Source organism: Faecalibacterium longum, assembly GCF_040094125.1.
GTDB classification, from domain to species: Bacteria; Bacillota; Clostridia; order Oscillospirales; family Ruminococcaceae; genus Faecalibacterium; species Faecalibacterium longum.
The window spans coordinates 113310-228652 of record NZ_JBBNIH010000170.1; the positions used below are offsets into that span (position 1 = coordinate 113310).

Consider the following 115343-nt stretch of genomic DNA (forward strand, 5'->3'; position numbering starts at 1 on the left):
TCATGGGACATATTGGAGAGAAATTCTGTCTTGGCGCGGCTTGCGTTTTCCGCCGCCCGGTACGCATCCTTCAGTGCCTTATGGGATTCGATCTCGGCCTTTTTCTCCTGTGACACATCCATAGATGCCAACAGTGCTTTGACCAGCTTTGTGCCATCCCACTCCAGCGGAATGAAGGAAGCGATCTTATAGGTGTTTTCGTCTATGGAGCAGTATTCAAATTTGTAGATGTCGTTCTCGCCCTGCAGATTCTTTCGGATATTTTCCGGCGAGATCAAAGCAGCCAATGCGTCCAGCGGTTCCAGTGTCTTATACTTTGCAACCACCTGCTCCACAAAATCATGGTAGGTTCCCGTCGGCGCGTATATCATTTCACCTTGCAGATTATAGAACCGATACCGGTCATTCTCCAGATCGCAGACGACAAAGCGGTCCAGCAGACGCACCATACTCTTGATCAAAAGATCCATCGATGCGTTATCTGAGGCCATCTGCATCCGCCGTGCCATCTCTGTTTTGGACTCTGTGATGTCCCGCAGAAAAATCATCGCATATTCGGAATCTTCGATCTCACCGCGCATGACCACGTTGCTGACCCATCGTTCCTCCCCATTCAGAACGATGCGGCAATCCTGACGCAGCTCCGTCTCAAGTCCCTTTAATTTTTCCGTGATGTAAGCGCGATTATAGAAATTCGTTACAGACTTTTTGTCCTCTTCAACCACATAGTTATCCACAAAGAATCTGACCAGTCCATCCCATGTGTGGTTCTGCTCAAAGGCCGTCATCAAAGAGGGCTCCACTTTGAAAGTATCGAAGGTGTTCTTTTCCAGATTTACATAGTATTCGCAGAGGTTTGCGCTGGTAAATGCACGGTGAAATGCCGCTGCCCGCTGCGCCTGCATCCGGCTTCTTTTTTCCGCGTCAATGTTGCTGATGATTCCGGCAATTCGATTGGCCGAGCCATCCAGACGGCGTATCACCTCCGCCGATGCCCGGAACCACTGGTATTGGCCATCCTGCATTTTCAGTCGGTACTCAACATTATATTTTGTAGCATTGGTTTTGTCCGCAATCGTTTCCAAAAGCAGCTGCATTACCCGGTCATAGTCCTCCGGGTGCAGAAGGTTCGACCACGAATCCAGTTTGTTCGGAAAATCCAGAATGTCATGATAACCAAGGATCTGCCGAAACGCATGGCTCCAGTTCACATGAACGATCTCACTGTTTTCATTACACTCAAAATACCATAGTGCAGAATGGATGGATTCATTGACCAGCGCAAGGTTCTCATACGCCCAGTTCATCTGTACTGACATGATCCAGATCGGTGTTCCATTCGTATCGACTACATCTTCTTTATAGAGACGCACATAGACGGGAGAGCCATCTGCTGTAAGGATCCGGCCTTCTCCTTCGCCCTTGATCTGACGAAAGTGCGCATTGTCAAGGAATGTGGCATCTTTCTTATAGAAAAGATTCTTCAGCGAACCCTTTGTCTGCTCCATCAGAGACTCATAGCTGTGGTTCAGATTATGCAGCAACAGATCACTGACCGACAGGATCGACAATTCGGCATCATAGTACCCGGCAATGGTTCCGACACCGCCATTATGATAGATCGTCTCCTGCATAGCCTGAAATGCATTTTTCCCCAGCCTTACCGTATCGGAAGTGTAGATTTTATCTGTAAGTCTTCTATCGAATTTCATTTTCATCCTCGTAGGGTTTTGACCCCGCCGCACACTTCAATTCTGGTATGTCTTTTATGGTCAACTGATATATCAGTTCGCGTTCAAACTTGTACAACATGACTAGTATAGTATACTTGCGCAGCATTTCGTTTTCAAGTGCTAATTGGCATTGGCTGTGTAAAAAAGAGAGGCTAATCTGCGTGAAAATTCACGCAAGTTGATCCCTGTAAGCAAATCAGATCGCTCAACCGCTGCACTGCCAACGCCGAAAAGAAAAAATCCCGGAACTTTCTGGTGCCATCCAGTGCCGTAGAGTTGAAAATCACATGGTTGTGGATGTGTTTCCTGTCCGTGTGGGTGGCAACAACAAATGCGTGCTTGCCCTTGGTAAAACGCATGGCCAGTTTGTAGCCCCCCTTTTTTGACCGTTTACATCCTTGACACCTCCGTTCTGTTTGTGATGAATATATATAACTATCGTTATTTTTCTTTGCCAAGATGGCTTGTCATGCTACAATAGCCGCATCTACGGCCACCAGACAACAGGAGGAGTATCTCATGGCCAAAACTGCCGACATCATTGCAATTTATTCCCGCAAATCCCGCTACACCGGCAAGGGCGAGAGCATTGGAAATCAGATCGACCTCTGCCGCGAATACATCCGCACCCACTACGGCGATGCCGCAGCACAGCAAGCGGTCGTCTTTGAGGACGAGGGCTTTTCCGGCGGCAACCTGAACCGCCCGGACTTCAAAAAGATGATGACTGCGGCCAAAGAGCGGAAGATCCGTGCCATCGTGGTCTATCGTCTGGACCGCATCAGCCGCAACATCAGCGATTTTTCCAGCCTGATTGAAGAGCTTGGACGGCTGGGCATCGACTTTGTGTCCATCCGGGAAAGCTTTGATACCTCCAGCCCCATGGGACGTGCCATGATGTACATCGCATCCGTGTTCAGTCAACTGGAGCGGGAGACCATTGCAGAGCGCATCCGGGATAATATGCACGAACTGGCAAAGACCGGGCGCTGGCTGGGCGGCATGACCCCCACGGGCTATGCTTCCGAGAGCGTCAAGAGCATCACGGTGGACGGCAAGACCAAAAAGGCTTGCAAGCTGAAGCTGCTGCCGGATGAGGCAGAGATCATCTACAAAATTTTCGACCTCTATGAGCAGTACGATTCCCTGACCATGACCGAGACCGAGCTGCTGCGGCAGGGCATCAAAACAAAAACCGGGCGTTCTTTCACCCGGTTCTCCATCAAGTCTATTTTGCAGAATCCTGTCTACCTGATTGCAGACAAGGACGCCTATCAGTATTTTGTGGACAACGAGGCAGAGCTGTTCTCCCCGGAGTCCGATTTTGACGGCGTGCGGGGCGTGCTTGCCTACAACCGCAGCGATCAGGAAAAGGGGCGTGCAACTGTGTACAATCCCATCAGCGAGTGGATCGTTTCGGTGGGCGAACACCCCGGCATCATTTCCTCCAACCGGTGGATCCGGGTGCAGGAATCGCTGGAGCGGAACAGATCCAAGTCCTACCACGCATCCCGGGGCAACGAAGCTCTGCTCACCGGTCTGCTGTGGTGCTCCTGCGGCAGCCGGATGTACCCCAAGGTCACCGGGCGCAAAACGGCAGACGGGCGGGTGGTTTTTCCCTATATGTGCAAGCTGAAGGAGCGCAGCCGCCGGGAGCTTTGCAGCGTGTCCAACGCCAACGGCAATCTGTTGGATGCCGCCATCTGCGAACAGGTCAAGCACCTTGCCGACCATTCCAGCGACTTTATGAAGCAGTTGGAAAAGGCACGGTCTGCCCATGCGGGCAATCGTTCCGAGTGTGAGACCAAGCTTTCTGCCCTGCGCAAGGCGCAAGCCGAGACGCAGCGGAAGATCACCGCCCTCATCGACTCCCTTGCCGATTTTGGAGACAGCACCGCCGCAGTCCACCTGAAAAAGCGCATCGAGGAGCTGAATGCACAGGATGCCACCCTGAGTTCCCGCATCCGGGAATTGGAAAGCCTCACCGACAACGGTGTTCTGGGCGGCATCGAGTTTGACGTGATGCGGCAGCTGCTGACCGTGTTCCACAACAACATCGACGACATGACCGTGACGCAGAAGCGCGCTGCCATCCGCACGGTGGTGCGCAAGGTGGTGTGGGACGGCAAGGTGGCGCATGTGGTGCTCTTCGGTTCACTGGAGGATGAAATCGACTGGACCACCTTCCCGGTAGACCCGGAAGAGGACGACAACGCCCCCGAGGGCGGTGGAGATGGTTCCGATTCTCCGTCCGGCGTTCGCTGGGGTGAGGATAGCAAACGAGCTCCGGATGCACTTCCGGCGGGAGCGGAAGAACGCCCCCACCCTCTCGCTTCAGGAGACTCTTGATGCCGGAAAGGAAGACTCTGCCCTTACCCTCGCCGATGTGCTGCAGGACGGCTTCTGCATGGAGGACAGCTGCGAAAAACAGGACGATGCCCAGCGCCTGCGCCGCCTCATCGAGGGGTTGCCTGCCCGGGAGCGGAAACTCATATTATTAAGGTATGGTCTGGCGGGCCAGCCGCCGCTGACCCAGCTGGAAACGGCAAAGCTGCTCCAAATAAGCCGGAGTTACGTTTCCCGGCTTGAAACACACGCACTGGAGCTTTTGCGGGCCGGATGGGAGCAGCCTTAGCTTCCTCTTGCATTCCTCACCGAACTGTGGTACAATACTAAGGCACACGAATCGTGTGCCTTGTCGGACAGCGCCTGCTGCGTGGTTCGGCATACGGATGCGGGTCCTGTACGATGGAGCCGCAGTGAACCAGGTCAGGTGGGGAACCAAGCAGCCTTAAGCGGCGCGCCCCGTGCGTTTCAGTCAGCCTGCATCCGTATGCCGAGTTACGCAAGGCGGGGGTCAAACCCCGTCAGCGCTGTCCGATTTTTTATTACTGACGGGAGGGAAGCACCGATGTATCGCGCATTATACCGCAAATGGAGACCCCAGCGGTTTGAGGATGTCGTCGCACAGCGCGGCATCGTCACGGCGCTGCGCAATCAGATAGCGTCGGGCCGCGTAGGCCACGCCTACCTGTTTACCGGCGTGCGCGGCACGGGCAAGACCACCTGCGCGAAGATTTTCGCCAAGGCGGTCAACTGCCTCCACCCCCATAACGGCGACCCCTGCGGCGAGTGCGAGATCTGCAGGGGCATCGACAACGGCAGCATCCTCGACGTGGTGGAGATGGACGCCGCGTCCAACAACGGTGTGGACGACATCCGCGACCTGCGGGACGAGACAGCCTACACCCCCAGTGCCTGTCATTATAAGGTATACATCATCGATGAGGTACACATGCTGTCCACAGCGGCCTTCAACGCGCTGCTGAAAACGCTGGAAGAGCCGCCCGCCCACGTCATCTTTATCCTCGCCACGACCGAGATCCAGAAAGTCCCGGCCACCATCCTCTCCCGCTGCCAGCGGTACGATTTCACCCGCATCGGGCCGGAAGACATCGCCCAGCGGGTCGAGTATATCGCCGGACAAGAGGGCTTAGAGTTGACGACCGGTGGTGCAGAGCTGATCTCCCGCCTGGCCGACGGTGCCATGCGTGACGCTCTCTCGATCCTCGACACCTGCGCCGGCGTGACCGCAAAAATCGATGCTGATGTTGTCCGCCGGATGGCGGGCGTCACCGACCGGAGCTACCTGTTCCATATTTCGGATGCTCTGGAAGCGCAGGACGGCGCAGCGGCGCTGGCTCAGCTGGCCGCACTGCGGCAGCAGTCGGTGGATGTGAAGCGTCTGACGGAAGAGCTCATCGCCCACTACCGCGCCCTGATGCTGGCGGCTCTGCCCGGCGGGCAGAGCCTGCTGTCCGGTGTTTCCCCCGAAGAGGAACAGCAGTACCTCGAAAAAGGCCCTCAGCTGGGCCAGCGGGAGGCCATCCGGGCCATCCGTACGCTGGGCAACGCCCTTGAGCATATGACCCGGGGCAGTGACCAGCGCATCGAGCTGGAACTGGCCCTCTTCACCCTCTCGGAGCCGCCGCAGGCCGCAGCTGTCCCCGTGGCGGCAATGCCTGTGCAGACTGTCGCTCCTGCCGCACCGGTCGTCCGGCCCTTTGTTGCGGCACCGATTCAGTCTGCGCCGCAGCCTTTCATGAGTACACCTGCTGTACCCGTGGAACCTATGGCCGCACCGGCAGTGGAAAAGGAGCCTGCTCCCGCGCCCGTTGAAGAGCCGAAGGCCGCTGTCCCGGATATTCCAGAGTCCCCCGCGCCCGCAGATGAAGAGCTTCCACCACCGCCCGACGAGCCGCCGGTGACGGAGTCGGCCCCCCTGCCCTGGGATGAGCCGACTGCGCCGGTCACTGCGCCTGTACCGCCCGTACCGGAAGAGAGACCGGTGGAGTCCGCTGCAACGGTTTCGCCGGCAGCACCTGCCCCGGAGTACACCGCCGACCCGGCTCTCAGCCGACCCCGCAAGGTGGCCGCAGAGGGCGTCAATCCCTTCGAGCAGTGGAGTGAGGTCGTCAAGCTCTTACAGGAGAAGGACCCGATGCTTCACAGCTACCTGCGCAAATCGAAGGCGTACTTCGATGGCACACGGGTGCTCATCGACGGCGGCAAGACCTTCCGGGACTTCATCCGTGTCAACAAGGACAGCCAGCGGCTCATCAAAAAGCTCATCGCGCAGGTGTCAGGCGTCGCGGTGCCGATCGGCCCCTACGAGCCCCGCACCGCCGCAAAGCACACCTCCAATGCCGAACAGTCACTCCACGCGCTGGAAAAGCTGGGTCTGGACGTGAGCATTGAGGACAGCGCGAAGAAAAAAAAGATAAATAATAACTTTTAAGGAGAACCAATTATGAAAGCAAGAATGCCCGCAGGCTTTGGCCGCCCCGATATGAACGCCCTGATGCGTCAGGCTCAGAAGATGCAGGATGACATGAAGGCCAAGCAGGCCGAGCTGGAAGCTGCCGAGTACACCGGCAGCGCCTCCGGCGAGATGGTCACTGTCCGCATGAACGGCAAGCACGAGATCCTTGGCATCACCATCAAGCCCGAGGCCGTTGACCCCGACGACATCGAGATGCTGGAAGACCTGGTGGCCGCCGCCGTCAACGCCACCGTCAAGCAGGTGGACGAAACTGCCGAGGCCGAGATGGGCAAGCTGACCGGCGGTCTGAACATCCCCGGCCTCTAAGCGGGAGGGATACGCATGGGTTACACCGCAGCGCCGCTGGAAAAGCTCATTGAGCAGTTCAGCCAGTTCCCGGGCATCGGCCGCAAGGGCGCGACCCGGATGGCCTATCAGGTGCTGAGTATGTCGGACGCGGACGCCGCGGCACTGGCCGAGGCCATCCAGAACGCCCACACCCGGCTCCACCGCTGCCGCGTCTGCCAGAACTACACCGAGGCCGAGCTCTGCCCCATCTGTTCCAGCGCCAAGCGGGACCGCTCCACCATCTGCGTGGTCGAGACGCCCCGCGATGTGCAGGCCTTTGAGCGCACCCGGGAGTACCACGGCCTGTATCATGTCCTCCACGGCCTCATCAGCCCCATGGACGGCATCGGTGCCGAACAGCTCTCGGTGAAGGAGCTGTTGGCCCGGCTGGGCAGCGGCGAGGTGAAAGAGGTCATCATGGCCATGAACCCCACCGTCGAGGGCGAGGCCACGGCCATGTATCTGGCAAAGCTCATCAAGCCCCTGGGCATCAAGACCACTCGTCTGGCCTACGGCCTGCCCGTGGGCGGCAGCCTCGAGTACACCGATGAGACGACGCTTTACCGCGCGCTCTCCGGCCGCGACGAGCTGTAAAGAGCAGATTTTATAGAACCTTAACGATTCTTTCAAAAATCGCTCTTGAAAATCCAGCAAAATGTGATATAATGACAAAACAGTAAAGGAAAGGAGGCGCGCTTCATGGCACCTGCCAAGGAACGTCCGGCGACAAAGACCATCGCCACAAACCGCGAGGCGCGTCACGAGTATTTCGTGCTCGAAGCGCTGGAAACGGGCGTCGATCTGAAAGGCACCGAGGTCAAGAGCCTGCGTGCCGGCGGCGTCAACCTGAAAGACAGCTGGGTCGATATTGAGGACGGCGAGCTGCTGGTCAAGGGAATGCACATCACCCCCTACGACCACGGCAACATCTTCAATCAGGACCCTCTGCGGGTGCGGCGTCTGCTGGCCCACAAGACTGAGATCCGGCGTCTGCACCAGCAGTGCAAGCTGCAGGGCTATACTCTCGTTCCCCTTTCTCTCTACTTCAAGCATGGCCGCGTCAAGATGGAAGTCGGCCTGTGCAAGGGCAAAAAGCTCTACGACAAGCGTGCCGACGCCGCCAAGCGCGATGCCAAGCGCTCCATCGACCGGGCCGTGAAGTCCAACGGCAAATTCTACTAAATCTCTTTCAGGTAGCATTCCTGCCCTGAGAACACCAAGCTTTCTGCGCATGGCAACATGCGCTTTATGGGGGCGTAAAGGTTTCGACGGGGGGAGCGAGGCCTGGGCAGCGGGTAGCAGTGGGGGAACTGCTCTAAACTCCTCCAAAAAATTAACTGACAACAATAATTATCAGTTGCTCGCAGCCTGAGTGCTGCGCGTTCCGCCCACTCTTGTGTCGTGTGGGGCCGGGGCGTCCTTTAGACACAGCACCTGAACGGACCTAAGCTTTGCGGACCGGCAGGAACTCATGAAGCTACTGAAGCGTTAGCCTGACGATCGGCGTGACGCGGAGGGAATGTTGTAGATCGCCTGCACCCGGAGACACCTACGCTGAACTCTTTTCGGACATGGGTTCGACTCCCATCGCCTCCACCAATTGAAAGGGCGAGGGTATTTGGTACTGTTATTTTCGGACAGTATCGGATACTCTCGCCTTTATTTTTGTTGCTGATATGATTCTTCAAATTGATTTGGGGTTTGCTGTTTAAGACATTCATGCGGTCGGTAATCGTTATAAAAATCAATATATTCTGATAGACTTTCCTCTAATTCGGAGACAGTTTCATAAAAATGAAATTTGAACTGTTCTTTTTTAAGCGAAGCAAAGAAAGATTCCGCCACAGCATTATCAAGTGGATTGCCTATATTGGAAAAGGATTGGTGTATATTAAAGTCAAGAAGTAGTTGACGAAAGCTGACTGCGGTATACTGTGCGCCTTGGTCACTATGAAATGTTAACCCTTGCGGATGGTTCCGATTTTGATAGGCCAATTTGAATGTGTGAATCGTGAGTTCTGCATCGGCGAATTCGGCAACGGCGTGTGAAATGACTTTTCGAGAAAATAGGTCGATGATAACACAGATATATGCGATAGAAGTGTTTACCTTAACATAGGTGATGTCACTGACCCAAATGCTGTTTGGCTTTTCAACGGTAAAATTTTGCTTTACGAGATTGGGACGATAAGTATAGTGCCGCTGAAAAGTAGCATTCTCTGGAAGTGCTTGTTTACGTTTTAATCCGTGCTCTTTCATGAGCCGCACAATACGTTTTGTGCTAACAGTATAGCCTTGCTCCATCAATTTTGCGCGAATCTTTTTTGCACCGAAACGGTAATCGCTTTTCTGGAAGATGATAGTGATTTTTTCTTTCAAAAGCGTATCTTCTACATCTAGTTGCTTTTCAATCAGTGCACTTTTCTGTCTATTTATGTAAGTGGATTTTGAAAGATTCAGCAAACGGCAAAGTGTGTAGAAGCTGTATTCTGACTTTAAGGCATCAATAATTTGCACCTTGTTGTCTATGGACAAATCAAGAGCAGCAAGAGATTTTTGATAGATGGAATTTTCATTTTCCAAGGTTGCAACATGGCGTTGAAGCGTTGCAAGATCGCGTTTAGAAATGTTTGAAACTTTTGCTTCTTCGCTCCATTGGTATAAGATACTGCGAGAAATATGGAACTGGGCACAGAGATCAGCGGTACTTGTGCCACTGTTGTATAGCTGGACAACCTTATTCCGAAAATCGGCAGAGTAGGTCATAATATTCTCCTTTATAGTCTAAAATGCCATTATTATCCCATAAAGGAGATAAGATGTAAAGAGATGGTCTTGACAATAGAGGATATATCCGCTATACTGTATATGAGATAAATCCACTATTCAAAGGGAGTGCAGCCGTGCAGGAATATGAAATTGAATTCTACGATAAAGCCGATGGCTCCGAGCCAGCCAAAGAGTTTATCCTAAGTCTGGATAAGAAAATGCAAGCCAAAGTTTTGCGTACCGTTGCGTTGCTCCGCGAGGAGGGGCCATTTTTAAGGGAACCGTATTCCAAAGCACTGGATGATGGAATTTTTGAGATTCGTACCAAGTTTGGGTCGGATATTACCCGCGTGCTGTATTTCTTCGTGGTTGGTAAAAAGGTGATCCTCACAAATGGATTTATCAAGAAGACCCAGAAAACACCTGCTTCAGAGATCACACTGGCAAAACAATATCGCGCAGATTATCTTGCCCGAAAGGAGAATTCCAAATGACAAACTTCAACGATTTTTTGAATGAGCAGATGAAAGACCCTGAATTCAAGGCCGAATGGGACGCACTTGACCCGGAATTTTCCGTAATTGAAGCCATGCTCAAGGCCCGCAAAGAAAGCGGTTTGACCCAGAAGCAACTTTCGGAGCGCACGGGTATTGCACAGACCGACATCAGCAAACTGGAACGCGGCAATGCAAACCCGTCTCTTCGTACCTTGCAGCGGCTTGCTGCCGGGATGGGAATGAAGGTTAAAATTGAATTTGTTCCTGCATCTGCAAAATGATTTAGTGATGGATGCGTTTCGGTAAAATAGAAAGCACAATAGTGACGCTATGCAGCGATATTTTCAAGCACGCGTTCGTCCGGCGTTGCAGTCCGTCCACCACACGTGAGCCAGACGAACCCTCTGTGCTCCACCAAAGGGAAGAGCCTCACCGCTTTGCGGTGAGGCTCTTCCCTTTTCATCTTATAGCATCCTTATCCCATGAAATCAAGCAGCACGTCGATGTCCTGACTGATGGCGCGGAGATAGTCAGCTCCGCCGCGCTGGCCTCTATAGTTCCGGGCGCGGCTGCTCATCTCATTCAGGAGCTCTTCCTTCCGCACCAGAACGGGGTCTCCGATCCACTCGTCTTTCTCTATAAAGGCTTCCAGCTGCTCATATTCTTTTATGATACGGACGTTGGACAGGTTCTCCGGGAGGGTACGGGCATCGAACCAGTCCGGCTGCGCGTGAAAGTCCAAAGGCGGCAGCGGATCCAGCGGCTCATCGGCGTCCCACACATAGGGATGCCGGTCATCTTCTTCCGGCGTCTTCTTGAAGCGTCCTACCCGGTTCTCGGCCTTGCCGACCGTCTCATAGTGGTTGAACAGCGCCTCAGCATCGTAACCATAGAGCTCGTAGGCGTCCGAATAGCGGTCTGCATAGTCCTTGTACTGGAACGTCTCGACGCTCTCCGTCCCCGGGGTAAGGTCAAGCCAGATGCTCACCGCCTCCGCATGGGTGGGCAGAGCTGCCATGACCGTCAGGGCCAGAACGCCCGATGTGACCGCCGCAATAAATTTTCTTCGCATGATAAAACCTCCTTTTTATGAGCGGTTCATCCCAGAATCGAGAATCTCCGCACTTCTACATTGTTATTCTCCACGCCGGAGCAGTCCTGAAAGACTTTATGCCGTATCCGGCCCCGGATGGTGTTGCCGCTGACTTCCTTCGTGCCGGCGATGCCGTAGCCGAGGGAGACGTCCAGCGTATTCCCTTTCAAGGCGCTGAGCTGATAGCAGATGCGCCGCCCGTTGTCGCCGCTCAGGGTGATGCGGCTGTTCTGGATGACCGTGCTGCCGTCGGCACGGTCATTGCCCCGGGTCAGCATGGGGTTCGCGCCCTTTTTCATATCGTGCTTTGCCATGCTGTCCGGCTGTTTCATGGTGATGTCGCAGTTGTCCACGACGGCGCGGGTCTTATCGCCTACCATACGGAAAATGGTCTCGCAATACTCCGCACGGACGGTGCAATCCTCCATCCGGACGTCGGTGGTACCGCTCTGCCCCAGCGTGATGAACCACACCGGGCGATGATCGGCGTCCAGCGCCTCCTGCGTCTGTGTCTCATAGAAGCTGCAGCCCGAGAGGACGACATCCCGCACCGCGCCGCCCCATCCCCAGACCGCCAGCAGCTCGTCGGCACCGGACTTGTAAAATTCACAGTTCTGGAAGCGGATATTCCGGCTCTCCACCCTGTCCGTCCAGTTGCGCACCCAGATGCCGCCGGACGCGCCGGAGGTCATCTGACGGAATACACAGCCCTCAAAACGGATATTCTCGTTGCCGCCATACAGGTCGGCGGCGCCGCGCCCCCACTCGTTGGGCTCACAGTCGAAGGTGCAGCCCACAAATTCCACATTGCGGGCGAGCATCACCCGGAGCATATAGTTGGCCTGACAGCTGTCCGCTGCCCGGAAGGTCACATTTTCCAGCCGGACGTCGTGGGCGCGGTCATCATCAGAGTCTTTCATAAGCTCCACCGCCACACGGTCCTCTCTCAGGTCAGGGTACTGAATATCACTGAGCAGGACAGCGCCGTTTCCCTGGATGGTCAGTCCGCTGGGCAGCCCGAGGCAGGAGGAGAAGCGGTAGACCGCCCCCGCCGTCAGCTCGAGAGGCCGACCGGCCGCGCTGGCCTGCTGCATCGCGGCCTGCAGAGCCTGCAGGTCGTCCGCGATCCCGTCACCCTTCGCCCCGAACTGTTCCGGCGTAACGCCGGTACTCACCGGACGAGCCGTACTGCTCCGGACAGCGGACGCTGTGACCGCCTGAGCCGGGGCCGCAGCCGCCGTTTCGCTCTTCTGCCCACAGCCGCACAAAAGCAGCACCGCCATGAGGACAAAGGCCAAAGCTTTTATTTTCACGTTCGAATGTTCTCCTTCTCTGCCGGGGCTTCTTATGCTTATCATACCATAAACCACAGTCGATGTATAGCCAAAAGAGCCGCTGCCCGCAGAATGCGGCAGCGGCTCTTTTCAGCTTTTCAGTTCAACCGGGTGTCAGCTCAGGACTGGCAGGCGGTGATGAGGCTCATCTTGTAGACCTCGTCGGCGTTGCAGCCACGGGACAGGTCGTTGATGGGTGCGTTCAGGCCCTGCAGGATGGGGCCGTAGGCAGCGTAGCCGCCCAGACGCTGTGCGATCTTATAGCCGATGTTGCCGGCCTCGATGCAGGGGAAGATGAAGGTGTTGGCCTGACCGGCGACCTTGCTGCCCTTGCACTTGACCTGTGCGACCTCGGGAGCAACGGCTGCGTCGAACTGCAGCTCGCCGTCAATAGCCAGCTCGGGGTCCATCTCCTGAGCCTTGATGACAGCGTCGTGGCTCAGAGCGACGGTGCCGCCCTTGCCGGAACCCTTGGTGGAGAAGCTCAGGACAGCGACCTTCGGGTCGATGCCGAACAGCTTAGCGGTCTTAGCGGTCTCGACAGCCACCTCAGCCAGCTTGGCAGAAGCAGCGACCTTGACCTCGCCGGTAGCCTTATCGACGGTATCGGTGTAGTCGATGTTGACGGCGCAGTCGCCCATAGCGATGCGCTTCAGGCCCTCTTCGCCGCAGTCACGGTCCAGAATGAAGCAGGAGCTCACCAGATGAGCGCCCTTCTTGGTCTTGACCAGCTGCAGAGCGGGACGGATGGTGTCGGCAGTGGAGTAGGTAGCGCCGCCCAGCAGGCAGTCAGCCTTGCCCATCTTGACCAGCATGGTGCCGAAGTAGTTGGACTTCTTCAGCAGAGCAGTGCACTCCTCTGCGGTCTGCTTGCCCTTGCGCAGCTCGACCATGGTGTTGACCATCTCATCGAAGCCGGCGTAGTTCTCAGGGTCGATGATCTCAGCAGCGGAAATATCAAAATTGCCAGCAGCGGCAGCAGCCTTGCACTCTGCCTCGTTGCCGACCATAACAACTTTCAACACGCCCTCAGCCAGCAGCTTGCTTGCGGCCTCCAGGATGCGGGGGTCATTGCCCTCGGTAAAAACGATCGTCTTGGGGTTTGCCTTCAGCTGGGCTACCAGGGGTGCAAACATATCAGCCATTGTTGATTACCTCCGAAATTACTTTGCAATTATTCCGGGCATCACAGATATGCCCTTCTTTTTTATTCTAGCACAGAGTCAGAAAACTTCAAGACAAATCTTGAATTTTGTGGTATATTTTAAGGAAGAAATCGTGCGATGATTTGTTAAGAAAATGTCATTTAGTTTGTGAGAGGATACTGAGCTTATGGATTGGGAAACACTGAAAACCGACTGTCTCGCCTGTCAGCGCTGTCCGCTGTACACCACCCGGCACAACGTGGTGTTCGGGCAGGGCGTGGAGAATGCCGAGGTGCTCTTCGTGGGCGAAGGCCCCGGCCAGAGCGAGGACGAGCAGGGCCTGCCCTTCGTGGGACGCAGCGGCCAGCTGCTGGACAAATACCTCTTCGCCATCGACCTCGACCGTGCCTCCAACTGCTATATCGCCAACATCGTCAAGTGCCGCCCGCCCCAGAACCGCGACCCCCTGCCCGCCGAGAGCGAAGCCTGTATGCCCTGGCTGCGAGAGCAGTTCCGTCTGCTGCGGCCTAAAATCGTCGTCTGCCTGGGCCGCATCGCCGCCCAGCGGATGATACGCGCCGACTTTTCGGTGACGAAGGAGCACGGCACCTTTATTGAGAAGAACGGCATCCTCTTCATGGGGACGTTCCACCCCGCCGCCCTGCTCCGTCAGCCCCAGAACAAGCCGGAGGCTTTCGGCGACTTCGTGGCCCTGCGGGATAAAATACACGAGGTGTGCGAGCATACCTACTGATTTGTCACCCTCCACCTCATTTTTGCATACCCTATAGCAAAAGTGAGGTGTTTGAGTATGAATGCTGTACGCAGCGATTCTGTTGATTTCTTTCTGGGCACCACCACCCCCGCCGGGTTCAAGGGCTATTTTGAGCCGCTTCGGCGGGAACCGGGGATGCAGATGTATCTCATCAAAAGCGGGCCTGGCTGCGGCAAATCGACGCTGATGAAGCGGCTGGCCGTCAAGGCCGAGCAGAAGGGGGAACCTATCCAGCGCATCCACTGCGCCAGCGACCCCGACAGTCTGGACGGCGTCATCTTTCTCGACAAGCGCGCCGCCATCGTGGACGCCACCGCACCCCATGTCATGGAGCCGGACGCCCCGGGCGCAGAGGAGCAGGTGGTGAGCCTGTACCACACACTGGACGCCGACGCCCTCCACGCCCACGCCGACGAGGTGAAGCGGCTCTTCGCCCAGAACACTGCCCTGCGCAGCCGGGCCGCGCGGTATATCGCATCTGCCGGGAGCCTGCTGCTGGACAGCCGCCGGGCTGAGGCGTGCAGTGCCAACTTCGAGAAAGTCCGCCGCTACGTCAAGCGGCTCTGCGCCCGGACTCTCCCCCGCCTGCCCGAGGGGGCCTCGGCCAGCGAAGAGCTGCGGCTGCTGTCGGCCATCACGCCGAAAGGGCCGGTCTTCTACCGCGGCACCGTACAGGCGCTGGCCGACCGGTATGTGGTCTTCCATGACGACTACGGCGCCGTCTCCCGCCTGCTTCTCGAGCTCATCCGGGCCGAGGCGCTGGCCCGGGGCTACCACATCATCACCTGCCCCTGCGCCATGCATCCCGACGACAAGATAGACCATCTCTTCATCCCGGCCCTCCGGCTGGCTTTCCTCACCGACAACCGGTGGCACCCGGTGCAGCTGCCCGGCGTGCAGGCCGTCCGGTGTACCCGTTTCGTGGACCGGGAAAATCTGGCGGGCTACCGCGCCCGTCTCCGCTTCAACGAGCGGGCGGCAGCAGAGCTTTTGGAACAGGCCGCCGACCTGATGGCACAGGCCAAAGCCTGCCACGACGAGCTGGAGACTTACTACCGAGCCGCCGTGGACTTCGGCAAGGTGGACGAAGCTGCCGCCCAGTGCGCCGGGATGCTGGGGCTGGAATGATATTCTAAAAGGAAGTGACCCGCTATGCCTGCTTTTCGCCTGCCTGTCCGCCAGCTGGTGGAATTTTTGCTCCGCACCGGCAGCATCGACAGCCGCTTTACCGGCTTCGACCGCGCCAACGAGGGCGCACGCATCCACCGCAAGCTCCAAAAGGCCGCAGGCGAAGGCTACGCCGCCGAAGTCTTCCTCTCCGGCGAACGGGAGGCGGCGGGCATCCCCTTCACCATCGAAGGCCGGGCCGACGGCATCTTCACCGACGAGGCGGGCGTGACGGTCATCGACGAGATAAAGACCACAGCCGTCCCCGCCGACGACATCGCCGAGGACATGAACCCCTGCCACTGGGCGCAGGGAATGGTCTACGGGGCGCTGTATGGCCGTCAGCAGGGGCTGGAAAAGCTGGACGTCCGGCTTACCTACTACCAAATCGACACCGACGACATCCTCCGCTTCGTGCGGCATTTCACCCTTGAAGAGCTGGAAGCGTTTTTGCAGGATCTGCTCGAGCAGTACGCCCCCTGGGCGCAGCGTCAGCTGGCGTGGAAGGAGCAGCGGGGCATAAGCCTTTCGGCGCTGGATTTTCCCTTTCCGGCCTACCGGCCCGGGCAGAGGGCGCTGGCAGGCGAAGTCTACCGCGCCTGCACTGCCGCGCCGTCTAAAAGCGGCGTCCGGCTCTTCTGTCAGGCCCCCACCGGCATCGGCAAGACCATGAGCGTCCTCTTCCCTGCTCTGCGGGCCATCGGCACCGGCTGCGGCGAGAAGCTGTTCTACCTGACGGCCCGCAACACGACTCAGTCCGCCGCTGAGGATGCCATTGCGCGGCTGCGGGCGTCTGATTCTAAGCTGGCTCTGCGCAGCGTGACCCTGACAGCCAAGGAGAAGGTCTGCCTCCACCCGGATGCCGAGGGCCATCCCGCCTGCCTGCCGGAGCTCTGTCCCTACGCAAACGGCTACTACGACCGGGTGAACACGGCCCTGAAAGCCCTTCTGGACGACGGCACTGGCCGCTTCGACCGGGCCGCGCTGGCCGACGCCGCAAAGCAGTTCACGGTCTGCCCCTTCGAGCTGGGGCTGGATCTGAGCGAGTGGTGCGACGTCATCATCGGTGACTATAACTACCTCTTCGACCCCGTAGTGCATCTGCGGCGGTTCTTCGACAGCGCGGGCGACTGGCTCTTCCTCGTGGATGAGGCCCACAATCTGCCTGAGCGGGCGCGGGCCATGTACTCGGCACGTTTCTGCAAGAGCAGCCTCACCGAGGCAAAACGCGCACTCGGGCGGGGCAAAAGCACCCTTAAGACAGCTCTGAGCAAGGCCGACAAAGCCTTTTTAGCGGGACGGAAAGCGGTCTCGACCCTCGCGCCCCGCCGGGGCAGCACTGCCGCCGAAGAGGACGACAGCGGCCAGACCTCCCTGCTGGGATCTGCGGAGACGCCCGCCATCGAGCTGCCCGCCGCCGACTACGCTCAGGACGGCACGGTGTTCTGCAAGGAGCTTCCCTCAGCCCTGCTGGCCCCGCTGCGGGCGCTGACGGCTCCCTTGCAGGACTGGCTGGAAGACGATCCCGACGCCGAAGCCCACGCGGCCCTGCTGGATCTCTACTTTGAGGTGCAGGACATCCTGCGGGCGTCGGAACGGTACGACGAGCACTTTGCCGCCCAGCTCACCGCCCGGGGCAGTGACCTTGAATTGCAGCTGCTCTGCCTCGACCCGTCCCCCTTCGTGGACGCAAGCCTTTCGGCAGGGCGGGCGGCGGCGCTGTTCAGCGCGACGCTGACACCGCCGGGCTACTACCGCACCGTCCTCGGCTGTCCCGAGGCCCGGGCCGTGGCGCTGGAAAGCCCCTTCCCGGCAGAAAACCTCGGGCTCTACTGTCTGCCCTCCATCTCCACCCGCTACCGCCAGCGGGACGCCAGCATCCGGCCCATCTCGGACGCCCTCGCGGCGCTGGCGTCCAGCCGGGTGGGCAACTATCTGGCCTTCTTCCCCAGCTATGCCTACCTGCGGCAGGTGTGGGAGGACTTCACCGCCCGTTACCCGGACATCGGCACACTGGTACAGGAGAGCGGTCTGGACGACGCCGGGCGAGCGGCGTTCCTCGAGCGGTTTTCGCCCTGCCCGGAGAAGACGCTTCTCGGCTTCGGGGTCATGGGCGGCATCTTCGGCGAGGGCGTGGACCTCGCGGGCGACCGGCTCATCGGCTGCGCCATCGTGGGCGTGGGCCTGCCGCAGGTGAGTCCCCGTCAGGAGATGCTGCGCCGCTACTACGACGCCCAGAACGGGGCGGGCTTCGACTACGCCTACCGCTGGCCCGGGATGAACAAAGTCCTGCAGGCCGCCGGGCGGGTCATCCGGACGCAGGAAGATAAGGGCGTGGTGCTGCTCCTCGACGACCGCTTTGCCCAGAGCGAGTACGCCCGGCTCTTCCCGAAGCATTGGAGGCATCTGGAGTATCTGAGGGATACGAAGGAGCTGAAGAAAAAGCTGGAAGATTTCTGGGCTGAATAAACACAAAAAGAGGCAGACTCGCATCTGCCTCTTTTTCCATGCACTTATCGCTTTGCTTTCGCCGTCTTTTTCCGCATGATGTCCCACGAGGGCATCTGGCTGCGCAGGGTATCCCACGCCGTCATCTGGACGCTCGTCCGGGTGCGCAGACCTTCGAAAGCCTCATCGAGGTACTGCATCTCAGCCACAGCATGCATCGCGTGGTCGGAGACGCAGAGACGGCCCAGCGGGGTCTTACAGAGCGCCAGGACCATGGCGTCCATCTTCCGGCGGCCGGGCGTACCGGCACGGTAGCAGTCGGTGTTCTCCTTGTCGTCCACGGGGATGTGGGCGGCTTTCAGCATCTCGCAGGCCTCCCACGCGGCGTCGAGGACCAGGTCACGCTGCTCCTTCGTCGCCTTGGAGAGGTCGCCGCTGCAGGCGTAGCAGAGATAGCAGGCCGGCAGGATGAGGGCAAGGTGGCACTTGAGCCATCCGTCCATGTCGCTGACGAAGGTCAGCTTGTACTTTGCGCCCTCGAAAGCCGTCTTGACCCGGTAGCGGAAGACGCCCGAAAGGGGCGCGGTAGCCCCGCCGATGGTCATACCCACACCGACGTGGGCGCTGACGACCTTATCCACATCCCGGTGGCCGCCGCTGCTCTGGAAGCCGAAGGCGATCTTATCCGCCGGGCGCTGCATGGCCTGCATGACCTCCACGGCGTGGGGGTCGTTGCCCACGAAGACGAAGTATTCGCTCCTGTTCTGCTTGAGGATGGGCAGCACGTCGGGCAGCTGCCCGGCCTGCATCGTCACGAAAACGAGGTCGTAGCAGTCGTCCGGGGCCAGCGTGTCGATGGTGGCCACCCGATCCACCGTGGTGCGGCACTGCGCCCAGTGGCGGATGACGAGGCCCCTTTGGTCGAGCCTCTCCTTCCACTCGCCCCGCGCCAGCATGGTGACGACATTCTTTTTGTTCTGCAGCAGACGGTGGGCCAGCTCACAGCCCTGCACGCCTGCACCATAGACCAGTATCCTCATCTCTGCCTGCCTCCTTATATAGGCCCCACCCCGGGGCCGGAAGTCATCAGTGCTTCAAAAACGAGAAGAATCCCTTCTTCTCATACGGCTTTTCCTCTGCGCCGGTCACGGTATAGCCCGTGTCGGCAATGGCAGCCTTCAGGGCCTCGATATCCAGCGGCTGGGCCGAGACGATGACCGTCTCTCCCTTCGTGTGGGAGGAAGTCACCTTCTCCACCTGCGCAGTCTTGCGCACCACCTCGTTGACGTGGCTCTCGCACATGCCGCACATCATGCCGTCTACTTTCAGCGTCGTCTGAACCATTGGTCAGTACCTCCTAAGGATCGTCATTCACTGGGCAGACTGCACAAGCCGCCCGTGCGTTTTTCGTCATTTTGTTAGTTTTGCCTAACTTTTTATGGGAAACAAAAGGCCGTCGGCCCCGCGCACCCCTCAGCACCCGAGACAAAAGACCCTGTTTCTCTGTTTCCGTCTTCATCATACCACACCGGTATGGTAATTGCAAGCACCGGTTTCTCACAGTACACGGGTGTGGTATATTTCTCCCGTCTCTACGTCTTTCCAGTAGAAGACGCCGTTTTCCAGAATCATATAGCTGTGGGGACTGTTTTCCTTCGGGATGCTCAGGGAGCCGGGGTTGAGGCAGACGTTCCTCTGCCCGAACTCCGTCCACGCCGGGACGTGGGTGTGGCCGTGGAGCAGGATGTCCCCTTCGGCCAGCGGCGGCGGGTTCTTTCCATTATAGATATGCCCGTGGGTGGCATAAATGAGCTTTTCGCCCGCCGGGAGGATGCAGTAATCCGCCATCACCGGGAGATCCAGCACCATCTGGTCCACCTCGGCCTCGCAGTTGCCCCGGACGCAGCAGAGTTTGTTTTTCAGGCCGTTCAGCATCGGGATGACCTCTTTCGGCGCGTAGTCCCGGGGCAGATCGTTCCGGGGGCCGTGGTAAAGCAGGTCGCCCAGCATCAGCAGCCGGTCAGCCCCCTCCCGCTCAAAGGCCTCCACCATCTTCTTGCAGTAATAAGCCGACCCGTGCAGGTCGGACGCGATCATCCATTTCATGGCATCTTTCCCCTTTTGTCCTGTTTTTGACTTCATTGTAAAGGCTCTCAAACAGAAAGTCAAGCATGGCTCCCAGAGGTCGGAAACGCTTTTCACCTTTTTTATTTTATCCTATCCCCTTGTCAGTGCAGATGTAAAATGATAAAATTTTCCTGTCCGAAAATCTCATTTTGTTAGGAAGGAAAAAACATTATGGAACAAAATCATGACATGGATGAGATCGACCTCCTCGAGTTGGCGCGGCTTCTCTGGAGCCACGCATTGCAGATCGCTGCGGCCGGCATTGCGGCAGCGGTCATCTGCCTGCTGGTCTGTACCTTCGTATTGACGCCCCGCTATCAGGCCTCCGTCAATCTGATCGTCAATTCCCGGCAGGACGGCAATGCTTCCATTACCAGTGACAACATCAACTCGGCCCGGAATCTCATCGACACTTATGCAGTCATCATCAAGAGCAACATCGTCCTGAACGACGTCATCGAGCAGCTGGGTCTGGATATGACCTACCGTCAGCTGCTGGCCTGCGTCTCTGTGGACGGCGTGGGCTCGACCCAGATCATGTCCATCACGGTCACCAACGAGGACCCCGCCCTGGCCGGAAAGATCGTGCAGGCCATCGCCGAGACTGCCCCCGATGTCATCGTGGACAAGGTGGAGGCCGGCTCCTGCAAGGTCGTGAGCGACGTGGAGATCACGAGCAACCCCGTCTTCCCTCAGACGAAGAAGTACGTCCTGACCGCTGCTCTCGGCGGCATTGTGGCGGCCTGCGGCATTCTGGTTCTCGACCACCTGCTCCATGACTACATCGTCGATAGCGAGGACATCCAGAAAAAGCTGGAGCTTCCTGTACTCGGCCTTATCCCGGAGGTGTAATACCATGTGGAATCCGTTCAACCGAAACACCATCTCCAACTCTTCGGCAAGCAAGCGTTCGCTTCAGCTCATCACCCAGAAGGGTATGCCGTTTGCCTACGTTGAAGCTTACAAAGCTCTGCGCACCAACCTGAACTTTCTGTCCGGTTCCGGCGATGTCCACGCTTTCGTCGTCACCAGCACGGTCCCGGAAGAGGCAAAGTCCAATGTGTCGGTCAATCTGGCGCTGGCTCTGACGGAAAGCGGCAAAAAGGTCGTCCTCGTGGACTGCGACCTCCGCAAGCCTGTCCTTCACCGCTATCTGAAGGCCGGACACAATCTGAAAGGTGTCTCCAACGTCCTGTCCCGTCAAGTGGCGCTCTCCGACGCCCTCGTCGAGCTGAAGGACATCCCCAACCTGACGTTCCTGCCGGCCGGCACCACCCCTCCCAACCCTTCTGAGCTGCTCAGCCAGCCCCAGATGCAGGAGATGGTGGACACGCTGCGCGGGAGCTATGACTTCGTCATCCTCGATGCGCCTCCCATCTCGATGGTCACGGATGCCGCCGTCATCGGCCGCATCGTGGACGGTGCTCTCTTCGTCGTCCGCTCCAAGTATGCGTCCACCGACGCCGTCAAGACAGCCCTCGAGAAGCTTCAGGATGCCGGCGTAAAAGTCCTTGGCGCCGTTCTTACCCGTTATGATGCCAAAAAATCGCTCAAGCGCTCGGATTATGGGTACGGATATTACTACTATAATAGTAATTATTCCTATGGTCCCCCCGATGGCATTTCAGAGTCAGCAGCCAAAAAGAGCGGCCTGACGTCAAAAAAGCAGCATAACGGCAAAGAAAAGCATTCCGTACATACGGAGGATGAAGCATGACAGACCTTCATTGCCATATCCTTCCTAACATTGACGATGGTGCCAAAGATGTTTCGATCTCCCTTCGTCTGCTGGAAAAAGAGTATGCAGACGGTGTGCGGAACATTGCTTTTACGAGCCACTTCAACAGTGAGTGGACGACTCCCGATGCATTCCTGCAAAAGCGTGCGGCCGCCTATGAGACACTGACAGCCGCGCTTCCGACCGGACCGGAAGCCATGCAGTTCCGCTTCAAGCTGGGCTGTGAAGTCTACTTCTCCCCCAAGCTCTGTGAGCTGGATGCCAAGGCACTCTGCATCGGCGATACCTCTTATATGCTGGTGGAGTTTCCCACTACCCACAAGCCCCATTTCATCCGGCAGACCTTCGCCCTCCTGCAGGAGCAGGGCGTTCTGCCCCTCATCGCCCACATCGAGCGATACCCCTACGTCCTCGAAGACCCCACCCTGCTCTACAACTGGGTGGCCGCCGGAGCCTATGTCCAAATCAACGCGGGCGCACTGCTGGATTCTCCAAAACTGCGCCGGACGCTCTGCAAGTTCATCTCGTGGCAGCTTGTCCACGTCATCTCGACGGACACCCACTCCCTGGACAAACGCCCGCCCCGGATGGCAGAAGCCGCTGCTGTTCTGGAAAAGGAGCTGGGCAGAGAGACTGCCTCAAAGCTTTTGCAGAACGGCGACGCACTTTTCGACGATGAGGAGCTGGATGTTTTCACTCCCCACCGGCCCAAAAAGTTCCTGAATTTCTGGATGTGACAGGCCTGTGAGTCCTCTATCCAGCTGAGCTTCCTCTCTATGCTGGTTTTTGTGAAAAGTCATACTTTTTCCTTGACAATCCACCCGTTTCGTGGTATCCTATCGCAGGCCGGTCAGAAAGGCTCTTCCCGTACTGCCCTTTCCGGCCCGCATCCCGGTGCTGTCCGGCGACGTCCCGTAACGCCGCTTTTGCGATGCACCGTATTTCTCAGCACTTCAATAAAACCCGTGTGGATTTTTACAGCATAGATGTTTGCTACTTTTCGCCACACAATGGCCCGCTTCAAGCCGCCGTTGTGTGGCTTTTCTTGTGCGGAAATTTCAGGAAAGGAAGCTTTTGCCCCCATGAACGATACTTTTATGAAGACGAAGCCGGTGTTCCCGCTGCTGGTGTCGATGGCTCTGCCCAACGTCATCTCCATGCTGGTGAACTCGCTGTACAACATCGTGGACAGCCTCTTTGTGGCCCAGATCAACGAGCAGGCCATGACGGCCCTCTCTCTCGTGTTCCCCATCCAGAACTTCGTGAACGCCGTTGCCATCGGCTTCGGCGTGGGCATCAACGCCCTCGTGGCCCTTTACCGGGGCGCAGGCGACCACGACAGGGCGGACGCCGCCGCCACCCATGGCATGGCCCTCTCGGTGCTCCACGGCATCCTCTGCACGCTGACAGCTACCGCCATCATGCCCGGCTTCCTGGCCCGGTTCACCGCCGACGGCACCATCGTCTCTATGGGCGTGACCTACTCCACCATCGTCTTCCTGTTCGCTACCGTGAACATGGCCAGCCTCGCCTTTGAGAAGCTCTTCCAGGCCGTGGGCCGGATGAAGCTCACCATGATCTCCCTCATCTCGGGCTGTGTCTGCAACATCCTGCTGGACCCCGTTCTCATCTTCGGCCTCGGCCCGGTGCCTGCCATGGGCATTGCAGGCGCGGCGCTGGCTACCGGCATCGGACAGGCCGCCACTCTCGTCATCTACCTCGTGGTCTACAGCACCACCGAGTCGCCCGTCCATCTGCGCCGGAAGGCCCTGCGGCCTGACCTCTCTCTCGAAGGCCGTCTCTACGCCATCGGTGTGCCTGCCATCCTGAATCTGGCCCTGCCCTCCCTGCTGGTCACCTTCCTCAACGGCCTGCTGGCGGCCTTCTCCGAAAGCTATGTGGTGGTGCTGGGCATCTACTATAAGCTCCAGACTTTCCTCTATCTGCCCGCCAGCGGCATCGTGCAGGGAATGCGCCCCCTCGTCGGCTACAACTACGGTGCAAAAGAACACGCCCGCGTGGCAAAGCTCTACCAGCTCACCCTCGGCATGAGCGCCGTCATCATGGCGGCAGGCACCGTCATCTGTATGGCCGCTTCCGCGCCCCTCATCGGCCTGTTCTCCTCCAACCCCGAGACCATCGCCATCGGCCAGACCGCCCTGCGCATCATCTGCCTCGGCTTTGTGGTGTCGGCGGTGTCCACCACCTCTTCCGGCGCGCTGGAAGGTCTGGGCAAGGGTGCGGCCTCGCTGGTCATCTCCCTCTGCCGGTACGTCATCTTCATCATGCCGCTGGCGTGGCTGCTCTGCCGCCAGCTCGGCCCCACCGGCGTCTGGCACGCCTTCTGGGTCACGGAAGTGCTGTCGGCTGTCATCGCCTTTGCGGTGTATCGGAAGAGCGTAATTAAGAAGTAAGAGAAAGCCCGATGCATCGCATCGGGCTTTCTCTGTTATCTATCTTCCGGCACCAGCGCACACACCAGCCGCACCATCCACGGCAAAAAAGGCAGCCAGAGCAGGGCGCAGCAGACGTTGAAGGCGGTGTGGGCGTTGGCGATTTGCCGGGAAATGACTTCCAGCTCCGGACCTTTGGGGGAGATAAGCTCCACCAGCCGGACAAACCAGGGCAGCAGCACCGCCGCCAGCAGACTCCCGCTGAGGTTGAAGCAGCTGTGGGCCAGTGCGGCGCGGGCGGCGTCCTTCCCCTGCCCGATGCAGGCCAGCAGGGCCGTGACCGTCGTGCCGATGTTGTCGCCCAGAAGGACCGGCACCGCCCCGGCAAGGCCCAGCATGCTGTGGATGCCGTCCGGCCCAGCCTGCCGGGCCACGTTCTGCAGCAGCGCGATGGTGGCCGAACTGCTCTGCACCACCATGGTCATGGAGAGGCCCAGCAGGATGCCCAGAAGCGGCGACTCCTTCACCCGGGTCATCCAGTCGAGAAAGACCGCCTGCCCGGCCAGCGGCTGCAAAGCCCGGCCCAAAATGTCGATGCCCTCGAAGAGCAGCCCGAAGGAGAACACCGCCTCGCCCACGGCCTGCCAGCGGGGCCTGCGGGCCGCGAAGTCGAGGAGGAAGCCCAGAAACAGCACCGGGTACACCAGCGTCTGGACATCGAAGGCGATGAGCTGTGCCGTCATGGTGGTGCCGATGTTGATGCCGTAGATGACGGCCACCGCCCGGGGCAGTTCCAGCAGCCCGGCGCTGACGAAGCCGATGACCATCACCGTCGCCGCCGAGCTGCTTTGGAGCACTGCCGTCACGGCCAGCCCGGTGAGGACACCCAGCAGCGGCGTGGCCGTCAGCCGGGCCATAAGCCGCTTCATGGCGTCGCCCGCCGCCCGCTGCAAGGCGCGGCTCATCCTGTCCATCCCGTAGAGGAACATCGCCAGCCCGCCGAACAGTGCAAAGAGCATCTCCATCCCCTGCTCCATCCGCACACCCCCTTGTCCGTCAGTGTATGAGGGGGCTGTCCCGGAAATGCAAAAAGAGGACATCCCAAAAAGTTGAGATGTCCTCCGAGACCCGCGCGTTATCTGATAAAGTGACATTTTTCTAACGCAGCATCGTCCAAAATCTCACTTTCTCAAGGTGATAAACTGAGGCTTGCTGATAAAGTGGGTCACTTTATCAGTCAGGGTCACTTTATCAAATTGATAAAGTGACGTTTTATAATTATAGTACGTTATTTTTTGGTCACTTTCTCACATAATCTACCTCAGTAGAGCGTGTTACTTCATCAGCCCCATCGTCCATGCTCGAACCAGCAGGCCCAGCAGGACGACGGCCAGCAGCACCACGGTGAGAGCGCGGCTCTGGGTGCGCTGACGCTTCTTGCGGCGGGCCGTGGTCTGCATATTTTGGCGGCTGCGGCTGTTCCGGCCAGAGGTATTCCGGCTGCGGCTGGATGTCCCCCGGCCCGAAGCGGCACGATTCCCGCCGCTCTGGCGCTTGCGGGATGTGCTGCCGCTTTTCTGGGACTTCTGACGGCGGGGCGCTTCGTCCTCAGCCTTCTTCTGAGGCTCGATGGTCTCCGACGCGCCGCAGCGAGACAGAAAGTCCTCCGCCATCCGGTAATACTTCTCGAGGTCGCCGGTAGTCAGGGCCGTTCCCTCATAGCCCGCTTCCAGCTCCTCCACGGCCTCGTTGAACCGGATCGCCGCCTGTGCGGCTGCGGTCCTGTCGGAGGCGTGGGCGGCCTCGTTGCGGGCCATCCGCACCGCGTTGCAAGCGCGGCGGGCCGCTGCCGGGTGGGGCGTATTGCCCAGCAGGTCCAGAGGCCGGGCGGCGTCCTTTTCCGGGTCCAGCAGGATGCGCATACAGAGGGTGGTATCCAGCTGCTGCCAGCCGGTGCGGCCATTCAGCTCCGGCAGGCGCTCGTAGTAGTCGGGGCTCTCCTTCTGGCGCTGGGCCAGATGCTTCATCAGGGCGTCCACGCTGTGAGCGCCGGGCTTTTCCTCCCAGTGCCAGCGCAGCAGTTTCCGGCTGATGTCGTCGCAGGCCGCTTTGATCTCGAACGCGGCCTGCAAAGCTTCGTCAGGCATAATCATCTCTCCTTGTTAAACCTCTCCGTCACGCCTACGGCGTGCCACCTCCCGGCCATGTCTGCGAAGCAGACTGAGAGGTTATTCCTTAAATTAAAAGCGGAGGAAGCCTCTGCCTCCTCCGCCGTACATCCTATTTTACATCATGAACTGAGAATACACGAAGCCGCACAGGGCGATGCCCGCACACACGATGGCGGTGATGGGCGGCACCCAGCGGATGAGCGTCTCAGCGATGCTGTCGCGGGGGTCTTCCTCTTCGCAGTCGTCCTCCTCGTCCAGCGGCTTTGCCTGCAGGCGGGACGGCGCGGCGGCGGGAGTCGAGGGTACCACACGGGTGCCGTACTTTTCCACCTCTTCGTCCGGCGCAAAGGACTTGGCCGGGCGCACCGGCTCCGGCTGGCGGGGCAGAACGCGGGTCGCCTCCTGCTCCGGGGCGCGGGTCACCACGCGGGTCGCGTCCATCTCAGCGACAGGCGCATAGCCGGGCGCAGGCTCCGCCGCCCGGGGCGGGATGATACGGGTGGCTTCCTCCTGCGCCGCCCCCACGATGCGGGTAGGCTCCTCCGCAGGCGCAGCCGGGCGTACCGGCTGGGCCGCAGGCTGCGGCTCTGGCTGGCGCACCGGGGCTTCCGGCTGCAACAGGGTGTTCAGCGCGTTCTGCAAAAGGATGCGGTCACTGCCGCACTCGGAGCAGTAGACGGTGTCCTCTTCCTTCGGGTGGAAGGCACCGCAGGCGCAGTACCAGCCGTTCTCGAAGACCTGGGGCATGAACTTCATGCCGGTGCGGTTCATCCGGGCTTCGAGGGCCTTCTGCATCTCGACGCTCAGGCGGCGGGGGGCCGGCAGGCGCACCCGCTTGATGCTCTCGAGGTGGACGACCTTATTGCCGCTGTAGACATTGCGCAGGGTAACGTCCACGCTGGTGATGGCCTTCTGGGTGACAAAGACGGCATCGTCCATGCCGAAGCTCTCGCCGGGCTTTGCGGTAAGGTCACGGTACTCGAACTCGTCCTCACAGAGGATGACGCCGTCCACGCCCTTGCACTTGAAGTGGATCTCCAGTGCCGTCAGGGTCACGCGGGAAATGTTCTTAAAGGTCAGACAGACCGCGTGTTCGCCGCTGACTTCGCCCTTGAGCAGCTCCACGCAGACGAACTGCACCGGGCTGCCCGGGGTGTAATAGTTGGCCCGTGTCCGCGCGACCGGTTCAAAATTTTCCTCCACAACACTCTCCCCTTTCTCTTGGTTTACTGGTTGGCTTCGCCTTCATCCGGCGTTTCGGGGGCCGGGGCTTCCTGCGGGGCGGCATCCACTGCCTCAGCAGGTTCGGCAGGCTCCGCAGCCTCTGCGGTCTCGGCCTGTTCCACAGGCTGGACAGCGGGCTGAGCCTCGGCGGGCTTTGCATCGGGGTCCTCACGCGGGGTCAGGGGCTCGCCTGCCATCACGGCATTGAACTCCTTCTCGTTCAGCTTCTCGCGCTCCATCAGGGCCTGTGCCAGCGCATGGAGCTGGTCGATATGCTCCGTCAGGGTGCGGCGGCAGGTCTCGTAGGCCTCGTCGATGATGTCCCGCATCTCGCTGTCGATCTCAGCAGCAGTAGTCTCGCTGTAGCCCTTGCCCTGACCGAGGTCGCGGCCCAGGAAGGTCTCCTCCTGAGAGGTGCCGTAGACCACAGGGCCAAGGCGCTCGGAGAAGCCGTACTTGGTGATCATCTGGCGGGCGATGTTCGTCGCCTGCTGCAGGTCGTTGGACGCACCGGTGGAGATGTCGTCCAGGATAAGCTGCTCGGCTACGCGGCCGCCCAGACTGGACACGATGTCCTCGAACATCTCGCCCTTGGTGACGTAGCTGCGGTCTTTCTCGGGCAGATACATGGTGTAGCCGCCGGCCTGACCGCGGGGGATGATGGTGATCTCATGCACACGGGGGTGGTGCTTGCAGTAGAAGCCCGCCACAGCGTGGCCTGCCTCGTGGTAGGCGGTGAGCTTTTTCTCTTCGGGGGTGACGACCCGGCTCTTCTTCTCGGGGCCGGCCATGACCTTCATGGAAGCCTCTTCGATGTCCTCCATCGTAATGGCCTTGCGGCTGCGGCGTGCAGCCAGCAGAGCGGCCTCGTTGACGAGGTTCTCGAGGTCAGCGCCCGCAAAGCCTGCGGTGCGCTGTGCGATGACCTTGAGGGAGACATCCGGGGCGAGGGGCTTGTTCTTGGTGTGGACTTTCAGGATTTCCTCGCGGCCCTTGACGTCGGGCAGGCCGACGTAGACCTGACGGTCGAAGCGGCCCGGGCGGAGCAGGGCCTTATCGAGGATGTCGGCACGGTTGGTGGCCGCCATGACGATGACGCCATCGTTGGCCTCGAAGCCGTCCATCTCGACCAGCAGCTGGTTCAGAGTCTGCTCGCGCTCGTCGTGACCGCCGCCGAGACCGGCACCGCGCTGACGGCCCACAGCATCGATCTCATCAATGAAGATGATGCAGGGCATGGTCTTTTTTGCCTTGTCGAAGAGGTCGCGCACACGGGATGCGCCGACGCCGACGTACATCTCGACGAAGTCAGAGCCGGAGATGGAGTAGAACGGCACGCCGGCCTCACCGGCGCAGGCGCGGGCCAGCAGGGTCTTGCCGGTACCCGGAGGGCCGACGAGCAGCACGCCGTGAGGGATGCGTGCGCCCAGAGAGTTGAACTTGTCGGGGCTCTTGAGGAACTCCACGACCTCTTTCAGCTCTTCCTTCTCTTCGTCTTCACCGGCCACATCGGCAAAGGTGGCGGTCTTCTTGTTCTCGTGCTCGTCCTTGACCTTGGCTTTGCCGACATTCATGATGCCGCCGCCACCGCCGACGCCGCCCCGCATCATTGAGAACAGCAAAAAGCCGGTGCAGCCCAGCATCCCCAGATAGAAGATGATCTCCATCCAGGGGATGGTCTCCTTGAGGGAGGTGTAGTCGTAGGTCATGGGCGCGTCGGGATTCGCCGCGTCGTAGGACTCGATATACTTGTCCACGTTCTCGATGAAAACGTAGGCATAGGGCAGTTTATAGCGGACGGTGACGGTGCCGTCGTCCTCCTGCACTGCGCCGGTGGACCCCGACGAGGAGGAGAACATCCCGCTCAGCAGACCGCCGGTAGACTGCACCGTGCTCTGGGTGGAGGAGACGTCCGGCAGGGGCAGGTCGCCTTCTTTCAGGTTCAGGGTGATGACGCTGGTGTTGCGGTCCAGCGTGAAGGCCGTGACCTGATTGTGCTCAAAGTAATGGACGACGGTGGAGTAGCTCATGGTCGAGCCGCTGGTGCTGCCCGACCCGCTGCCCATCACCGACCAGACCATCAGCACGGCGGCCAGCGCCAGTGCGAGGATGAGCGGATTGATACGAGGTCTCTTAGGTTGCAAAAGGATCAACTCCAGTTCTGGTTTTATTTCTTACTTTTCGTAGACGCTGGGTTTGAGTACGCCGATGTAGGGCAGGTTGCGGTACTTCTCGTCGTAGTCGAGGCCGTAGCCCACCACGAACTCGTCCGGCACCGCGAAGCCCTCGTAGTCCGGGGCGATGTCGGCCTTGCGGCGGCTGGGCTTGTCGAGGATGGTGCAGATCTTCACCGAGTTCGGGTTGCGCATCTTGAGCATCGGCACGAGGTTCGACAGGGTGATGCCGGTGTCGAGGATATCCTCCACGATGAGCACGTCCTTGCCGGAGAGGTCGCCGTCCAGGTCCTTGATGATCTTGACGAGGCCGGTGCTGGTGGTGTTGCCGCCGCCGTAGCTGGACACCACCATGAAGTCGATGCTGCACGGGATGCTCACAGCGCGCATCAGGTCGGCCATAAAGACCACCGAGCCCTTGAGGATGGAGACGAGAACGAGGTTTCTGCCCTCATAGTCTTTGCTGATCTGAGCGCCCAGCTCAGCCACTTTCGCTTTCAGCTCCTCTTCCGAAACGAGGACCTTCAAAATATCGTCATTCATGCTCATGATTCGATTCCTCCAAAATTTTCTAGTTTCACCTGCAGCAGCTGCCCGGTGTCCGGCCCGGGGGCCAGCCCATCGGCAAAGCCCTCTCCGCAGACCCACAGCACCTGTCTGCCTGCCGCCAGCAGCGGCAGCGTGTCCCGTTCCCGGGGCGGGATGCCCGCCTCGTTCATCCATTTGCGCAGCTCCCGGTCTATCCCCCGCCCGGCCGGACGGAAGCGGTCGCCGGGCTGACGGCAGCGCAGCCGCAGAACAGGACATATCGAGTTTATTTTAGCATAATCTGCCTGATTTTTTAAGTCTTTTTTATGAACGCCCTGTGTTTTTTCTTCAAAACAGGCCGAAACCACCCGGATATGCAGCTTTCTGCCGCCGGGCAGCGGATAATCGCCGCCCTCCGGCAGGGATACTTCAAATTTCGGACCGTCCGCTTTTTCGCCCTGCTGGCGGGTGTTTTTATCGGCTTTCTCCCGCCAGAGCACGCCGTCCCGGGCGCAGAAGCGGACGGCGTCGGTGAGCTGCACCGCGCCGCTGCCCTTTTCCACAAGGTCGGCCAGCAGGCGGATATATTTTTCCTCCGCGTCCCGCACCGGCTCCACAAGGCTGTGGAGGGCCATGTCGAGGATGAGCGGGTCGGCCTGCCGCAAAGGCTCTGACATCCACACGGGCTGGCCGCTGCGCAGGGCGTATCCCGCCCCGCCGGGCAGGCTTTTTGCGTCCGCTGCCCGGGCCGAAGCCAGCAGCGCATCCGCCTGCCGGGCGAAGTATTCGTCCGCCTTGGCGGCTTTCTCACAGAAGCGGGCCAGATTGCGCTCGGCGGCGCTGTTGACCCCGCAGAGGGCGGGCAGTGCGCCGTGGCGCAGACGGTTGCGGGCGTAGTCGTCAGCGTCGTTGGTCTCGTCGGTGACCCAGCGTTCGCCGCAGGCGCGGCAGACAGCCTCGGTGTCGGCCCTCGTCAGGCAGAGCAGAGGCCGCAGATAGCCCGGGCGGCTGGGCCGGATGCCCGCCGCGCCGTGGAGGCCGGTGCCTCTGGCCAGCCGGAACAGCAGCGTCTCGGCCTGGTCACTCCCAGTATGGGCAGTTGCGACGGCATCTATCCCGTCGGCCAGCACCCGCTCAAAGCAGGCATACCGCAGGCGGCGCGCCCAGTCCTCCCCCGCCCGGGGCTTTCCTGCCTCGGCTTCCAGCTCAGCGGCATGGAACACCTGCAGCGGCAGGCCCAGCCGGGCGCAGACCTCCCGGACGAAGGCTTCGTCCCGGTCCGCCGTCTCCCCCCGCAGGCCGTGGTTGACGTGGCAGACCGTGAGGGCGATGCCCCTTTCCTCGGCCAGCGGGCGCATGAGGCAGAGCAGGGCCATGCTGTCGGCCCCGCCCGAAACAGCCAGCGCGAGATGCTTTTTGCCGTCCAGCAGCTTTTCCCGGGCGCAGAAGCCGCGCACCGTCTGTAAGATCTCTTCGTAGTTCATCAGCGTTTGAAGTCCACATCCATAAAGCGGGTGTGGGCGCCGTCCCAGCCCAGCGGCACCGTGCTGGTCTCGCCGTGACGGTTCTTTGCCACGATGCACTCGGCGGTGTCGGCGTCCACCTCCGCGCCGTCGGGGTTCTGGCTGGCGTAGTAGGAGTCGCGGTACAGGAAGAGGACGCAGTCGGCGTCCTGCTCGATGGAGCCGGAGTCGCGCAGGTCAGACAGCTGGGGGCGGTGGCTGGAATTGTTGCCCTGCTTTTCCACCGCACGGGACAGCTGGCTCAGAGCGATGATCGGCACGTTCATCTCTTTAGCCATGATTTTGAGGTTTCGGGTGATGGAGCTGATCTCCTGCACGCGGTTCTCGCTGCGCTGGCCGCTGGTCATCAGCTGCAGATAATCGATGACGATGAGGCCCACGTTGGGGCGGGCGGGGTCCTGATTGACCCGGCGGATCTTCGCCTTCATCTCGGTGATGGTGATGCCCGAGGTGTCGTCCATATAAATCGGTGCGTCGTGCAGTTTTTCGGTGGCGAGGGCCAGATACTCCCAGTCCTCGGCTCGGAGCGCACCGGTGCGGAACGCCTGACTGTCGATGCCCGCTTCAGCGGAGAGGATGCGGTTGGTCAGCTGCTCCTTCGTCATTTCGAGGCTGAAGATGGCCACCGGCACCTTCTGCTGCATGGCCACGCGGGTAGCGATGTTCAGCGCGAAACTGGTCTTGCCCATACCGGGGCGGGCAGCGAGGATGATGAGGTCGCCGCGGCCAAGGCCGGTGAGGACGGTGTCCAGCAGCCGGAAGCCGGTGGGGATGCCCTTATACTTGTCGGCGTCGGGGCCGCTGATCTTTTGCAGATTTGTCAGAGTCTCCACCATGCTGGAAGAAAGGGGCGTCAGGGCGCTGGAATCGCGGCCGGAGCGGATCTCATAGATGCGCTGCTCGGCGTTTTCCAGCAGCAGGTCGGCGTCGGGCTCGTCGCCCGCGTCCTGCAAAATGTCCTTTGCGACACCCATCAGCTGGCGCACCAGATACTTTTCCTGCACGATCTGCGCATACGCCTTGACGTTGGAGATGCTGGGAACCGTCTCGGCGAGGCCGGTCAGGTAGACTTTCGCCTCGTCGGCGCTGGGGAACACGCCGTCCGAAATGACGGCGTCCAGCAGGGTGACGAAGTCGATGGTCTGGTCGCTGGTAAAGAGGCGGAGCATCTCGGAGTAGATCTGAGCGTTCTGCCGGGTGTAGAACATCTCGGGCCGGATGATCTCGACGAGGTCGGTCAGGGTCTCGGGTTTCAGCAGCACCGCGCCCAGCACGCTCTGCTCTGCCTGCATATTGTAGGGCAGGTTGATGCCCACGCTCTCGAGGTTGAGTTCGTTATAATGTCGTTCGTTCGGCATGGTCGTTATCCTTCTGCTTTATTTATATATAAATGCCGTAAAGCCAAAAAGCGCCCCCTGCCGAGAGGGGGCGCAGATAGCGGTCAAATCAGGCCTGCTCCACTTCTACCTGGACCTTGAAGGAAGCCACGACACCGACATGGAGGCGGACTTTGCCGTTAAAGACGCCCGCGTCCTTGATGTCCTTGGTCTCCAGCTCGATCTTCTTCTTGTCGATGGGAGAACCGGCCAGCTGGGCCAGAGCCTCAGCGACTTCCTTGCCGGTGACCTTGCCGTGCAGACGGCCGGAGGCACCGCCCTTGGCCTTGATGACCACGGTCTTGCCCTCGAGCTTCGCGGCCACAGCCTGAGCGGCGGCCACGTTCTCAGCCTCGTGGAAGTCGGCAGCGGCCTCCTTGCCCCGGGCGATATTCACCGCGCTGGCGTCGGCCACAGCGGCCAGCTTGCGCGGGAACAGAAAGTTGCGGGCGTAGCCGTCGGAGACCTCGTGGATCTCGTCCTTCTTGCCGATGCCCTTGACGTCCTGCTTCAGAATCACTTTCATGATAGTATCCCTCACTTCTCACCGGGAAACCGGTGGATTTCTATGGTTAGTATACAGCAATCGGGCTGTTACGTCAACGCTTACGCCAGCTCCCTGCCCACGACGTCCAGCGCCACCTCGATGACCTTATCCATGTCGTAGTACTTGTACTCGCCCAGACGTCCGCCGAAGATGACCCCCGGCTCGGCGTCGGCCAGCTTCTTGTACTCGGCGTAGAGTGCGCCGTTCTTCTCGTCGTTCACCGGGTAGTAGGGTTCATCGCCGGGCTTCCACTCGGCGCTGTACTCGCGGCTGATGACGGTCTTGGGCTGGGTGCCGAACTCAAAGTGCTTGTGCTCGATGATGCGGGTGTAGGGCGTCTCGGCGTCGGTGTAGTTGACGACGGCGTTGCCCTGATAATTGTCGGTGTCCAGCGTCTCCGTCTCAAAGCGGACGCTGCGGTACTGCAATGCGCCCAGCTTGTAGCCGAAGTAGGCGTCCACCGGGCCGGTGTAGACGACCCTGTCGGCCAGCTTGTCCAGCTCTGCCTTCTCGGCCAGATAGTCCACGCCCAGGCGCACTTCCACGCCGTCCAGCATCTTCTCCACCATGGCGGTATAGCCGCCGTTGGGGATGCCCTGATACAGGGCGTTGAAGTAGTTGTCGTCGTAGGTAAAACGGACGGGCAGGCGCTTGATGATGAAAGCGGGCAGCTCGGTGCAGGGGCGGCCCCACTGCTTGCCGGTGTAGCCCTTGATGAGCTTTTCGTAGATGTCGGTGCCGACCAGGCTGATGGCCTGCTCCTCGAGGTTCTTCGGCTCCGTGATGCCGGCCTCGGCGCGCTGCTGCTCGATCTTCGCCTTCGCCTCGGCGGGGGTCACGACGCCCCACATCCTGTTGAAGGTGTTCATATTGAAGGGCAGGTTGTAGATCTCGCCGTGATAGTTGGCGACAGGGCTGTTGGTGTAGCGGTTGAACTCCGCGAACTGGTTGACGTACTGCCACACAGCCTTGTTGTTGGTGTGGAAGATGTGGGCGCCGTAGCGGTGGACGTTGATGCCCTCCACCTCTTCGGTGTAGATGTTGCCTGCGATATGAGCGCGCTTATCGATGACGAGGCAGCGCTTGCCGGCCTTCTTGGCCTCATGGGCAAATACCGCGCCGTACAGGCCAGCGCCAACGATAAGATAATCGTACTGTTTCATTACTGTTTATCCTTTTTCTTCTGTTCGGATTCCGACTCGAGGCCGCTCTTTTTCTGGGCCTCCCGGTACTGGTCGATGGCCGTCTGGATGCGGCTGTGGGCCGCCTCCGGGGTGATATGCTTGAGCTGGGCCGCTGCCATGGTCTGATGACCGCCGCCGCCCAGAGACTCCATGATGACCTGCACATTCACCGCGCCGAGGCTGCGGGCCGAGATGTTGACGCCGCCGCCCACCTGCACGGCCACGAAGCTGGCCTCCACGTTCTGGATGGTCAGCAGGTCGTTGGCCGCCTGAGCGATGGCCACCCGGGCCTCGGGGGCCACCTCGCCGCTGACGGTGATGGCGCAGCCCCGGTACATCTGGGCTTCCGATACCAGTCTGGCCTTGGTGGTGTACTCCACCATGCTCACATCAAAGAGCTGACGCACATGCTCCGTCTCCGCGCCGTAGCGGCGGAGGGCCGCAGCGGCCTCGAAGGTGCGCACGCCGGTGTGGAGGGTAAAGTCACGGGTGTCCAGCATGATGCCGGAGAGCAGTCCCTCGGCCTCGATGCGGTTGGGCTTGTCGTCCCGGTCGCCCACATACTGCAAGAACTCCGTGACCAGCTCACTGGCCGAGGATGCATAGGGCTCGTGGCAGACGAGGTCGGCCTTCTCGATGAAGCCGACGCCCTTGCGGTGGTGGTCGATGACGGCCACCTTGCCGCATTTTTCCAGTATCTCGCGGCTCTCCACCAGACCCAGCTGGTATGTATCCACGACGATACAGAGCGTTCTCTGGGAAATAATGGGCAGAGCGCCCTTGGGGTCGATGAAGTCGTCCTCCTGCCCTGCCGCGATGAGGGCGTTGATGAGGCTGCCCGCCAAAGTGGCGTCACGGCGCACGGCGATGACTGCCGGCACATCGCAGATCTTGCAGATGCGCAGCACGCCCTCGGCAGAGCCGATGGCGTCCAAGTCGCTCATCCGGTGGCCCATGATGACCACATGGTCAGCCTCTTTGATGAGCTTGACCAGCTGGTCGGCCACGATGCGGCTGCGCACCTTGCTGCGCTTTTCCACGCCGTGGCTGACACCACCGTAGAAGGTAAAGCCGTCCGGGGTCATCTCGGCGGCCTGGTCGCCGCCGCGCCCCTGCGCCATATCCAGCGCCTGAACGGCCATGTCCTGAGCCTCCCGCAGGGTCTTGGCCCCGCGTCCGACGCCGATGGAGATGGAGAGGTTCACGCTGGGGTCGAGGGCGCGGATCTTGTCCAGCACGTCGTAGCCGCGCTTGGCGAACTGCTCCAGCTGGCGCTCTTCCACCACAGCGATGTAGCGGCCACTGGCCACGCGGCGCAGAAAGCCCGTGCCGCGGCCTATCATATCTTCCAGCACCCGGTTGATGCCTTCCAGCAGGCGGGCGCGCTCGCTGTCCAGCATATCGCTGAACACGTCGTCGTAGCCGTCCACGAGGAAGACCAGATAGCCCGGGCGGCTGGCCTTATATTCGGCCTCCACTTTGCGGAGGGCCGTTTCCTCATTCAGGACAAGAAGGGTCATGCTCTCAGCCTCGCCGGGGACGGTGGAGCTGTGAGCGCTCCACACGCCGTCGGCCAGATTGAGCAGCTGGCCGCTGACCTTGCGTGCCTCCTGCAGGTCGAGGCCGGGCAGCACTTTCTGCACCCGGGGGACCAGAAGGGCTTCGCCTTTCATCAGACGGGTGCGGAACTCGGTGTTGTACCACAGCACCGTCTCCCCCGAAAGGAGGGCGGCAGGCTGGCTCAGCGGCTCGAGGCTGAACTGCGTCTTCGATTTTTCGAAGCTGCCGCCGCAGACCCAGCGGGCCACCCAGCTGCGCACCCGGTAGCGGAACACTCCAAACAGGGCGAACCACAGCACCGCCAGCACCACCAGCACTGGCCAGATGGCCGGGCGCTGCACCAGAAGCACCAGCACCAGCAGGGCGCAGAGCACCGCCAGCGCAGCGGTCAGCATTTCAAGAGTCCATCTTGGTTTTTGTTTCATGAAGTGTTATGCCTCCTGCGGGCAGACTCAGACCTCCATCAGGATGGGGAGGATCATGGGGCTGCGCTTGGTGCGGCGGTAGATATAGCTGCTCAGGGCCTCGCGCACCCGGGTCTTGACGCTGTTCCAGTCGCGGACGTGCTCGTCCACGCAGCGGTCAAGAGCCGTCTCCACGATGCTCTGGGCGCCGTCCATCAGGCTCTCGTTCTCCCGCACATAGACGAAGCCGCGGCTCACGAGGTCGGGGCCGGCCAGAACTTTGCCGGTCTTGCTGTCCACGGTGGCCACGATGATGACGAGGCCGTCCTCAGACAGATGCTTGCGGTCGCGCAGGACGACGTTGCCCACATCGCCCACGCCGAGGCCGTCCACCATGACAGCGCCCGCCGTCACCGGCTCGCCCAGCTTCATCTCGTCCTGACTGAGGATGATGTTGGAGCCGTTCTCGGCAATGAGGATGTTGCTGGTGGGGATGCCGAGGCTTGCCGCCGTGATGGCGTGCTTTTTCAGCTGCTTATATTCGCCGTGGACAGGCAGGAAATACTTGGGTCTGGTCAGGGTGAGCATCAGCTTCTGCTCTTCCTGACAGGCGTGGCCGGAGACGTGGACGTCGTACATGCCCTCATAGATGACCTCTGCGCCCAGCAGGAGCAGACCGTTGACGATCTTGGTCACGCTCTTCTCATTGCCGGGGATGGGCTTGGCCGAGATGATGATGAAGTCGCCGGGGCCGACGCGCACCTGACGGTGGCTGCAGGAAGCCATGCGGCTCAGGGCGCTCAGAGGCTCGCCCTGACTGCCGGTGGTCACCAGCACCACCTGTTCCGGCGGATACTGGTTTATCTCATCGATGCTGATGAGGGTGCCTTCCGGGATGTGCATATAGCCCAGCTCCTGAGCCATGGCGGTATTGTTGACCATGCTGCGGCCGCTGAAGGCCACCTTGCGGCCATCCTCCACGGCGAGGTCGATGATCTGCTGGACGCGGTAGATGTTGGACGCGAAGGTCGCAATGATGATGCGCTTGTTCTGCGCCCGGGCAAACAGGCTGCGGACACCGGCGGCCACCTTCTGCTCGGTGGCGGTGAAGCCGGGACGCTCCGCGTTGGTGGAGTCGCTCAGCAGAGCCAGCACGCCCTTCTGGCCGTACTCAGACAGAGTAGCAAGGTCGGTGGGGCCGCAGGCCAGCGGGGTGTAGTCGATCTTGAAGTCGCCGGTCTGGATGATGGTGCCGGCCGGGCTGTCGATGGCGAAAGCCACCGCGTCCGGGATGGAGTGGTTCACATGGATGGGCTCCACGGTGAAGCAGCCCAGCTTGAGCTTCTGGCGGGGGGTGATCTCCACGAACTTGGTCTTGCCTGCAAGGCCGAACTCCTCCAGCTTATTGCGGATGAGGCCGCAGGTCAGGCGGGTGCCGTAGATGGGCAGATCGAACTTCTGCAGCAGGTAGGGGATGCTGCCGATGTGGTCCTCATGGCCGTGGGTGATGAGCAGACCCTTGATCTTATCCTTATTCTGCACCACAAAGGTGAAGTCCGGGATGACCATATCGACGCCGAACATATCGTTATCCGGGAAGACGAGGCCGCAGTCCACGATGATCATATCGCCGCAGCACTCATAGACCGTCATATTCTTGCCCACTTCGCCGAGGCCGCCCAGCGGATAGATATGGATGGGCGTTGCAGCCTCTTTGGGCTGCTGGGGGCGGCGGGGCCGGCGGGTGTAGTGGGGGCGGCGGGAAGTGCGGGGGCGCTTTTCGCCGGACGCATTGGCCGCAGCGGGAGCCTGGTTCTGTTCTTTTGTCTGTGCCATCGAAAACCTCCAAAAATTCAATCAGCAAAGCACAGGTCTGCCCTGGAAGACAGCCTGCCCTGCATTAAGGGAAGCATAAAAACGCATCTGCTTCCGTCGGATGCATCGTATAGAAATCATTTTATCAGCGTTGTTTTATACCACGCTGCTGGTTCCGCAGGAAGCCTTTTGCCCATCCAGTCCATCTGTTCGATGCGACCGCGGCGCTTCGGCAGGAACGCTGTGAGCGCACCCACGGCGCGCCCCTATACGCATTTCGTTGCAACAAGTATAGTATTTCTCGCCTCTTTTGTCAATTCCAAGCTTGGGCCGGGCGGTGGCAAATTATGCCCTGCCCCTTGACAGACGGGCCAAAATGGCTCTAAATAATAGGTACTACAAACATGATGCAGGAGAGACGCATGAAACAAGTCGAAGTTTACACCGACGGCGCGTGCAGCGGCAACCCCGGTCCCGGCGGCTGGGGCGCGGTGCTGCGCTACCGCTTTAACGGCAAGGTCTACGAAAAGGAGCTCAGCGGCGGCGACGCCTCCACCACCAACAACCGGATGGAGCTGACGGCCTTCATCGAGGCGCTGCGCCAGCTCAAGGAGCCCTGCGAGGTGCGGCTGTGCTCCGACAGCCAGTACGTCATCAACGGGCTGGAAAAAGGCTGGGCCAGGGGCTGGAAGCGCCGGGGCTGGAAAAAGTCCGACGGCTCCCCTGCCCTGAATCCCGACCTCTGGGAGCAGGCCCTGGAGCAGGAAGCCCGCCACAAGCTCACCTACGTCTGGGTCAAAGGCCACGCAGGCCACCCGGAGAACGAACGCTGCGACCAGCTTGCGGTCGCCCAGAGCCAGGCACATGGCGGGAGACAGGGACGATGAACGATGCTTTTCTGCCCGGGAACGGGTTTGACACCTACGAAGAACAGGACCGGGTCCTGATGGGTCTGAGCGGCAGTGTGCGCAGCGGCGTGGCCGTCCGCATCCTGCAGCAGCAGGGCTTTGCCGTGGCGGCAGCGGTCGTCCGGCTGGCTGACACCCCCGAAGAACACGCCGCCGTGGACGCAGCCAGGGCTCTGGCAAAGAAGCTGGACGTGGAGTGCGTCACCCTCAACGCCGAGGCTCTGGCCGGACAGGATGCCGAAGCCGCCCGCTTCGCGGCCCTGCTCACTGCCGCCGACAAACTGGGCATCCAGTATATTGCCTCCGGCCGCTACGCCCGCATCGAGACAGACGCACAGGGCATGAGCCACCTGTTCGCCCCCGAGAGCGGCGCACCGGACGAGAGCGGAAAGCTTGCCGCCCTCCCACCCGAGGTCCTGAGCCGCCTCATCCTGCCGCTGGGCGATTTCGCCCCGGAGGACGTGGCAGAGATGGCGGAGGATTTTAAGCTGTAGGATCTTTCGCTTCCGGTCAGCGCCTGAGAGGGCAAGCCCGTTGAAGCAAAAATCCCCCGTGCAGTTCAGCTGCACGGGGGATTCGTTTTCTGGATTAGTTCTGGGGATGCACGATGTCGCGCCAGTCGAGGTCGCCGCGCTCGAGGCCGTGGATAAGGACCTCAGCGGTGGCGATGTTGGTGGCCATCGGGATGTTGTGGACATCGCACAGGCGCAGCAGAGTCATCTCATTCGGCTCGCTGGGCTTTGCGTTGATGGGGTCGCGGAAGAACAGCAGCAGATCTACTTCGTTGCAGGCGATGCGGGACGCGATCTGCTGGTCGCCGCCCTGTACGCCCGCCAGAAAGCGCTGCACCTGCAGACCGGTGGCTTCGGCGATCATCTTGCCGGTCGTACCGGTTGCCACCAATTTATGCTGGCTCAAAATCCGGCAGTACGCCGTACAGAACTGTACCATCAGCTCTTTTTTGGAGTCATGCGCAATCAGTGCAATCGTCATCGGTCAACCTCTCCTTTTCCCACGCCCCTGTCCGGGGCAATCATCTTACACATATCATAGTATCACAGTTTCCGTCTTTTTACAACTGTTTTTCGGGCAAAAGTTCTAATTTTTCATAGATTTCTGCCAAATCCACGCACCATCGCTCAGGCGGCGGGCTGTTCTGCGGGAGCGGTGTCGTCTGCAAGGGCGTCGTTGTTTTCCACAGTCTCCGGCACAGCATCCTGCCCGTCGGCTGTCGTGTCAGCCGTCTCGCCTGCTCCTGTCTCGTCCAGCGTCAGGCTGCCGTCCTTCATGGCGTAGTAGGCGTCGAAGATGTCGGCCACGAGGTTGCCCGCGCGGGCACCGCCGCCGCCGTACTCGATGACGATGCCGAGGGCGATCTCAGCGTCCTCTGCCGGGCCGTAGGCCACCATCATGGTGTTGGTGTAGTGCTTGCGGGTGCTGCCGACGTAGTACGTCTCGCTGCGCTGAGGGGTGCCGGTCTTGCAGGCGATGGTGACGGGGTAGTTCTTCAGGCCCGACATCGTCTCCGACACGCCGATCATACCCTGCCGCACGAGGTCGAAGGTGTCGCCCCGGTCCTCGATGACGTCCATCACCTCGGGCTGGGTCTCCTGCAGGACTTTGCCGGTGTTGGTGTCGAGGATGGCCTTGACGAAGTGGGTGCGGTAGCGCACGCCCCGATTGGCCAGCGTGCCGGCGTAAGTCGCCAGCTGGACGGGGGTGACGACGGTATTGCCCTGACCGATAGCGGCCTGGATGTCCAGAGAAGCGATGTAGTTGGAGTCGTTCTTTGTGGTCAGGCGGCCGGTAGCTTCATTGACCTCCACGCCGGTGCGAGTACCAAGGCCCATCTTGTAGGCGTAGGCGTCGTAGACATCGCTGGTGGTGCGGCGGCCCACATCGTAGAAGAAAATGTTGCAGCTCCACTTGATGGCTGTGATGACGTCGATGTTGCCGCTGTGGCCGTGGCGGGTACACTTGGGGCGGTAGTCGTCATAATAGGTATAGACACCGTTGCAGTAGACGGTGGAAAAGCGGTTGATGACGCCGGAGTCCAGCGCCGCCACCGCCACCGCAGGCTTGAAGGTGGAGCCGGGGGTGTACAGGCCCTGCAACGCGCGGTTGAGCAGGGGCAGGCCCGGGTCCGAGCTGTACTGGCTGTACTGGGTGGCGAAGAGGTTCTGGTCGTAGCTGGGGTAGTTGGAGGCGGCCAGCACACTGCCGTCCTTCGTGCTGATGACCACCACCGCACCGGCGGCAGCCTTGGCAGAACTGCCGCTGTTGTAGGTGCTGTTTATCATCTCGATGTTCTTGGCCAGCGCCCTGTCCACCGCCTGCTGGAAGGCGCTGTCGATGGTGAGCTGGACAGTACGGCCCGGCTCCGGCACGGTGGTCATCGCAGTCCCCACGATGACGCCGTCCGAGCTGCGGGTGATGGTCTCAACGCCGTCCTTGCCCCGCAGCTCGTCTTCGTAGACGGCTTCGAGGCCCGACACGCCGATCATGTCGTTCATGTTATAGCCCTTTTCCCTCAGAGGGTAAGTGGTCTGGCCGTTCTCGTCGGTCACCTTCCACTTTTCGGCGGTGATCTTGCCCACACGGCCCAGCACATGAGGGATGATGTCGCCCTCATCGTAGCTGCGGGTGCTGGTCTCTACGATCTCCACACCGGGCATGGTCAGGCTGTTCTCCTTGATGGTCGCCACGGTCACTTCGCTGACATTCTCGGCCATGACGAAGTTGTTGACGTTGGAGAACGCCTGCTGCTGCATCTCGTAGTGGATGCCGCCCAGCACCCTCTGCCAGTGGAGGGGATAGCTTTCCAGCTTGTAGTCCTCCACCAGCTTTTCCATCACGTCATCGGCGGTGGCGTACTGCTGCAAGCCCAGCGAGTCCTTCATGGCCGCGAGAGCCTTCTGGTCGCTGGTGCTGTCGGCCTGCGCAGTAAAGCTGTAGTGGCCCGCCGCGTCCGGCTCGCCGATGAGCAGCGAGTCGTTCCATTTTTCGCCGTGGGCTTCCAGCAGCTCCACGATGCGCTGCAGCATGGCGTCAAGGTCTTCGTCCCCCATCAGCAGCTTGCTGAGCACCACATTGTAGCTGGTGGTGCTGGCCGCGATGCGGCGTCCGGCGCTGTCCACGATGTCGCCGCGGGCAGCGGTGACGGTAAAGTTATAATCGGTGGTGTTGGTCGCCTGCGCCTTGAAGCTGTCGCTGTTGACGAGCTGCAAAAATATCAGCCGCAGCACATACACGGCGATGAGCACCGAAGCGGCAGCGATGAGTCCAGCCATCCGGCGCACCACGATCTTGTGTTCGTCTTGATTCATCCGTTTTCCTCCCGGCAGGGTCTGGCATCACACCACGCCGTTGTCTATCTTGAATTCCGTGCTGATGCGCCGCACTGCACAGTGAAGCAGCCAGCTCCCCGGGGCCGTCATCAGGGCCGACGGCAGCACGACCCAGAGAAAACGCTCCCCTGCGCCCGCATAGCCCGGCATATAGTAGAAAAACAGCCAGTCCGCCGACAGCACCAGCAGGGCGCAGACCACGGCCAGCAGCACGAAGTTGGAGGGGGTGTCCTTCAGATAAAGCTGCACGACCACCGACACGCCGAAGCAGAGGATCATCAGCTCCAGCGCCAGCATCCCCACGGTGCGGCCGGCGGTGTAGTCCCACATCAGGCCGCACACCGCGCCAAAGACGGCCCCGGCGAACTCGCCCTCTGCGGCAGACACCGCCAGACAGAGCGGCAGCAGCCAGAGCGGCTTCGCAGCCCCGAACTGGAACAGCCCCGGCATGGTCTGCAAAACCGTACACGCCACCAGCAGAAGGATATAGCAGCCCCATTTCAGCCTCTGGCTGCGGCTGCGCTTGCGGCGAGATTCCATCTCCGGCCCTCCTCAGTAGTTGGTGATGATGAACACATGGCGCACCGTGCGGGGGTCTGCGCCCGGCTGGATGACGGCCAGCGTCGATTTGCCGCTGGCCTCGGGGGTCAGCTCCTTGATGACGCCCACCAGCACATCCGGCGGGAACACCCCGCCCAGACCTGTGGTGATGACCTGATCCCCCTCTCTGCTCAGGGTGCTGCGGGCGAGGTTCGAGAGGATGCACAGGCCGTCGGCGGCGTAGTCGGCGCTGCCGGTGATGATGCCGTTGTCCCGGGTGCGGGACACGACGCCCGCCGCATTGAAGCTGGGATGCAGGACGGTCATGACCTTGCAGCTGGTGAGGTCGGCTTCCCGCACCACGCCCAGCAGATAGCCCTCGTCGCTGATGACGGCGTCGTTGACGGCCACACCGTCCAGTGTGCCTCTGTCCAGCGTGAAGCCCCAGAAGGAGTCCAGCGGGTCGCGGCCAATGACGAAAGAGGACGTGTAGCTCATCTCAGGGTGCTGCTCCTGGATGTTGGCCAGCGCCTTGTAGGCCTCGTTCTCGGCCTTGAGCTTGTCGTAGTCCACCATCTGGGAGCGCAGAGAGGCGTTTTCCTCGCTGAGCTGCTGGTTTTCTTCCAGAATGGCGTCGATGTTGGCGTAGTTCTCCCACAGGGAGGCCACGCCGCTGCTCACCGCCGCTGCTGCCCGCTGGAACGGGGCTACGGCCACGCTCAGCAGCTCCTGCGGGGCGGCGGTCAGGCGTCCGTTCGCACCTGCATAGGCCATGATGCCCACGAGGAAGACCGCGATGGCAATGAGTATCTTAAATTTCCATGTGTCAAAAAAATCCTTCAAGGCGGGTTCCTCCCGAATCTGCAAAAAAGCGCGGACAGCCGTGCCATCCGCGCTCAAAACTCATCTTCTGCGGCGCAGCAGCGCAAAGGTCCTCCCTCAGCGTACCGCCGCAAATGGCACAGCCGAGGCTTACATATGACCGCCGTCGGTATCCAGAACGTCGTGCAGGACATCCACATGGTCCAGCACAGCACCGGCACCCTTGGCCACGCAGTCCAGCGGATCCTCAGCCACATGGACATCGATGCCGGTCTCACTCTCAATGAGCTTGTCGAGGCCGCGCAGCAGTGCGCCGCCGCCGGTCAGGGTGATGCCGTGGTCGATGATGTCGGCGCTCAGCTCGGGCGGGGTGCGCTCCAGAGTCTCCTTGATGGCGCTGGTGATCTTGACCAGGCACTCCAGCAGAGCCTCACGGACATCCTCCGAGTGGACGACGACGTTCTTGGGCAGGCCGTCCACGAGGTTGCGGCCCTTGATCTCGAGGGTCATCTCGGGGTCCATCGGGTAGGCAGAGCCGATCTCGATCTTGATCTGCTCGGCGGTGCGCTCACCGATGAGGAGATTATACTTGCGCTTGATGAAGGCAATGATGGCCTGGTCGAACATATCGCCGGCCATGCGGACGCTGCGGGAGGCCACGATGCCGCCCAGAGAAATGACAGCGATCTCGGCCGTGCCGCCGCCGATGTCCACGATCATGCTGCCGGTGGGCTCGCTGATGGGCAGGCCCGCACCGATGGCAGCGGCCATGGGCTCCTCGATGACCGACACCTGACGGGCGCCGGCCTTCAGCGCAGCCTCACGCACAGCGCGGCGCTCCACCTCGGTGACGCCCGACGGGATGCAGATGACCACGCGGGGGCGGGAGAACATGCTGTTGCCGCAGGCTTTTTTGAGGAAGGTCTCCAGCATATTGGCGGTGATGTCGAAGTCGGCGATGACGCCGTCCTTCAGGGGGCGGACAGCCACGATGCTGCCGGGGGTGCGGCCGATGACGGCCTTTGCCTCAGCGCCCACGCAGCGCACTTCGTCGCTCTTGGTGTCCACGGCCACAACAGAGGGCTCACGCATGATGATGCCCTTGCCCTTCATGTAAACGAGGGTATTGGCAGTACCGAGATCGATACCAACATCCTTTGAAAACAAACTCATATAGTCTTCTCTCCTTACGATTTTCCAGGGTCTATTCCAAAACGCAGAGCCGCCCGCTCAGACCAACGGGCAGCTCATCGCAGAATAACACGTTTTTATTATAGCCGCAAGGCGCGCTTTTCTCAAGCATTTCCGTAAACTTTTTCGAGTTTTTTCATTTTTGACCGCCGGAGCCGCTTTTCTGTGTCCTGCATCAGAATCTGTTCAGCAGACGGGCCGTCCGGCTGACGGGCAGGCCCATGATGGTGTAGTAGTCCCCTTCCAGCCGGTCGAGCCAGAGGGCTGCGCGGCCCTGGATGGCGTAGGCACCGGCCTTGTCGTAGGGCTCTTTGGTGGCCGTGTAGGCGTCTATCTCCCCTTCCGAAATCGGGAAGAAGGTCACCTTGCAGCTGTCCACGAAGCTCTCGGTGCGTACGCCATCCGATACGCAGACGCCGGTATGCACCTCGTGGGTCGCGCCGGACAGGGCGCGGAGCATCCGCTTTGCGTCCTCCACGCTGTGGGGCTTGCCGAAGACTTCGCCGCCCACATCCACGACGGTGTCACATCCCAGCACCACCGCACCGGGATGGTCTTTTGCCACGGCGAGGCATTTGCCCCGGGCCAGCTTTTCCACCAGCTGGGCCGGAGTGGGTGCAGTGACTCCGTTCTCGTCGAAATCGCTGACGCAGATGGTGAAATCCGTCGTGTATAAGCTCAGAAGCTCCTTCCGGCGCGGACTGCCGGAGGCTAATATCAGGTTCATGCTGTTTTCCTCTTTTTCATTCTGTCCTTGGCCGCAGGGCCCGGAATTTTACGACAGCGCAGGCTTTTTCGTCCTGCGTGGGCCTGCCCGACATGCCAAGGGCTCCCCTATTAGGGGAGCTGGCTGCGAAGCAGACTGAGAGGTTCATTTCCCCGTCGAGCCGAAGCCGCCCTCGCCGCGGGCGGTCTCATCCAGTGCGTCGGCCTGCACGAATGCCGCCGTGTACACCGGCGCGATGCAGAGCTGGGCCACTCGCTCACCGGGCTGGATGGTATAAGCCTCCGCGCCCAGATTGACCATCGGGACTTTCAGCTCACCGCGGTAGTCGCTGTCCACGACGCCGACGCCGTTGGCCATGCAGAGGCCGTGCTTGATGGACAGGCCGCTGCGGGCGTAGACCAGCGCCACAGCGTGTGCGCCGGGCAGCTCGATGGCAAGGCCGGTAGGCACCAGCACCCGCTGCATGGGCTGGACCGTCAGCGGCTCATCCAGCACGGCGCACAGGTCGGCAGCGGCAGAGCCGGGGGTGGCGTAGGCGGGCGTCCTGGCGCGGGAGTCTAACACTTTGTATTTTACAGTGATGGGTTCCATAGTATACCTCTTTTATTTTCAGTTCGTTCCCTTAAAGTACAATCCTCTCGTGAACTCTCCCTCAAACGGTGCGTGCTGGCGGATGCTGTCGAGGATGGCGGCGGCCTCTTCCCTGCTTTCCAGCGTGAAGTAAGCCACGCCGTAGTCCACGGTCAGTGCGCCGGGCTTGTCGCCCATATAGATGGGGACGGGATTATAAATAGTACGGACACCCAGCCCGCACCGCACCGGGAACTTCTTCGCCTTGCGGTCGGTGAGCAGGCCGGTCTTGTCGCAGTGGGCACAGTCGTGGATGTTCTGCAGCGGGCAGGCACGGGTGACCATCAGCGGCATATGGCCGTAGGTGATGACGCCGGTCGGCACAGGCTTGCCGTCACGAGTCGGCGCGATGGTGCTGATGTCGCTGTCCTTCACCTCGGGCAGGATGAGTACCGAGCGGAGGCCAAGGTCCGCATAATACTGGGCCGCGAGGTTATTGGTGACGTTGAGGCCGAAGCCGCCGGTCATGGGCAGGCCGCGGCAGAGCCGCAGGTGGGCGATGTTGCTCACCTCATAGCCCGCAAAGCCCGCGTCCTGGGTGGCCGCGATGCGGCGGGCGGTGTCCTCTTCCAGTGCGCCGAACATGACGCGGGGCAGTTCGAGAAGCGTCTTCTCCCGCCACTCGCGGGGGACGCGGTCGGCCTGCGCGATGGGCAGGATGAGGTATTCCACCCCGCTCAGCGCCTGCTCCGGCACCTGCTCCCAGCGCTCGAACCGGGCGCGGAGGGTGCGGTGGGGCGGCAGAGTGCGCAGCGGCAGAGGCGGAAGCTCCACCTCATTCACCGGCCACGGGCGCAGGGTCTCCCGCTTTTTCAGCAGGGCGTCCAGTGCCTCACGGCGCAGCTCGTTGATGGCACTGCCCGGCACGAACCAGGGGCCGCCATCCATCTCCACGTCGATTTTTTCGGCAGAGAAAGGCGTGCCGCCGGTCTTGCTCAGGCTGCGACTCAGGCTCTCGGTGGGGTCGGTGCGGGCGGGCTGAGGTTCGGCGTCGCCGTAGGCGAAGGCTTTGTTGGTGCCGTCAGTGACGGTCAGCTTCTCGCCGCCCTCTTCAATTTCAATTTTCATCTCCACCGGCACGCGGGAACGCTCCCGGCGGTACAGCTCCCGCAGGGCAGGCAGGGTCTTCCTGGTCAGCTCGGCGTCGGCCTCGCTGCGGACGCCGAACATCGTGCCGTCGATCTTTCCGTCCAGATAACCGGAGGTGAAGCCGGAGCGGCTGAACGCATTCTTCAGCAGGTCGCGGTCATAGGCGCGGCCCTCGCGGCCCGCCAGACAGGCGCTGACGGCAGCAGCAACATACTCCGGCGTCCGCAGACGGCCTTCGATTTTCGCTGATGCTACGCCGATGGCCTGCAGCTTGTCCAGCTTGTCGATGACGGAGTTGTCCTTGAGGGACAGGTGGTGCAGACGGCCCGGCTTGCCCTCGGGCAGAGCGTTGGCCTCGAAGGGCAGGCGGCAGGGGCCGGCGCAGGAGCCGCGGTTGCCGCTCCGTCCGCCCAGGAAAGCCGACATATAGCACTGGCCGCTGACGCACATGCAGAGTGCGCCGTGGACGAAGCACTCCGTCTCGATGCCGCAGTGCTTGGTGATGTGCTCCACCTCGGGCAGGCTCAGCTCACGGGCCAGCACGACCCGGGCAAAGCCCAGCTCTTTCAGTTCCAGTGCGCCCTGCAGGGTGTGGACGCTCATCTGGGTGGAACCGTGGCGGGGCAGCTGGGGCGCGATGTCCCCGATGAGCTTCGCCACCGCGAGGTCCTGACAGATGACGGCGTCGGCCCCGCTGGCGGCGACGGCCCGCACGGCGTCGGCCAGACCCGCCAGCTCGCCGCCGTAGACGGTGGTATTCAGCGCCACATGAACGGCCACGCCCCGGGCATGGCAGAACCGGACGGCTTCTTTCAGGCTGTCAGCATCAAAATTGCCCGCACCGGTGCGGGCGTTGAAGCCGGAAAAACCCAGATATACTGCGTCCGCGCCGCTGAATACTGCTGCGCGGAGCATTTCTTCACTGCCCACAGGGGCAAGAATCTCAATTTTTGACATAGCTCTCCCTTTGACATTTATATAATGTAAATCACTTCTGCTGCAGCTTGGCCAGCTGTTCCCGCAGAGCGGCATTTTCCCGCTTGAGGGTCTCGTTCTCCGCCTTGACCTTATCCGCTGCCAGCTTCGCCTTGGCTGCATCGGAAATGTAGTCCTGTATCTGGCTGCGCATATTCTCGGCGCTGCCCGCGCTCTTGCGGTACTCGTCCAGATAGTCCATCGCGCAGAACACCGCCGCCTTGGTCACAGAGAGGTTGCCGTTGTTGTCCAGCAGCTTCGTGATGTCATCGTCCAGCTTCTTGGCCAGTGTGGTGATGTAGTTCTCGGTATCGGTCGTTGCAATGGCGTAGGGTGCGCCTGCAATGGTCACTCTCACTTTATTTACCATATCGTCCTCACTTTGCGCGGCGCACGCCCTGCCGGGCTGGTTATTTCCGGTCGTTTCCCCACTATCTCCGGGATTTTCGGAAACCATTTCAGCCCTGACAGGAGCGTTTAGCTGCGGCTTTTTCATGTTCAGCCGAGTTTGTCCCCGAATTACCCGCCCGAACCGATGCATTTCGGGGGCAAACACGGCCCTTGTCACCCTTTATTATAATATAAATAGTGCGCGAGAAAAAGTGCTATTTTTGAATTTTTGGCATATTTGTCAGAAACATTGCCATAAAAATGTCAGATACGGCAAAAATGGTTCCTTTTTCTTGCAATCCCCATCCGGAGTGATTATAATACTATTGTTATGTGTTATGCGAGGGGCGAGGGAATTAGAGGAGAAATGCCCTGTCACCGTACTAATTCAAAAAATTTAAGCATTCGTGCGGATAGGAGTTCATTTATGACTACAAAAGAATTTGCAAAAATTCTTCAGGACAAGCTCACCAGCGAATATGGTGTTGACCTGAGCGTTGCATCTCATCAGCAGATCTACCGCGCTCTGGCCCTCATCTGCCGCCAGATGATGAGCGAGAACCATCAGAAGTTCCAGTCCAAGGCCATCGGCACCGGCTCCAAGCAGGTGTACTACCTGTGCATGGAGTTCCTGATGGGCCGCAGCCTCAAGATGAGCCTGTTCAATCTGGGCCTGAATGACGCTGCCCAGAAGGCTCTGGCCGAGGCTGACATCAGCCTGGACAGCATCTACGAGGAAGAGCCGGACGCAGGTCTGGGCAACGGCGGCCTGGGCCGTCTGGCCGCCTGCTACCTGGACGGCATGGCCACCACCAGCATCTGCGGCACCGGCTACTCCATCCTGTACGAATATGGCATCTTCAAGCAGAAGATCGTGGACGGCTGGCAGCAGGAGCGCGCCGACAACTGGCTGCCCGGCGGTCAGGTCTGGCTCAAGAGCCACCCCGATCAGGCTGTGGAAGTCCGCTTCGACGGCGAGATCCACGAGAACTGGGACCATGGCTTCCACTATATCCAGCACACCAACTACAACAGCGTCATGGCCATCCCCTCTGATATGTACGTTCAGGGTTACGACGGAAAGGGCGTTGCAAAGCTGCGTCTGTGGCAGGCCAAGGCTCCCGACTTTGATATGTCCAGCTTCTCTCTGGGCAACTACAACACCGCAATGAGCAAGAACGCCAGCGCTGAGCTCATCTCCAAGGTGCTGTACCCCAACGACAACCACGTTGAGGGCAAGATCCTCCGCCTGCGCCAGCAGTACTTCCTGTCTGCTGCCTCCATCGGCGACATCGTCCAGAACCACCTGTCCACCTACGGCACCCTCGAGAACCTGCCCGACAAGGTGGCTATCCAGCTGAACGATACCCATCCGACCCTCGCCATCCCCGAGATGATGCGCATCCTGCTGGATGAGTGCGGCTTCGGCTGGGACAAGAGCTTCGACATCTGCCAGAAGGTCTTCTCCTACACCAACCACACCGTCATGGCTGAGGCTCTGGAGAAGTGGAACGTGGACATCTTCAAGATGACCCTGCCCCGCATCTACCAGATCGTGGTCGAGATGGACCGCCGCGCCCGCGAGAAGCTGGAAGCAGCCTTCCCCGGCGACCAGGGCAAGATCAATTATATGGCCCTCATCGGCGACAATCAGGTGCGCATGGCCAACATCTGCGCCTACACCGCCAACAGCATCAACGGCGTCTCCAAGCTCCACAGTGAGATTATCAAGGAGAGCGTCTTCCACGACTACTACCTGTTCAAGCCTCAGGCTTTCAAGAACGTGACCAACGGCATCGCTTACCGCCGCTGGCTGCTGGCCTCCAACCCCGAGCTGTGCAAGCTGCTGGACGAGACCATCGGCACCGGCTACAAGCACGACGCCGCCGACCTGTCCAAGCTGAACAAGTTCGCTGAGGACAAGACCGTCCTGAAGCGCCTGAATGAGATCAAGCTGGACAACAAGAAGAACTTTGCCGCTTACCTCGAGAAGAGCACCGGTCAGGTCATCGACCCCAACTCCATCTTCGACTGCCAGGTCAAGCGTATGCACGAGTACAAGCGCCAGCACCTGAATGCGCTGAACATCGCTGCTCAGTACCTGTACCTGAAGGAGAACCCCAACGCCGACTTCATCCCCAAGACCTATATCTTCGGCGCAAAGGCTGCTCCCGGCTACTATATGGCCAAGCAGATGATCCGCATGATCTGCAAGCTGGGCGACCTCATCAACAACGACCCCGCTGTCCGCGAGAAGCTGCGCGTGGTCTATCTGGAAGAGTACTGTGTCTCCCTGAGCGAGCACCTGATGCCCGCAGCCGAGGTCTCTGAGCAGATCTCTCTGGCAGGCACCGAGGCTTCCGGTACCGGCAACATGAAGTTCATGCTGAACGGTGCCATCACGCTGGGTACTCTGGACGGCGCAAACGTCGAGATCGCCGACGCCGCCGGCAAGGAGAATGAGCTCATCTTCGGTATGCTGACCCCCGAGGTCAACAACCTCAAGCAGGTGGGCTATCACCCCAACGCCTTCATCACGGGCGACGACGTTGCAAATGCTGCTCTGAACTTCCTGGAGCGCGGCTGGAACGGCGAGAACTTCCACGAAGTCACCGAGAACCTGCGCAGCAGCGACCCCTATATGGTCATGGCCGACTTCAAGGACTACCGCCGTGCTCAGGCCGACCTGCAGCGCCTGTACGCTGACCGTGAGCATTGGGCTAAGATGAGCCTGAAGAACATCGCCAACAGCGGCATCTTCAGCGCTGACCGTGCCGTTCTGGACTACGCACGCGACATCTGGCACGCTTCTGCTGTGAAATAAACCTCTCCGTCAGCGCTGACGCGCTGCCACTGCCCGGGTTGCGGCTCCCAGCGTCTGCTTCGCTGTCGCTCGCATTCTGCTGGCCGCGGCCCCAACAGCGACTCCCTGTTTCCGCCACTGGCGGCGGTCGTCGTTGTTGCTCCTATCAAGGGGATGCCTTGGCATATCGGAAAGCCTCACCTCTTCGCCAGAGGCTCCCCTCGGTAGGGGAGCTGTCGAGCGAATGCGAGACTGAGAGGTTATCCCTTTAATAATAACGCAACGCCCCGTGGCATCGCTGCCCGGGGCTTTTTTTGAGAAAGGACGATCCTTTTTGCCTTGTCTGTTCAATAGTTTCGACCCCTACTTCAAGCAGCCCTTCGGTGCGGTGCGCGCCGGTCAGAGTGTGCATTTGTCCCTCTGCATCCCGGAGGAGCTGGGCTATGTAGACCCTCATCTCGTCCTCCAGAAAGAGGGCAGGTACGATGTCCCCGTCCACTACCGGATGAAGTTCGACGGTCAGACGCCCCATCAGAACCACTTCTCGGTGGACGTCACCCTCAACGATGTGGGCCTCTACTTTTACTATTTCGACCTCTACACCGACTTCCGCCGCATCGTGCGCGGGCCGGACAACTGCGGCGTTGTGAGCTGGCAGGAGGGCGAGAGCTGGCAGATCACCGTGTATGAGGCCGATTTTGAGACGCCCGCCCCCATCAAGGGCAAGGTGTTCTACCAGATCTTCCCCGACCGCTTCTGCGAGGGCGTGGAGAACAAGCCCATGCCTTTCCCCGACCGGCTTTATCAAGCCGACAAACACGCCGAGCCCTTCTGGCAGCCCAATGAGGTGGGCGGCCACCTGAACGAGGACTATTTCGGCGGCGACCTCAAGGGCATCCAGATGAAGCTGCCCTACCTCCGCAAAATGGGCGTGGATTACCTTTACCTGAACCCCATCTTTGAGGCCCACTCCAACCACCGCTACAACACCGCCGACTACCTCAACGTAGACCCCCTGCTGGGTACCAACGAGGATTTCGAGACCCTCTGCGCTGAGGCCAGGAAGTACGGCATCGGCATCGTGCTGGACGGCGTGTTCAGCCACACCGGCTCCGACAGCCGCTATTTCAACCGCGAGGGCCGCTACGGCGAGGGCGGTGCCTATCGTGACCCCAACTCCCCCTACCGCAGCTGGTACGATTTCGATTCCAAGTATAAGGGCGGCTACCGCAGCTGGTGGGGCTTCGAGACCCTGCCCGAAGTCAACGAAGAAACGCCATCCTACGTCGAATTTATCACCGGCGAGGGCGGTGTCATCGACACCTGGCTCCGCCGGGGCGCTGCAGGCTTCCGTCTGGACGTGGCCGACGAACTGCCCGACGAATTTATTGAAAAAGTGCGTACCGCCGTCAAGCGGGTCGGCCCGGATAAGTTCCTTCTGGGCGAAGTGTGGGAGGACGCCACCACCAAGTTCGGCTTCGACAAGCGCCGCACCTACCTGCTGGGCAAGGGCCTCGACAGCGTGATGAACTACCCCTTCAAGAACGCCGTTCTGGGCTTTGTCTGCGGACGGGACGCCGGCCAGACCATGACCGACATCCTCTCCATCTGCGAGCACTACCCCGCTCCGGCCCTCGATACGGCCCTGAACTTCCTCTCCACCCACGACACCGAGCGCGCACTGACCGTCATTGCCGACGAGCCTGCCAATGGCCGGGGCCGCGAGTGGCAGAGCGGCCGCTGTGTCACCGGCGACGCCTACGAGGAAGGAATGCTCAAGCTGCGGATGGCTTACGCCATCATCTACACTCTGCCCGGCGTCCCCTGCCTCTACTACGGCGACGAGATCGGGATGCAGGGCTATCGCGACCCCTTCAACCGCGGCTTCTACTGCTGGGACAGCCACGAAGAGCGGCTGAAGCCTGTTCTGGCACAGCTGGCACAGCTCCGCCACACCTGCGAAGCCTTCCGCACCGGAGAGCTTCGTGTCCTGCGGGCGGAAGGCGGCGTCCTCCACTACCAGCGCATCGGCGAGTTTGAGGCGGCAGAGATCATCGTCAACCGCACCGAGCATATCATCGTGGAGCCGCTGGCCTCCGGCAAGCACACCGAGGTAAACCCCATGGGCTTTACCATCGTGGTGGAAGAGGTCGGCCACAACCCGAACCACAGCTACTACGACTATAAGTGACCCCCACCCCCTGCCCTGCCTGCGGCATCCCGCCCGGCGTGAGCAGGAGGCTTATTCATAATCTGTCTCTGTACTTTTCAGACGTTTTGCTCTATAATGGGGAAAAAGGAGGGAGAACTCATGTCTGTTGACCCCATTTTCTGGCTTCTGGCCGCCATCGGCTTCGTCGTTCTCGAGGCCATGACCCTGAATCTCGTCTCCATCTGGTTCGCCGTGGGCAGCGCCGCAGCCCTGCTGAGCTGTCTGGTCACCGGCTCCTTCCGGGTGCAGGCGGTGGTGTTCATCGCCGTCAGCACCCTCTGCCTGCTGGCCCTCAAGCCCCTGTGCAGCCGGCTGCGCAAGCCGCCCACGGCAACGAACGGCGACCGCGCCCTTGGCCGGGAGGCCATCGCGCTTACCTCCGTCTCCGCCGAGGCCACCGGCCGCGTCCGGCTGGACGGTGTAGACTGGAACGCCCGCTGTGCCACCCCCGGCGACACCCTCGCCCCGGGCCAGAGCTGCCGGGTGGCAGAGATCCACAGCACCCTGCTCATCGTGGAGCCTGTCCTGACCGAGACCGCCCGCCGGGCGGCTCACTGATATGAAAGGAGCGTCCCTATGCCTATCATGCTGTTCCTTATCCTCATCCTCATCTTTGTCATCCTGCTGGTGGTTGTCACCAACATCGTCATCGTGCCGCAGTCCATGGTCTACGTCGTGGAGCGTCTGGGCAGCTACTCCGAGACATGGAGCGCCGGCCTCCACGTCAAGATCCCGTTCCTCGAGCGGGTGGCGAAGAAAGTCAGCCTGAAAGAGCAGGTCGCCGACTTTCCCCCTCAGCCGGTCATCACCCGCGATAACGTCACCATGCAGATCGATACCGTGGTGTTCTTTCAGGTGATGGATGCCAAGCTCTACACTTACGGCGTCAACCAGCCCATCGCGGCCATCGAGAGCCTGTCGGCCACCACCCTGCGCAACATCATCGGCGAGATGGAGCTGGACCACACCCTCACCAGCCGCGACACCATCAACAGCAAGATCACGGCCATCCTTGATGAAGCCACCGACAAGTGGGGCATCAAGGTCAACCGTGTTGAGGTCAAGAACATCATCCCGCCGCGCGAGATCCAGGAGGCCATGGAAAAGCAGATGAAGGCAGAGCGCGAGAAGCGCGCCGTCATCCTGAAAGCAGACGGCGAGAAGCAGGCCGCCATTACTGCCGCCGAGGGCGAAAAGGAATCCGCCATCCTCCGTGCTGACGCCGTCAAACAGCAGCGCATCCTTGAGGCCGAGGGCGAGGCGCAGGCCATCCTCGCCGTCCAGAAGGCCAACGCCGACGCCATCCGCCTGCTGAACGAAGCCATGCCCACCGATAAGGTCCTTGCCCTGCGCAGTCTGGAAGCGCTGGCCAAGGTCGCCAACGGCAAGGCCACCAAGATCATCATTCCTTCCGATTTGCAGAATCTAGGCGGCGTCGTCCCCAGCATCAAAGAGCTGATGACCGACCCCAAAGATGCAGAATAAGAGGTTTCTCCTATGATTTACGATACCCTGAACAATCTCCCCAACTATCTCGGCATGAGCGACAACCTCGACGCTGTCATCGAGTTCGTCATGGCCCGGGACATCAACAATCTGCCCGCCGGCAAGACCCGCATCAGCGGCGACAAGGCCGTGGTCACGGTGTGTACCGTCACGCCGCAGACCTCGGACAAAGCGTTCTTCCAGCGCCGGGACGATCACCTGACCCTCGAGACCGACCTTGAGGGCAGCGAGCTGTTCGAAGTCTCACTTGGCGAGCTGACTCCCACCAGGCCCACCGACAAGGCTGCCGACCTGACCGTCGGCACCGCCGGCACCAGCATCGCCGGGATGCTCTGCGAGGGGCGCTTTGCCCTCTATCTGGCCGGTGAACCCTACAAGTCCGGCCTGAAAGCTCAGGGCTGCGGCAAACTGAAAAAGGCCGTGTTCAGCATCGAGCTGGACGAGGACGAAGAAGCCGAGTAATTTCAAAAAGCAAAGCTCCACGCAGCGTAGGTTGTGTGGAGCTTTTTGTTATGGTATCCTTTGGACAGAGAGAAACAATCACAAAGGAGAGTTTATATGGATTCTTACGTCACCGGCACTGCCATCCGGCAGCTGCGGGAAGCCAAACACCTGACGCAGGCAGAGCTGGCCGAAAAGCTGGCCGTCAGCGCAAAGGCCATCTCCAAGTGGGAGACAGCCCGCGGCCTGCCCGATATTTCCCTGCTGGAGCCGCTGGCGGCGGCTCTGGGCGTCAGCGTGCTCGAGTTGATGCAGGGCGAACCCGTCGTCAACCGGAACCGTTCTGCCAACCTGCTTCGCTCCAAGCTCTATGTCTGCCCCCTGTGCGGCAATGTGCTCCACGCCACCGGGCAGGCTGTCGTGAGCTGCTGCGGCATCACCCTGCCGCCGCTGGACATCTCTGAGGCGGACGACGCCGACGAACACCATCAGCTGACGCTCGAGCGGGTGGAAGATGAGCTTTTCGTCACCATCCACCACCCCATGACCAAAGACCACTACATTTCCTTCATTGCCTGCCTCACCGGCGACAAATTGCAGCTGGTCAAACTTTACCCTGAGGGAGACGCCAGCTGCCGTTTCAAAATCACCGGTGCGGGCGTACTCTACTTCTACTGCAACCGCCACGGCCTGATGAAAGCACCGGACTTCCGCGCCGCAGCTCGCCATACGCCGTCCCAGAAACTCCATCTGCGGGAGCCGGACGAGGGCGACCGGGAGCAGGTCATGGCCTACCGGGAAGAGTTTCTTGCCATCAGTTCCCGGCTCGACGGCACTTCGGCGCTGGACAAATACGATGACTTTGGCCAGTGGCTGGCTAACATCCGCAAGCTGAAAGACCCCGCCACCACGCCTGCCGGGTTCGTACCGGCCACCCAGTATCTGGCTCTGGACGAGCAGGAACATCTTGTCGGCATGACCAACCTGCGCCACCACCTCAACGACTATCTGCTGGCCTACGGCGGTCATATCGGCTACAGTGTCCGCCCCTCGGAGCGGAAGAACGGTTACGCCAGCCAGATGCTCTGCATGACCCTCGAAAAGGCCAAGGAGCGCGGCATCTCCAAGGTGCGCATCTGCTGTGACCACTATAACATCGCCTCAGCAAAGACGATTCAGTCTAATGGCGGCGTACTGGAAGATGAGATGTTTGACTCCTCGGATGGGATGCTGACCCAGCGGTACTGGATAGAGAATCGATAAGACACAAAAAGGCTCCGGCAGTGCCGGAGCCTTTGCTCTTATTCAAAAATCAGCCCAGATGGAACATATCAATGAGCACGATCATGGCCAGACCGTAGTACACCACAACGGCCACGAGGTCATTGATGGTGGTGATGAGCGGGCCGGACGCCACGGCGGGGTCGATATGGATCTTATGGAACAGCATGGGGATGACCGTACCCACCAGGCTGGAAATGACCATCGCCACGATGAGGGAAACACCGACGCAGCCGGAGAGCAGGAACGCCTGTCCCCACGCATAGGCTTTGAAGAAGTGGATATAGCAGCCGAGGAAGCCCAGCGCCATGACGGCCAGAAGCGCACCGTTGACCAGACCCACCCGCATCTCCTTCCAGAGCAGATGCAGCTTTTTGGAGGTGGTCAGGTTCTCGTCCACCAGCACGCGGATGGTGACGGCCAGCGACTGGGTGCCGACATTGCCCGCCATATCCAGCACCATGGACTGGAAGCAGATGACGATGGGCAGGACAGCCACCACCGACTCAAAGGCACCCACCACCGAGGACACCAGCATCCCGAGGAAGAGCAGAGCGATCAGCCAGGGCAGGCGCTTCTTGACACTCTCGAAGACGCCCTCGTTCAAATCTTCTTCGCTGGTCAAGCCGCCCAGCTTTGCGTAATCGTCGCCCATCTCGTCATCGACCAGTTCGACGACATCTGCCGAGGTGATGATGCCCACCAGCTCGCCGGCATCGTTCAGGACAGGCAGAGAGCGCTCGGCGTAGTCTACGATGCGGTCGATGCAGTCGCTGATCTTTTCGTGGTCGGTCACATAGGGGTAGGACCGGGCAATGAGCTTTTCGAGGCGGTCCTCCGCACGGGCGATGATGAGGTCTTTCAGGTCGATGGCGCCGTAGAACTTGTCGTTCTCGTCCACGACGTAGAGGGTAGAGATGTTGTCGTTCTCGCCCGCCTGCTTCACCAGCTCACTCATGGCCTGCCGGATGGTCATGTCCTTCCGGATGCAGATGTAGTTGGTGGTCATGCTGCTGCCGATCTCGTCCTCGCCGTAGGAGAGCAGCATCTTCACATCTTCGGCGGAGTCTTTGTCCAGCTGGCCGACGATCTTGGCTTTATCCTCTTCCTCGAGGTCGTCCAGAGCGTCCACGGCGTCGTCCGAGTCCATGTGGGAAACGACATTGGCGGCCTTCTCGCTGGGCAGTTCTTTCAGGTAAGGTTCTGCGTCGTCCAGGTAGGAGAAGATCTCGGCCACGGTATCCACGCCCAGAACGGCATAGAGCTTCTGGCGCTCGTCGGGCGTCAGGGCTGCGAGGGCGTCGGCAAGGTCGTTCTCGTGGTAATCAGAGAGCTTTTCGGCCAGCTCTGCCTGCGGCAGGCCGCTGTGGATGAGGGCGAGTATTTCCTGCTGGTAGTTCTTCTGCTGCATCTTGGGTTTCTCCTCCCCTTTTGGGGCATAAAAATACACCGCGTCGTCTTTTGGTCAGACTCCTGCGGTGTATCATGGGCAGATGCATTCAGGACGCGGCAGATTCAATCCATACTGCCCGCATCGCAGGAGGAGCGTTGTTTGGGGTTGTCTAAATGGTCGCCGGACATCGTATTCGCTTCCTCCTGTAAAGTATTTGCCTTTTTCAGCCCCGTCATCATACTACGGCTGGACGATTTTTTCAACCCCTTTTACAAAATTTTTACCAGATTATTGCCAGATCGCACAAAAGAGCAGCCGCTCTCCCGTGAGGAAAGCGGCTGCTCTCAGTTGTCTTGCAAAAGTTTCGCTTAGTATGCGATGCCCCAGTAGACCATGGTCTTGGCGGGCTTGCCACAGCAGGGGCAGACATCGCTCAGGTGCTCCTGCTCGAAGGGCATGCAGCGGCTGGACAGGCCGACTTCTTCCTTCATCTTCATCTCGCAGGCCAGGTCGCCGCACCACATGGTCTTGATGTAGCCGGTGTTGGCCTTGGCCAGCTCCTTGACCTCGTCCATGGTGGTGGCAGCCCAGGTGCGCTTCTCACGGTTGGCAAGAGCGCGCTCGTACAGGTCCTTGCGCAGAGCCTCCAGCTGGGCCGGGATCGCGGTCTCCAGCTCGTCCAGAGAGACGAACACCTTCTCGCGGGTGTCGCGGCGGACGAGGACGCACTGGTTCTTCTCCAGGTCCTTGGGGCCGATCTCGAGGCGCAGAGGCACGCCCTTCATCTCCCACTGAGAGAACTTCCAGCCGGGAGCGTTGTCGCTGTCGTCCAGCTTGACGCGGGCGTACTTGGAGATCTTCTCGGCCAGCTCAGCAGCCTTCTCGGAGACGCCGGGCTTGTGGGCAGCGATAGGCACCACCACGACCTGGATGGGGGCGACAGCCGGGGGCAGGATGAGACCGTCGTCGTCGCCGTGGGTCATGATGATAGCGCCCACCAGACGGGTGGAAACGCCCCAGCTGGTCTGGAACGGATGATGCAGCTGGTTGTCGCGGCCGGTAAAGGTCACGTCGTAAGCCTTGCTGAACTTATCGCCGAAGTAGTGGCTGGTGCCGCTCTGCAGGGCCTTGCCGTCCTTCATCATGGCTTCGATGGTATAGGTAGCCTCAGCACCGGCGAACTTCTCCTTATCGGTCTTGCGGCCCTTGACAACAGGGATAGCCAGGTCCTGCTCACAGACGTCTGCGTAGCAGTTCAGCTGCTGCTGGGTCTCAGCCTCAGCCTCGGCGGCAGTCTCGTGGATGGTGTGGCCCTCCTGCCACCAGAACTCGCGGCTGCGCAGGAAGGGACGGGTGGTCTTCTCCCAGCGCACGACGCTGCACCACTGGTTGTACTTCATGGGCAGCTCGCGGTAGCTGTGCAGCACGCGGGACCAGTGGTCGCAGAACATGGTCTCGCTGGTGGGGCGGACAGCCAGACGCTCTTCCAGCTTGTCGGAGCCGCCCATCGTGACCCACGCCACCTCCGGCGCGAAGCCATTGACCAGCTCGCCTTCCTTCTGCAGCAGGCTCTCAGGGATCAGCACGGGCATTGCCACGTTCTCATGGCCGGTAGCCTTGAAGCGGGCATCCATATCCTTCTGGATGAGCTCCCAAATCGCCTGACCATAGGGGCGCAGGATGATGAAGCCCTTCACGCTGGAATACTCGACCAGCTCTGCCTTGACGCAGATGTCGGTATACCACTGTGCGAAGTTCTCCTCCTGACTGGTGATCGCCTGTACGAGCTTTTTGTTGTCTTTTGCCATTTTAATCTTATCCTCCCAAGGCCGTGCGCCAAACGCTCATCGTTCCGCACGAACCCATATATAAAGCCCCGCCGCCTACTCTGCCGTGTGCAGAGGCGCGGATGCGGGGCTTTTTTGCTTGTTGGTCGCTCAGCCCTTGTGGCTGTCCACAAACTTCACCACATCACCCACCGTGCGCAGGTTCTCGATGGCGTCGTCCGGCACCTCGATGCCAAACTCATCCTCCAGCGTCATCACCATATCCACGATGTCGAGGCTGTCGGCCTCAAAATCGCCCATAATGTCACTGTCCATCGTGATCTTAGCGGGGTCGATGTCCAGCTGTTCTGCCAGCAGTGCGCGGATCTTCTCAAACGTATCCATGATAGCGGTCTCCTTTTGCTTTAATTTCGCATCTTCACGCTGCGCAGACCATGGCAGCCTTTCCCTCCTCCCCTTTGGCGGGCAGACTGTCTCCCTGCGCAGAACGCTCTCTTTCTTTATATCCCATGATATGCTTATTGTCAAGCCCCGTTTTGCATCCGGCATGGTTTTCCGGGCAAAAATTCCGCTCAAAATCTCTCTGCCAGCCCTTTTCTGCTTGACAGACGGGGGCTATTTTCTTATCATTATAGAGTGGCAAGTTTATGGGGACTGACCAGCAGCCCCAAAGGAGTTTTCAACATGAAGCTTTCATTTACCAAAATGCAGGGCTGCGCCAACGATTATATCTATCTCGACTGCCGCGAAAGCGGTGTGCCGGAGAACATCGCAGCCCTTTCGCAGGACCTCTCCCGCCGCCACTTTTCCATCGGCGCGGACGGCATCATCTGCATCTGCGCCCCGGTGACGGCCGGCGCAGACGGACGGATGCGCATCTTCAACGCCGACGGCAGCGAGGCCCAGATGTGCGGCAACGGCGTACGCTGCGTGGCCGAGTGGCTCTACACCCACGGCGTCGCCAAAGAGACGCTCGTCGTGGACACCAACAGCGGCACCAAGACCATCACCCGCAAGGGCCGCCAGCTCTGGCAGGTGGAGATGGGCGGATACTCCGCCATGGCGGCGGCTCTGCCCGCCGTGAATATGGGCGAAGGCCCGCTGGTGGACTGCCCCCTCACCGTGGAGGACAGGACCTGGCGCGTCACCTGCATCAGCGTGGGCAACCCCCACTGCGTCACCGTCGTGGACGATGTGGACAGCCTGAAGCTCGAGGACATCGGCCCGGCGTTCGAGAAGCACCCGAACTTCCCGGAGCGGGTCAACACCGAGTTCGTGCAGGTGGTGGACTCCACCCACCTGAAAATGCGGGTGTGGGAGCGGGGCAGCGGCGAGACCTGGGCCTGCGGCACCGGCACCTGTGCCACCGTGGCGGCGCTGACCGAGCTGGGCGTCTGCCCCGCCGGGGAGGACGTCCACGTCCAGCTGCGCGGCGGTGAGCTCATCATCCGGGTGCTGCCGGGCAAAAAACTGCTGATGACCGGCAGCGCGGTCACCGTATGCGAAGGCGTCACTGAAGTTTAAGCATCCCTGCCCTCTCCGTTATGTTTTTGGCTTTCCCTCTGAGGGAGCCGGACGCGGAGCGGCCTGAGAGGGCAAGCCACTTATAAAGAAAGAATTGAGGGAAAGTATCATGAAAATGAACAAACATTACAATGAGCTGAAGGCCAGCTACCTCTTTGTGGACATTGCCCACAAGGTCGCCGCCTATCAGGAGGCACACCCTGAGAAGGAGATCATCCGTCTGGGCATCGGCGATGTGACCCAGCCGCTGGCCAAGTGCGTCGTGGACGCCATGCATGACGCCGTCACCGAGATGGGTACCAAGGAAGGCTTCCACGGCTACGGCCCCGAGCAGGGCTACCCCTTCCTCAAGCAGGCCATTCAGGGCTACTACGCAGGCCGCGGCACCAAGCTGGACGAGGACGAGATCTTCATCTCCGACGGTGCAAAGAGCGACCTTGCCAATGTGCTGGGCCTGTTCGACGTGGACAACACCGTCCTCGTTCCGGACCCCGTCTACCCCACCTATGTGGACGACAATGTCACCGATGGCCGCAAGATCATCTATGGCCGCACCAGTCAGGAGAACGGTTTCCTCGGGATGCCCGACGACAGCGTGAAGGCTGACATCATCTACATCTGCAGCCCCAACAACCCCACCGGCGCTGCCTACACCCGCGACCAGCTCAAGGCATGGGTGGAGTACGCCAGAAAGAACAACGCCATCATCCTCTACGACGCCGCTTACGAGTGCTTCATCTCCGACGGCGAGCTGGCCCGCAGCATCTTCGAGATTGATGGCGCCCGCGAGTGCGCCATCGAGATCTGCTCCTTCTCCAAGATCGCAGGCTTCACCGGCACCCGCTGCGGCTACACCGTCGTGCCGAAAGATCTGGAACGTGACGGCATGAACATCAACAAGCTCTGGCTGCGCCGCCAGACCACCAAGTTCAACGGTGTGCCTTATGTCGTGCAGCGCGGCGCTGCCGCCGTCTTTACTGAGAGCGGCATGGCTGAGATCCAGCACAACCTCGACTACTACCGCAAGAACGCCAAGGTCATCGCCGACGCTCTGGACGAGTGCGGCGTGTGGTACTGCGGCGGCAAGAACAGCCCCTACATCTGGCTGCGCTGCCCCGGTAGCATGAAGAGCTGGGAGTTCTTCGACTGGCTGCTGGAGAACTGCGGCGTCGTCGGCACCCCGGGCGTGGGCTTCGGCGAGTGCGGCGAGGGCTACTTCCGCCTGACCGCTTTCGGTGACGCCGAAAAGACCAGGGTGGCTGCCGAGCGCATCAAGACCGCCATCAAGGCTCTGTAAATTTTATCGCACAAAAAGAGGGAGGCACCCCGCCGGGGCGCCTCCCTTTTTGCTTGCAGTTTAGCGGTTGAAGGTCGTGCTGAGGGTCGTGCTCCACTCCTCACCGGGGGCGAGGCAGGCCGCAGCGGCACGCTGCTCCCACTCCTGCGGATCGTCCACCGAGGCGGGCAGCGAGTTCCACGGCTCGATGCAGACGAAGCGCACCGGCTTGGACAGGGCCGACCAGATGAGGGTGTAGGGGAAGCCGGCCACATCGCAGACGATGCTGCGGCCCGTGTCCTTCTCGTAGATACCCAGCGTCCTGGTGCGCAGGCCTGCCATGCAGAAGCTGTCGTTGTCGAAGAGGTCGTTGGTCAGCTGGATGGCCTGCTGGTTCTTCCACTGGTAGTAGCATTTGCCCGTCAGCAGGCCGCCCCCGCTGGCGTCGAGGATGACCGGGCTCTCAGGCTGGTCAAAGCGGAACTCGTAGTCCTCGACGGTGTGGCTGTCATCGAACGGCACCTGAAAGGCCGGGTGGTAGCCGATGCCGAACCGCAGCTCTTCGGCGCCGGGGTTCGAGACGGTGAGGGTGTGGTGAAGGGTCTTTCCGTCCAGCCGGAAGGTGCTGGTGAGCACGAAGTCGAAGGGGAACTTCTCCGCCTTCATGGCCTCATCCGGACGCAGCTCGAGCTGGATGGTGTCGCCCTCCGCTTTCAGCAGGGTGTGCTCCACGTCCCGGGCAAAACCGTGCTGGCCGCCCTTGTAGGTCTTGCCGCCATGGGTGAAGCTGCCGTCCTTAAGCTTGCCAGTCCACGGGAAGAGGATGGGCGCGTGGCGCTTCCAGACTGCCGGGTCGGCCTGCCAGAGCAGCTCCTCCCCCGCCGCGTTCTTCAGGCTGACGGCCTCGGCACCGTGAGTGTCCACCGTAAGGCTCAGAAATTCGTTTTGAATGGTCGCCTGCATTTTCAGTATCTCCTTTGTCCTTCTTATTTTCCGGGGCCTGCTGTTTCCAGTATACTCCCCCGTGTGCCAAAAATAAAGCCCCCTTCCCATGCTTGCACAAATCGTCACTGGGCAAAAGCCTTCACCCCTTGGGGACAGATTTCCCCCGACCGGGGGAAGCCTTTATTCGGAAGCACGATTTCCATGCTCTGCTTGCTTCAACAGGGCTGTGCCAGCGGCAGGGTGACGACAAAGGTAGTGCCGTTTTCGCTGCTGCTCTCCACAGTCACACTGCCGCCGTGCAGTACGGCGATCTCCCGCACAAGGGCAAGGCCAAGCCCCACGCCGCCCATCTCCCGGCTGCGGGACTTATCCACCCGGAAAAAGGGCTGGAAGATGCTCTCCCGGCAGTCTGCGGGGATGCCCGGGCCGGTATCCGCAACGCGCAGCACGGCAGTTTGCTTTTCCCGCCGCAGAGTGACGCGCACCGCACCGTCGAGGCGGTTATACTTGATACCGTTTTCCACCAGATTGAACACCAGTCGGTAGATCAGCGCATCACTGCCCACCATGCCCAGTTCCGCGCAGTCCTGCTGCAAGGAGATATTGTTTTTCTGGGCAAGGGGGGTCAGGTCGGTCAAAATTTCCTCCACCAGCGGTGCAAGGGCGATCTGGTCAGTACGGGAGATCGATTGCAGATTGCTCATCTCTAATAAAGTGCGCACAAGGGCGGTCAGGCGATCCAGTTGCTCCCGCAGAGAGCTGACCAGCCCGGCAGTCTCGGCATCCATGGCTGGGTGCTCCTCTGCAAACAGTTCCAGCTTCGTCTGCAAAATAGCCAGCGGGGTGCGCAGCTCGTGGGCTGCGTTGCCCGCAAACTGCCGTTGTAATTCAAAGGACTGTGCCAGGCCATCCAGCATCCGGTTTACCGACCGGCTCAACTGCCCGAATTCCTGCACGGTATCTTCGTCCAGACGGACGGTAGCAATGCTGTCCTGATCGACCCGCTGCGCCTGCCGCGCAAGCTGCTGCAACGGTTTCAGAGCTCTGCCGCTGACAAAATAAGCGATGGCCGCGCTGAGGATGGTGACCACAGCAGTAATGCACCAGCCCTTGCGGCCAAAAACCACCTTTGCATCGTAGACTTCCTGTGAAAAATGCGCCAGCAGGCTGGACATTTCCTCCTGCGGGATCTCGATGGTCAAGGAATCCTCACTGCCGGGCTGATACTGCATCATAAAGCCGTTGAGGGCATCCATGCCGGTTGCACCGGTGCGGTATAAAAGCAGGTTCATGCACACGCAGGCACAGGCGATGAGCAGCGCCGTCAGCAGGGTGATGCGCCATTGCAGGGACAACCGTTTCATTGTACCTCTCCTCCGATCTCGTAGCCTTCCCCGATGCGGTTGCGGATGGGGTCGTAGCCCAGCACCGCCCGCAGCTTTTTGCGCAGGGCAGAGATATGTACCCGGATGGAGTTGCTGAAGCTGTCCACGCTTCCGTCCCAGACGTGCTCAATCAGCTCTTCCTGACTGACCGGGCGTCCCTGATGCAGCAGCAGATATTCCAGTACGCCGCTCTCCTTCCGCGTCAGGGCAAGGGTCTGACCATCCACCGTGGCAACGCGGCTGCGGGTGTTGAAGCTGAGCCGCCCGCAGCACAGGCAGACGTCCTGCTGGATGAACTTGCGCCGGGTCAGGCTGCGCACCCGGGCTTCCAATTCTGCAAGGTGGAATGGCTTGGAAAGATAATCGTTCGCCCCGGCATCCAGCCCCTCCACCTTATCTGAAATTTCACTGCGCGCTGATAAGATCAGCACACAGGTCTCAAGGTCGTGCTGCCGTAAGCTGCGCAACACCTGCATCCCGTCCACCTTGGGCAGATTGAGGTCCAGCAGCACAAGGTCGTACCGCTCTGCCGTCAGCGCTTCCAATGCGGCTTCGCCGTCTGCACAGGCGTCCACCTCGTACCCGGACAGCCGCAGCTTCCGGGCAATGTCCTCCCGCAGGGAGTGCTCGTCCTCTACCACCAAAAGGCGCATTTTGTTTTCCACCCTTCCCGTAAAAAATCCATTTCTTGCGTTTTTCTTCATTATAACAGATTATAGCAGACGGTGTTAAGATTCGTGTTAAGATTTTCTTCGCAGAAATTTTATCCCGGATAGTGTATACTGGTGCCATCAAACAGCAGGAGGCTATGATGTTCATGACAAAAAAACAGGCGCAGCTGCTTTTGCTTGCTGCCGGGGTACTGATGCTGCTGTTCGGCGTATGGCGGGGCGAGGCAGACACCGTATTTTCAAAAGCCATCCGGCTGTGTATGGAGTGTGTGGGCATTGGATAAGAAAAAATTAAATCCCCTTGCCCGGTTCCGGGGCTTTATACAGGCCGGAGCGACCCTTTTAACCAACATCCACCTGCCCAACTTTGCTAAAGGAACGCTGTATCAGGGCAATGGAAAATACGTCTGCGTCCCGGGGCTGAACTGCTATTCCTGCCCGGGCGCTGCCGGTGCCTGCCCGGTGGGGGCGTTTCAGGCGGTAGTGGGCTCTTCCAAATTCCGCTTTTCCTACTACATCACCGGCATTCTCATCCTTTTCGGGGTGCTGCTGGGACGGTTCATCTGCGGTTTCCTCTGCCCGTTCGGGTGGTTTCAGGAGCTTTTGCACAAGATTCCCTCTCCCAAGCTTTCCACCAAAAAGCTAAAGCCGCTGCGCTATTTAAAGTATGCGGTGCTGCTGGTCATGGTGGTGCTGCTGCCATTGCTGGCGGTCAACGAGCTGGGCATGGGCGACCCCTTCTTCTGCAAATATCTCTGCCCACAGGGCGTGCTGGAAGGCGCCCTTCCCCTCTCCCTGACCAATGCTGGCATCCGCGCCGCGCTGGGCAAGCTGTTCACATGGAAAGCCTGCATTCTGCTGGCAGTCATTATGGGCAGCGTGGTGTTCTACCGCCCCTTCTGCAAGTGGCTGTGCCCGCTGGGCGCGTTTTATGCGCTGCTGAACAAGGTCTCGCTGTTCCAGATGCGTGTAGACACCCACAAATGCGTCTCCTGCGGCGCCTGCGCAAGGGCCTGTAAGATGGACGTAGACATTACCAAGACCCCCAACCACGCCGAATGTATCCGCTGTGGGATGTGTATGAAAGCCTGCCCCACGGACGCCATCCAGTACAAGTTCGGGCTGGGAGACCAATCAAACACCGAAACAACAAAGGAGTAAAACCATGAAATTCAGCCGTGTAACCGCACTTTTGCTCAGCCTTACGCTGGCTTTCAGCCTTGCCGCCTGCGGGCAGGGCGCGTCCTCTGCATCTTCTGCATCCTCTTCTTCTGCCGCTTCCTCTGCGGCAGCGGAAACCAAGACCGAGGAGCAGCTGCTGGCCGAGGAAAACGAGATCCTTTCCGCAAACGATGCCCTGTGGGAGAAGGTGTTCGCTTCCATGGACAAAAACATGACTGAGACCACCCTCAGCACGAACTACGGCGATTTTCTGCGCAGCTCCGTGGAAAAGACAAAGGACCAATTCTCGGATGAGGAGTACAAGACCCTGACCGCCGATGCAGAAAAAATCCGTGCCATCGAGGAGCAGATTGCCACCCTTGCCCTCGCGGACGCGGCCGCTTCCGGCGCTGCCGCACAGGGCACTGCCTTCCCCCAGTTTGAGGGCAGCGATTTAGAGGGCAACCCGGTGGACAACAGTCTGTTTGCGGGCAACGCCTTTACGGTGGTGAACTTCTGGTTCAACGGCTGCAAGCCCTGCGTAGAGGAACTGGACGACCTGAACGCCTTGAACGAGAAGGTCAAGGCACAGGGCGGCGAGGTTGTCGGCATCAACACCGAGACGCTAGACGGCAACCAGCAGGGCATTGATGCCGCCAAAAAACTGCTGGCTGCAACGGGCGCAAGCTACCGCAACATCTACTTTGCCTCCGGCAGCGACGCCGGCAAGTTTGCGCTGAACATCATGGCCTTCCCCACCACCTACGTTTTTGACCGGGACGGCAACGTTGTGGGCCAGCCCCTGCTGGGCGGCATCGACAAGGAAGAAAACCTTGCCGCCCTGCAAAAAAATATTGACGCTGCCCTTGCCAAGGACAACGCCAAATAAGCTATTCTCCCCTGCCACGGAAATCAACTTTTAGAGTTCGTCCCAGAGCAGCCGGATGAGGGGCAATTTCCCGTAAGCTGCTGCTCGTTTGCGCCCTCATCAGTCACCTGCGGTGACAGCTTCCCCCCAACCGGGGGAAGCCTTTAGAGAAAATTTGATTTCTGTAATTTCCTGCCGCCTACGGGCGGCTTTTTTTGTTTGCACCGGGCATTGTCATGCACGCCCGGGCGCCGGACGGAATACGCTGGGGCAAAAGCATACTTTTACCAGCAAAGGAGCGTATCTCCATGAAGAACACCGGAACTCTCCGCATTCAGGCCTTTGCGGCCCGTCAGTCCAGCCCTGTCGAGGGTGTGACCGTCACCGTCAGCGGCGACGGCTTCACCGCCACCCGCCTGACCGACGCCGAAGGCAACGCCGACGACGTCACCCTTACCACCCCCGCCTGTGCTCTCTCGCTGGACGAGGACAACACCACGCAGCCCCCCTACGCGGTCTGTGACCTCGTGGCCTCCAAGACCGGCTACCGCACCGTCCGCATCCAGGGCGTGCAGGTCTTTCCCGGGCAGGTGACGCTGGCCCAGCCCGAGATGATACCCGACACCGAGGAGATGCGGGACACGCCCAACACCCCCATCGTCATCCCACCCCACAGCCTCTTCACCGGCGACGGCGGCAGCGGCCCGACCCCGTCCCTCGCCTGTGTGCCGCGGGTGCTGGACCGGGTCATCATCCCGAAAAATATCACCGTCCATCTCGGCAGGCCCGCCGCCTCGGCCCGGAACGTCACCGTCTCGTTCCGCAGCTATATCGCCAACGTGGCGTCCAGTGAGGTGTATCCGACCTGGGCTGACGAAAATAGCCCAGCGGGGCAGTCGAGCTGTCTGCCGACTCAGAAATTCCATTCGATCGTTATTTTTTGTTCTCCGGTAAGCGTATCTTTTGGGCTGACAATAACACGATGGACCAACAGTACAGCAAGTTCGCGGGTCAGGTACGAAACCTGTGCCAGTTCACGGACACGCTGCATCTGTGTCTGGACTCCACCGGTTTCTTCCTGCTGTTGTTCCAGTTCCGTTTCCAATGTATCGATCCGGGTCTCTGCCTTTTTCACTTCTTCCAGAAAGGTCTGGTTCATTTCAGAAAACTGAACGGCATCAATTAAACCTGACACCTTATCCAGATAAAGCTCCTGCATGGCCTTGCGCCGCCGGGCTGCTTCGCTCTTCAACCGTTTCAGCTCGTCACGCCTGGCCTGCTCTCGCTGCCGGATGGGGTCATCCTGTTCTGGAAGGGTAACTTTTTCAGGGTCAAAATAGTCTGCCGCATACGCCCGGATACGTTCCAGTACAGCATTCTCCAACGCGTCCATATCGGTACAGGTCCTGTTGCCGCACACTTCCGGTGCGCGCTGGTGCATCCGGCAGCGAACATAGCGTCTTTGTGTTCCATCCGCTCTCGGCTGACGGCCCGTTTGCTCCATGCAGCTGCCACAGCATCCACAAACCACTTTTTTTGCCAGCGGATGGATCGTTCCCTTCTCGCCGCTCCGGGTGCGCTCCTGCATCATCCTCTGGACCGTTTCAAACATTTCTCGCTCAATAATAGCTTCATGCGTATTTTCTACAACGATCCACTGCGATTTTGGAAGCCAAATCGTCTTTTCAGACTTGTAACTTATCTTTTTATGCTTTCCCTGCACCATATTTCCGATATAAAGCTGATCATGTAATATTTGATATACGGTGGGACTGCTCCAAAGAGCCGCATTTGTATTCTTTAATGCACTGCGGTAATGGATGCCATGCAGCTGCTTATAGGCTGTTGGGCTTGGAATTTTTTCGTCATTCAGGATGCGTGCGATCTTGTGTGCGCCGATCCCGTTAAGAGCCATGGAAAAGATCCGCCTTACCACTTCGGCTGCTTCCGGGTCGATGATGAGTTTTCCTTTTGCATTTGGGTCTTTGCAGTATCCATACCGTGCAAAAGAGCCGATGAACAGCCCCTCTTTCCGCTTGTGGTCAAGCACCGAGCGGACATTGGTGGACAGATCTTCCAGATACCACTCGTTGATCAGGCCGTTGATCTGGCGGGATTTTTTGTTCGCGGTATCGTTGGTATCCACATGGTCTACCACCGCAATGAAGCGGATGCCCCACTCCATGAACTTTCCGTGCAGATATTTTTCCACGAGTTCCATGTCACGGGTGAAACGGGATTGCGTTTTGGCCAGTACCACATCAAACTGATGTTCGCTTGCGGCTTGTATCATCGAATTGAATGCCGGACGGTTCCGGTCGATGCCGGAATAGTCCTCATCCGAATAGATCTGGTAAATATCAAATCCTTTCTCCAGGGCGTACTGGAGCAGCATCGACTTTTGATTCTGAATGCTCTCCGATTCACCAATTTTATCTTCATCTTCTTTGCTCAGGCGGCAATAAATGGCTGCTTTCATGATCTGCCCCCTTCTTTTTGTACACGAGCATCCATGCGCAGCATAACGCATCCCTCCTTCAAATTCAGGGATGCCACATCAGGCACAGGATCTTGAAGGAACAGCATTGAGTAATCCATCGATGATGTATCGCTCAAATTCCTTTTGAAACCGTTCTTTGCGCTGTTCGTTGTTGTCTGAACGAAATTTTTCGTGCAGAATAAAAGGAGTTTTTTTCATCGAATCCCCCTTTTCGGTCCATCTGGTCGTGATATGTGTCACTTCAGTCTATTTCCAGTCAGCGAAATTCAGAACTTTCCATATTTTTCATGCAAAATATTGCAAGACGTTCAAAATCAACTTGAAACGCCTTTGCCGCAATGGTACAATTATATTGTCATTTTATGGAAACTCGGCGCAAAGCCCCGTGCGGACAGGCCGCAAGCGTCGGAGTTCCTGTGGGATGTGTAAGAATAGCTAAGGCAGCACTTCGCTACTGCACCTGCGTAGTATTGCTTTCCGAAAATGTGAGAAAGTATATTTATATGATGAAAAAGATCTCCCGCCGCTCGTTTTTGCAGGTCTGCGGTATTACTGCGGCAACGGCAGCACTGACCGCCTGCGGCGGCACTAAGACCGAAACAGCTAAAAAAGACGCTGCTCACGAAGCCATCACCTTTATGGCACCTTATAAGGAGATAGAAGCCTTTATTGAGCAGGTACACAGCGTTTACCCGGAAGTGAACATCGAGGTCGTGCCCTACAGCGGCGATAACACCACCACCTGTCTGCAGAATATGTTTGCGGCGGGCGACCTGCCGGACGTCTGCACCTTGACCCACTACGACCCCCGGATCGATCTGGTCTCCAACAAACTGCTGGACCTTTCCGGCTACGATTTTACGGATAACTATGTGGAGTCCCGTCTGCAAGACGTGTTCGACAACGGTGCCATCTACCTGCTGCCCTCGACCTACAACTGCTACGGCATCACCTACAACAAGACCCTGCTGAAGAAATACGGCTGGGAGCTGCCCAATTCTTTCGCTGAGCTGGAAGAACTGGCTGCAAAGGCAAAGGAAGCCGGGGTCAATCTCTGTCTGCCGCAGATCCAGTATCCGGGCTACGGTTTCCAGTATCTGTGCAACATTGCAGACGCCGATTTCCTCGGCACACTGGACGGCAGGCTGTGGCAGCGGGATTATCTGTCCGGTAAGGCGAATGTCAGCAATACCCCCGGCATGATGCAGGCCATGGCCTATGTCCAGAAGTGGAAGGACATCGGGATGCTGAACGACACCGGCGACGCTCTTGACGACAATGTGACCCGGCAGAGGATGGCTGAGGGGAACACCCTGTTTTTGATTGGAAACACCAACGGCATTGTGGAGGCAGACGGCAATGCCGATAAATTCGGCCTGATGCCGTATCTTTCCGAGGACGGCACCCAGAATGTTTTTGTGCTGAATGTGAACCGCTTCTACGGTCTGAATAAAAAGCTGGAGCAGGATCCCCAGAAGCTGGAAGATGCGCTCAAGGTGATGCGTGTGCTTTCCACCGTTGCAGGCACCAGCGCTCTGCAGCCCGCAACGGTGCTGAAAAGCAGCCTGCTGCCCTTCAAGGACGCAAAAGCGGACGGCACCTACTATGCCGACATCGCCGATGCCCTGAACGCAGGCAACACCGCGCCCTTTATCTATTCCGGCTGGGAAAACACCATCGTGACCACCGGCCTTAAAATGCTGGACTTTATCAAGGGCGATGCTACCATGGAGGATGTGATCCGTCAGATGGACGAGGATCAGGATAGCGTGGTGCACAACACCCCGGATGTTATCACTACCGTTACGGAGGAGCTTTCGCAGGAGGACTGCGCCATGCTGGTGGGTCGCTGCTTTGCACAGGCTACCGGCAGCGACCTTGCGCTGGTCTCGCTGAGCACATGGATCCCCGGCAACCCCACCGATCAGAACCACCACGGCGTAGCGGCCAAACTGTACGCCAAGGATATTACGGATTACGACCTTTCGGTCATTCTGCCCACCGGCTGGAACCGCACCATCCAGACCGTTTCCCTGACCGGGCAGCAGATCAGCGACCTGCTTGCTTCTGGTTACGATGCCTACGGCAACGGCAAGGGCTACCCCTATGTGCTGGTAAGCCCGGTGCAGCCGGAGGCGGGCAAGACCTATCAGGTTGCAATCTGCGGTGTGAGCGACCAGTTGGCTGCGGAGACCACGGTCACAGACAGCGGTGTGGTGGGCATGGATGCCGCAAAAGCCTTCTTTGGCGCATACACCACCATCAGCCGGGCAGATACCGCATGGAGCTAGGGTACACCTTAAACAAAACGGACAGGAGATACTGGATGTGAACAACAAAATCTATAAAAAGCTGTTTGGTGGCTTCGGCTTTGTCATCATCGTGTCGCTCCTGACCCTTTTTGTCATGAGCCAGACCTACATCCAGAACCTTGTCTACCATGAGCGGCTGAGCCAGATGGAAGAGGTCACCCACCAGATGTTCCGCAATCTGGAGGATGTCATCGACACCCACTGGGACGAGGTGGATGTGCAGTGCAATTATTTGTACTACACCCCGCTAAAGACCGATACCGATCTCTACCGCTATCTGAAAAAGCTGCCCGAGCTTTCCAATTACCATGAAAAACAGGTCGAATTGATTGCCGTGGATACTGCCGGATATTATTATACCGAGTATGGCCGCATGGGGCTGCTGCGGGGAATGAACTATCTGGAAAGCGCACCGGAGCGGGTCAGCTATATTTCCAACTCGCTGACCAAGGACGACTCCTGGATGGTGTTTCTGGAACAGCTCTCCACCCCCATCACACTGCAAAGCGGAGAAAAAGAGATCACCCTGCGCTACTTTGGCATCTCCCAGAGCATGACCCAGCTGAACGATTATTTCCGCTGTGACGCCTACGAAAACAGCAACAGTGTCTATGTGCTGGACAACAACGGCTTTAAGCTGTTCAACGCCAATGACACCGAGCTGCTGAAGGGACACAACGTATACACCGTCCTCTCCCGGATGTCCTATCTGCACGGCTCTTCCTTTGCGGGGGCAAAGGAGCGGCTTACCCGCACAGGCTCCTGCTATTCCAACGCCGTGCTGGATGGGACTGAGTATTTCTACGCCCTGAAGCAGATGGAAAACGCCCAGTGGACACTGGCGTTCCTTGTTCCGGCAGAATATGTGGCCGTGAATACGCAGAAGCTGGTCAACATCGTCATGGTCATCATCATCGTCATTGCGATGATGTTCTCGGTCATAACAGTTTTCGTTGGCTGGTTTCTCCTGCGGCAAAAGCAGCAGCAGGAGCTGCGGACTGAAAAAGAAGCGAACCTCCGTCTGGAACAATACAACATCCATCTGACGCAGGTAAATGATGAGCTGCGGCAGGCGCAGGTCGTTGCAGCAGAGGCTTTGCAATCCGCAGAGCGCGCCAGCAAGGCCAAGACGGACTTCCTTTCCAACATGAGCCACGACATCCGTACCCCCATGAACGCCATCATCGGCATTACCACCCTGATGAAAAACGAGCTGCACCAGCCGGAAAAGCTGGCCGAACATCTGGGCAAGCTGGAAACTTCCGGTCAGCTGCTGCTGGGCATCATCAACAATATTCTGGATATGAGCCGCATCGAGAGCGGCAAGACCACCCTGAATGTGGAAAAAATGAACCTGCCCCAGCAGGTCAGCCAGCTGGACAGCATCATCCGTCAGCAGGCAGGCCAGCGCCGCCAGACCTTTACGGTAAACACCCATCTGCAGCACGAAAACGTACTGGCAGACCCCAACCGCCTGAATCAGGTGCTGATGAACATCCTCTCCAACGCGGTCAAATATACGCCCAAGGGCGGGCATATCCGGTTGGAGGTGGAAGAGCTGCCCCGGAACGAGCACTTCGCCCGGTACCGCTTTGTGGTGCAGGATGACGGCATCGGCATGAGCGAGGAGTTCCAAAAGACCCTTTTTGACCCCTTTACCCGTGAGGAAAAATCCGGCACCAATAAGGTGCAGGGCACCGGCCTTGGCATGGCCATCACCAAGAGCATCGTAGACCTGATGGGCGGCACCATCCACGTGGAGAGCACCCCCGGCAAGGGCACCCGCTTTGAGGTCGTGCTGGAATTTCCCATTGATGCCGAAGCAGATACGGTGCAAGAGGCACAGGTGCTCCCGGAGGAAGAAGAGACCGCTTCTCCTCTGTCCGGCATGAAGTTCCTCTGCGCCGAGGATAACGCCATCAACGCCGAAATTCTGGAAATGCTGCTGGAATCCAAGGGCGCACACTGCAAAATTTACCCCAACGGTCAGGAGATCGTGGATGCCTTTGCCAGCGTCAAGCCCGGCGAGTACGACATGATTTTGATGGACATTCAGATGCCGGTGATGGACGGCCTGGAGGCCACCCGCCGCATTCGCAATGGCGAAAATCCACTGGGCAGGATCATCCCCATCCTTGCCATGACTGCCAACGCCTTTTTGGAAGATATGCAGAAGAGCAAGGAAGCTGGGATGGATGTACATCTCTCCAAACCCGTGGACATTGCAGCGCTAGAACAGACCGTAAAACGCTTCCGCGTTACCCCCCCCCCATTAAAAAATAGCGGAAAAGCGCGTTTCCGCAGATGAAACACACAAATGATGTAAATAATGTAGAAGAAGGTCAGAACGTGAATACACTTTCCGAGATTGAGAAATATTACAAAGCGCGTGAGCAGCAGCTGTTGAAAAAGCTTCATCGACAGGAAGCTGCTCTTGCCGCAGCGGAGCAAACGCTGAAGCGATTGAACGAAAATCAGAAAGCACCGATGGACGAAACCACCGAGCAGCGTACTGCACAGGAGCAGGCATTCAAAGAAAAACTCTATCGAGATCCGCTGACAGGAATTTACAACCGCCGCTATTACGAAGAAGTTGTCCGTAAATCCATCGGCCCCGCAGGGATCGCGCTGATAGATGTGGACGATTTCAAGATCTGCAACGATACCTATGGGCATTACGCCGGAGATATGGCACTGAAAACGGTGGCAAACACCATCCAGTCCTGCATCCGGGCGTCGGACCTGCTCATCCGCTATGGCGGAGACGAATTTCTGCTGGTGTTATCCTGCATTCCGGGAGACTTTTTGCAGACCAAACTGGAACAGATCCGCACCGCCGCGCAGATGGCATCTGTACCCGGCTATTCGCATTTCCGTATCTCGCTGAGCATTGGCGGAACGATACAGTCCCTCGCCGACCCTATGGAAAACATCGTTCGCCGGGCGGATTGGCTGATGTATCAGGCAAAGTGCCGCAAGAATGCCGTCACGGTGGAACTCCCCGAAAACGCGCTGACCGCGCAGGAAGAACTGGTGGAGGAGAAGCCGCAGATTCTTCTTGTGGATGACTCTGAAATGAACCGCATGATGCTGACAGAGATCCTGGGGGATAGTTACCACATTCTGGAAGCAGAAAACGGACGGGAATGCATGGAAAAATTGCAGGCAGAAGCCGGAAACATTGCACTGGTGCTGCTGGACATCAATATGCCCGTTATGGATGGCTTTGAAGTGCTGAAAGCCATGAATGCCAACCACACCATCGAGGATATCCCGGTCATTATGATCTCCAGCGAGGACTCCGATGCGACGATCCGGCGTTCCTATGAGCTGGGCGCAAGTGATTATGTCAATCGCCCCTTCGATGCTCGTATCGTGTACCGCCGTGTAACCAACACCATCAAGCTGTACGCCAAGCAGCGGCGGCTGGTGCAGATGGTCTCTGAGCAGATCCGCGCCCGTGAAAATAATACGGATATGCTGGTGGGTGTACTGAGTCATATCGTAGAATTCCGCAACGGCGAAAGCGGCGCCCATGTGCGGCACATCCGTATCATCACCGAGCTGCTGCTCCACCGTCTGTTGGAGATCAGCAGCAAATACTCTATCACTGCGGAACAGCAGGATATGATTCCGCTGGCTTCTGCCCTGCACGACATCGGAAAAATCGGCATTGACGAAAAGGTCCTTAATAAGCCCGGCAGGCTGACCCCGGAGGAATTCGAGGTCATGAAGACCCACAGTATGCTGGGAGCCAAGATGCTGCATGATCTGGATAATTTTGCAGAGCAGCCGCTGCTGCAAACGGCCTACGAGATCGCCCGCTGGCACCACGAACGCTGGGATGGGCGCGGCTACCCGGATGGGCTGAAGGGCGATGAGATCCCCATCAGCGCACAACTGGTTTCGCTGGCTGATGTGTACGATGCACTGACCAGCGAACGCTGCTACAAAAAAGCCTTCTCCCACGAAAAAGCCGTGCAGATGATCCTGAACAGCGAGTGCGGAGCGTTCAACCCGCTGCTGCTGCAGTGCCTGACGGATATTCAGGCTGACCTGAAAGAAGAATTACAGCAGCACAACTGAGCAATGGATGCAATAAAACAGGAGAACAAAACGCCCAAATGAAACACAGAATCTCACGCCGTGCATTTCTGCGCGGCTGCACGCTGCTGGCGGCATCTGCTGCCGTCGGCAGTCTGACTTCCTGCGGCGGAACGAACGCGAAGGACAGCGGTCTTCCGCAGATCATTGTGGGAAGCGATACCTATCCACCCTATATTTATCTGAACAATGACGGCGTTCCCGCCGGGATCGACGTGGAGATCGCCACCGAAGCGTTCCGCCGCATGGGGTATGCTGCCCGGTTTGAAACGATCGACTGGGAGCAGAAAACAAATCTTGTGGAAAGCGGCGCCATCGACTGCATCTGGGGCTGCTTTTCCATGCAGGGACGCGAAGAAATGTACCGCTGGGCGGGGCCTTACATGGTGAGCCGTCAGGTGGCTGCGGTGGATGCCGACAGCAGCATCCGATCCCTCAGCGACCTTGCCGACAAGACCGTCGCCGTGCAGAGCACCGGCAAGCCGGAGGAAATCTTTCTCAGCGGCTCCGACCCGCGCATCCCGCAGACGGTGGAGGTGCTCAGCATCGAAAACCGCAGCGTGCAGTACGCGCTGCTGTCCTGCGGCTATGTGGATGCCATCGCCGCCCACGAGACAGGCATTCTGCAATACATGAAGGACAATTCCGTGGAGTTCCGCATTTTGGAGGAACCGCTGCTGGTCACCGGGCTGGGCGCCGCCTTTGCCAAGAACGACACCCGCGGTCTGGACAGCCAGTTGACCGACACCCTTGCGCAGATGCGCACAGACGGCACACTGGAGCAGATCCTTGGCAAGTATCTTGAACATGCTTCGCAGTATCTGGAGGTGGACACCATTGGCACGTAAAAACAGAACCACCCCGGATACATGGAGATGGGGGATCTATCTGGTCATCGGCGTGCTTTTTATGGCCGTCGTCGTTTTTTTCTCAGGTTGGCGGGCGCTGCGCACAACGGAGGCTCGTTTCTGTCAGATTCTTGATTTTGTCAAATCGCAGTCCACCAGCTTTGAAAAGTACAACGATACGGTTGTGGCCAAAACGCTCCGCCGCACGGCGGTATCGGTGCATCAGCTGGCACAGGACCCTGCGCTCGACCTTTCCGACCCGCAGTGCCTGAACAGGCAGGCAGAGCTGCTCTGGCTCACAGGTATTTCAGTTCTGTCTCCGGACGGTACGCTCCTGTGCGAATCCACAACGAACGGCATCGGCTATGCCCGGTTTGGAGAGCAGATCAAGAATGATACGGTTCTGGACGTTTTCTCTTACCCGCAAAAGACCTACCTGAAGCGTGTCCTGCTGGAGGATGGGTCTGCCGTGGATGTTGCGGCACACCGGGCAGAAAGCAAAGAGGCTATCCTGCTTGCCTACCGCTATACCCCGGCAGAATTTATAGAGGGAACGGCCTTGTCCATCCAGAGCGTACTGGACGGCTACTCGGTTGAGACCAGCGGCACATTGTTCATCGTGCAGAACAATCAGGTCATCGCCTCTAACCGCCCGGAGCTCATCGGGCAGGATGCTGCGGACAGTCCGCTGGTGCGGGAGATCCGCAAAGCCGGGGCTGCCAAAACGCTGACCCATACCCACGATTGGAACGGCTCCGGCTGCTATTTTGGAATGTACTGCCACGGAAGGTCTTTCGATCTCTACGCGTATACGGATGAAAAATCCGTCTTCCGTGAATCGTTTCCGCTGATTTTGATGGCGCTGGCCGGTTACATCCTGCTTGTAATGGTCCTTTGGGTGCTGCGCAGACGCTCCGTGCAGGAGATGGAGCAGCAGAAGAAAGAGCAGGAGAAGAAGTATCAGGCTCAGCTGGAGGAACAGAACCGCAAACTGGAGATCGCACTCCAGCACGAGGGTGCGGCAAACCGTGCCAAGCGGGAGTTCCTGTTCAATATGAGCCACGATATTCGCACCCCCATGAACGCCATCATCGGCTTCACCTCGCTGGCTGCGACCCATATTGATAATAAGGAACAGGTGCTGGACTACCTGAAAAAGATCTCTACCTCCAGCCAGCATCTGCTTTCCCTCATCAATGATGTGCTGGATATGAGCCGCATCGAGAGCGGAAAAGTAAAAATTGAAGAAAAAGCGGTGCATCTGCCGGACCTCGTCCACGATGTGCGCTCCATCATCCAACCCGATGTTTCGGCAAAGCGGCTGTCGCTTTTCATCGATACCATGGACGTGGAGAACGAGGACATCATCACCGACCCGATGCGGCTGAACCAGATCTTGCTGAACATTTTGTCCAACGCCATCAAGTTCACTCCCACAGGCGGTACGATCAGCATCCGCATTGCCCAGAAGAACGGTGCGCCCAAGGGCCGTGGCTGCTATGAGTTCCGCATCAAGGACAATGGCATTGGTATGAGCGAAGAGTTCCAGAAGCACATCTTTGAGGCGTTCAGCCGGGAGGAAAGCTCCACCGTCAGCGGCATTCAGGGTACCGGCCTGGGCATGTCCATCACCAAGAACATTGTGGATATGATGGGCGGCACCATTGCGATTGAAAGTGAACCGGGCAAGGGCAGCGAATTCATCGTAGATCTCTGCTTCGCACTCAGCGGACAAAGGGTGGAGCCCAAGCAGCTCCCGCAGTTGGAAGGGCTGCGCGCATTGGTAGCAGACGACGATACCGACACCTGCCTGAGCGTCAGCACCATGCTGTCCAAGATCGGGATGCGGCCGGAGTGGACGATCTCCGGCCGGGAAGCGGTGATCCGCACCCGATACGCCATGGAGCAGGGCGACGAATTCAGCGTCTACATCATCGACTGGCTCATCCCCGATATGAACGGCATCGAGGTCGTGCGGCAGATCCGCAAGGTGATCGGGAAAAGCTGCCCTATCATCATTCTGACGGCCTACGATTGGACGGATATTGAAGAGGAAGCCCGCGCTGCCGGAGTGACCGCCTTCTGCGAAAAGCCGCTGTTCCTTTCCGAACTGCGCAGAGTGCTGGCGGAACCGTACGGTGCAGAGCCTGCCTGTAAGCCAGCGCAGCCAGCTGCCGCCGAGCTCAGGGGAAAGAATCTTTTGCTGGTGGAGGACAATGCCTTGAACCGCGAGCTCGCACTGGAGATCCTGAAGGAAGCGGGCTTTGCGGTAGACACTGCTGAGGATGGCGAGATCGCTGTCCAGAAGATGAAGCAGGCGGCCCCCGGGCAGTACGATTTGATCTTAATGGACATCCAGATGCCCAAGATGGACGGTTACGAGGCAACGCGGCAGATCCGTGCCCTGCCGGATGCTGCAAAGGCAGACATTCCCATCTTTGCAATGACGGCAAATGCCTTTGAAGAAGACCGTCAGAATGCATTGAAGGCCGGTATGGACGGCCACATTGCAAAGCCGCTGGATATTCCGCATCTGCTGCAGGTCCTCGCAGATGTACTGAAATCATAACGGCTGCCAGCCGACAAAAGCAAAAGCACCCGCAGCAGGCTTCGCAGAGGCTCTTGACCTCTGGAAGCGAATGCTGCGGGTGCTTTATTTATTTTTTGTCTGACAGGCGTTTGGCTTACAGGATCTTGCGCAGCTCCTGCACAAGGTCACCGATCACGATGGGCTTGGACAAAAAGCCGTTCATGCCGCTTTCCAATGCGTTGCGGCGATCCTCGTCGAAGGCGTTGGCGGTCATGGCAAGGATTGGGAGCTTTGCCCGGGCAGGGTCATCCAGTGCGCGGATCTTCCGGGTGGCGGTGTAGCCATCCATCACCGGCATCTGCACATCCATCAGCACCAGATCATAGCTGCCCGGCGCTGCGGTGCTCACCTTTTCCACCGCCACTTCACCGTTTTCCGCTGTATCGACCTGGAAGCCGTACTCGCGCAGGATCTCCTGCGCGATCTCGCGGTTCAGCTCGTTGTCCTCTACCAGCAGGATGTGTCTGTCCTTAAAGTCGGCGTTCTTTTCCGGCAAAAGCTCCTGCGACGCATCTGTCAGTTTCTGGCCGAGGGCGCTCATCAGAGTCTCGCGCAGGTCAGACAAGAACATGGGCTTGGAGCAGAAGGCGGTCACACCGGCGGCCTTTGCCTCTACCTCAATGTCAGACCAGTCATAGGCCGTCAGGATGATGATGGGGGTATCGTCGTTCAGGCTGCGTATCTGGCGGGTGACCTCGATGCCGTTCATATCCGGCAGCCGCCAGTCGATGATATAGGCGTGGTAGACATCGCTCATCTCGATGGACTGCCGCGCGCGCAGCACCGCTTCCTTGCCGGAAAGGGTCCACTCCGCGCGCATTCCCACCTTGACCAGCATCTTTGTCACGCTGTCGCAGGTGTTGAAATCGTCGTCCACCACCAGAGCCTTCAGGCCTTCCAGCTCGGTGATCTTTTCCACCGGGCGGTGCTCTGTCTGCACCCGCAGCGGCACACGAATGATAAACTCGCTGCCTTTGCCCTGCGCTGTCTGCACCTCGATGCTGCCGCCCATCATATCCACGATGTTTTTGGTAATAGCCATGCCAAGGCCGGTGCCTTGGATACGGCTGACCGTGGAGGTGCGCTCCCGCTCAAACGGCTCAAAGATTTTTTTGGCAAATTCCGGGCTCATGCCGATGCCGTTGTCCTTGATGCGGAACTCGTACTGCCCGCAGCCGCGCACCTGCCCGGCAAGCTGGCGCACCCGCACCGAGACCGTGCCGCCCGCCGGGGTAAACTTGATGGCGTTGGACAGCAGGTTCAGCAGGATCTGGTTCAGCCGGGTCTTATCGCAGTAGACATCCTCGTCGGTCACATCCATCGCGTCCATATAAAGCTCCAGCTGTTTTGCGTAAATCTGCCCACTGACAATGGTTTTCAAATCGTGCAGCACATCCGAAAGGTTGACTTCCACCTCTTCCAGATGGATCTTTCCACTTTCGATGCGGCTCATATCCAGCACATCGTTGATGAGCGAGAGCAGATGGTTGCTGGAAGCAAGGGTCTTGGCCAGATAATCCTTCACCCGCTCCTTGTCGTCGATATTGCTGATCGCCAGTGTGGTAAAGCCGATGATGGCGTTCATGGGGGTGCGGATGTCGTGGGACATATTGGAAAGGAAAGTGCTCTTGGCGCGGTTGGCAGTCTCGGCGGCGGCAACGGCATCCGAAAGCGCCTGATTTACCTGTTTGTCGGCGGTGCGGTCGGACATGACAAGGATGTATTTGGTCCTGCCCTCCACCTCGCTGCCTATGGCGATGTTATGGAACCAGCGGCGCTCTTTGGTTTCCAGATGCTCAAACTCGAAATCCCATTCCCGCTGCTGTCCGCTGAGAAGCCCATCCAGAAAGTTTTTGCCCTGCTCCGGGGCGCCCAGCTTGTCCAGAGCAAAGGCATTTTGCCGGACTTCTTTCCACGGGATGCCCAGCAGACGCTCAATGTTCGGGCTGACATAATCCACCTTGGAGGTCTCTGCGTCCAACATCAGGAAAACGTCGTCCACGTTCAGCGAGAGCTTCTGGAACAATTCATCCCGGTACAGGAGCTTGGTGTTCTTCTGGCGCAGTGCAGTATGGCCTCTGCGCACAACGAGCAGAATGGCCAGCGCGGCAAAGCCAAGGACAATGCCCGCCACGATCTGCACCGTATGGAACCACAGCTTATCCAGATTGGCATTGACGATGCTGACCGGGACAAGTCCCAGCATCGTCCAGCTCTGGACCGCCGTGCCCTCGTAGACCAGATAATAACTGGTATCGCCCAGCTTTAACTTCATGTTTCCGCTGTCGCCCTGTGCAAAGGCATTGGACAGATCAAGGATCTGCGCCTCGGAAAGGTCGGAATGGTCGCGCAGCATCGCAACGAAGTTGTAGATCGTTTCCGTGCGGTTTACGGAATTGTCGATGACCACCCGCCCATCCGGGTAGATGACATAGTTGCTGGCATTGCCCTGAAAGGCAGAGTTGTCCAGTAATCTCAGCACCTCATCATTGTAATAGGTGATGGCAACGGCATCGTAGGCAAAGCCCCGGTAGCTGCCCTGCGTTTCGGGACAGATGAACGCCAGCATCTGGGGCTTGCCGGGCAGAGCCGTATTCATCACAATATCGTTACCGTCGGCAAGCTCTTCGTCCAGATTTGTCTGCAGGCCAAGGTAGCCCGTTTTCCCGGTCACGGTCATGTAGTTGCCGTCATAGGTAAGAAAGTAGAATTCGGCAAACCCAGCCTCCTGCTGTGCCGCCCTGATATACGCCTGTATTTCGGCCTCATCCGAGGTACTTTCCAGAAAGCCGTTGTACAGATGCAGATAGGTCAGGTTCTTGCGTACCATCTCTTTCAGCATATTATTGGATTTATGCAGCACCTCTTCCAGATGCGAGGTGCTTTCCTGATAGATGGTCTGGGACACAAACGAGATGTACTGGACACTGAAACCGACTGCCAGAAAGATCAGAAGAAGGATGGCAGCAACAGGGAGCCATTTTTGCCGGGGATGGCAGTTTCGTTTGGATTCGTGCTTTTCGTCTACCATCCCGCTCACCTCAACGTAATGTAGTTTTCAGGCTCTGCAAGCGCTGCGCCGCCGCCGGAGACATAATCGCGCCATCTGTTTTTTACCCATGTATCTCCGTCCAAAGACGTGCCGCTCTCGCTCGCAAGCAGCGCTTCCATCTGTTTTTCCGCTGCCAGACAGGTCACGGTAACGGTGTCGTCGTCCTTCAGCGGCTGTCCATTCCGGGTGATGCCGGTCAGGGTATAGCTGCCGCTTGCCTCTTTGACCTCCACGGCAATGCCGCTGACCACCGGCAGAGAGCCGCGGTTGAAGGGTACAAACCCACCCTTGCAGCCCTCCACAAAGGCGCGGACGGTCTCCTTCAGCTCTGCGCCGGTCATGGTGCGCTGGCGGGACATCAGACCGTTGGGCATGATCATGGAAGCGGCCATTTTCTTGTTATAATCTGCCTGCAGCACACTGCCGGTAAAGCTGTTTGCGGTGGCAAGCAGCACATCGGTGCCATAAACGCCCCGCAGCGTGTTCGCCATAACGGAGAAGGAGGCGCTGCCGCCGTTTGCGTGGAAGACATTGGAATAGCTCTTCCCGGAGGTCAGCACGATCTCGTCATCGTCAGGCGTTTCTTCGGCAAGAAGCCTGGCATTGAACGCACGATAAGCCTGCCGTGCCGTGTACTCGCCCGCGATCATTTTGGAGACAACGTCCTTGGAGACGGCAAAGAAATCGTTGGAGGCGATGCGGATATACATGTGGTTTTCTTCCACCACATCGCGCACGTCCTTCATGTACTCGGTCAGGCGCAGAGGGACATTCTGGCTGTAGCTCAGCACATCCTGCCCGTCGGCAACGATGCGGCTCTGCGCCTCCTCGGAGAGCATGACGTTCAGCACCTTTATGGCTTTTTCGCGGCGCGCGGTGTCCTGCTCGAGGTCACGGTTCAGAGCGATCTGGAAATACGGGGTGGTCATGATCCACTTTTCGCCGTTCTGGCTGAAGAAGGGCAGGAAGATCGTGTCGATGCCCTCATCCTGAAACATCTTGACACCGGCAGAGCTGCCAAAGTACATGGCAACTTCTCCGTTCCGGAACATCCCGGTCACATCGTCGTAATTCAACGCAAGATCGTCTGCCGTGAGGTGGGTATCCTGAATGAACTGCGCCATCCGCTCAAACGCCCCCGGCCACACGGTGTCGTCCAGACCCACCCGTGCGGTGCTGGCAGGGTCGCTGTAAGCAGTGCGCCACTTGCGCCCATCAGTCGTGGTAAGCTCGGCAGCGGAAAGCCCCTGCAGCGTTTCCATGCAGGTATAGTCGTAGGTATAATCGGCGGTAAAGCCGCGGATGCCCACTTTTTCAAACGCCTGACAGGCCGAAACGAAGCTCTCGTAATCGGGTGGGCAGAGGAATATCGTACTGCTCAAAAAGGCTGCGGTTGACCACAAAGCCGTGGGCATCGGCGCAGACCGGCAGCCAGTTCACGCTGCCGTCCTCGTTTTTGAAGCTGTTGAGGTAGGTGTTGTACACAGCGCCCGCCTCGTTGGTCAAGGCAAGGTTCATCAGGCTGTCCTTCAAGGGGGCCGCATCGTGCAGCGAGAAGCGGCAGCTGGTGATGATATCCGGCAGACCGCCGTTCTCCTGCAAAAACTTGTAAAAATCCAAATCGTTGTTGCCCACGATGAATTCAATATTTACATCCGGCAGCTGGGACTGGATATAGGGCGCATAGGTTTCGTACAGGCTGGTACTCCACAGATACACCTGAATGGTCTGGGCATCCTCCTGCTTTTCCACATTTTCGGCGGTTTTTGTTCCGCAGCCGGTCAGCAGGGAGACCGCCATCACCAGTGCCACAAGCACGGAAAACAGGCGGTGCAATGTTCTTTTGTTCATTAAATTGTTCTCCTCACAACTCTTGGGCAGCTGCCGTTCTGCACTCCCGAATACCACAAAAGGGCATCGATACAGCATGACAGAACTATAGGATTATTTTACCACCGCCATGATGGATTTTCAATAAAATTTCATATATTGATTCATAAAAGCAGCGCGTCCGATTTCTTTGCGCCAGTCGATGCAGCTTTTTGTATCAACGCACAGGGTGAGGCGGTCTGCCAGTATTCTTATGTGCTGCAGCCTTCTGTCCGCATCAGAGATATTTCTGGATGGTCGGCACAAGGACATTCATATTGATCGGTTTTGCAACATGGTCGTTCATCCCGGCATCCAATGCCGCCTGCTTATCTTCGGAGAAGGCATTTGCAGTCATAGCGATGATGGGGATGCCTGCCTTTTGGGGGTCATCCATCCTCCGTATCTTTTTTGCCGCATCGTAGCCGTTCATCACCGGCATCTGGATGTCCATAAGGATCAGCCGGTACGTTCCGTTCGCAGCTTTTTCCAGCATATCCACACATTCCACGCCGTCTTTCGCGCGGTCTACCGTGCAGCCCTCTTCCTGCAACAGCTCGGTGGCGATCTCCGCATTCAGGTCGTTGTCCTCGGCCAGCAGGATCTTTATACCGCACAAGCTCTTTTGGTCCGAAGGGCCAGTCTCCCGTTTCGCCTGTGTCTCCTCCTCCGATGCAATGCGGCAGGGAATGGTGACAGTAAACGTGGAGCCAACACCGATCCTGCTCTCCACTTCCACGGTGCCGCCCATCAGCCCGACCAGCTTTTTCACGATGCCCATTCCGATGCCGCTGCCCTCCACCTTGCTGACGGTGGAAGTGCGTTCCCGCTCAAAGGGTTCAAAAATGTGCTTCTGGAACTCCTGCGACATCCCGATGCCGTTATCGTCAACCGTGATCACCGTATCGCACCAGCCCTCTTTTTTGCCGGGCTTCTGCGTGACATCGCAGTGGATCATGCCGCAGGCACCGGTGTATTTGACCGCATTGCTGACGAGGTTCGTGCAGACCTCGGTCAGGTGCGGAATATCCGCATAGACATACGGATACAGCAGATGTGTTGTCACCGTAAGCGTCTGTCCCTTACTGTCTGCCTGATTCTGGAACATCGCAATGCAGTTACGGAAATCTTTTTCGACATCCGAAACAGAATATTCGATCTCCGTCCTGTCGTTCTCAATTCGGGCAAGGTTCAGCACATTGCTCAGCAGCACCAGCAGGTTCTGTCCGCATATCTGAATGTTCTCCATGTATTTTTCCAGCTTTTCAGGGGCGTCCAGATGCCGGGAGGCAAGGTCTGCGTAACCGATAATGGCGTTCATGGGAGTGCGAATATCATGGGACATATTGAACAGGAAGGTGGACTTGGCGCGGTTCGCACTCTCTGCTTTTTCCACGGCGACCTGCAATTTTGCATTCAATTCCTGCGTATCGTCTGCGGCTTTCCTTGCAGCAGCTTCGGCTTTACGCGCCTTCTGGAGCAGTATCAAAATCGTGAGCAGAACAACTGCAACAGCAATGCTGCTGATCAACAGAACCTTAAAGAAGTTATCCTTTATAAAATCGCTCAGGGTAACCTTCCGCGCGGAGCTCTTATACATCGCAAGCGCGCCGGCAAGCATATTAACAGGCATTGCCTTGATCGTTTTGTTCAGGATGGACAACAGGCTGCGGTTTCCGCTATTGACCGCAAAGCAGGATCTTACAGGGTTTACCAGCGGAACGCTGTAAAACCCGTATTTCTTGCTGTAATTTTTCTCACTGCTGATCCAGGTAACAAAGCAATCCGCCTGTCCGTCTTTGACCAGCTTTGCGGCATCCTCCTGTGTATCGCAGTCCACGATCTCCCACTGCGGATAATAAAACGCAAGGTACTTTTTCAGGGAGAGTTTGTTTTGGGGAACGGCAATGCGGTTTACATTGTTTTCGTTAAAGTGCTGTTTGTTCGTGACCGCCATCAGGTTGGAGGTCCACGTTGTGTTGGTACAGGCAAAGTGATACTCTTCCGCCAGATTGGGGCTCTGGTCGAAATGGAAGATCATGTCGATCTCGCCCGATTTCAGCGCATCCAGTTCTGCTTCCTTGCTGTCATAGCCGACCAGCTGGAATTCCAGTTCCTGATTGCCCAGACAATCTGCTGCAAACTGAATATAGTCCGTGATTACCCCGGTAAACTCCCCGGTGGCAGGGTCAAAGGTGCTGACGCCGCTGTCACTCGTCAGAAAGCCCATCTTGATGGCGCCGTGCTCTTTGAGCCACGCCTTTTCCTCCCCTGTAAGGATGGGCGTATAATCCATTGAGAAATACCGTTTATACAGATCCGCCGTATAAAAAGGCGCAGCTTCGTCCAATGCGCGCATTGCATCGTCAAGTTCTTCCTTGATATCAGGCCGGTCTTTGTTGATCGCATAGTAGATGCCGGATTCTCCCACACGGGCTATGGTCGAGATGCCACGCTCTGCCCAGAAGGATTCTTCCAGCGAAACAAAGCAGTCGATCTCGTGGTTTGCCAGCTTTTGCTTCACATCCTCGTTGTTGGAGATGTTGACGTGTTCCGTTTCCAGGCCGTATTTTTCTTCCCACTCGGTCAGCATCACTTCCGGCTCCGTTCCCATCAGGACACCGATCTTTTTGCCGTTCAGCGTCTTGAAGTCGGAGGCGGAGATGTCTGCGCGCGAGAGATCGGCGCAGAGGTAATATTTTTCCACTCCCATCGGCTCGTCTGAAAACAGCATCTCCTCGGTGCGGTCCTCCGTATAGGAAATACCGCCCATAATGTCGATCTCGCCGTTTTTGAGTTTTTCGAAGCAGTTTGACCAGTCGCAGGTCACATACTCGAACTGCCAGCCTGTGTAGCCGGACAAGGTCTCCAGCAATTCGTAGCCGTAGCCCTTTCTTGCACCCTTCTCGTTGACATAGTTGAAGGTGTCCTCAAACGAGCCGACACGAACAACCTTTGCAGGGGCGGTCTCTGCGGCAGCTTTTACAGGGAGCATGGCTGACAGCAGCAGCAACAGGCTCAGCATCACACAGGCGCTTTTCCGCGTCAAGGTCTGCATGGTTTCGCTCATTCCAGAGTTTTTCATTTTATCCAATCTTTCTCCGCCCCAGACGGTCTCATTCCGGTTTTATTTCCACTGCGCAGGTTTCAAGAAGTTCATTGCAGCATCGATCTCGTCATGTTGTCAGCAGCTTTTTTTGAACAGTATATATATACCAATGCATACAGTACGTAGTGTAACATTATAACAGAGGCATTTCAAGAGTTTATGCTTGTGAATACTGCTTATGTTCTATTATTATCACTTGACAAAAAGGCCGTCGAGGATGCCGCCCGGACCAGTTCCTGCATCTCGCTCCGCACCTTGCGGCAGTCCGGGCAGGCGACTTTGGCCAGTTGGGTTATTTTGTTCCCCGTGGCCCGAGCAGGCCCTGCGGGCCAACATCCACTGCCAGATCTCGCTGGCTCTCAACCGTATCTACACCGAGTGGTACCCCAGCAAGGGCTACAGTTTCAACATCACCAACTCCACCAGCTACGACCAATACTACGTCCATGGCCGGACGGTGTTCGACGTCATGGTGCGGCTGACGGACGACATCTTCAACACCTATATCCGCAAGACCGGCACCGTGAACCCCTACTATGCCGAGTACTGCGACGGAAAATCCGTCACCTGCCCCGGCCTCAAGCAGTGGGGGACCGTCACGCTGGCCAATCAGGGCCGCAGCGCACTGAGCATCCTCAAATACTACTACGGCAGCAACATCGAGATCATCCGCACCAACAACATCCAGTCCATCCCCCAGAGCTACCCCGGAAGCCCTCTGCGGCAGGGCAGCACCGGAGCGGCGGTGTTCACCCTGCAGCGGCAGCTCAACCGCATCACCAAAGACTATCCCTTCCTCGGCCTGCTGACGGTGGACGGCATCTTCGGCCGCAAGATGACCGAGACGGTCAAAAAGTTCCAGAAGCAGTTCAACCTCACCGCCGACGGCGTGGTGGGCCGCAGCACCTGGTATAAGATCAGCTATATCTACGTCTCGGTGAAGGACCTCGCCGAGCTGACCAGTGAAGGCGAGACATTCAGCGGCACCCTCCCGGACAGCTCATGGAACTTCGGCAGCAGCGTCCTCAAACAGGGTTCCACCGGCAGCGAGGTAGAGCAGGTGCAGTTCTGGCTGAGTACGCTGGCTCAGTATGAGAGCAGCATCCCCTCTGTCACGGTGGACGGCGTCTACGGCAGCGGCACAGCGGCGGCTGTCCGGGCGTTCCAGCGGCTCTACGGCCTGACGGTGGACGGCATCGTAGGCCTCACCACATGGACCGAGCTGTACGACCAGTTCCGCAGCATCCAGTCCGACAACGGCACCCCCAACGCCTACCCCGGCACCGCCCTGCGCCAGGGCAGCAGCGGCCAGAACGTCCGGCTGGTACAGTTCTGGCTGAAGATCGCACGAACGGTCTATTCCAGTCTCAACAATGTCACCGTGGACGGCATCTTCGGCTCGTCTACCGCAGCGGCCGTGCGGCGGTTCCAGACCTACTTCGGCCTCACCAGCGACGGCGTCGTGGGCCGGACGACATGGAACAAGCTCTACGAAGTCTACAACGACATCGCCAACCGCCTGCTTTCGCCCAGCCTGCGGCCCGGCGAGTACCCGGGCGTGCTGCGCAATGGCTCCACCGGCACCGCCGTCCGAGAGCTGCAATTCTACCTCTACCTCATGAGCGCCTACCAGAGCAGCATCCCCTCTGTCTCCATTGATGGCCGTTTCGGCGCGGCCACCGAGGCCGCCGTGCGGGCCTATCAGCGGTTCGCCGGGCTGACGGTGGACGGGATCGTGGGCCGGAAGACATGGGATTCGCTCTACGGCAAAGCGTCGGCCCTCCGCTCGTCCGGGCCGGTGGTCACCCTCAAGCGTCTCCCCTACCCCGGCACACCGCTCACCGTCGGCACCGACAGCAGCGCCGTGCTCTACTACACCCTGCTTTTGCAGCGCATCGCCTACTACTACGACAGTGTAGCGTCCCCCGCGCTTTCCAGCCAGTACACGCAGGAGACCGCGGACGCCACCGCCAGCGCGCAGGAGCTTCTGGGCCTGCCCGCCACCGGCGTGGCAGACGCCGAAACGTGGACATCAGTGGAAGCCCTGAGCTTACAGCTGGCGGCCTTCACCCCCAACCCCGACCGGCATCCCGAGCAGGGGTCGGACTATCCGGACCGGGCCATGAAGGAGGGCAGCGCAGGGCCTGACGTCAGCCTCATCGAGGGTTGGCTCAATGACCGCTCCCAGCTCTACTGCGAGGAGGACTACGTCGCCGACAACGCTGTCTTCGGCCCGGAGGACACCGCCGCTGTGAAGGAGACGCAGCAGCGGGCGGGCCTTGAGCCAAGCGGCGTCGTGGACCGGCCCACCTGGGCCGCACTCCGCGCCCAGAGCCATACTGCCTGCGACAACTGCACCGAGGAGGGATGAGAGATGGCACGCTTACTGGTCTATGACGCCTACGAGAACAAAGTCTACACCTATTCGAACCTGCGCGAGAACGACCCCATGCCCTACAGCACCGGCAGGACTCTGACCGTGCGGGAGTTCCGGGGCAAATCGAACAGCCCGGTGCTCTGGACGACCATCGCGGCAATGGAAGCGTGGAACCTCACCCGCCGCAAATACGGCAGGGGCATCCCGGTGGGATACGCCTTCCGCCGCATCTGGGAGGGAGGCCACGGCACCCGCAGCCAGCACTATGCCGGCGTGGCCTTCGACGTGGGGCAGAGCCTCAGCCAGACCCAGCGCACCGCCATCTACAACGCTGCCCGCTCCACCGGGGCGTGGGGCTATGTCGAACCACTAAGCCAGACCCCCACATGGGTCCACTTCGACCGGCGCTACGGCACGCCTGCCTGCAGAGGCACCACGGCAGGCTACCCCACCCTCCGCCGGGGCAGCCGGGGCTGCTACGTCATGATCCTCCAAGACGCCCTCTCGACGCTGGGCTACCAGACCGGGAACCGCATCGACGGCATCTTCGGCAGCCGGACGGAAGAAGCCCTCAAGGGCTACCAGCGGCGCACCAGTCTGCGCGCCGACGGCGTCTGCGGCTGCAACAGCTGGAAGAAGATCTCCACCGCCGTGCTGGGTGTTGGACGGACGAAGACGACGATCGATTGATTTTATATATAATAGTAGTGTAAAATAAAAAGGCTGCTGCAAAGTACGACCTCTCCGGCACAGCAAAGCCGTGACGGAGAGGTCGCTTGCAGCGGCCTCTTATTTTTTATAATTCAGTCGTCCAGCACAACATCCTCGCTGAGCACCTGTCCGATGGGCTTTGCAATGCACAGATCGGCCTCGGCGTCCGCATTCGTAGGCTGCATATTGATGACCACGAGGTGGTCGCCCCGGAAGTAACGGATGAGTCCCGCCGCCGGGTAGACCACAAGGCTGGTACCGCCGATGATGAGGGTATCAGCACGGCGGATAGCCGAGACTGCGCCAGACAATACCTGCTCATCCAGCCCCTCTTCGTAGAGGACGACGTCCGGCTTGATGATACCGCCGCATTTGGGGCAGCGCGGCACACCGGTGCTGTTGGCGATAAAGTCCACATCGTAGAACGCGCCGCACTTGACGCAGTAGTTGCGCAGGGTGCTGCCGTGGAGCTCGTACACCGTCTTGGAGCCTGCCGCCTGATGAAGGCCGTCGATGTTCTGGGTGATGACGGCTTTCAGCTTGCCCTCCCGCTCGAGCTTCGCCAGACGCAGATGCGCCGCGTTGGGCTTTGCTCCCTTGACGATGAGCTTATCGCGGTAGAAGCGGTAGAACTCCTCGGGGCGCTCTTCCCAGAAGGTGTGGCTCAAGATCGTCTCGGGCGGGTAATCGTATTTCTGATGGTAGAGGCCGTCCACACTGCGGAAGTCCGGGATGCCGCTCTCGGTGGACACGCCTGCACCGCCGAAAAAGACGATGTTCTGGCTCTGCGAAATGATTTTTTCCAACTTTTCAACCATATTCAACACCTCTTTTGTGTCTATCGACGGAAATCAGTGCAAAATTTTATGTATTCTGCATTTTGTTTTTCACATTTCAACGGTCATTTTCCGCAAATATCTTTCCCATATGTACGAAAATATCCTGCGGGAGCATCCCGTACTCGCCTTTTTGGCGGGCGGCACGGTCAGCGGCGGCACCGTGGAGCCAGACCGCACAGGCGGCGGCTTCGCAGGCGGACAGACCGCAGGCCAGCAGGGCCGACATCATACCGGCCAGCACATCGCCGCTCCCACCCCTGGCAAGACCGGGATTGCCGGTAGGGTTGACGCAGACGCGGCCATCCGGGGCGGCGACCACGGTCCGCGCCCCTTTCAGCACCACCACCGCATTCCACTGAGTGGCATACCGCCGGGCGACACCCTCCCGGTCAGCCTGAACGGCCTCCACCGAAAGCCCCGTCAGCCGGGACATCTCCCCCGGGTGGGGCGTCAAAATCAGCTCTTTGGCCGGGCGCGGCAGTTCCTCACCCGCGTTCATGAGGCTGGCGGCGGCGTTGAGGCCATCGGCATCCAGCACCGCACTGCCCGAAAAGCCGGTGAGCAGCTTCTTCACCAGCGCCCGCGTCTCGGCGGCGCGGGCCGTGCTCTGGGCAAGATAGCCCAATCCCGGCCCGATGAGCAGGACGGTCGCCTTCTGCCGGAGGATGCGGGGGATGCTCTGGGGGGAGATGCCCCCTTCTGCCCCCGGCTCACAGGGGCAGAGACAGCATTCCGGCAGGCGTGCCGACACCGCCGCCAACACCGGCTCGACGCTTGCCAGCGTGACGATGCCTGCGCCAGTGCGCAGAGCGCCCTCGACGGTCAGCGACGCCGCACCGCGGTAGCAGGCGCTTCCCGCCACAGCCAGCACCGCGCCGAAACTGCCCTTGTTGCTCTCCCTCGGGCGTTTTGGAATATGTGACCAGACAAATTCAGCCGTAATTTCGGGTGCCATGCTCACGCCTCCCCCTGAATGCAGCGCCTTATCTCTTTTTCCACGTCCTGCACCTCTTCGTGGAACATCCGGGCCGAGACGCGGAGGGCGCCGTGGCCCAGAATGATGACCTGCTCCATGCCGTCGGAGGTCGCCACCCGGACCCGGCGGTTTTTGCCGATCTCGTGGGTGACGCGCTCGATGAACATATCCGCCGTCTCGGCCTCTTTGGTGTAGACGACGTGGATGTTGTGGTACTGCTCGATGCTGCCGGGACTGCCCGGCACACGGTAGGCATCGAACACGAGGATGAGGACGCACTTTTTGAAGCCCTGATAGTTGCAGAGAATGTCCATCAGCCGGTGGCGGGCGGCGTCGAGGCTCTCCTTGGAGAGGGCGTTCAGCTCGTCCCACGCAAAGATGATGTTGTAGCCGTCCACCAGCAGGTATTCGGGGGCGATCTCCCACTGCTCGGCGGCGAAATCGGGCCGTTCCCGCTTCTGCACTGGGCGGAACGCCGCCAGCGGGTCGCGTTTGATGGGGCCGTAGGTGCGCTCAAAAATTTTCAGCAGTTCGGCGTCCTCTTCCAGCGTAGCGCGGTAAGCCGCCATCCGGCGGGGACGGGCCGCGGTCTCTTCTGATGCCGGGGCGGTGTGGCCCCAGCCGCTGTCCACGTGCATATGGCTGCGCACCTGCTCCCACGGCACCACAAAGCCCGCGCCATGGGAGCAGAACACCGAGTCAGCGGGGTTGTCCAGGTCGTGTTCCGGCTCATAGTCCACTGCCTCGATGACCTCTGCTGCGTTGTGGCAGGGGCGGTATCCGTCCAGCGTCAGGTTCAGGTGTCCCCTGCCCCGGGTGTAGCTGACCACCTCCATGGGGTAGCTGCGCATGGTGGCCACCGGTGCAAAACCGGTGAGGGTGGCCGTCTGGCCGTCCGGTGCCGTCTCGGGCGGGTCAAAGCTGCCCTCCATCCGCTGGACGTCGCTCATGGCGCGGCCAATGTTCTCCGCAGGCACTTCCAGCCGGAAGGAATACCACGGCTCGAGGAGCTGGGTCTTTTTGATTTGGTTTGCCATCATGAGGCCCTGCCGCACGGCGCGGTAGGTGGCCTGCCGGAAGTCGCCGCCCTCGGTATGCTTGAGATGGGCGCGGCCCGCGATGAGGGTGATCTTCATATCCGTCAGAGGCGCGCCGATGAGGACGCCGAGGTGCTGCTTTTCTTCCAGATGGGTCAGCACGAGGCGCTGCCAGTTTTTGTCCAGCTCTTCCTCCCGGCAGTCGGCGGCAAACTGCATCCCGCTGCCCCGGGGCAGCGGCTCGAGCTTCAGATGCACCTCGGCATAGTGGCGCAGAGGCTCATAATGGCCCACACCCTCGATGGCCTCGGTGATGGTTTCCTTATATAATATGCCGCCGGAGTCAAACTCCACGTCCAGCCCGTACCGCTCGGCCAGCAGGCTTTTGAGCACCTCGAGCTGAATCTCGCCCATAAGCTGGACGTGTATCTCTCCCAGCGTCTCGTTCCAGACGACATGGAGCTGAGGTTCTTCCTCTTCCAGACGGTGGAGCTTGCCCAATGCGGCATGAACATCCGCGCCCTCGGGCAGACACACCCGGTAACTCAGGACAGGTTCCAGCACCGGGAGGTCACTGTCCCGCTCGGCCCCGAGGCCGGTGCCGGGCTTCGCCTTTGTCAGTCCGGTGACGGCGCAGACCTGCCCCGGGCCGATGGCCTCTGCCAGCGTATATTTTGCGCCGGAGTAAAGCCGCAGCTGGTTGGCCTTTTCGGCCCATGGCTCGCCGTCCGCTTCGCCAGTGAGCTGGGCTTTGACTTTCAGCTCACCGCCGGTGACGCGCAGCCAGGTCAGCCGCTCGCCCCGCTCATCCTGCGAGACTTTGAACACCCGCGCACCGAAAGCTTCCAGCGCCGGGGCGGCGCGGGTGTATTCGTCGAGGCCGGCCAGCAGCTCGTCCACACCCTGCAGTCCGCCGGCATTCTCCCTCTGCAGGGCCACGCCAAACCAGCAGGGAAAGACGTGCCGCCGGGCGATGGCCGGGATGATGTCCTCCGCCGTCAGGCTGCCCGCGTCCAGCATCTTTTCCATCAGGCGCTCGTCGCAGAGGGCCAGTGCCTCGTCCCGTTCGGCCTGCTCTGCGCCGAAATCCACGAATCCGTCGCCCAGACGGTGGGAAAGCTGGCTCAGCAGCGCCTCTTTGCCCGGGCCGGGCAGGTCCATTTTATTGATGAACACGAAGGTCGGGATATGATACCGCCGCAGCAGACGCCAGAGCGTCTCGGTATGGCTCTGGACGCCGTCGGTGCCGCTGATGACCAGCACTGCGTAGTCGAGCACCTGCAAAGTGCGCTCCGTCTCGGTGGAAAAGTCCACATGGCCGGGGGTGTCCAGCAGGGTGATACTCGTACTTCCCGTTTTCAGCAGGGCCTGCTTGGAAAAGATGGTGATCCCACGCGCCTTTTCCAGCGTGTCGGTGTCGAGGAAGGCATCTTTGTTATCCACCCGGCCCAGCTTGCGGATGCTGCCCGCGCGGTAGAGCATCGCCTCGGAGAGGGTGGTCTTGCCGGAGTCCACATGGGCAAGGATGCCCACCACCAGCTGTTTTTCGCTTTTTTCTGCCATGTCCGCTGCCCTCACACTGCGCCTGCGATGAGGCCGATGATGAGCAGCGCCCCGCCCAGGATGAGATTCGAGAGCATGCTGCAATAGGTGCGCTCTTCCGGTTCCAGCTCCTCGAAGGAGACGATGCGCTCATCGGCAAAGTCCACGATGGACTTGGTGGAGTGGAACTTCTTCTTTTTGCCCATATCCTTAAACTCTTCGCCCAGATGATGGATGGTCACACCGTCCAGACGGAGGTAGTTCACCCACGCCCACGCCAGCAGCACAACACCCAGCAGCAGGGCCGGGGCCTGCCACATCGTGAAGGTGCCGTCGCTGACGTAGCGGTCCCACAGCAGCATCAGCACAGCCACCACCGACACCCGGGTGACAGATTTATACAGAATGGGGCGGAACATATATTTTTGATACATCGAAACCAGCTTTTTCATCCAAGGACGCTCCTTTTATAGAAGTAACATTCTTTTTTATTGTAGCATGATTTTGTGAAAAAAGATAGCCGCTTTGCGTTTTCCAACTTTCGTTGTATCCATTCGTCATCTCGTAAAAGTGCGACTTCTTTCCATTCTTTACCGTTTTTTTGCCGTCATTTTTCAGAGAAAAGCATCCGTTACTATTTTGTTTCTATTTCAGCGCTGTATTTCATTGACTTCTTTTGCCCACAATGTTAGAATACGAAAGGTGCGGCCCCGGGCGCTTTGTGCGTTTTGGCACCCGGAGCGTACCGTTTTTTGCATTTAGGATAGGAAAAAAGGAAAACAATATCTCGGAGGATCGTATCTCAATGAACATCGATTTTGAGTCCCGCAACATCACCCGCCGCAGCTTCCTGAAGGGCGCCGGCGTCGTGGGTGCCGCCGGCCTGCTGTCCGCCTGCGGCGGCAGCAAGTCCAACAACTCCGGCAGCACGGCTGCTTCCGGCGCACAGGCCCCCAACTCCACCGGTGCCACCCCCCTCAAGGAGTACATCTCCTGGGAGTCTGCCAACCGTGAGATCGAGAGCTGGAACATGCTGTACAGCCAGACCCTCACCGACGCCAACGTCGTCACCAACCTGTGGGACGGCCTGATGAGCTTCGACTGCTACGGCAAGCTGGTGCCCGCCATCGCCACCAGCTGGGAGGCCAACGAGGACTCCACCGTCTGGACCTTCCACCTGCGCGACGATGTGGACTGGGTGGACTGCAACGGCGAGGTGAAGGAGCACATCACCGCCACCGATTTTCTGGTCGGTCTGGAGTGGGTGCTGAACGCCTCCAAGAACGAGGCCAACAACACCTCCATGCCCACCCTGTACATCGTGGGCGCTGAGGAGTACTACGAGAAGACCAAGGATATGGGCGCGGCCGCTGCCGACCTGCGCTATCAGGATATGCTGGACGCAGGCGTGGGCATCGAGGCTCCCGACGACTACACTCTGGTATTCACCTGCAAGCACTCCTGCCCCTACTTTGATACCGTAGCCTCCTACACCAGCTTCTACCCCGCCTCTCAGGTGCTGATCGACGAGCTGGGCATCGAGACCTTCCGTGGCTGCGACAACACCAACATGTGGTACTGCGGCCCCTACCTCGTCGAGGAGTATATCCAGGGCAACACCAAGAGCTATATCCCCAACCCCCACTACTACAATGCTGCCAACGTCAGCCGCTTCGAGCGTCTGACCGTGACCATGATCTCCGATCAGGCCATCGCATTCCAGCTCTACCAGAACCGCGAGCTGGACGAGATGGACCTGAACGAGAGCACCATCACCACCATCACCTCCGACCCCAACAACGAGTACAACAGCCAGCTCTGTGAGAAGCGCGCCCGCCCCACTGCCTACGCCATGCACTTCAACTACCAGAAGAACAACGCCGACGGCACCCCCGATGTGAACTGGAACAAGGCCATCGCCAACACCGCTTTCCGTCAGTGCTTCTACCGCGGCCTGAACCTGAAGGCATGGTTCTCCCGCTACAACAAGATCAACCCCCTGAAGTGCGAGAACGACTACTACACCATGAAGGGCCTGTGCTACAACACGCAGGGCGTTGAGTACACCGCTCTGGTGGCCAAGGAGATGGGCTTCGACTCCGAGAAGTACGACGGCGAGACCATGATCCGCCTGCGTGCCAACGGCGGCGACATCTCCGCCCTGAAGAAGCAGGCCATGGAGGAGCTGAGCGCCATCGGCGTCACCTTCCCCGTCAAGGCCACCTACTTCATCATCGCCAGCAGCACCTCCGCACTGGACAACGCCACCATCCTCAAGCAGTGCTTCTCCGACAGCTTCGGCGATGACTTCATCAAGCTGGACGTCCAGACCTACGTTTCCAGCCTGACCCAGGAGGTCCGCACTCCTCAGCTCCAGAGCTTTGTCATCAACGGCTGGAGCGCCGACTTCGGCGACCCCGTCAACTTCCTGGGTCAGGAGACCCTCCACGACGACAATGCTTTCTACTCACACTACTACTCCAACATCGCCCGGGTGGCTGAGGCTCCTGCCGACTACCAGAAGGACCTGATGGATGCTTTCGAGCAGTACACCGATCTGGTCAATGCCGCCAGCGCCATCGTCAACGACACCGACGCCCGCTACGAGGCCTTCGCCAAGGCTGAGGCCTATATGCTGGAGAATGTGCTGGTCAGCCCCACCTACTACGACATCCCATGGTCCCTGACCCACGCCAACGAGTACAGCAAGATCAACGCCATGTACGGCAGCTGCAACTACAAGGCCGTCAACTGGGAGACCAGCGAAGAGGCCTACACCACCGTCCAGTACGAGCAGTTTGCCAAGGCATTCGAGCAGGCTTCTCAGGGCTGATCCGGCGCGAACAGCCATTCCATTTCAGTCGGCACATGAAATATTTTCATTTTTATGTGTTTGCTGAATCAATAAGATTCAATCCATACCAGAGTGGTTTTTCTTGACTTCCCGCCTGTGGGATGATAGAATATCTGCAATCGATACGGGTTCTGCAATGGCGCAGAAACAGATCAATAAAATCTGTCTCTGCGCCCTTTTTGTACCCTTTTGAAGCCGGGTTCATGGCCAGAGTGCGCCGGATAGGCGAGGATTTTTGCCCACAGACAAGGCGATTTTCCGCAGCAATCCTAACGGATTGCAAGGGAGAGCAACGCAGTATGTGAGCAAAAAGACCGTTCAGACGGCGTACAATGGTTATGAAGACGGCTTCCAGACCTTGTGGGAAGGTAAAGCAGTATGGACAGGGTAGGGATTTGGGAAACGCAGAGCCGTACCAATCATTACAGGAGGGAAAGAATATGTACCACGATTTTGAGTCTCACACCATCACCCGCCGCAGCTTCCTTAAGGGTGCCGGCGCTGTTGGCGCAGCCGGTCTGCTGGCTGCCTGCGGCGGCTCTTCTTCCAGCACCGCAGCCAGTGCTTCGTCGGCTTCTTCCGGTGCAGCTGCTTCCAGCAAGGGCCTGAGCGAGCTGTTTACTTACGAGACTTCCGGCCGCGAGATCGAGAGCTGGAATATGCTCTACAGCCAGCAGGCCATCGACTTCAACGTATCGACCAACATCATCGACGGTCTTATCAGCTTCGACAACTACGGCAAGCCTGTGCCGGCTCTGGCTAAGAGCTGGGAGCACAACGAGGACTCCACCGTCTGGACTTTCCACCTCCGTGACGACGTGGACTGGGTGGACATGAACGGCGAGGTGCAGGACCACCTGACCAGCAAAGACTTCCTCGTGGGCTTCGAGTGGGTGCTGAACGCAAAGAAGAATCAGGCCGCCAACACCTCCATGCCCTCCACCACCGTCGTGGGCGCAGCCGATTACTACGACAAGACTTACGGAATGGATGACGCCGCAGGCGAAGCCCTTACTTACGAAGATATGCTGGCCGCAGGCGTCGGCATTGACGCACCGGATGATTACACCATCGTCTACACCTGTATAAATCCCTGCCCCTACTTCGACACCGTGGCTTCCTACGTCTGCTGCTATCCGGCACCCCCGGCTCTGGTGGAAAAGCTGGGCGTCGAGGGCTTCCGCGGCGTGGACTACACCCAGCAGTGGTGCTGCGGCCCCTACCTCATCGAGGAATTTGTGGCCGACAACTCCAAGCGCTTCATCCCGAACCCCCATTATTATGCAGCTGACGAGTGCAGCCGCTTCGAGCGCGTGTCCCTGAGCATGATCACCGACCTGACCGTGGGCTACCAGCTGTATCAGAACCGTGAGCTGGACGAGCTGGAGCTGAGCGAGAGCACCCTGACCACCATCACCTCCGACACTTCCAACGCCTACAACGACCAGCTCTGCGAGAAGCGCCCCACCAAGTATGCCTACGACTTCCACTTCAACTTCTACTGCCTCAACTCCGACGGCACCCCCAACGAGAACTGGAACAAGGCCGTGGCCAACCGGGCATTCCGCCGCTGCTTCCAGGAGGGCCTGAACCTCATTCCCTACTACGCACGCTTCAACAAGATCAACCCCCTCAAGTGTGAGAACAACTACTACACCATGAAGGGCGTCTGCTACAACTCCAAAGGCACCGATTATGTTGACCTTGTGGCCAAGGAGCTGGGCATCGACGGCGAGAAGTATGACGGCGAGACCATGGTCCATCTGCGCAAGTCCACCGCCGACTCCATCGCCGCCCTCAAGAAGCAGGCCATGGATGAGCTGACTGCCATCGGCGTCACCTTCCCGGTCAAGGCGCCCTTCTTCTTCGTGGCCGGCAACACCGTTGCTCAGGACAACGCCACCGTTCTGAAGCAGTGCTTCACCGACAGCTTCGGCGACGACTTCATCCAGTTGGACCTCGGCACCTATGTTTCCAGCCTTGCAAAGGAAGTCCGCATCCCCAAGCTCCACGGCTTCGTCATCAACGGCTGGGGCGCAGACTTCGGCGACCCCGTCAACTTTGTGGGTCAGGAGATCCTGCACGACTCCAACGCCTACTACGCCGTCAACTACTCCAACATCCAGCTGGTGGCGGAGGATCCCGCCGATTACCAGAAGGAGCTGGTAGACGAGTTTGAACAGTTCACCGACCTGGTCAACGCAGCCAACGCCATCGTGGACGACACCGACGCCCGCTATGAGGCTTTCGCAAAGGCCGAGGCCTACATGATCAACAACTCGCTGTCCGTCCCCTGCTACTACGATGTCCGCTGGTGCCTGACCCACGTCAACGAGTACACCAAGATCAACGCCATGTTCGGCCCCTGCAACTTCAAGTACGTCAACTGGGAGACCAGCGAGGACGCCTACACCACCGCTCAGTACGAGGAATTTGCCAAGGCTTTCGACGCCGCAAAATCTTAACTTTTTCTTAAATCTTTTCCGCCGGGAGTTCCTGCTTCCGGCCCGTGATCCACACACGGGAGCTGTTCTTAGCCCAAGAACAGCTCCCGTTGTTTTGTTTTTGGGCCTGTTTATCTTATTTTCGTCACTCTTCACCACAGTAAAGTAAATTTATTTCATCTCTATGCAGAGTACAACTTTCTTTTGAAAGAAAAGGCATTTCACATTCCATTGACAACTATTTATTTCGATGGTACAATATATGTCGTGTTAAGGATTTTACGGGAGGAGCACAGGCGCAGACAGAGGGGTCTGTTTCTGCGCTCTTTTGTATTCTCTGGTAATACAGAGGGGCAGATAATCTCGTAGGAGTGGGAAATCGGCAGGGCAAGGTACCCTGCGCCATAGAGCCGAGACACGAAAGAATAATTGGGAGGAAAACACAATGAACGCAAATTTTGAGTCTCATTCCATCAGCCGCCGCAGCTTCCTCAAGGCTTCCGGCGTCGTGGGCGCTGCAAGCATCCTGGCCGCTTGCGGTGGTTCTTCCAGCAGCACTGCTGCCAGCACCTCCGGTGCTGCCTCCGGCGCAGCTGCACCCGCAGCCGACGCCATCACCGATTACGTCTCCTTCGAGACTGCCAACCGTGAGCTGGAGACCTGGAACTTCCTGTACAGCCAGTCCGCTTCCGACCTGAACGTCACCACCAACTGCTGGGACGGCCTGCTGAGCTTCGACTGCTACGGCAAGGCAGTGCCCGCCATCGCATCCAGCTGGGAGCACAACGAGGACTCCACCGTCTGGACCTTCCACCTGCGCGACAATGTCGATTGGTGCGACGTCAACGGCGAGGTCAAGTCTCACCTGACCTCCAAGGACTTCCTCGTGGGTCTTGAGTGGGTCCTGAACGCCCTCAAGAACGAGGCTTTCAACACCTCCATGCCTTCTGAGACCGTCGTGGGCGCTGCCGAGTACTACGACCTGACCAAGGACAAGGGCGACGCTGCTGCTGACATGACCTACGAGGATATGCTGGCTGCCGGTGTCGGCGTCGAGGCACCGGACGACTACACTCTGGTCTTCACCTGCAAGAACCCCTGCCCCTACTTCGACACTGTCGTTGCCTACAACAGCTTCTACCCCGCCTCTGAGGACCTCATCAACGAGCTGGGCATCGATGGCTTCCGCTCCTGCGACTACTCCACCATGTGGTACAATGGTCCGTACCTCATCGAGGAGTACATCCAGCAGAACACCAAGAGCTTCATCCCCAACCCCAACTACTACGCCGCAAACGACTGCACCCGTTTCGAGCATCACACCATCACCATGATCCCCGACCTGTCCATGGGCCTGCAGCTGTACGAGAACGGCGAAGTCGATAACATCGACCTGACCGAGTCCAACCTGACCACCATCACCTCCGACCCCAACAACGAGCACAACAAGTTCCTGTGCGAGAAGCGCCCCACCAAGTTCAGCTTCCAGATGCACCTGAACTTCCAGCGCAAGGATGAGAACGGCAATCTGGACGAGAACTGGAACAAGGCTGTTTCCAACCGCGCGTTCCGTCAGTGCTTCTACAAGGGCATCGACTTCACCAACTACTACGCCCGCACCAACAAGATCAACCCCCTGAAGTGCGAGAACGACTACTACACCATGCCCGGTGTCTGCTACAACACCAAGGGTGAGGAGTACACCACTCTGGTCGCCAAGGAGATGGGCTTCGACGGTCAGGCTTACGACGGCAAGACCATGATCCGCCTCCGCGACAACGGTGGCGACATCGCTGACCTGAAGAAGCAGGCCATGGAAGAGCTGAGCGCTATCGGCGTCACCTTCCCCGTCCACTGCCACCACTACATCAAGAGCGGCGATACCACTGCTCTGGATACCGCCACCGTTCTGAAGCAGTGCTTCTCCGACAGTCTGGGCGATGACTTCGTCGTGCTGGACATCGGCACCTATGTCTCTTCTCTTTATAAGGAAGTCCGTAACGTCCAGCTGCACTCCATCCTGCAGAACGGCTGGGGCGCTGACTTCGGTGACCCCGTCAACTTCCTGGGTCAGGAAGTCCTGAGCGACGACAACGCTTACTACGCTCAGACCACCTCCTGGATCGCAGCCGTCGAGGCCGACCCGAAGGATTACCAGAAGGAGCTGCTGGCTGATTACCAGGAGTTCACCGATCTGGTCACCGAGGCAAAGGCCATCGTCACCGATACCGATGCACGCTATGCCGCATTCGCAAAGGCTGAGGCTTCCATGCTGAACAACGCACTGTGCATCCCCTGCCTGTACGAGGTGCTCTGGTGCCTGACCCACGTCAACGAGTACACCAAGATCAACGCCATGTACGGTCCCTGCAACTACAAGGCCGTCAACTGGGAGACCCGTCAGGGCGACGGCTACACCACCGAGGAGTACGAGGCTTTCTCCGCTGCTTTCAATGCAGCAACCAAAGCCTGATGATTATTTTATAAAGGTTTGGTTATCATGTTAAAATACACCGTCAAGCGGCTGGCTCAGTCGCTCGTCACGATCTTATTGATCGCAACCATCGTCTTTTTGCTGATGCGCTGCCTGCCTACGGACTACTACTTCACGGAAGAACAGCTCATGAAGTTTACCGAAGAGCAGAAATACGCCGCGCTGGAAGCCGCCGGTCTGACCGACCCCATCGGCACCCAGCTGCTGCACTTCTACAACGATCTGCTCCATCTGGACTTCGGCACTTCCCGCCGCATCCAGAATGGCGCTTCCGTCGTGAAGGTGATCGGCAAGAAATTCGGCGTCTCCATGCGCCTCGGCCTCATCTCCGCCGGCATCTCTCTGCTGGTGGGCATCATGCTGGGCATCCTGCAGACCGCCTTCAAGGACAAGGTCTTTGACTGGATCGGCACGGCCTACACCGTTTTTGTCAACGCTGTGCCTTCTCTGGTCTCCTATTCGCTGGTGCTGGTCTTCGGCTCCAAATACCTGGGTTTCCCCACGCTGTACTCCACCCGTAATGTCGGCCCGTCCAGCGTGCTGCCCATCGTCTGCTTGTCGCTGGCGTCTATCGCAGGCTACGCTCTGTGGACCCGCCGCTACATGGTGGACGAGCTGACCCGCGATTATATCAAGCTGGCCCGCGTCAAGGGCCTGAGCTCCAGCGAGATCATGTTCAAGCACGTGCTGCGCAACGCCATGGTCCCCATGGTGCAGTATATCCCCCAGTCCATCCTGCTGACGGTCGGCGGCTCTCTGCTGATGGAGCGGTTCTTCTCCGTTCCCGGCATGGGTCCCCTGCTGACCGATGCCATCCAGCGCTATGACCTGAACGTCGTCCAGACTCTGGTCATCCTCTACGCTGCACTGGGCATCGTGGGTGTTTTCCTGGGCGACGTGCTGATGATGCTGGTTGACCCGCGCATTACTCTGACCGGAAAGGAGGCCGCACGCTGATGGCTAAAGCATCTGATTTTGAGGGCAAGAAGCAGGACGAACTGTTCTACTTCGTCGATTACTCTCCGGAGGAAGCCGAGCGTGTCGGCTACTCCAACTACAGCTACTGGGGTTCTGTCATCCAGAACTTCCTCAAGCACAAGGCTGCTGTCGTCTGCCTGTTCCTGTTCCTGTTCCTCGTCATCTTCTCCTTCATCGCACTGGCCATCGGCAAGTACGATTATCAGACGCTGGTGACGGATTCCTCTCTGGCCTTCCGGAAGCCCAACAGCGAATACTGGTTCGGCACCGACAACCTCGGCCGCGACTACTGGTGTCAGGTGTGGTACGCCACTCAGGTGTCCATCCGTCTGGCCCTCATCGTTGCCGTGGGCGAGAGCATCCTCGGCGTCATCATCGGCCTGATCTGGGGCTATGTCCGTAAGCTGGACCGCTTCTTCACCGAGCTGTACAACCTCATCGACAACGTGCCTTACATCATCTACATGACCCTGATCGCACTGGTCGTCGGCCAGAGCTTCACCATCATGGCCGTCTCGATGATCGCCATCGGCTGGCTGGTCATGGCCCGCCGCGTCCGCAACATGGTGTTCATGTTCCGTGACCGCGAGTACAACCTCGCGTCCCGCTGCCTTGGCACCCCGCTGTGGCGCGTTCTGACCAAGAACATCCTGCCCTATCTGGTCTCCGTCATCATCCTGCGCATGGCGCTGAGCATCCCCGCCACCATCAACCTCGAGTCCACCCTGTCCTATCTGGGCATCGGTCTGGGCATCGAGACTCCGTCTCTGGGCCTCATCCTGAGCAAGGTGCGCGGCTTCTTCCTCGATTATCCTTACCTGCTGGTCTTCCCCGCATCCATCGTGTCCATCATCTCCATTTCCTTCTATATCATGGGCAACGCTTTCTCGGATGCTGCTGACCCGCGCAACCACGTTTAACAGATGGGAGAGAAAATCACAAAAATGGATAGACAACCGATCATCTCTGCCAAAGACGTGGAGATCACCTTTAGCCTGCGCGGCAAGAAGCTGAACGCGATCCGCAAGTGCTCGCTGGACCTTTATGACGGCGAGACGTTGGCCATCGTGGGCGAGTCCGGCTCGGGCAAGTCCGTATTCACCAAGACCTTCGTGGGTATGCTGGATGTCAACGGTAAGATCACCGGCGGCTCCATCATGTACGAAGGCCGCGACATGACCAAGTTCACCGAGAAGGACTGGCTGGGCGTGCGCGGCAAGAAGATCGCCATGGTCATGCAGGACCCGATGACCAGCCTGAACCCGCTGAAGAAAATCGGCAAGCAGATCCAGGAGAGCATCGAGCACCATCAGGGTCTGAAGGGTGCGGAGGCCAAGAAGGCCGCCATCGAGATGCTGGCCAAGGTCGGCATCCCCGACCCGGAGCGCCGCTACGAGCAGTATCCGCACGAGTTCTCCGGCGGTATGCGTCAGCGTGTCGTCATCGCCATCGCTGCTGCCTGCCGTCCGCAGATCCTCATCTGCGACGAGCCCACCACCGCTCTGGACGTGACCATTCAGGCACAGATCCTGCAGCTCATCCGTGACCTGCAGAAGGAGCTGGGCATGTCCGTTATCTACATCACCCATGACCTGGGCGTTGTGGCAAACGTGGCAGACCGCGTGGCCGTCATGTACGCCGGCCAGATCGTCGAGTACGGCACCGTCGAGGAGATCTTCTACGACGCATGGCACCCCTACACCTGGGCTCTGCTGCAGGCTCTGCCTCAGCTGGGTACCAAGGGTGAAGCCCTGCCCACCATCGACGGTACGCCGCCGAACCTGTTCAATGAGATCAAGGGCGATGCATTTGCCCCCCGCAACAAGCACGCGCTGGCCATCGACTTCGTGGCAGAACCTCCGTTCTTCCAGGTGTCCGAGACCCACGCGGCAAAGACCTGGTATCTGGACCCCCGGGCTCCCAAGATGGAACGCCCGCACTCCATCCAGAACCTGCGTGAGAAAATGGGAAAGATGGGAGGTTCCAACTTAAATGGCTGAGCGTGAAAAGCTGATTGAGCTGAAAGACCTTCAGATCACCTTTGGCTCCGGCAAAAAGAAGTTCGTGGCCGTGGACCACGTCAATTTTGACATCTACAAGGGCGAGACCTTCTCGCTGGTCGGCGAGTCCGGCTCTGGCAAGACCACCATTGGCCGTGCCATCTGCCGCATCAACCCGACCTCGGGCGGCGACATCTTCTTCAAGGGCCAGAAGATCAACGGCAAGATCTCCAAGGAGCTGGACCGTGAGGTTATCCGCAAGGTGCAGATGATCTTCCAGGACCCCATGGCCTCCCTGAACGAGCGCGCCAAGGTCGAGTACATCGTGGCTGAGGGTCTGTTGAACCACCACCTGTACAAGGACCAGAATGACCTGCACGAAAAGGTCATGAACGCTCTGCACGAGGTCGGCCTGCTGCCGGAGTTCGCCTCCCGCTTCCCCCACGAGTTCTCGGGCGGCCAGCGTCAGCGTATCGGCATCGCCCGTGCGCTGGTCATGGAGCCGGAGTTCATCGTGGCCGACGAGCCCATCTCTGCACTGGACGTCTCCATCCGTGCGCAGGTGCTGAACCTGCTGAACAGCATGAAGAAGTCCCGCGGTCTGACCTACCTGTTCATCGCCCACGACCTGTCGGTCGTCCGGTTCATCTCGGACCGCATCGCCGTCATCAGCAAGGGCCGCATCGTGGAGCTGGCAGAGGCTGAAGAGCTGTTCCTCCATCCCCTGCACCCCTACACCAAAGCTCTGCTGAGCGCTGTTCCCATCCCCGACCCGGGTCTGGAAAAAAAGAAGAAGCTTCTGGTCTACGACCCCTCCATCCACGACTACAGCGTGGACAAGCCGGTGTGGGAGGAGATTGCCAACGGCCACTTCGTCTATGGCAACCAGAAGGAGCTGGAAGGCTACCGCAAGGAATATCAGAGCCAGCTCTAAGCACTGTCACTTGACTGTATTTTAACACAAATGCCCCGCCGCATTGGGAAGCATCCCATTGCGGCGGGGTTTTGTGCTGTATAAAAAGAGGCCGCTTCCCGTATTTCTGCCGGGAAGCGGCCTCTTTGTGTTTTATATCAGTCTTGCACCGGGCTTCGGCTCATGGACCTGCCAAAGGGTGACCCACTCGGGCAGATGCAGGGTCTTCAGGCGCTGGGGCAGGGCGGCGAGATCGCCGCCCGTGAGATACCACGCCACACCGAACGCCGCCAGTGCCAGGATCACCAGCACCGCCAGCAGAACGCGGAGAGGATGCTTCTTCTTTGGGGTGGGGTCCTTGCTCTGCGAACGGCCCGAAGGATCGCTCTGTTTGACCTGTCCGGCGGGAAGGAAGCCTGTCCCCTCGGCCTGCGGCAGACCGGCAGCGGCGCGGCGCACCATATCCAGCAGCCAGAGACCGGGGTTATCTGCGGCGGAGACGGTGCGGAGCCAGCAGCCTTTTTTGGTGCTGAGCACCAGCACATGGTCGCTTTCCCGCTCGGCACAGGCCACGGCCAGCTCTGTTCCCACGATGCGGCGGGCCGCCTGCGCCCGGGCGAGGGCCAGACGGACAGGGTCGGGTTTGTCCCCTTCCCCGCCGAGCTTGGCCCGGGCACGCTTTTCGATTTGGGGGCCGACCTTGGCGTCGGCATAGCTCATGGTGCCGAAGTCATAGACCTTCTCGGCACCGGGGACTTTCTCGAGCCGGGATTCCAGCAGCGCACCGGCGGCGGCATCGCCGCAGGCCAGCAGACGATCATGGGCTTCCAGCGCCTGCACGGCGGCAGCGGCCAGACTGGTATCGCCTGCACCGTATACGTCCGCACCAAAGCTGCTGCGGAGGCTCTGGGCCGCCTTTTTCAGTCCCGTGGGCGTGTCCGCATGGACAGCCAGCAGCGTCTCTGCGCCCCGGCTCTTCCACTGGGCCTCAGCCCTCCATTGGGGCGCAAACAGCGCCACAGCGGCCGCCAGCCGCCCCTGCGGCGCACCGTACAGGCGCAGCACACAGCGGGTCTCCTCTGCCAAATCCCATCAACCCCTCATTTTGATTTTTACCGGACGAACACCTCATCCAGTGCGGCCAGCGCTTCGTCGTCCGACTGCTGGGCTGCGGTGAGGGCCTGCGTCCCGGCAGGGACTTTGCCCTGTGCCAGACGCAGCACCAGTTCCAGTGCAGCCTGTGCGGCCCGGGCGCGCACCAGCGCACGGTCAGGCCGGGAGACGAAAAGCTTCTTGACGTAGGCCACGCCATCCCGGGCAGCGCCCAGATAAACGGTGCCGACAGGGCGCACTTCGTCGCCGCCGGTGGGGCCGGCCACGCCGGTGACGCTCACAGCGATGTCAGCGCCCGAAGCCTTTGCCGCGCCCAGAGCCATCTGTGCCGCCACGGGGGCGGACACGACGTTGTACTTTTCGATGACCGCCGGGTCCACGCCCACGAGCTTTGCCTTGGCCTGCTCCCAGTAGGTGACAAAGCCATAGCCGAACACCTCGCTGGAACCGGACACGGAGGTCAGGCGCTGTGCGATGAGGCCGCCGGTGCAGCTCTCGGCGGTGGCGATGGTCAGCCCCTTTTCCTGCAGGGTATGGACCACCGTCTCTTCCAGACCGGCCACATCCTCATCATACACCGCATCGCCCAGCATATCATAGAACTTTTTGGCATACGCGCGGCACATTTTTTCGCCGTCCTCGTCGGAGCGGGCGCGGGCGGTAATGCGGATCTCGCACTCACCGGTCTTGCAGTAGATGGCGGCGGTGGGGTTCGGGTTTTCCAGCAGGTCGCGCACCTTATACTCAATATCGCTCTCGCCGCCCAGCACACGGAGGGTAACGGAGTGGAGAGTGCAGTTCTGGCGCTCCATCAGCAGAGGGCGGACGCTCTCCGTCCACATGGCCTTCATCTCGTGGGGGACACCGGGCATAAGGACGGCACAGTGGCCGTCCTGCTCGAACCACGCGCCGGGGGCAGTGCCGTGGTTGTTGATGATTTTATGGCCCTTGGTGGGGACCATCGCCTGTTTGCGGTTGTTTGGAGTGGTCTCGCGGCCGGTGCGGGCAAAGTAGCTGGTGATCTTATCCCACTCGGCCTCATCGAAGGCCAGCTCATCCCCGAAGCAGGCGGCAACGGTCTCCTTGGTCAGGTCGTCCGCCGTGGGGCCGAGGCCGCCGGTAAAGACCAGCAAGTCGCAGCGGCTCTTGGCCTCGTTGACGAAATCAGCCAGACGGCCATGATTGTCACCGATGGTGCTCTCCCGCTGGACCGTGATGCCCAGATCAGCCAGCTCCCGGCTGAGGTACTGGGCGTTGGTGTTGAGGATATTGCCGAGAAGGAGCTCGGTACCCACACTGATGATCTCTGCTGTCATGGCTCAGCCCTCGAATTCCACGTCGTCGGTGATGCGCAGGCGGATACGCTCGGTGGCCTCTGCGGCCTCGGCTTCCAGCTCTGCCAGACCGGGCATCCCGGCCTCGGCTTCGAGGATCTCGCTCAGTTCGGGGCGGATCTTCGGGTGCGGCGGGGTAAAGATGGTGCAGCAGTCCTCGTAGGGCAGGATGCTCGTCTCAAAGGTGTTGATGTGGCGGGCCGTCTCGACGATCTCGGTCTTGTCCATGCCGATGAGGGGACGGAGGATGGGCAGGTCCTGGGCGGCGTCGGTACACTGCAGAGCCTTGACGGTCTGGCTGGCCACCTGTGCCAGGCTCTCGCCGGTGACGAGGGCTTCACAGCCCTGCTTCCTGGCGATGATGTTGGCAATGCGCATCATGCTGCGGCGCATGAGGACGGTGAAGAGAACATCGGGCGCGTTATCGCGGATATACTCCTGAGGCTTGGTATACGGCACCACAAAGAGGTTGGTGCTGCCGGTATAGGGGGTGATGAGCTGGGCCAGAGCCTTAACTTTTAGTTTTGCGCGTTCAGAAGTATACGGAGGGGACGCAAAATGGATGTGGTCGAGACCGAGGCCTCGCTTTGCCATCCGGTATGCCGCCACAGGGCTGTCGATGCCGCCGGACAGCATATTGAGGGCGCGGCCGGAGGTTCCGACAGGCAGACCACCCTCACCCTGTATTTTGGGGCCGTGGATATACGCACCGTAATCGCGGATTTCCACGATGACCTTGAACTGCGGGTTCTTGACGTCCACCCGCAGGTAGTTGTGCCTGCCCAGCAGATAGGCACCCAGCTCCCGCATCAGTTCGGGACTGGTCATGGGGAAGGTCTTATCGGAACGGCGGGCCTCGACCTTGAAGGTCTTGATGCCGTGGAGGCTGTCGCCCAGATAATCCTCGGCGGTCTGGCAGATGGTGTCGAAATCCTTCTCACAGACCACAGCACGGCTGAGGGCCGCGAGGCCGAACACCTTGCTCACCCGCTCAAAGGCGAGGTCCATATCAATATCTTCCTCTTCCGGCTCCATGTAGAAGGTGGACTGGGTGCAGTAGACGCGGAACTTGCCCACCGTCTTGAGACGGTAGCGCAGGATCTTCATCATCGTCGATTCAAACTGGTTGCGGTTGAGGCCCTTCAGGGACATTTCGCCCTGATAGCCCATAATGACTTCTCTCATCGTTACTCCTTACTTTTTGATTCTCTGCAAGTGCTTCATACCATCCTCAAAGCGCTCGAGGAAGGCATCCACATCCTCCGGGGTGTTGTCGGCACAGAAGGACACCCGGATGGCCGTGTCGATGGCCAGCGGGTCGCGGCCCATAGCCGCCAGCGTGTGGCTGGGCTGTCCTCTGCCGCAGGCACTGGCCGACGAGACGTAGATCTGCTTCTCGGACAGCCAGGCCAGCATCGTCTCACTCTTGATGCAGTTCTCGCTGAAATTCAGCACCTCAGGCACAGCGCCCGCCGGGCTGTTGATCTCCACCTCCGGGAACACAGAAAGCCCCGCGCGGAGGCGGTCGTTGAGGGCGCGCACAGCCTTGTCACGGCTCTTGATGCTGCCGGCCAGGCGGGTGGCCGCAGCGGCAAGGCCCAGCGCATAGGGCAGGTTTTCGGTGCCGGGGCGGAGGCCGCGCTCCTGCTCACCGCCCAGATAGGGCGGCTGGAACGCCTGCACCAGCCGGTCACTCAGGTAGAGCGCACCGATACCCTTGGGTGCGTGGATCTTGTGGCCGCTGACGGTCATCGTGTCAATGTTGTCCAGCTTGATGGGGACGCGCATCCACGCCTGCACAGCGTCCACATGGACGATGGTTCGGCTGTTACGGCGCTTGACCTCGGCAGCCAGACGCTCCACGTCATTGCGGGTGCCTATCTCGTTGTTGACCATCATGCAGGCCACGAGGATGGTATTCTTGTCCACGGCATCCAGCATCTTGTTGATGTCCAATGTACCGTCGGCCTGAGGCTTCACGACAGTGACGTTATAGCCCTGCGCGGCCAGACGTTCCAGCGGGCGCTGGACGCTGGGGTGTTCGAAGCCCGACACCACGATGCCTTTGCCGAAAGTGCGGGTCTGGGCGGCGCCCAGCAGGGCCAGATTATTGCCCTCGCTGCCGCAGGAGGTAAAGTACAGCTCCTTCGACTTGCAGCCCAGGGTGCGGGCCACAGCGGCACGGGCGGCGTTCAGGGCCTCTTCGCTCCGTGCGCCGGGGGCATAGAGGCTGGAGGGGTTGGCCCAGTGCTCCCGCATGGCTTTGTCTATCACGTCTGCCACCTCGGGAGCAACGATGGTGGTGGCAGCGTTATCCAGATAATGCAGTTCCGGATCATGCAGCATAATTTCATTCCTGCCTTTTGTGCATAAAATATCAGGATAAGTATACCACAAAGTTCCGCATAACGCAAAATATTTGCACAGCAAAAAAGGGACTGCTCCATGCAGGAGCAGTCCCTTTCAGCAGCTTGCGGTTCGCGTTTGGGTTCAGCCGTTCTCGTTTGCCTTCTGCAGCCAGATGCTGCCGATGTCCAGCGCATTGTACAGGCCGTTCTTGGTGGTCTGACGTGCCACGCGGGCCTCACGGGGCTTGGACTCATCGGTAGAGAGCAGCTGCAGATGGACCTTGTCTGCCACATCCACACCGCCCACGGTCTTGGTGGACTGGATTTGCAGATAAAGCACATACGGGTCGGTCATGCAGCCGTAATACAGCTCATTGTCCTTGCGGACGAGGGGCTTGCCTTTATAAGTCAGTTTCGGAGTAAATGGCATCGTGAAAGCCTCCCTATCATACTTGATTCACTTTAGTATATCATATTTATAACAGAAAACGCAAGGGCAGGCCCCCGGAATATGGGAATTTTTCCTCACGGGTTGCACGGGCCGGGGCTGTGCTGTATAATAGGGGCGAAAGTTACCATTCCGCCACAGGAGGACATTATGGCAGATTATCAGGAATATCGCCGCCGCATCCTTCACCGGCGCTGGCGCAGGATGTTCATCACCGCTGCGCTGCTCATCCTACTGGTGCTTCTGGCCGCTGTGGGCGTCCTCTGGAAGCGCCTTCACCGCGAGCCAGCTCCCAATACGGCCCAAGGCCCCACCATTCTGCAGCAGGAGCTGACCGGCAGCGAGTGGAACACCATCAGCTACACCCCGGCCCGACGCCTCAGTGTCCAGACCCTCGACAACGGGATGACTGCGATGGACTTCCGCCTCGCCGCCCAGCCTGCCAGCCCTGCCGTAGAGCGGAGCAGCTTTTCGGACGTGAGTTTTTTGGGCGACAGCCTGACACAGGGGATGCAGCTGTACGACACCGGCCTGCCCAACGCGCACTTCTGCGCCTATAAGGGCGTCGGCCCCAATGCCGTCGTCAACAACACCACCTGCCGCCGGGCCGATGGCGAAAAGGAAGTCCCGATGGAGGCGCTGGCCTCCCAGCAGCCCCGGGCACTTTACATCCTGCTGGGTACCAATGTGCTGACCTCTGACAGTGATTATACCAGCTTCCTCACCTATTACCGGCTGATGCTGGACATGATCTCGCAGGCACTGCCCAACACGAAAATTTACGTCCAGTCCATCACCCCGGTCCGGCCTGAAGTGAGCCAAAAGTCCCCCGGCCTCTACAAGGAGCGGCTCTGTGAGATAAACGATGCTCTTTCGGCCATCGCGCTGGAAAAGGGCTGCACCTTCCTGAACCTCTGGGAGGCGCTGGCCGACGAGAACGGCGACCTCATCGAGGAATACGCCCAGCCGGACGGCTACCATCTGCTGCCCGCCGGGTACGACGCATGGGTGGATTATCTCTGCACCCACACCTGATAGCGATAAAAAGGCCCTCTCAGCGCCGCTGAGAGGGCCTTTTGCTGTCTTAATATCAGAACGCGATGCCGGCGTTGTCGTACAGCCAGCGGAGTGCGAACCAGCCAAAAGCTGCAGAACCCTCGTAGAGGATGCTGTCGTCGAACCGCACCTTGGGGTGGTGCTGGCCGTAGCAGCAGCCCTGCTCCGGGCCGCCTGCGGCGATGAACATGCTCACAGTAGGCACTTCATGGCTCACGAAGGCGAAATCCTCGCTGCCGCCGCCGGGCTTGCCGCCGGTGAGGGCAGTCATGTCCATGGCGCCCTTCCCCAGCAGCTCGGTCATATAGTCCATCGCATTCTCGGCGAGGGGCTTGTCCACCACCATGCAGGGGCAGTAATCGGCGAAGGATACCTCTGCGGTGCAGCGGAATGCCGCCGCCACGCCCTGCGCGATCTCGGTCATGCGGGTTCGAATGAGTTCGCCGGTCTTATTCTCCGGGTCGGTAGTACGGATGGTCCCCCACATCTGGGCCACATCCGGGATGACATTGGATGCCGCACCAGCCTCGAAACGGCCGGTGGTCAGCACACCGAAGTCGCCGGGCTTCAGCTCCCGGCTGTTGATCTCCTGCAGGGCGATGTGGATGTGGGCCGCAGCCGTGATGGGATCGATGCAGTTTTCCGGGGTAGAGCCGTGACCGCCCTTGCCCTTGACCACGATATGGTACTGCTCACAGCTGGCCATCGTGATGCCGCCGCCCGGCACC

93 protein-coding genes, 2 other RNA genes and 1 pseudogene (2 of these 96 cut by a window edge) are annotated in these 115343 nt (G+C 59.2%); 45 read left to right on the top strand and 51 right to left on the bottom strand.

The genetic code is table 11. From position 1 onward, the window contains the following. A protein-coding gene (locus AAAU26_RS12915; RefSeq protein WP_227618366.1) for a hybrid sensor histidine kinase/response regulator crosses the window boundary here: on the bottom strand, positions 1-1712 show its 5' portion. The gene continues 1501 nt to the left of window position 1, outside the view; the window shows 1712 of its 3213 coding nt (coding positions 1-1712); its start codon is at positions 1710-1712; the stop codon falls past the left edge of the window. Positions 1713-1918: 206 nt separating this feature from the next. Continuing rightward, positions 1919-2113, bottom strand: a pseudogene (locus tag AAAU26_RS12920) (relaxase/mobilization nuclease domain-containing protein); the annotation flags it as partial. 139 nt (positions 2114-2252) lie between these two features. Between AAAU26_RS12920 and AAAU26_RS12925 the strand changes: the two are divergent. The 8 genes from AAAU26_RS12925 to ssrA all read left to right on the top strand — a co-directional run bounded on the left by AAAU26_RS12925 (position 2253) and on the right by ssrA (position 8502). Continuing rightward, positions 2253-4082, top strand: coding sequence for a recombinase family protein (locus AAAU26_RS12925; protein WP_227618367.1), 1830 nt, complete (start codon positions 2253-2255; stop codon positions 4080-4082). Further along, positions 4024-4368: a sigma factor-like helix-turn-helix DNA-binding protein gene (locus AAAU26_RS12930; protein WP_265104188.1), complete on the top strand. Its 345-nt coding sequence runs from the start codon at positions 4024-4026 to the stop codon at positions 4366-4368. The genes AAAU26_RS12925 and AAAU26_RS12930 overlap by 59 nt, the downstream gene beginning before the upstream one ends. A 97-nt stretch (positions 4369-4465) precedes the next feature. Continuing rightward, positions 4466-4565, top strand: an RNA gene (gene ffs, locus AAAU26_RS12935) — signal recognition particle sRNA small type. Between the two features lie 79 nt (positions 4566-4644). Continuing rightward, positions 4645-6531, top strand: coding sequence for a DNA polymerase III subunit gamma/tau (gene dnaX / locus AAAU26_RS12940; protein WP_227618369.1), 1887 nt, complete (start codon positions 4645-4647; stop codon positions 6529-6531). 12 nt (positions 6532-6543) lie between these two features. Beyond that, the gene (locus tag AAAU26_RS12945; RefSeq protein WP_015563753.1) at positions 6544-6882 is read left to right on the top strand and encodes a YbaB/EbfC family nucleoid-associated protein; all 339 of its coding nucleotides are present in this window, start codon (positions 6544-6546) and stop codon (positions 6880-6882) included. Positions 6883-6897: 15 nt separating this feature from the next. After that, on the top strand, positions 6898-7497 hold the full coding sequence (gene recR, locus AAAU26_RS12950) for a recombination mediator RecR (protein ID WP_015563752.1): 600 nt from the start codon (positions 6898-6900) through the stop codon (positions 7495-7497). A 105-nt stretch (positions 7498-7602) separates the two neighbouring features. Beyond that, on the top strand, positions 7603-8085 hold the full coding sequence (smpB, locus tag AAAU26_RS12955; RefSeq protein ID WP_227618370.1) for an SsrA-binding protein SmpB: 483 nt from the start codon (positions 7603-7605) through the stop codon (positions 8083-8085). Between the two features lie 68 nt (positions 8086-8153). After that, positions 8154-8502: a transfer-messenger RNA gene (gene ssrA, locus AAAU26_RS12960) on the top strand. 60 nt (positions 8503-8562) lie between these two features. Here ssrA and AAAU26_RS12965 read toward each other — a convergent pair. After that, positions 8563-9669 carry an IS3 family transposase gene (locus AAAU26_RS12965; RefSeq protein WP_227618371.1) on the bottom strand — a complete coding sequence of 369 codons (1107 nt, stop codon included), beginning with the start codon at positions 9667-9669 and terminating at the stop codon, positions 8563-8565. A gap of 137 nt (positions 9670-9806) precedes the next feature. On the opposite strand from AAAU26_RS12965, the gene AAAU26_RS12970 reads away from it, so the two are divergent. Both AAAU26_RS12970 and AAAU26_RS12975 read left to right on the top strand, forming a co-directional pair. After that, the gene (locus AAAU26_RS12970) at positions 9807-10166 is read left to right on the top strand and encodes a type II toxin-antitoxin system RelE/ParE family toxin (RefSeq protein WP_217210267.1); all 360 of its coding nucleotides are present in this window, start codon (positions 9807-9809) and stop codon (positions 10164-10166) included. Continuing rightward, a complete protein-coding gene (locus AAAU26_RS12975; protein ID WP_097770331.1) occupies positions 10163-10450 on the top strand; it encodes a helix-turn-helix domain-containing protein in 288 nt (95 codons plus the stop codon). Before AAAU26_RS12970 ends, AAAU26_RS12975 begins: the two co-directional genes overlap by 4 nt. A gap of 194 nt (positions 10451-10644) precedes the next feature. Here AAAU26_RS12975 and AAAU26_RS12980 read toward each other — a convergent pair whose 3' ends face one another. The 3 genes from AAAU26_RS12980 to pta all read right to left on the bottom strand — a co-directional run bounded on the left by AAAU26_RS12980 (position 10645) and on the right by pta (position 13741). Further along, positions 10645-11241 carry a hypothetical protein gene (locus AAAU26_RS12980; RefSeq protein ID WP_207676291.1) on the bottom strand — a complete coding sequence of 199 codons (597 nt, stop codon included), beginning with the start codon at positions 11239-11241 and terminating at the stop codon, positions 10645-10647. A 26-nt stretch (positions 11242-11267) separates the two neighbouring features. Continuing rightward, complete coding sequence (locus AAAU26_RS12985; protein WP_227618372.1) at positions 11268-12575, bottom strand: glycosyl hydrolase family 28-related protein; 1308 nt, start codon at positions 12573-12575, stop codon at positions 11268-11270. 140 nt (positions 12576-12715) lie between these two features. Then, on the bottom strand, positions 12716-13741 hold the full coding sequence (gene pta / locus AAAU26_RS12990; protein ID WP_227618373.1) for a phosphate acetyltransferase: 1026 nt from the start codon (positions 13739-13741) through the stop codon (positions 12716-12718). Between the two features lie 187 nt (positions 13742-13928). Here pta and AAAU26_RS12995 point away from each other — a divergent pair, with 187 nt between their 5' ends. From AAAU26_RS12995 to AAAU26_RS13005, 3 genes are read left to right on the top strand one after another with little or no spacing between them, the layout of a single operon-like run. Beyond that, the gene (locus AAAU26_RS12995; RefSeq protein ID WP_227618374.1) at positions 13929-14495 is read left to right on the top strand and encodes a uracil-DNA glycosylase; all 567 of its coding nucleotides are present in this window, start codon (positions 13929-13931) and stop codon (positions 14493-14495) included. 57 nt (positions 14496-14552) lie between these two features. Next, positions 14553-15644 carry a hypothetical protein gene (locus AAAU26_RS13000; protein ID WP_158394756.1) on the top strand — a complete coding sequence of 364 codons (1092 nt, stop codon included), beginning with the start codon at positions 14553-14555 and terminating at the stop codon, positions 15642-15644. Positions 15645-15668: 24 nt separating this feature from the next. Beyond that, positions 15669-18152 carry an ATP-dependent DNA helicase gene (locus AAAU26_RS13005; RefSeq protein WP_227618375.1) on the top strand — a complete coding sequence of 828 codons (2484 nt, stop codon included), beginning with the start codon at positions 15669-15671 and terminating at the stop codon, positions 18150-18152. 44 nt (positions 18153-18196) lie between these two features. Here AAAU26_RS13005 and AAAU26_RS13010 read toward each other — a convergent pair whose 3' ends face one another. The 3 genes from AAAU26_RS13010 to yfcE form a co-directional block, all read right to left on the bottom strand. Next, positions 18197-19171: a ketopantoate reductase family protein gene (locus AAAU26_RS13010; RefSeq protein WP_227618376.1), complete on the bottom strand. Its 975-nt coding sequence runs from the start codon at positions 19169-19171 to the stop codon at positions 18197-18199. A 46-nt stretch (positions 19172-19217) separates the two neighbouring features. After that, the gene (locus AAAU26_RS13015) at positions 19218-19475 is read right to left on the bottom strand and encodes a heavy-metal-associated domain-containing protein (protein ID WP_158394759.1); all 258 of its coding nucleotides are present in this window, start codon (positions 19473-19475) and stop codon (positions 19218-19220) included. A gap of 213 nt (positions 19476-19688) precedes the next feature. Next, positions 19689-20237 (bottom strand): phosphodiesterase, encoded by a 549-nt coding sequence (yfcE, locus tag AAAU26_RS13020; RefSeq protein WP_149793796.1) that lies wholly within the window; start codon positions 20235-20237, stop codon positions 19689-19691. A gap of 192 nt (positions 20238-20429) precedes the next feature. Between yfcE and AAAU26_RS13025 the strand changes: the two genes are divergently transcribed. Genes AAAU26_RS13025 through AAAU26_RS13035 form a run of 3 tightly spaced genes read left to right on the top strand, consistent with a single transcriptional unit; the run spans position 20430 to position 22733 of the window. Next, positions 20430-21110, top strand: a complete 681-nt coding sequence (locus AAAU26_RS13025; protein WP_207676296.1) for a YveK family protein — start codon at positions 20430-20432, stop codon at positions 21108-21110. Positions 21111-21114: 4 nt separating this feature from the next. Next, complete coding sequence (locus AAAU26_RS13030) at positions 21115-21975, top strand: CpsD/CapB family tyrosine-protein kinase (RefSeq protein ID WP_227618377.1); 861 nt, start codon at positions 21115-21117, stop codon at positions 21973-21975. Continuing rightward, positions 21972-22733, top strand: a complete 762-nt coding sequence (locus AAAU26_RS13035) for a tyrosine-protein phosphatase (RefSeq protein ID WP_158394762.1) — start codon at positions 21972-21974, stop codon at positions 22731-22733. The genes AAAU26_RS13030 and AAAU26_RS13035 overlap by 4 nt, the downstream gene beginning before the upstream one ends. Before the next feature lie 113 nt (positions 22734-22846). Here AAAU26_RS13035 and AAAU26_RS13040 read toward each other — a convergent pair whose 3' ends face one another. Continuing rightward, positions 22847-23080 carry a hypothetical protein gene (locus AAAU26_RS13040; RefSeq protein ID WP_217210274.1) on the bottom strand — a complete coding sequence of 78 codons (234 nt, stop codon included), beginning with the start codon at positions 23078-23080 and terminating at the stop codon, positions 22847-22849. Between AAAU26_RS13040 and AAAU26_RS13045 the strand changes: the two genes are divergently transcribed. Further along, positions 23079-24410, top strand: coding sequence for an MATE family efflux transporter (locus tag AAAU26_RS13045; RefSeq protein ID WP_227618378.1), 1332 nt, complete (start codon positions 23079-23081; stop codon positions 24408-24410). The genes AAAU26_RS13040 and AAAU26_RS13045 overlap by 2 nt on opposite strands. Before the next feature lie 35 nt (positions 24411-24445). Here the strand turns inward: AAAU26_RS13045 and AAAU26_RS13050 are convergent, their stop codons facing one another. From AAAU26_RS13050 to AAAU26_RS13100, 11 genes are all read right to left on the bottom strand, one after another. After that, entirely contained in the window at positions 24446-25426 is a 981-nt protein-coding gene (locus AAAU26_RS13050) for a Na/Pi cotransporter family protein (protein WP_227618379.1), read from the bottom strand. A gap of 297 nt (positions 25427-25723) precedes the next feature. Beyond that, entirely contained in the window at positions 25724-26536 is an 813-nt protein-coding gene (locus AAAU26_RS13055; RefSeq protein ID WP_227618380.1) for a hypothetical protein, read from the bottom strand. A gap of 138 nt (positions 26537-26674) precedes the next feature. Then, complete coding sequence (locus tag AAAU26_RS13060) at positions 26675-27763, bottom strand: hypothetical protein (RefSeq protein ID WP_217210283.1); 1089 nt, start codon at positions 27761-27763, stop codon at positions 26675-26677. Positions 27764-27786: 23 nt separating this feature from the next. Next, on the bottom strand, positions 27787-29865 hold the full coding sequence (gene ftsH, locus AAAU26_RS13065) for an ATP-dependent zinc metalloprotease FtsH (RefSeq protein ID WP_431834305.1): 2079 nt from the start codon (positions 29863-29865) through the stop codon (positions 27787-27789). Between the two features lie 93 nt (positions 29866-29958). Continuing rightward, entirely contained in the window at positions 29959-30507 is a 549-nt protein-coding gene (gene hpt / locus AAAU26_RS13070; protein WP_158394769.1) for a hypoxanthine phosphoribosyltransferase, read from the bottom strand. Continuing rightward, entirely contained in the window at positions 30504-31970 is a 1467-nt protein-coding gene (gene tilS / locus AAAU26_RS13075; RefSeq protein ID WP_227618382.1) for a tRNA lysidine(34) synthetase TilS, read from the bottom strand. Before tilS ends, hpt begins: the two co-directional genes overlap by 4 nt. Beyond that, positions 31970-33367, bottom strand: coding sequence for a replicative DNA helicase (dnaB, locus tag AAAU26_RS13080; RefSeq protein ID WP_015564739.1), 1398 nt, complete (start codon positions 33365-33367; stop codon positions 31970-31972). Before dnaB ends, tilS begins: the two co-directional genes overlap by 1 nt. A gap of 88 nt (positions 33368-33455) precedes the next feature. Then, on the bottom strand, positions 33456-33911 hold the full coding sequence (gene rplI / locus AAAU26_RS13085; RefSeq protein ID WP_015564738.1) for a 50S ribosomal protein L9: 456 nt from the start codon (positions 33909-33911) through the stop codon (positions 33456-33458). 80 nt (positions 33912-33991) lie between these two features. Further along, positions 33992-35095: a UDP-galactopyranose mutase gene (gene glf, locus AAAU26_RS13090; RefSeq protein WP_227618383.1), complete on the bottom strand. Its 1104-nt coding sequence runs from the start codon at positions 35093-35095 to the stop codon at positions 33992-33994. After that, entirely contained in the window at positions 35095-37101 is a 2007-nt protein-coding gene (locus tag AAAU26_RS13095; RefSeq protein ID WP_227618384.1) for a DHH family phosphoesterase, read from the bottom strand. The genes glf and AAAU26_RS13095 overlap by 1 nt, the downstream gene beginning before the upstream one ends. Positions 37102-37128: 27 nt before the next feature. Beyond that, positions 37129-38916 (bottom strand): ribonuclease J, encoded by a 1788-nt coding sequence (locus AAAU26_RS13100; RefSeq protein ID WP_227618385.1) that lies wholly within the window; start codon positions 38914-38916, stop codon positions 37129-37131. A 401-nt stretch (positions 38917-39317) separates the two neighbouring features. Here AAAU26_RS13100 and rnhA point away from each other — a divergent pair, with 401 nt between their 5' ends. Next, a complete protein-coding gene (gene rnhA, locus AAAU26_RS13105; RefSeq protein WP_015564734.1) occupies positions 39318-39782 on the top strand; it encodes a ribonuclease HI in 465 nt (154 codons plus the stop codon). Then, positions 39779-40297, top strand: coding sequence for an adenine nucleotide alpha hydrolase family protein (locus AAAU26_RS13110; protein ID WP_227618386.1), 519 nt, complete (start codon positions 39779-39781; stop codon positions 40295-40297). Before rnhA ends, AAAU26_RS13110 begins: the two co-directional genes overlap by 4 nt. A 94-nt stretch (positions 40298-40391) precedes the next feature. On the opposite strand, the gene mgsA is transcribed toward AAAU26_RS13110, so the two are convergent. The 9 genes from mgsA to AAAU26_RS13155 all read right to left on the bottom strand — a co-directional run bounded on the left by mgsA (position 40392) and on the right by AAAU26_RS13155 (position 49494). Then, entirely contained in the window at positions 40392-40796 is a 405-nt protein-coding gene (mgsA, locus tag AAAU26_RS13115; protein WP_015564732.1) for a methylglyoxal synthase, read from the bottom strand. A gap of 146 nt (positions 40797-40942) precedes the next feature. After that, complete coding sequence (locus AAAU26_RS13120; protein WP_227618387.1) at positions 40943-43129, bottom strand: peptidoglycan D,D-transpeptidase FtsI family protein; 2187 nt, start codon at positions 43127-43129, stop codon at positions 40943-40945. A 27-nt stretch (positions 43130-43156) separates the two neighbouring features. Further along, positions 43157-43690 carry a rod shape-determining protein MreD gene (mreD, locus tag AAAU26_RS13125; RefSeq protein WP_227618388.1) on the bottom strand — a complete coding sequence of 178 codons (534 nt, stop codon included), beginning with the start codon at positions 43688-43690 and terminating at the stop codon, positions 43157-43159. A gap of 12 nt (positions 43691-43702) precedes the next feature. Beyond that, positions 43703-44533: a rod shape-determining protein MreC gene (gene mreC, locus AAAU26_RS13130; protein WP_207676307.1), complete on the bottom strand. Its 831-nt coding sequence runs from the start codon at positions 44531-44533 to the stop codon at positions 43703-43705. 129 nt (positions 44534-44662) lie between these two features. Further along, positions 44663-45685 carry a rod shape-determining protein gene (locus AAAU26_RS13135; protein WP_015564729.1) on the bottom strand — a complete coding sequence of 341 codons (1023 nt, stop codon included), beginning with the start codon at positions 45683-45685 and terminating at the stop codon, positions 44663-44665. Between the two features lie 193 nt (positions 45686-45878). Beyond that, positions 45879-46430: a Maf family protein gene (locus AAAU26_RS13140; RefSeq protein ID WP_227618389.1), complete on the bottom strand. Its 552-nt coding sequence runs from the start codon at positions 46428-46430 to the stop codon at positions 45879-45881. Positions 46431-46574: 144 nt separating this feature from the next. After that, positions 46575-47021: a dUTP diphosphatase gene (gene dut, locus AAAU26_RS13145; RefSeq protein WP_227618390.1), complete on the bottom strand. Its 447-nt coding sequence runs from the start codon at positions 47019-47021 to the stop codon at positions 46575-46577. 18 nt (positions 47022-47039) lie between these two features. Next, positions 47040-49106: a U32 family peptidase gene (locus tag AAAU26_RS13150; RefSeq protein WP_227618391.1), complete on the bottom strand. Its 2067-nt coding sequence runs from the start codon at positions 49104-49106 to the stop codon at positions 47040-47042. 31 nt (positions 49107-49137) lie between these two features. Then, entirely contained in the window at positions 49138-49494 is a 357-nt protein-coding gene (locus tag AAAU26_RS13155; RefSeq protein ID WP_158394779.1) for a cell division protein ZapA, read from the bottom strand. 447 nt (positions 49495-49941) lie between these two features. On the opposite strand from AAAU26_RS13155, the gene AAAU26_RS13160 reads away from it, so the two are divergent. From AAAU26_RS13160 to AAAU26_RS13185, 6 genes are all read left to right on the top strand, one after another. Further along, on the top strand, positions 49942-52338 hold the full coding sequence (locus AAAU26_RS13160; protein WP_227618392.1) for a glycogen/starch/alpha-glucan phosphorylase: 2397 nt from the start codon (positions 49942-49944) through the stop codon (positions 52336-52338). A 313-nt stretch (positions 52339-52651) separates the two neighbouring features. Then, a complete protein-coding gene (locus tag AAAU26_RS13165; protein ID WP_227618393.1) occupies positions 52652-54508 on the top strand; it encodes a glycoside hydrolase family 13 protein in 1857 nt (618 codons plus the stop codon). A 120-nt stretch (positions 54509-54628) separates the two neighbouring features. Next, positions 54629-55087 (top strand): NfeD family protein, encoded by a 459-nt coding sequence (locus AAAU26_RS13170; RefSeq protein ID WP_227618394.1) that lies wholly within the window; start codon positions 54629-54631, stop codon positions 55085-55087. 18 nt (positions 55088-55105) lie between these two features. Next, entirely contained in the window at positions 55106-56014 is a 909-nt protein-coding gene (locus AAAU26_RS13175; RefSeq protein WP_015564720.1) for an SPFH domain-containing protein, read from the top strand. A 12-nt stretch (positions 56015-56026) separates the two neighbouring features. Further along, positions 56027-56497: a YhcH/YjgK/YiaL family protein gene (locus AAAU26_RS13180; RefSeq protein WP_227618395.1), complete on the top strand. Its 471-nt coding sequence runs from the start codon at positions 56027-56029 to the stop codon at positions 56495-56497. A gap of 96 nt (positions 56498-56593) precedes the next feature. Next, positions 56594-57739, top strand: a complete 1146-nt coding sequence (locus tag AAAU26_RS13185) for a GNAT family N-acetyltransferase (RefSeq protein ID WP_320443566.1) — start codon at positions 56594-56596, stop codon at positions 57737-57739. Between the two features lie 49 nt (positions 57740-57788). On the opposite strand, the gene mgtE is transcribed toward AAAU26_RS13185, so the two are convergent. The 3 genes from mgtE to acpP all read right to left on the bottom strand — a co-directional run bounded on the left by mgtE (position 57789) and on the right by acpP (position 61321). Then, entirely contained in the window at positions 57789-59168 is a 1380-nt protein-coding gene (mgtE, locus tag AAAU26_RS13190; RefSeq protein ID WP_158394786.1) for a magnesium transporter, read from the bottom strand. Between the two features lie 350 nt (positions 59169-59518). Continuing rightward, on the bottom strand, positions 59519-60958 hold the full coding sequence (gene proS, locus AAAU26_RS13195; RefSeq protein ID WP_158394787.1) for a proline--tRNA ligase: 1440 nt from the start codon (positions 60956-60958) through the stop codon (positions 59519-59521). Positions 60959-61087: 129 nt separating this feature from the next. Next, entirely contained in the window at positions 61088-61321 is a 234-nt protein-coding gene (gene acpP / locus AAAU26_RS13200) for an acyl carrier protein (RefSeq protein WP_015564715.1), read from the bottom strand. A gap of 300 nt (positions 61322-61621) precedes the next feature. On the opposite strand from acpP, the gene dapF reads away from it, so the two are divergent. Together dapF and AAAU26_RS13210 are read left to right on the top strand one after the other, a co-directional pair. Next, positions 61622-62461 carry a diaminopimelate epimerase gene (gene dapF, locus AAAU26_RS13205; RefSeq protein ID WP_149794981.1) on the top strand — a complete coding sequence of 280 codons (840 nt, stop codon included), beginning with the start codon at positions 61622-61624 and terminating at the stop codon, positions 62459-62461. Positions 62462-62570: 109 nt separating this feature from the next. Beyond that, on the top strand, positions 62571-63758 hold the full coding sequence (locus AAAU26_RS13210) for an LL-diaminopimelate aminotransferase (RefSeq protein ID WP_227618396.1): 1188 nt from the start codon (positions 62571-62573) through the stop codon (positions 63756-63758). Positions 63759-63818: 60 nt separating this feature from the next. Here AAAU26_RS13210 and AAAU26_RS13215 read toward each other — a convergent pair whose 3' ends face one another. The 3 genes from AAAU26_RS13215 to AAAU26_RS13225 all read right to left on the bottom strand — a co-directional run bounded on the left by AAAU26_RS13215 (position 63819) and on the right by AAAU26_RS13225 (position 66720). Continuing rightward, positions 63819-64700: an aldose 1-epimerase family protein gene (locus AAAU26_RS13215; RefSeq protein ID WP_227618397.1), complete on the bottom strand. Its 882-nt coding sequence runs from the start codon at positions 64698-64700 to the stop codon at positions 63819-63821. Between the two features lie 197 nt (positions 64701-64897). After that, complete coding sequence (locus AAAU26_RS13220; RefSeq protein WP_227618398.1) at positions 64898-66046, bottom strand: sensor histidine kinase; 1149 nt, start codon at positions 66044-66046, stop codon at positions 64898-64900. After that, entirely contained in the window at positions 66043-66720 is a 678-nt protein-coding gene (locus tag AAAU26_RS13225; protein WP_149795017.1) for a response regulator transcription factor, read from the bottom strand. The genes AAAU26_RS13220 and AAAU26_RS13225 overlap by 4 nt, the downstream gene beginning before the upstream one ends. 158 nt (positions 66721-66878) lie before the next feature. Between AAAU26_RS13225 and AAAU26_RS13230 the strand changes: the two genes are divergently transcribed. The 3 genes from AAAU26_RS13230 to AAAU26_RS13240 are packed head-to-tail and all read left to right on the top strand — an operon-like array spanning position 66879 to position 68788. Beyond that, complete coding sequence (locus AAAU26_RS13230) at positions 66879-67022, top strand: CD1871A family CXXC motif-containing protein (protein ID WP_333490614.1); 144 nt, start codon at positions 66879-66881, stop codon at positions 67020-67022. Further along, positions 67015-67899 carry a 4Fe-4S binding protein gene (locus AAAU26_RS13235; RefSeq protein ID WP_149794985.1) on the top strand — a complete coding sequence of 295 codons (885 nt, stop codon included), beginning with the start codon at positions 67015-67017 and terminating at the stop codon, positions 67897-67899. Before AAAU26_RS13230 ends, AAAU26_RS13235 begins: the two co-directional genes overlap by 8 nt. A gap of 4 nt (positions 67900-67903) precedes the next feature. Beyond that, positions 67904-68788: a TlpA family protein disulfide reductase gene (locus AAAU26_RS13240; protein WP_227618399.1), complete on the top strand. Its 885-nt coding sequence runs from the start codon at positions 67904-67906 to the stop codon at positions 68786-68788. 892 nt (positions 68789-69680) lie between these two features. On the opposite strand, the gene AAAU26_RS13245 is transcribed toward AAAU26_RS13240, so the two are convergent. Next, positions 69681-71246, bottom strand: a complete 1566-nt coding sequence (locus AAAU26_RS13245; protein ID WP_227618400.1) for a recombinase family protein — start codon at positions 71244-71246, stop codon at positions 69681-69683. A 524-nt stretch (positions 71247-71770) separates the two neighbouring features. Between AAAU26_RS13245 and AAAU26_RS13250 the strand changes: the two genes are divergently transcribed. From AAAU26_RS13250 to AAAU26_RS13270, 5 genes are read left to right on the top strand one after another with little or no spacing between them, the layout of a single operon-like run. Further along, positions 71771-73558 (top strand): extracellular solute-binding protein, encoded by a 1788-nt coding sequence (locus tag AAAU26_RS13250; RefSeq protein WP_227618401.1) that lies wholly within the window; start codon positions 71771-71773, stop codon positions 73556-73558. A 37-nt stretch (positions 73559-73595) separates the two neighbouring features. Further along, the gene (locus AAAU26_RS13255; RefSeq protein ID WP_227618402.1) at positions 73596-75887 is read left to right on the top strand and encodes a hybrid sensor histidine kinase/response regulator; all 2292 of its coding nucleotides are present in this window, start codon (positions 73596-73598) and stop codon (positions 75885-75887) included. A 41-nt stretch (positions 75888-75928) separates the two neighbouring features. Continuing rightward, a complete protein-coding gene (locus AAAU26_RS13260) occupies positions 75929-77665 on the top strand; it encodes a diguanylate cyclase (RefSeq protein WP_320443567.1) in 1737 nt (578 codons plus the stop codon). Positions 77666-77703: 38 nt separating this feature from the next. Next, a complete protein-coding gene (locus AAAU26_RS13265) occupies positions 77704-78531 on the top strand; it encodes a substrate-binding periplasmic protein (RefSeq protein WP_227618404.1) in 828 nt (275 codons plus the stop codon). Next, entirely contained in the window at positions 78521-81100 is a 2580-nt protein-coding gene (locus AAAU26_RS13270) for a response regulator (RefSeq protein WP_227618405.1), read from the top strand. The genes AAAU26_RS13265 and AAAU26_RS13270 overlap by 11 nt, the downstream gene beginning before the upstream one ends. Before the next feature lie 115 nt (positions 81101-81215). Here the strand turns inward: AAAU26_RS13270 and AAAU26_RS13275 are convergent, their stop codons facing one another. From AAAU26_RS13275 to AAAU26_RS13290, 4 genes are all read right to left on the bottom strand, one after another. Then, on the bottom strand, positions 81216-84152 hold the full coding sequence (locus AAAU26_RS13275) for a PAS domain-containing hybrid sensor histidine kinase/response regulator (protein ID WP_227618406.1): 2937 nt from the start codon (positions 84150-84152) through the stop codon (positions 81216-81218). A 5-nt stretch (positions 84153-84157) separates the two neighbouring features. Further along, a complete protein-coding gene (locus AAAU26_RS13280) occupies positions 84158-85555 on the bottom strand; it encodes a carbohydrate ABC transporter substrate-binding protein (protein ID WP_227618407.1) in 1398 nt (465 codons plus the stop codon). After that, positions 85488-86024, bottom strand: a complete 537-nt coding sequence (locus AAAU26_RS13285; RefSeq protein WP_227618408.1) for a hypothetical protein — start codon at positions 86022-86024, stop codon at positions 85488-85490. Before AAAU26_RS13285 ends, AAAU26_RS13280 begins: the two co-directional genes overlap by 68 nt. Before the next feature lie 256 nt (positions 86025-86280). Next, on the bottom strand, positions 86281-89112 hold the full coding sequence (locus tag AAAU26_RS13290) for a hybrid sensor histidine kinase/response regulator (RefSeq protein ID WP_227618409.1): 2832 nt from the start codon (positions 89110-89112) through the stop codon (positions 86281-86283). A 256-nt stretch (positions 89113-89368) separates the two neighbouring features. Between AAAU26_RS13290 and AAAU26_RS13295 the strand changes: the two genes are divergently transcribed. Both AAAU26_RS13295 and AAAU26_RS13300 read left to right on the top strand, forming a co-directional pair. Further along, positions 89369-91522, top strand: a complete 2154-nt coding sequence (locus AAAU26_RS13295) for a peptidoglycan-binding domain-containing protein (RefSeq protein WP_227618410.1) — start codon at positions 89369-89371, stop codon at positions 91520-91522. A 3-nt stretch (positions 91523-91525) separates the two neighbouring features. After that, on the top strand, positions 91526-92218 hold the full coding sequence (locus tag AAAU26_RS13300) for a peptidoglycan-binding domain-containing protein (RefSeq protein ID WP_227618411.1): 693 nt from the start codon (positions 91526-91528) through the stop codon (positions 92216-92218). A 113-nt stretch (positions 92219-92331) separates the two neighbouring features. Here AAAU26_RS13300 and AAAU26_RS13305 read toward each other — a convergent pair whose 3' ends face one another. From AAAU26_RS13305 to AAAU26_RS13320, 4 genes are all read right to left on the bottom strand, one after another. Continuing rightward, positions 92332-93057: an NAD-dependent protein deacylase gene (locus tag AAAU26_RS13305; RefSeq protein ID WP_227618412.1), complete on the bottom strand. Its 726-nt coding sequence runs from the start codon at positions 93055-93057 to the stop codon at positions 92332-92334. Between the two features lie 76 nt (positions 93058-93133). Then, on the bottom strand, positions 93134-94033 hold the full coding sequence (locus AAAU26_RS13310) for an NAD(P)H-hydrate dehydratase (RefSeq protein ID WP_227618413.1): 900 nt from the start codon (positions 94031-94033) through the stop codon (positions 93134-93136). Between the two features lie 2 nt (positions 94034-94035). Further along, positions 94036-96654 (bottom strand): translation factor GTPase family protein, encoded by a 2619-nt coding sequence (locus AAAU26_RS13315; protein WP_227618414.1) that lies wholly within the window; start codon positions 96652-96654, stop codon positions 94036-94038. Positions 96655-96665: 11 nt separating this feature from the next. After that, positions 96666-97085, bottom strand: coding sequence for a hypothetical protein (locus tag AAAU26_RS13320; protein ID WP_158388715.1), 420 nt, complete (start codon positions 97083-97085; stop codon positions 96666-96668). 353 nt (positions 97086-97438) lie between these two features. On the opposite strand from AAAU26_RS13320, the gene AAAU26_RS13325 reads away from it, so the two are divergent. The 7 genes from AAAU26_RS13325 (at position 97439) to AAAU26_RS13355 (ending at position 108337) form a co-directional block, all read left to right on the top strand. Then, complete coding sequence (locus AAAU26_RS13325; protein ID WP_227618415.1) at positions 97439-99466, top strand: peptide ABC transporter substrate-binding protein; 2028 nt, start codon at positions 97439-97441, stop codon at positions 99464-99466. 461 nt (positions 99467-99927) lie between these two features. Then, positions 99928-101952 carry a peptide ABC transporter substrate-binding protein gene (locus AAAU26_RS13330; protein WP_227618416.1) on the top strand — a complete coding sequence of 675 codons (2025 nt, stop codon included), beginning with the start codon at positions 99928-99930 and terminating at the stop codon, positions 101950-101952. 424 nt (positions 101953-102376) lie between these two features. Continuing rightward, on the top strand, positions 102377-104404 hold the full coding sequence (locus AAAU26_RS13335) for an ABC transporter substrate-binding protein (RefSeq protein ID WP_227618417.1): 2028 nt from the start codon (positions 102377-102379) through the stop codon (positions 104402-104404). Between the two features lie 27 nt (positions 104405-104431). Next, positions 104432-105382, top strand: coding sequence for an ABC transporter permease (locus AAAU26_RS13340; RefSeq protein WP_149795019.1), 951 nt, complete (start codon positions 104432-104434; stop codon positions 105380-105382). Further along, on the top strand, positions 105382-106323 hold the full coding sequence (locus tag AAAU26_RS13345) for an ABC transporter permease (protein WP_158394810.1): 942 nt from the start codon (positions 105382-105384) through the stop codon (positions 106321-106323). Before AAAU26_RS13340 ends, AAAU26_RS13345 begins: the two co-directional genes overlap by 1 nt. Before the next feature lie 24 nt (positions 106324-106347). Then, positions 106348-107403 (top strand): ABC transporter ATP-binding protein, encoded by a 1056-nt coding sequence (locus AAAU26_RS13350; protein ID WP_015564696.1) that lies wholly within the window; start codon positions 106348-106350, stop codon positions 107401-107403. Beyond that, positions 107396-108337: an ATP-binding cassette domain-containing protein gene (locus AAAU26_RS13355; protein WP_149795006.1), complete on the top strand. Its 942-nt coding sequence runs from the start codon at positions 107396-107398 to the stop codon at positions 108335-108337. Before AAAU26_RS13350 ends, AAAU26_RS13355 begins: the two co-directional genes overlap by 8 nt. A 132-nt stretch (positions 108338-108469) precedes the next feature. Here AAAU26_RS13355 and AAAU26_RS13360 read toward each other — a convergent pair whose 3' ends face one another. The 5 genes from AAAU26_RS13360 to AAAU26_RS13380 all read right to left on the bottom strand — a co-directional run bounded on the left by AAAU26_RS13360 (position 108470) and on the right by AAAU26_RS13380 (position 113541). Beyond that, complete coding sequence (locus AAAU26_RS13360; RefSeq protein WP_227618418.1) at positions 108470-109402, bottom strand: CinA family protein; 933 nt, start codon at positions 109400-109402, stop codon at positions 108470-108472. Positions 109403-109428: 26 nt separating this feature from the next. Continuing rightward, positions 109429-110745: a competence/damage-inducible protein A gene (locus AAAU26_RS13365; RefSeq protein WP_227618419.1), complete on the bottom strand. Its 1317-nt coding sequence runs from the start codon at positions 110743-110745 to the stop codon at positions 109429-109431. Positions 110746-110748: 3 nt separating this feature from the next. Beyond that, a complete protein-coding gene (gene thiI / locus AAAU26_RS13370; RefSeq protein WP_158388729.1) occupies positions 110749-111948 on the bottom strand; it encodes a tRNA uracil 4-sulfurtransferase ThiI in 1200 nt (399 codons plus the stop codon). Between the two features lie 9 nt (positions 111949-111957). Beyond that, entirely contained in the window at positions 111958-113109 is a 1152-nt protein-coding gene (locus tag AAAU26_RS13375; protein ID WP_217210376.1) for a cysteine desulfurase family protein, read from the bottom strand. A 144-nt stretch (positions 113110-113253) separates the two neighbouring features. Continuing rightward, positions 113254-113541 carry a hypothetical protein gene (locus AAAU26_RS13380; protein ID WP_015564692.1) on the bottom strand — a complete coding sequence of 96 codons (288 nt, stop codon included), beginning with the start codon at positions 113539-113541 and terminating at the stop codon, positions 113254-113256. A 168-nt stretch (positions 113542-113709) separates the two neighbouring features. On the opposite strand from AAAU26_RS13380, the gene AAAU26_RS13385 reads away from it, so the two are divergent. After that, on the top strand, positions 113710-114594 hold the full coding sequence (locus AAAU26_RS13385; protein WP_207676355.1) for a GDSL-type esterase/lipase family protein: 885 nt from the start codon (positions 113710-113712) through the stop codon (positions 114592-114594). Positions 114595-114649: 55 nt separating this feature from the next. Here the strand turns inward: AAAU26_RS13385 and AAAU26_RS13390 are convergent, their stop codons facing one another. Beyond that, on the bottom strand, positions 114650-115343 hold the 3' portion of the coding sequence (locus tag AAAU26_RS13390; protein WP_227618420.1) for a M20 metallopeptidase family protein. The gene runs 539 nt beyond the window's last position; only the last 694 of its 1233 coding nucleotides appear in the window; its start codon lies beyond the right edge, outside the window; its stop codon occupies positions 114650-114652.

Coding starts and splice junctions, on each gene's coding strand:
- AAAU26_RS12925 (WP_227618367.1), top strand. CDS start 2,253: ATGGCCAAAACTGCCGACATCATTGCAATTTATTCCCGCAAATCCCGC.
- AAAU26_RS12930 (WP_265104188.1), top strand. CDS start 4,024: ATGCACTTCCGGCGGGAGCGGAAGAACGCCCCCACCCTCTCGCTTCAG.
- dnaX (WP_227618369.1), top strand. CDS start 4,645: ATGTATCGCGCATTATACCGCAAATGGAGACCCCAGCGGTTTGAGGAT.
- AAAU26_RS12945 (WP_015563753.1), top strand. CDS start 6,544: ATGAAAGCAAGAATGCCCGCAGGCTTTGGCCGCCCCGATATGAACGCC.
- recR (WP_015563752.1), top strand. CDS start 6,898: ATGGGTTACACCGCAGCGCCGCTGGAAAAGCTCATTGAGCAGTTCAGC.
- smpB (WP_227618370.1), top strand. CDS start 7,603: ATGGCACCTGCCAAGGAACGTCCGGCGACAAAGACCATCGCCACAAAC.
- AAAU26_RS12965 (WP_227618371.1), bottom strand. CDS start 9,669: ATGACCTACTCTGCCGATTTTCGGAATAAGGTTGTCCAGCTATACAAC.
- AAAU26_RS12975 (WP_097770331.1), top strand. CDS start 10,163: ATGACAAACTTCAACGATTTTTTGAATGAGCAGATGAAAGACCCTGAA.
- AAAU26_RS12980 (WP_207676291.1), bottom strand. CDS start 11,241: ATGCGAAGAAAATTTATTGCGGCGGTCACATCGGGCGTTCTGGCCCTG.
- pta (WP_227618373.1), bottom strand. CDS start 13,741: ATGGCTGATATGTTTGCACCCCTGGTAGCCCAGCTGAAGGCAAACCCC.
- AAAU26_RS12995 (WP_227618374.1), top strand. CDS start 13,929: ATGGATTGGGAAACACTGAAAACCGACTGTCTCGCCTGTCAGCGCTGT.
- AAAU26_RS13000 (WP_158394756.1), top strand. CDS start 14,553: ATGAATGCTGTACGCAGCGATTCTGTTGATTTCTTTCTGGGCACCACC.
- AAAU26_RS13005 (WP_227618375.1), top strand. CDS start 15,669: ATGCCTGCTTTTCGCCTGCCTGTCCGCCAGCTGGTGGAATTTTTGCTC.
- AAAU26_RS13010 (WP_227618376.1), bottom strand. CDS start 19,171: ATGAGGATACTGGTCTATGGTGCAGGCGTGCAGGGCTGTGAGCTGGCC.
- AAAU26_RS13015 (WP_158394759.1), bottom strand. CDS start 19,475: ATGGTTCAGACGACGCTGAAAGTAGACGGCATGATGTGCGGCATGTGC.
- yfcE (WP_149793796.1), bottom strand. CDS start 20,237: ATGAAATGGATGATCGCGTCCGACCTGCACGGGTCGGCTTATTACTGC.
- AAAU26_RS13025 (WP_207676296.1), top strand. CDS start 20,430: ATGGAACAAAATCATGACATGGATGAGATCGACCTCCTCGAGTTGGCG.
- AAAU26_RS13030 (WP_227618377.1), top strand. CDS start 21,115: ATGTGGAATCCGTTCAACCGAAACACCATCTCCAACTCTTCGGCAAGC.
- AAAU26_RS13035 (WP_158394762.1), top strand. CDS start 21,972: ATGACAGACCTTCATTGCCATATCCTTCCTAACATTGACGATGGTGCC.
- AAAU26_RS13045 (WP_227618378.1), top strand. CDS start 23,079: ATGAACGATACTTTTATGAAGACGAAGCCGGTGTTCCCGCTGCTGGTG.
- AAAU26_RS13040 (WP_217210274.1), bottom strand. CDS start 23,080: ATGGGGGCAAAAGCTTCCTTTCCTGAAATTTCCGCACAAGAAAAGCCA.
- AAAU26_RS13050 (WP_227618379.1), bottom strand. CDS start 25,426: ATGGAGCAGGGGATGGAGATGCTCTTTGCACTGTTCGGCGGGCTGGCG.
- AAAU26_RS13055 (WP_227618380.1), bottom strand. CDS start 26,536: ATGCCTGACGAAGCTTTGCAGGCCGCGTTCGAGATCAAAGCGGCCTGC.
- ftsH (WP_431834305.1), bottom strand. CDS start 29,865: ATGGTCTGGTCGGTGATGGGCAGCGGGTCGGGCAGCACCAGCGGCTCG.
- hpt (WP_158394769.1), bottom strand. CDS start 30,507: ATGAGCATGAATGACGATATTTTGAAGGTCCTCGTTTCGGAAGAGGAG.
- tilS (WP_227618382.1), bottom strand. CDS start 31,970: ATGAACTACGAAGAGATCTTACAGACGGTGCGCGGCTTCTGCGCCCGG.
- dnaB (WP_015564739.1), bottom strand. CDS start 33,367: ATGCCGAACGAACGACATTATAACGAACTCAACCTCGAGAGCGTGGGC.
- rplI (WP_015564738.1), bottom strand. CDS start 33,911: ATGAAAGTGATTCTGAAGCAGGACGTCAAGGGCATCGGCAAGAAGGAC.
- glf (WP_227618383.1), bottom strand. CDS start 35,095: ATGAAACAGTACGATTATCTTATCGTTGGCGCTGGCCTGTACGGCGCG.
- AAAU26_RS13095 (WP_227618384.1), bottom strand. CDS start 37,101: ATGAAACAAAAACCAAGATGGACTCTTGAAATGCTGACCGCTGCGCTG.
- AAAU26_RS13100 (WP_227618385.1), bottom strand. CDS start 38,916: ATGGCACAGACAAAAGAACAGAACCAGGCTCCCGCTGCGGCCAATGCG.
- rnhA (WP_015564734.1), top strand. CDS start 39,318: ATGAAACAAGTCGAAGTTTACACCGACGGCGCGTGCAGCGGCAACCCC.
- AAAU26_RS13110 (WP_227618386.1), top strand. CDS start 39,779: ATGAACGATGCTTTTCTGCCCGGGAACGGGTTTGACACCTACGAAGAA.
- mgsA (WP_015564732.1), bottom strand. CDS start 40,796: ATGACGATTGCACTGATTGCGCATGACTCCAAAAAAGAGCTGATGGTA.
- AAAU26_RS13120 (WP_227618387.1), bottom strand. CDS start 43,129: ATGAATCAAGACGAACACAAGATCGTGGTGCGCCGGATGGCTGGACTC.
- mreD (WP_227618388.1), bottom strand. CDS start 43,690: ATGGAATCTCGCCGCAAGCGCAGCCGCAGCCAGAGGCTGAAATGGGGC.
- AAAU26_RS13135 (WP_015564729.1), bottom strand. CDS start 45,685: ATGAGTTTGTTTTCAAAGGATGTTGGTATCGATCTCGGTACTGCCAAT.
- AAAU26_RS13140 (WP_227618389.1), bottom strand. CDS start 46,430: ATGAACCTGATATTAGCCTCCGGCAGTCCGCGCCGGAAGGAGCTTCTG.
- dut (WP_227618390.1), bottom strand. CDS start 47,021: ATGGAACCCATCACTGTAAAATACAAAGTGTTAGACTCCCGCGCCAGG.
- AAAU26_RS13150 (WP_227618391.1), bottom strand. CDS start 49,106: ATGTCAAAAATTGAGATTCTTGCCCCTGTGGGCAGTGAAGAAATGCTC.
- AAAU26_RS13155 (WP_158394779.1), bottom strand. CDS start 49,494: ATGGTAAATAAAGTGAGAGTGACCATTGCAGGCGCACCCTACGCCATT.
- AAAU26_RS13160 (WP_227618392.1), top strand. CDS start 49,942: ATGACTACAAAAGAATTTGCAAAAATTCTTCAGGACAAGCTCACCAGC.
- AAAU26_RS13170 (WP_227618394.1), top strand. CDS start 54,629: ATGTCTGTTGACCCCATTTTCTGGCTTCTGGCCGCCATCGGCTTCGTC.
- AAAU26_RS13175 (WP_015564720.1), top strand. CDS start 55,106: ATGCCTATCATGCTGTTCCTTATCCTCATCCTCATCTTTGTCATCCTG.
- AAAU26_RS13180 (WP_227618395.1), top strand. CDS start 56,027: ATGATTTACGATACCCTGAACAATCTCCCCAACTATCTCGGCATGAGC.
- AAAU26_RS13185 (WP_320443566.1), top strand. CDS start 56,594: ATGGATTCTTACGTCACCGGCACTGCCATCCGGCAGCTGCGGGAAGCC.
- mgtE (WP_158394786.1), bottom strand. CDS start 59,168: ATGCAGCAGAAGAACTACCAGCAGGAAATACTCGCCCTCATCCACAGC.
- proS (WP_158394787.1), bottom strand. CDS start 60,958: ATGGCAAAAGACAACAAAAAGCTCGTACAGGCGATCACCAGTCAGGAG.
- acpP (WP_015564715.1), bottom strand. CDS start 61,321: ATGGATACGTTTGAGAAGATCCGCGCACTGCTGGCAGAACAGCTGGAC.
- dapF (WP_149794981.1), top strand. CDS start 61,622: ATGAAGCTTTCATTTACCAAAATGCAGGGCTGCGCCAACGATTATATC.
- AAAU26_RS13210 (WP_227618396.1), top strand. CDS start 62,571: ATGAAAATGAACAAACATTACAATGAGCTGAAGGCCAGCTACCTCTTT.
- AAAU26_RS13215 (WP_227618397.1), bottom strand. CDS start 64,700: ATGCAGGCGACCATTCAAAACGAATTTCTGAGCCTTACGGTGGACACT.
- AAAU26_RS13220 (WP_227618398.1), bottom strand. CDS start 66,046: ATGAAACGGTTGTCCCTGCAATGGCGCATCACCCTGCTGACGGCGCTG.
- AAAU26_RS13225 (WP_149795017.1), bottom strand. CDS start 66,720: ATGCGCCTTTTGGTGGTAGAGGACGAGCACTCCCTGCGGGAGGACATT.
- AAAU26_RS13230 (WP_333490614.1), top strand. CDS start 66,879: ATGTTCATGACAAAAAAACAGGCGCAGCTGCTTTTGCTTGCTGCCGGG.
- AAAU26_RS13240 (WP_227618399.1), top strand. CDS start 67,904: ATGAAATTCAGCCGTGTAACCGCACTTTTGCTCAGCCTTACGCTGGCT.
- AAAU26_RS13245 (WP_227618400.1), bottom strand. CDS start 71,246: ATGAAAGCAGCCATTTATTGCCGCCTGAGCAAAGAAGATGAAGATAAA.
- AAAU26_RS13250 (WP_227618401.1), top strand. CDS start 71,771: ATGATGAAAAAGATCTCCCGCCGCTCGTTTTTGCAGGTCTGCGGTATT.
- AAAU26_RS13265 (WP_227618404.1), top strand. CDS start 77,704: ATGAAACACAGAATCTCACGCCGTGCATTTCTGCGCGGCTGCACGCTG.
- AAAU26_RS13275 (WP_227618406.1), bottom strand. CDS start 84,152: ATGGTAGACGAAAAGCACGAATCCAAACGAAACTGCCATCCCCGGCAA.
- AAAU26_RS13285 (WP_227618408.1), bottom strand. CDS start 86,024: ATGAACAAAAGAACATTGCACCGCCTGTTTTCCGTGCTTGTGGCACTG.
- AAAU26_RS13290 (WP_227618409.1), bottom strand. CDS start 89,112: ATGAGCGAAACCATGCAGACCTTGACGCGGAAAAGCGCCTGTGTGATG.
- AAAU26_RS13295 (WP_227618410.1), top strand. CDS start 89,369: ATGCCGCCCGGACCAGTTCCTGCATCTCGCTCCGCACCTTGCGGCAGT.
- AAAU26_RS13300 (WP_227618411.1), top strand. CDS start 91,526: ATGGCACGCTTACTGGTCTATGACGCCTACGAGAACAAAGTCTACACC.
- AAAU26_RS13305 (WP_227618412.1), bottom strand. CDS start 93,057: ATGGTTGAAAAGTTGGAAAAAATCATTTCGCAGAGCCAGAACATCGTC.
- AAAU26_RS13310 (WP_227618413.1), bottom strand. CDS start 94,033: ATGGCACCCGAAATTACGGCTGAATTTGTCTGGTCACATATTCCAAAA.
- AAAU26_RS13315 (WP_227618414.1), bottom strand. CDS start 96,654: ATGGCAGAAAAAAGCGAAAAACAGCTGGTGGTGGGCATCCTTGCCCAT.
- AAAU26_RS13320 (WP_158388715.1), bottom strand. CDS start 97,085: ATGAAAAAGCTGGTTTCGATGTATCAAAAATATATGTTCCGCCCCATT.
- AAAU26_RS13325 (WP_227618415.1), top strand. CDS start 97,439: ATGAACATCGATTTTGAGTCCCGCAACATCACCCGCCGCAGCTTCCTG.
- AAAU26_RS13330 (WP_227618416.1), top strand. CDS start 99,928: ATGTACCACGATTTTGAGTCTCACACCATCACCCGCCGCAGCTTCCTT.
- AAAU26_RS13335 (WP_227618417.1), top strand. CDS start 102,377: ATGAACGCAAATTTTGAGTCTCATTCCATCAGCCGCCGCAGCTTCCTC.
- AAAU26_RS13340 (WP_149795019.1), top strand. CDS start 104,432: ATGTTAAAATACACCGTCAAGCGGCTGGCTCAGTCGCTCGTCACGATC.
- AAAU26_RS13345 (WP_158394810.1), top strand. CDS start 105,382: ATGGCTAAAGCATCTGATTTTGAGGGCAAGAAGCAGGACGAACTGTTC.
- AAAU26_RS13350 (WP_015564696.1), top strand. CDS start 106,348: ATGGATAGACAACCGATCATCTCTGCCAAAGACGTGGAGATCACCTTT.
- AAAU26_RS13355 (WP_149795006.1), top strand. CDS start 107,396: ATGGCTGAGCGTGAAAAGCTGATTGAGCTGAAAGACCTTCAGATCACC.
- AAAU26_RS13365 (WP_227618419.1), bottom strand. CDS start 110,745: ATGACAGCAGAGATCATCAGTGTGGGTACCGAGCTCCTTCTCGGCAAT.
- thiI (WP_158388729.1), bottom strand. CDS start 111,948: ATGAGAGAAGTCATTATGGGCTATCAGGGCGAAATGTCCCTGAAGGGC.
- AAAU26_RS13375 (WP_217210376.1), bottom strand. CDS start 113,109: ATGCTGCATGATCCGGAACTGCATTATCTGGATAACGCTGCCACCACC.
- AAAU26_RS13380 (WP_015564692.1), bottom strand. CDS start 113,541: ATGCCATTTACTCCGAAACTGACTTATAAAGGCAAGCCCCTCGTCCGC.
- AAAU26_RS13385 (WP_207676355.1), top strand. CDS start 113,710: ATGGCAGATTATCAGGAATATCGCCGCCGCATCCTTCACCGGCGCTGG.